Annotated in this window: 103 protein-coding genes, 1 tRNA gene, 2 pseudogenes and 1 riboswitch (2 of these 107 cut by a window edge); of the genes and pseudogenes, 67 read left to right on the plus strand and 39 right to left on the minus strand. The window is 59.6% G+C overall.

Annotation, left to right across the window (positions count from 1 at the left end; genetic code table 11):
• A protein-coding gene (locus HUW52_RS14695; RefSeq protein WP_175554049.1) for a Gfo/Idh/MocA family protein crosses the window boundary here: on the minus strand, positions 1 to 68 show its 5' portion. 1123 nt of this gene lie to the left of the window's left edge; the window shows 68 of its 1191 coding nt (coding positions 1-68); its start codon is at positions 66 to 68; its stop codon lies beyond the left edge, outside the window.
• A gap of 177 nt (positions 69 to 245) precedes the next feature.
• Here HUW52_RS14695 and HUW52_RS14700 point away from each other — a divergent pair, with 177 nt between their 5' ends.
• Positions 246 to 1256 carry a LacI family DNA-binding transcriptional regulator gene (locus HUW52_RS14700; RefSeq protein WP_175554050.1) on the plus strand — a complete coding sequence of 337 codons (1011 nt, stop codon included), beginning with the start codon at positions 246 to 248 and terminating at the stop codon, positions 1254 to 1256.
• A gap of 121 nt (positions 1257 to 1377) precedes the next feature.
• Here the strand turns inward: HUW52_RS14700 and HUW52_RS14705 are convergent, their stop codons facing one another.
• Both HUW52_RS14705 and HUW52_RS14710 read right to left on the minus strand, forming a co-directional pair.
• Positions 1378 to 2085, minus strand: a complete 708-nt coding sequence (locus HUW52_RS14705; RefSeq protein WP_175554051.1) for a cupin domain-containing protein — start codon at positions 2083 to 2085, stop codon at positions 1378 to 1380.
• 47 nt (positions 2086 to 2132) lie between these two features.
• Positions 2133 to 2990: a GNAT family N-acetyltransferase gene (locus HUW52_RS14710; RefSeq protein WP_175554052.1), complete on the minus strand. Its 858-nt coding sequence runs from the start codon at positions 2988 to 2990 to the stop codon at positions 2133 to 2135.
• Positions 2991 to 3232: 242 nt separating this feature from the next.
• Here HUW52_RS14710 and HUW52_RS14715 point away from each other — a divergent pair, with 242 nt between their 5' ends.
• From HUW52_RS14715 to HUW52_RS14775, 13 genes are all read left to right on the plus strand, one after another.
• Entirely contained in the window at positions 3233 to 4705 is a 1473-nt protein-coding gene (locus HUW52_RS14715) for an aldehyde dehydrogenase (RefSeq protein ID WP_077572459.1), read from the plus strand.
• A gap of 474 nt (positions 4706 to 5179) precedes the next feature.
• A complete protein-coding gene (locus HUW52_RS14720; RefSeq protein WP_016987768.1) occupies positions 5180 to 5848 on the plus strand; it encodes a haloacid dehalogenase type II in 669 nt (222 codons plus the stop codon).
• 44 nt (positions 5849 to 5892) lie between these two features.
• Positions 5893 to 7167 carry an FAD-binding oxidoreductase gene (locus tag HUW52_RS14725; protein ID WP_175554053.1) on the plus strand — a complete coding sequence of 425 codons (1275 nt, stop codon included), beginning with the start codon at positions 5893 to 5895 and terminating at the stop codon, positions 7165 to 7167.
• Positions 7168 to 7260: 93 nt separating this feature from the next.
• Positions 7261 to 8898: an ABC transporter substrate-binding protein gene (locus HUW52_RS14730; RefSeq protein WP_116029660.1), complete on the plus strand. Its 1638-nt coding sequence runs from the start codon at positions 7261 to 7263 to the stop codon at positions 8896 to 8898.
• Between the two features lie 45 nt (positions 8899 to 8943).
• Entirely contained in the window at positions 8944 to 9900 is a 957-nt protein-coding gene (locus HUW52_RS14735; protein ID WP_077572462.1) for an ABC transporter permease, read from the plus strand.
• Entirely contained in the window at positions 9897 to 10772 is an 876-nt protein-coding gene (locus tag HUW52_RS14740; protein WP_016987772.1) for an ABC transporter permease, read from the plus strand. The genes HUW52_RS14735 and HUW52_RS14740 overlap by 4 nt, the downstream gene beginning before the upstream one ends.
• A 1-nt stretch (position 10773) precedes the next feature.
• Positions 10774 to 12615, plus strand: a complete 1842-nt coding sequence (locus HUW52_RS14745; RefSeq protein ID WP_175554054.1) for an ABC transporter ATP-binding protein — start codon at positions 10774 to 10776, stop codon at positions 12613 to 12615.
• On the plus strand, positions 12612 to 12920 hold the full coding sequence (locus HUW52_RS14750; protein WP_016987774.1) for a (2Fe-2S)-binding protein: 309 nt from the start codon (positions 12612 to 12614) through the stop codon (positions 12918 to 12920). The genes HUW52_RS14745 and HUW52_RS14750 overlap by 4 nt, the downstream gene beginning before the upstream one ends.
• Positions 12902 to 14278 carry an NAD(P)/FAD-dependent oxidoreductase gene (locus HUW52_RS14755; protein WP_175554055.1) on the plus strand — a complete coding sequence of 459 codons (1377 nt, stop codon included), beginning with the start codon at positions 12902 to 12904 and terminating at the stop codon, positions 14276 to 14278. Before HUW52_RS14750 ends, HUW52_RS14755 begins: the two co-directional genes overlap by 19 nt.
• Positions 14275 to 15429 carry an FAD-binding oxidoreductase gene (locus tag HUW52_RS14760; protein WP_175554056.1) on the plus strand — a complete coding sequence of 385 codons (1155 nt, stop codon included), beginning with the start codon at positions 14275 to 14277 and terminating at the stop codon, positions 15427 to 15429. Before HUW52_RS14755 ends, HUW52_RS14760 begins: the two co-directional genes overlap by 4 nt.
• The gene (argE, locus tag HUW52_RS14765) at positions 15426 to 16583 is read left to right on the plus strand and encodes an acetylornithine deacetylase (protein WP_175554057.1); all 1158 of its coding nucleotides are present in this window, start codon (positions 15426 to 15428) and stop codon (positions 16581 to 16583) included. The genes HUW52_RS14760 and argE overlap by 4 nt, the downstream gene beginning before the upstream one ends.
• Before the next feature lie 161 nt (positions 16584 to 16744).
• Complete coding sequence (locus HUW52_RS14770) at positions 16745 to 18202, plus strand: NAD-dependent succinate-semialdehyde dehydrogenase (RefSeq protein ID WP_016987778.1); 1458 nt, start codon at positions 16745 to 16747, stop codon at positions 18200 to 18202.
• 26 nt (positions 18203 to 18228) lie between these two features.
• A complete protein-coding gene (locus HUW52_RS14775; RefSeq protein ID WP_175554058.1) occupies positions 18229 to 19308 on the plus strand; it encodes a tartrate dehydrogenase in 1080 nt (359 codons plus the stop codon).
• A 119-nt stretch (positions 19309 to 19427) separates the two neighbouring features.
• Here HUW52_RS14775 and HUW52_RS14780 read toward each other — a convergent pair whose 3' ends face one another.
• Positions 19428 to 20354: a glyoxylate/hydroxypyruvate reductase A gene (locus HUW52_RS14780; RefSeq protein ID WP_175554059.1), complete on the minus strand. Its 927-nt coding sequence runs from the start codon at positions 20352 to 20354 to the stop codon at positions 19428 to 19430.
• 271 nt (positions 20355 to 20625) lie between these two features.
• On the opposite strand from HUW52_RS14780, the gene gabT reads away from it, so the two are divergent.
• The 3 genes from gabT (at position 20626) to HUW52_RS14795 (ending at position 23203) form a co-directional block, all read left to right on the plus strand.
• Positions 20626 to 21918: a 4-aminobutyrate--2-oxoglutarate transaminase gene (gabT, locus tag HUW52_RS14785; protein WP_016987781.1), complete on the plus strand. Its 1293-nt coding sequence runs from the start codon at positions 20626 to 20628 to the stop codon at positions 21916 to 21918.
• Between the two features lie 95 nt (positions 21919 to 22013).
• Positions 22014 to 22670: a 2-haloalkanoic acid dehalogenase gene (locus HUW52_RS14790; protein WP_175554060.1), complete on the plus strand. Its 657-nt coding sequence runs from the start codon at positions 22014 to 22016 to the stop codon at positions 22668 to 22670.
• 44 nt (positions 22671 to 22714) lie between these two features.
• Entirely contained in the window at positions 22715 to 23203 is a 489-nt protein-coding gene (locus HUW52_RS14795) for an Lrp/AsnC family transcriptional regulator (RefSeq protein WP_016987783.1), read from the plus strand.
• A 33-nt stretch (positions 23204 to 23236) separates the two neighbouring features.
• On the opposite strand, the gene HUW52_RS14800 is transcribed toward HUW52_RS14795, so the two are convergent.
• From HUW52_RS14800 to HUW52_RS14815, 4 genes are all read right to left on the minus strand, one after another.
• Entirely contained in the window at positions 23237 to 24160 is a 924-nt protein-coding gene (locus tag HUW52_RS14800) for a LysR family transcriptional regulator (protein ID WP_175554061.1), read from the minus strand.
• Between the two features lie 93 nt (positions 24161 to 24253).
• On the minus strand, positions 24254 to 24964 hold the full coding sequence (locus tag HUW52_RS14805; RefSeq protein WP_016987785.1) for an SDR family NAD(P)-dependent oxidoreductase: 711 nt from the start codon (positions 24962 to 24964) through the stop codon (positions 24254 to 24256).
• A gap of 49 nt (positions 24965 to 25013) precedes the next feature.
• Positions 25014 to 25670 carry a DsbA family oxidoreductase gene (locus tag HUW52_RS14810; protein ID WP_175554062.1) on the minus strand — a complete coding sequence of 219 codons (657 nt, stop codon included), beginning with the start codon at positions 25668 to 25670 and terminating at the stop codon, positions 25014 to 25016.
• Entirely contained in the window at positions 25667 to 25882 is a 216-nt protein-coding gene (locus HUW52_RS14815) for a 4-oxalocrotonate tautomerase family protein (RefSeq protein ID WP_016987787.1), read from the minus strand. Before HUW52_RS14815 ends, HUW52_RS14810 begins: the two co-directional genes overlap by 4 nt.
• Positions 25883 to 26316: 434 nt before the next feature.
• Here HUW52_RS14815 and HUW52_RS14820 point away from each other — a divergent pair, with 434 nt between their 5' ends.
• The 8 genes from HUW52_RS14820 (at position 26317) to HUW52_RS14855 (ending at position 41138) form a co-directional block, all read left to right on the plus strand.
• Positions 26317 to 26832, plus strand: a complete 516-nt coding sequence (locus tag HUW52_RS14820; RefSeq protein ID WP_008084998.1) for an Hcp family type VI secretion system effector — start codon at positions 26317 to 26319, stop codon at positions 26830 to 26832.
• Positions 26833 to 26958: 126 nt separating this feature from the next.
• A complete protein-coding gene (locus tag HUW52_RS14825) occupies positions 26959 to 29865 on the plus strand; it encodes a type VI secretion system tip protein VgrG (protein ID WP_175554063.1) in 2907 nt (968 codons plus the stop codon).
• On the plus strand, positions 29862 to 34484 hold the full coding sequence (locus HUW52_RS14830; protein ID WP_175554064.1) for an RHS repeat-associated core domain-containing protein: 4623 nt from the start codon (positions 29862 to 29864) through the stop codon (positions 34482 to 34484). Before HUW52_RS14825 ends, HUW52_RS14830 begins: the two co-directional genes overlap by 4 nt.
• 11 nt (positions 34485 to 34495) lie before the next feature.
• Positions 34496 to 35002, plus strand: coding sequence for a DUF4265 domain-containing protein (locus tag HUW52_RS14835; protein ID WP_016987535.1), 507 nt, complete (start codon positions 34496 to 34498; stop codon positions 35000 to 35002).
• Between the two features lie 203 nt (positions 35003 to 35205).
• A complete protein-coding gene (locus HUW52_RS14840; RefSeq protein WP_016987534.1) occupies positions 35206 to 35547 on the plus strand; it encodes a hypothetical protein in 342 nt (113 codons plus the stop codon).
• A gap of 92 nt (positions 35548 to 35639) precedes the next feature.
• On the plus strand, positions 35640 to 35903 hold the full coding sequence (locus HUW52_RS14845; RefSeq protein WP_007918680.1) for a PAAR domain-containing protein: 264 nt from the start codon (positions 35640 to 35642) through the stop codon (positions 35901 to 35903).
• A 109-nt stretch (positions 35904 to 36012) separates the two neighbouring features.
• Positions 36013 to 40734, plus strand: a complete 4722-nt coding sequence (locus tag HUW52_RS14850; RefSeq protein WP_175554065.1) for an RHS repeat-associated core domain-containing protein — start codon at positions 36013 to 36015, stop codon at positions 40732 to 40734.
• Positions 40734 to 41138 carry a hypothetical protein gene (locus HUW52_RS14855; RefSeq protein ID WP_016987702.1) on the plus strand — a complete coding sequence of 135 codons (405 nt, stop codon included), beginning with the start codon at positions 40734 to 40736 and terminating at the stop codon, positions 41136 to 41138. The genes HUW52_RS14850 and HUW52_RS14855 overlap by 1 nt, the downstream gene beginning before the upstream one ends.
• A gap of 259 nt (positions 41139 to 41397) precedes the next feature.
• On the opposite strand, the gene HUW52_RS14860 is transcribed toward HUW52_RS14855, so the two are convergent.
• Both HUW52_RS14860 and HUW52_RS14865 read right to left on the minus strand, forming a co-directional pair.
• Positions 41398 to 42093 (minus strand): tRNA (adenine(22)-N(1))-methyltransferase TrmK, encoded by a 696-nt coding sequence (locus HUW52_RS14860; protein WP_306149208.1) that lies wholly within the window; start codon positions 42091 to 42093, stop codon positions 41398 to 41400.
• A gap of 123 nt (positions 42094 to 42216) precedes the next feature.
• Positions 42217 to 43266 carry an NAD(P)-dependent alcohol dehydrogenase gene (locus HUW52_RS14865; RefSeq protein WP_175554067.1) on the minus strand — a complete coding sequence of 350 codons (1050 nt, stop codon included), beginning with the start codon at positions 43264 to 43266 and terminating at the stop codon, positions 42217 to 42219.
• Between the two features lie 185 nt (positions 43267 to 43451).
• Between HUW52_RS14865 and HUW52_RS14870 the strand changes: the two genes are divergently transcribed.
• The 3 genes from HUW52_RS14870 (at position 43452) to HUW52_RS14880 (ending at position 44991) form a co-directional block, all read left to right on the plus strand.
• Positions 43452 to 44378, plus strand: a complete 927-nt coding sequence (locus tag HUW52_RS14870; RefSeq protein ID WP_016987705.1) for a Gfo/Idh/MocA family protein — start codon at positions 43452 to 43454, stop codon at positions 44376 to 44378.
• A gap of 170 nt (positions 44379 to 44548) precedes the next feature.
• Positions 44549 to 44749, plus strand: a complete 201-nt coding sequence (locus HUW52_RS14875) for a hypothetical protein (protein ID WP_102899126.1) — start codon at positions 44549 to 44551, stop codon at positions 44747 to 44749.
• Between the two features lie 29 nt (positions 44750 to 44778).
• Positions 44779 to 44991, plus strand: a complete 213-nt coding sequence (locus tag HUW52_RS14880) for a DUF2945 domain-containing protein (protein ID WP_175554068.1) — start codon at positions 44779 to 44781, stop codon at positions 44989 to 44991.
• 5 nt (positions 44992 to 44996) lie between these two features.
• Here HUW52_RS14880 and HUW52_RS14885 read toward each other — a convergent pair whose 3' ends face one another.
• Complete coding sequence (locus tag HUW52_RS14885; RefSeq protein ID WP_175554069.1) at positions 44997 to 45935, minus strand: AraC family transcriptional regulator; 939 nt, start codon at positions 45933 to 45935, stop codon at positions 44997 to 44999.
• 11 nt (positions 45936 to 45946) lie between these two features.
• Entirely contained in the window at positions 45947 to 46780 is an 834-nt protein-coding gene (locus HUW52_RS14890) for an oxidoreductase (RefSeq protein WP_175554070.1), read from the minus strand.
• Between the two features lie 295 nt (positions 46781 to 47075).
• Between HUW52_RS14890 and HUW52_RS14895 the strand changes: the two genes are divergently transcribed.
• Together HUW52_RS14895 and HUW52_RS14900 are read left to right on the plus strand one after the other, a co-directional pair.
• Positions 47076 to 47150: transfer RNA gene (locus HUW52_RS14895), tRNA-Lys, on the plus strand.
• A 25-nt stretch (positions 47151 to 47175) separates the two neighbouring features.
• Positions 47176 to 49449, plus strand: a complete 2274-nt coding sequence (locus HUW52_RS14900; protein WP_175554071.1) for a hypothetical protein — start codon at positions 47176 to 47178, stop codon at positions 49447 to 49449.
• A 72-nt stretch (positions 49450 to 49521) separates the two neighbouring features.
• On the opposite strand, the gene HUW52_RS14905 is transcribed toward HUW52_RS14900, so the two are convergent.
• The 5 genes from HUW52_RS14905 to HUW52_RS14925 form a co-directional block, all read right to left on the minus strand.
• Positions 49522 to 50787 carry an FAD-binding oxidoreductase gene (locus HUW52_RS14905; protein WP_175554072.1) on the minus strand — a complete coding sequence of 422 codons (1266 nt, stop codon included), beginning with the start codon at positions 50785 to 50787 and terminating at the stop codon, positions 49522 to 49524.
• Positions 50777 to 52369 carry an aldehyde dehydrogenase (NADP(+)) gene (locus HUW52_RS14910; RefSeq protein ID WP_175554073.1) on the minus strand — a complete coding sequence of 531 codons (1593 nt, stop codon included), beginning with the start codon at positions 52367 to 52369 and terminating at the stop codon, positions 50777 to 50779. The genes HUW52_RS14905 and HUW52_RS14910 overlap by 11 nt, the downstream gene beginning before the upstream one ends.
• Positions 52370 to 52441: 72 nt before the next feature.
• A complete protein-coding gene (locus HUW52_RS14915; protein ID WP_007916052.1) occupies positions 52442 to 53389 on the minus strand; it encodes a dihydrodipicolinate synthase family protein in 948 nt (315 codons plus the stop codon).
• A gap of 55 nt (positions 53390 to 53444) precedes the next feature.
• Positions 53445 to 54371, minus strand: coding sequence for a 4-hydroxyproline epimerase (locus HUW52_RS14920; RefSeq protein WP_175554074.1), 927 nt, complete (start codon positions 54369 to 54371; stop codon positions 53445 to 53447).
• A 22-nt stretch (positions 54372 to 54393) separates the two neighbouring features.
• The gene (locus HUW52_RS14925) at positions 54394 to 56019 is read right to left on the minus strand and encodes an APC family permease (RefSeq protein WP_175554075.1); all 1626 of its coding nucleotides are present in this window, start codon (positions 56017 to 56019) and stop codon (positions 54394 to 54396) included.
• A 231-nt stretch (positions 56020 to 56250) separates the two neighbouring features.
• On the opposite strand from HUW52_RS14925, the gene HUW52_RS14930 reads away from it, so the two are divergent.
• Positions 56251 to 57021 (plus strand): AraC family transcriptional regulator, encoded by a 771-nt coding sequence (locus HUW52_RS14930; RefSeq protein ID WP_175554076.1) that lies wholly within the window; start codon positions 56251 to 56253, stop codon positions 57019 to 57021.
• Between the two features lie 10 nt (positions 57022 to 57031).
• Here HUW52_RS14930 and HUW52_RS14935 read toward each other — a convergent pair whose 3' ends face one another.
• Positions 57032 to 57628 carry a LysE family translocator gene (locus tag HUW52_RS14935; RefSeq protein ID WP_016987713.1) on the minus strand — a complete coding sequence of 199 codons (597 nt, stop codon included), beginning with the start codon at positions 57626 to 57628 and terminating at the stop codon, positions 57032 to 57034.
• 55 nt (positions 57629 to 57683) lie between these two features.
• Entirely contained in the window at positions 57684 to 58520 is an 837-nt protein-coding gene (locus tag HUW52_RS14940; RefSeq protein WP_175554077.1) for an AraC family transcriptional regulator, read from the minus strand.
• 137 nt (positions 58521 to 58657) lie between these two features.
• Here HUW52_RS14940 and HUW52_RS14945 point away from each other — a divergent pair, with 137 nt between their 5' ends.
• The 20 genes and pseudogenes from HUW52_RS14945 (at position 58658) to HUW52_RS15040 (ending at position 80674) form a co-directional block, all read left to right on the plus strand.
• The gene (locus tag HUW52_RS14945) at positions 58658 to 58933 is read left to right on the plus strand and encodes a hypothetical protein (protein WP_175554078.1); all 276 of its coding nucleotides are present in this window, start codon (positions 58658 to 58660) and stop codon (positions 58931 to 58933) included.
• A gap of 67 nt (positions 58934 to 59000) precedes the next feature.
• Entirely contained in the window at positions 59001 to 59924 is a 924-nt protein-coding gene (locus HUW52_RS14950) for a helix-turn-helix domain-containing GNAT family N-acetyltransferase (RefSeq protein ID WP_175554079.1), read from the plus strand.
• 881 nt (positions 59925 to 60805) lie between these two features.
• On the plus strand, positions 60806 to 61762 hold the full coding sequence (locus tag HUW52_RS14955; protein ID WP_175554080.1) for an AraC family transcriptional regulator: 957 nt from the start codon (positions 60806 to 60808) through the stop codon (positions 61760 to 61762).
• 152 nt (positions 61763 to 61914) lie between these two features.
• Positions 61915 to 63270, plus strand: coding sequence for a benzoate 1,2-dioxygenase large subunit (gene benA, locus HUW52_RS14960; RefSeq protein ID WP_175554081.1), 1356 nt, complete (start codon positions 61915 to 61917; stop codon positions 63268 to 63270).
• Positions 63270 to 63758 carry a benzoate 1,2-dioxygenase small subunit gene (gene benB / locus HUW52_RS14965; protein WP_093433479.1) on the plus strand — a complete coding sequence of 163 codons (489 nt, stop codon included), beginning with the start codon at positions 63270 to 63272 and terminating at the stop codon, positions 63756 to 63758. Before benA ends, benB begins: the two co-directional genes overlap by 1 nt.
• A gap of 20 nt (positions 63759 to 63778) precedes the next feature.
• Positions 63779 to 64792: a benzoate 1,2-dioxygenase electron transfer component BenC gene (benC, locus tag HUW52_RS14970; protein WP_175554082.1), complete on the plus strand. Its 1014-nt coding sequence runs from the start codon at positions 63779 to 63781 to the stop codon at positions 64790 to 64792.
• A 21-nt stretch (positions 64793 to 64813) separates the two neighbouring features.
• Complete coding sequence (locus HUW52_RS14975; RefSeq protein ID WP_016987722.1) at positions 64814 to 65575, plus strand: 1,6-dihydroxycyclohexa-2,4-diene-1-carboxylate dehydrogenase; 762 nt, start codon at positions 64814 to 64816, stop codon at positions 65573 to 65575.
• 22 nt (positions 65576 to 65597) lie between these two features.
• Positions 65598 to 66719 carry a muconate cycloisomerase family protein gene (locus tag HUW52_RS14980; RefSeq protein WP_175554083.1) on the plus strand — a complete coding sequence of 374 codons (1122 nt, stop codon included), beginning with the start codon at positions 65598 to 65600 and terminating at the stop codon, positions 66717 to 66719.
• A gap of 15 nt (positions 66720 to 66734) precedes the next feature.
• Complete coding sequence (gene catC, locus HUW52_RS14985; RefSeq protein ID WP_016987724.1) at positions 66735 to 67025, plus strand: muconolactone Delta-isomerase; 291 nt, start codon at positions 66735 to 66737, stop codon at positions 67023 to 67025.
• 171 nt (positions 67026 to 67196) lie between these two features.
• Positions 67197 to 68114, plus strand: a complete 918-nt coding sequence (gene catA, locus HUW52_RS14990) for a catechol 1,2-dioxygenase (protein ID WP_175554084.1) — start codon at positions 67197 to 67199, stop codon at positions 68112 to 68114.
• Between the two features lie 495 nt (positions 68115 to 68609).
• A pseudogene (locus HUW52_RS14995) lies at positions 68610 to 69656 on the plus strand (isopenicillin N synthase family dioxygenase).
• Positions 69657 to 69683: 27 nt separating this feature from the next.
• A complete protein-coding gene (locus HUW52_RS15000; protein ID WP_175554085.1) occupies positions 69684 to 70493 on the plus strand; it encodes a MetQ/NlpA family ABC transporter substrate-binding protein in 810 nt (269 codons plus the stop codon).
• On the plus strand, positions 70490 to 71290 hold the full coding sequence (locus tag HUW52_RS15005) for a methionine ABC transporter ATP-binding protein (RefSeq protein ID WP_175554086.1): 801 nt from the start codon (positions 70490 to 70492) through the stop codon (positions 71288 to 71290). Before HUW52_RS15000 ends, HUW52_RS15005 begins: the two co-directional genes overlap by 4 nt.
• Positions 71287 to 71958, plus strand: a complete 672-nt coding sequence (locus HUW52_RS15010) for a methionine ABC transporter permease (protein ID WP_007950374.1) — start codon at positions 71287 to 71289, stop codon at positions 71956 to 71958. The genes HUW52_RS15005 and HUW52_RS15010 overlap by 4 nt, the downstream gene beginning before the upstream one ends.
• 8 nt (positions 71959 to 71966) lie before the next feature.
• Positions 71967 to 73523 (plus strand): sugar ABC transporter ATP-binding protein, encoded by a 1557-nt coding sequence (locus HUW52_RS15015; protein WP_175554087.1) that lies wholly within the window; start codon positions 71967 to 71969, stop codon positions 73521 to 73523.
• Complete coding sequence (locus HUW52_RS15020; RefSeq protein ID WP_150750967.1) at positions 73516 to 74541, plus strand: ABC transporter permease; 1026 nt, start codon at positions 73516 to 73518, stop codon at positions 74539 to 74541. The genes HUW52_RS15015 and HUW52_RS15020 overlap by 8 nt, the downstream gene beginning before the upstream one ends.
• Positions 74542 to 74564: 23 nt before the next feature.
• Entirely contained in the window at positions 74565 to 75620 is a 1056-nt protein-coding gene (locus HUW52_RS15025) for a substrate-binding domain-containing protein (protein WP_175554088.1), read from the plus strand.
• Between the two features lie 158 nt (positions 75621 to 75778).
• The gene (locus HUW52_RS15030) at positions 75779 to 76444 is read left to right on the plus strand and encodes a sulfite oxidase-like oxidoreductase (protein WP_175554089.1); all 666 of its coding nucleotides are present in this window, start codon (positions 75779 to 75781) and stop codon (positions 76442 to 76444) included.
• A 452-nt stretch (positions 76445 to 76896) separates the two neighbouring features.
• Positions 76897 to 79284, plus strand: coding sequence for a TonB-dependent siderophore receptor (locus tag HUW52_RS15035; RefSeq protein ID WP_175554090.1), 2388 nt, complete (start codon positions 76897 to 76899; stop codon positions 79282 to 79284).
• Entirely contained in the window at positions 79274 to 80674 is a 1401-nt protein-coding gene (locus HUW52_RS15040) for an APC family permease (protein ID WP_175554091.1), read from the plus strand. The genes HUW52_RS15035 and HUW52_RS15040 overlap by 11 nt, the downstream gene beginning before the upstream one ends.
• A 116-nt stretch (positions 80675 to 80790) precedes the next feature.
• On the opposite strand, the gene HUW52_RS15045 is transcribed toward HUW52_RS15040, so the two are convergent.
• The 5 genes from HUW52_RS15045 to HUW52_RS15065 all read right to left on the minus strand — a co-directional run bounded on the left by HUW52_RS15045 (position 80791) and on the right by HUW52_RS15065 (position 86834).
• A complete protein-coding gene (locus tag HUW52_RS15045; RefSeq protein ID WP_175554092.1) occupies positions 80791 to 81252 on the minus strand; it encodes a DUF3574 domain-containing protein in 462 nt (153 codons plus the stop codon).
• A 121-nt stretch (positions 81253 to 81373) separates the two neighbouring features.
• Complete coding sequence (locus tag HUW52_RS15050; RefSeq protein ID WP_175554093.1) at positions 81374 to 82903, minus strand: hypothetical protein; 1530 nt, start codon at positions 82901 to 82903, stop codon at positions 81374 to 81376.
• A gap of 144 nt (positions 82904 to 83047) precedes the next feature.
• The gene (locus HUW52_RS15055; protein WP_175554094.1) at positions 83048 to 85429 is read right to left on the minus strand and encodes a DUF3772 domain-containing protein; all 2382 of its coding nucleotides are present in this window, start codon (positions 85427 to 85429) and stop codon (positions 83048 to 83050) included.
• Between the two features lie 168 nt (positions 85430 to 85597).
• A complete protein-coding gene (locus HUW52_RS15060) occupies positions 85598 to 85828 on the minus strand; it encodes a hypothetical protein (protein WP_175554095.1) in 231 nt (76 codons plus the stop codon).
• 100 nt (positions 85829 to 85928) lie between these two features.
• Positions 85929 to 86834, minus strand: coding sequence for a LysR substrate-binding domain-containing protein (locus HUW52_RS15065; RefSeq protein WP_016986816.1), 906 nt, complete (start codon positions 86832 to 86834; stop codon positions 85929 to 85931).
• Between the two features lie 155 nt (positions 86835 to 86989).
• Between HUW52_RS15065 and HUW52_RS15070 the strand changes: the two genes are divergently transcribed.
• The 7 genes and pseudogenes from HUW52_RS15070 to HUW52_RS15100 all read left to right on the plus strand — a co-directional run bounded on the left by HUW52_RS15070 (position 86990) and on the right by HUW52_RS15100 (position 92418).
• Positions 86990 to 87415, plus strand: a complete 426-nt coding sequence (locus HUW52_RS15070) for a VOC family protein (RefSeq protein ID WP_026000724.1) — start codon at positions 86990 to 86992, stop codon at positions 87413 to 87415.
• A gap of 112 nt (positions 87416 to 87527) precedes the next feature.
• Positions 87528 to 88784 carry a cation:dicarboxylate symporter family transporter gene (locus HUW52_RS15075; protein WP_175554096.1) on the plus strand — a complete coding sequence of 419 codons (1257 nt, stop codon included), beginning with the start codon at positions 87528 to 87530 and terminating at the stop codon, positions 88782 to 88784.
• A 133-nt stretch (positions 88785 to 88917) separates the two neighbouring features.
• The gene (locus HUW52_RS15080) at positions 88918 to 90021 is read left to right on the plus strand and encodes an alkene reductase (protein WP_016986814.1); all 1104 of its coding nucleotides are present in this window, start codon (positions 88918 to 88920) and stop codon (positions 90019 to 90021) included.
• 46 nt (positions 90022 to 90067) lie between these two features.
• Positions 90068 to 90811: pseudogene (locus HUW52_RS15085) on the plus strand (SDR family oxidoreductase).
• 81 nt (positions 90812 to 90892) lie between these two features.
• On the plus strand, positions 90893 to 91279 hold the full coding sequence (locus tag HUW52_RS15090) for a nuclear transport factor 2 family protein (protein ID WP_016986812.1): 387 nt from the start codon (positions 90893 to 90895) through the stop codon (positions 91277 to 91279).
• Positions 91248 to 91556: an SRPBCC family protein gene (locus tag HUW52_RS15095; protein WP_371929218.1), complete on the plus strand. Its 309-nt coding sequence runs from the start codon at positions 91248 to 91250 to the stop codon at positions 91554 to 91556. The genes HUW52_RS15090 and HUW52_RS15095 overlap by 32 nt, the downstream gene beginning before the upstream one ends.
• A gap of 115 nt (positions 91557 to 91671) precedes the next feature.
• Positions 91672 to 92418, plus strand: a complete 747-nt coding sequence (locus HUW52_RS15100) for a class I SAM-dependent methyltransferase (RefSeq protein WP_175554098.1) — start codon at positions 91672 to 91674, stop codon at positions 92416 to 92418.
• Here the strand turns inward: HUW52_RS15100 and HUW52_RS15105 are convergent.
• The gene (locus tag HUW52_RS15105; protein ID WP_175554099.1) at positions 92378 to 93145 is read right to left on the minus strand and encodes a helix-turn-helix domain-containing protein; all 768 of its coding nucleotides are present in this window, start codon (positions 93143 to 93145) and stop codon (positions 92378 to 92380) included. The genes HUW52_RS15100 and HUW52_RS15105 overlap by 41 nt on opposite strands.
• Before the next feature lie 108 nt (positions 93146 to 93253).
• Between HUW52_RS15105 and HUW52_RS15110 the strand changes: the two genes are divergently transcribed.
• Complete coding sequence (locus HUW52_RS15110; RefSeq protein WP_175554100.1) at positions 93254 to 94153, plus strand: EamA family transporter; 900 nt, start codon at positions 93254 to 93256, stop codon at positions 94151 to 94153.
• On the opposite strand, the gene HUW52_RS15115 is transcribed toward HUW52_RS15110, so the two are convergent.
• The gene (locus HUW52_RS15115) at positions 94091 to 94663 is read right to left on the minus strand and encodes a GNAT family N-acetyltransferase (protein ID WP_256667820.1); all 573 of its coding nucleotides are present in this window, start codon (positions 94661 to 94663) and stop codon (positions 94091 to 94093) included. The two genes, HUW52_RS15110 and HUW52_RS15115, sit on opposite strands and share 63 nt — an antisense overlap.
• A 380-nt stretch (positions 94664 to 95043) precedes the next feature.
• Between HUW52_RS15115 and HUW52_RS15120 the strand changes: the two genes are divergently transcribed.
• Entirely contained in the window at positions 95044 to 95640 is a 597-nt protein-coding gene (locus tag HUW52_RS15120; protein ID WP_175554101.1) for a DJ-1/PfpI family protein, read from the plus strand.
• 8 nt (positions 95641 to 95648) lie between these two features.
• Here the strand turns inward: HUW52_RS15120 and HUW52_RS15125 are convergent, their stop codons facing one another.
• The 3 genes from HUW52_RS15125 to HUW52_RS15135 all read right to left on the minus strand — a co-directional run bounded on the left by HUW52_RS15125 (position 95649) and on the right by HUW52_RS15135 (position 97389).
• Positions 95649 to 95807, minus strand: coding sequence for a DUF2986 domain-containing protein (locus HUW52_RS15125; RefSeq protein WP_016984831.1), 159 nt, complete (start codon positions 95805 to 95807; stop codon positions 95649 to 95651).
• A 145-nt stretch (positions 95808 to 95952) separates the two neighbouring features.
• Positions 95953 to 96861 carry an alpha/beta fold hydrolase gene (locus HUW52_RS15130; protein WP_175554102.1) on the minus strand — a complete coding sequence of 303 codons (909 nt, stop codon included), beginning with the start codon at positions 96859 to 96861 and terminating at the stop codon, positions 95953 to 95955.
• A 66-nt stretch (positions 96862 to 96927) separates the two neighbouring features.
• On the minus strand, positions 96928 to 97389 hold the full coding sequence (locus tag HUW52_RS15135; RefSeq protein ID WP_175554103.1) for a VOC family protein: 462 nt from the start codon (positions 97387 to 97389) through the stop codon (positions 96928 to 96930).
• Positions 97390 to 97499: 110 nt separating this feature from the next.
• On the opposite strand from HUW52_RS15135, the gene HUW52_RS15140 reads away from it, so the two are divergent.
• Complete coding sequence (locus tag HUW52_RS15140) at positions 97500 to 97982, plus strand: anti-virulence regulator CigR family protein (protein WP_016984834.1); 483 nt, start codon at positions 97500 to 97502, stop codon at positions 97980 to 97982.
• A gap of 138 nt (positions 97983 to 98120) precedes the next feature.
• Here the strand turns inward: HUW52_RS15140 and HUW52_RS15145 are convergent, their stop codons facing one another.
• Both HUW52_RS15145 and HUW52_RS15150 read right to left on the minus strand, forming a co-directional pair.
• Positions 98121 to 99662 (minus strand): class I SAM-dependent methyltransferase, encoded by a 1542-nt coding sequence (locus tag HUW52_RS15145; protein WP_175554104.1) that lies wholly within the window; start codon positions 99660 to 99662, stop codon positions 98121 to 98123.
• Between the two features lie 140 nt (positions 99663 to 99802).
• Positions 99803 to 100312: a GNAT family N-acetyltransferase gene (locus tag HUW52_RS15150; RefSeq protein WP_016984836.1), complete on the minus strand. Its 510-nt coding sequence runs from the start codon at positions 100310 to 100312 to the stop codon at positions 99803 to 99805.
• 264 nt (positions 100313 to 100576) lie between these two features.
• On the opposite strand from HUW52_RS15150, the gene panB reads away from it, so the two are divergent.
• Positions 100577 to 101392, plus strand: coding sequence for a 3-methyl-2-oxobutanoate hydroxymethyltransferase (gene panB, locus HUW52_RS15155; RefSeq protein WP_175554105.1), 816 nt, complete (start codon positions 100577 to 100579; stop codon positions 101390 to 101392).
• Here the strand turns inward: panB and HUW52_RS15160 are convergent.
• The 8 genes from HUW52_RS15160 to HUW52_RS15195 form a co-directional block, all read right to left on the minus strand.
• Positions 101380 to 102789: a PLP-dependent aminotransferase family protein gene (locus HUW52_RS15160; RefSeq protein WP_175554106.1), complete on the minus strand. Its 1410-nt coding sequence runs from the start codon at positions 102787 to 102789 to the stop codon at positions 101380 to 101382. The genes panB and HUW52_RS15160 overlap by 13 nt on opposite strands.
• Positions 102790 to 102882: 93 nt before the next feature.
• Positions 102883 to 103935 (minus strand): FAD-binding oxidoreductase, encoded by a 1053-nt coding sequence (locus tag HUW52_RS15165; RefSeq protein WP_175554107.1) that lies wholly within the window; start codon positions 103933 to 103935, stop codon positions 102883 to 102885.
• 102 nt (positions 103936 to 104037) lie between these two features.
• On the minus strand, positions 104038 to 104514 hold the full coding sequence (locus HUW52_RS15170; RefSeq protein WP_175554108.1) for a hemerythrin domain-containing protein: 477 nt from the start codon (positions 104512 to 104514) through the stop codon (positions 104038 to 104040).
• Positions 104515 to 104753: 239 nt separating this feature from the next.
• Positions 104754 to 104957, minus strand: a complete 204-nt coding sequence (locus tag HUW52_RS15175) for a PLD nuclease N-terminal domain-containing protein (RefSeq protein ID WP_016984840.1) — start codon at positions 104955 to 104957, stop codon at positions 104754 to 104756.
• Between the two features lie 54 nt (positions 104958 to 105011).
• The gene (locus HUW52_RS15180) at positions 105012 to 105935 is read right to left on the minus strand and encodes an ABC transporter substrate-binding protein (RefSeq protein ID WP_175554109.1); all 924 of its coding nucleotides are present in this window, start codon (positions 105933 to 105935) and stop codon (positions 105012 to 105014) included.
• Complete coding sequence (locus tag HUW52_RS15185; protein WP_175554110.1) at positions 105932 to 106291, minus strand: ferredoxin; 360 nt, start codon at positions 106289 to 106291, stop codon at positions 105932 to 105934. The genes HUW52_RS15180 and HUW52_RS15185 overlap by 4 nt, the downstream gene beginning before the upstream one ends.
• Positions 106291 to 108228, minus strand: coding sequence for a TonB-dependent siderophore receptor (locus HUW52_RS15190; protein WP_175554111.1), 1938 nt, complete (start codon positions 108226 to 108228; stop codon positions 106291 to 106293). Before HUW52_RS15190 ends, HUW52_RS15185 begins: the two co-directional genes overlap by 1 nt.
• 91 nt (positions 108229 to 108319) lie before the next feature.
• Positions 108320 to 108526: riboswitch (cobalamin riboswitch) on the minus strand.
• 44 nt (positions 108527 to 108570) lie between these two features.
• Positions 108571 to 109464, minus strand: a complete 894-nt coding sequence (locus HUW52_RS15195) for a LysR family transcriptional regulator (protein ID WP_016984844.1) — start codon at positions 109462 to 109464, stop codon at positions 108571 to 108573.
• 110 nt (positions 109465 to 109574) lie between these two features.
• Between HUW52_RS15195 and HUW52_RS15200 the strand changes: the two genes are divergently transcribed.
• The 5 genes in view from HUW52_RS15200 to mdeB are tightly spaced (at most 54 nt apart) and all read left to right on the plus strand, a layout consistent with a single transcriptional unit that may run on beyond the window.
• Complete coding sequence (locus HUW52_RS15200; protein WP_175554112.1) at positions 109575 to 110582, plus strand: zinc-binding alcohol dehydrogenase family protein; 1008 nt, start codon at positions 109575 to 109577, stop codon at positions 110580 to 110582.
• 48 nt (positions 110583 to 110630) lie between these two features.
• Positions 110631 to 111803, plus strand: coding sequence for an L-dopachrome tautomerase-related protein (locus HUW52_RS15205; RefSeq protein ID WP_175554113.1), 1173 nt, complete (start codon positions 110631 to 110633; stop codon positions 111801 to 111803).
• A 54-nt stretch (positions 111804 to 111857) separates the two neighbouring features.
• A complete protein-coding gene (nfsB, locus tag HUW52_RS15210; RefSeq protein ID WP_095049900.1) occupies positions 111858 to 112511 on the plus strand; it encodes an oxygen-insensitive NAD(P)H nitroreductase in 654 nt (217 codons plus the stop codon).
• Positions 112512 to 112538: 27 nt separating this feature from the next.
• On the plus strand, positions 112539 to 112847 hold the full coding sequence (locus HUW52_RS15215) for a putative quinol monooxygenase (RefSeq protein ID WP_175554114.1): 309 nt from the start codon (positions 112539 to 112541) through the stop codon (positions 112845 to 112847).
• 36 nt (positions 112848 to 112883) lie between these two features.
• Positions 112884 to 115343, plus strand: the 5' portion of a protein-coding gene (gene mdeB / locus HUW52_RS15220) for an alpha-ketoglutarate dehydrogenase (RefSeq protein WP_175554115.1). The gene runs 204 nt beyond the window's last position; the window shows 2460 of its 2664 coding nt (coding positions 1-2460); the start codon lies at positions 112884 to 112886; its stop codon lies beyond the right edge, outside the window.

Consider the following 115343-nt stretch of genomic DNA (forward strand, 5'->3'; position numbering starts at 1 on the left):
TGGGCGATGAAGGCCCCTTCACCACCGCCGACGAAGCCCATTCTTATTTTTCGACCTGCAGCAATCATGGCAATTGTCTCAGTGGAGTCGTGCGGAATATCGATGATGTAACCGGTTACATCGTCGGCGAAATCTAGGCCTGAATTTACCGGGTGTCAAACCGTGTCTGACGAATGCGAACGTTTCGGCGCGTGACGCTGTGCGGTAAGCTCGACGGCCGATTTGATTGAAAGAGCGAGGCAGTCTTGTCCAATATCCGCGAAGTGGCACGGCTGGCGGGTGTCTCGGTGGCAACGGTGTCGAGAACATTGAAGTCCCCCGAGCGGGTGCTGCCCGATACCCGCGATCGGGTCATGGCCGCCGTCCAGCAAACCGGCTATCGACCGAATTTGATGGCGGTGCAGTTTCGCTCGCGTAGAACGGGAAACCTGGTGATTCTGGTCCCGACCATTGCCAATACCTTTTTCGCCAGAGTGATCAGCGGCGCACAAAAAGCCGCGCAGGCCGCCGGTTACCGGTTGCTGTTGTGCGACACCCAGGGCCAGGCATCGCTTGAGCGCCAGTTCGCTGACCTGGTGCACGCCCATCAAGCCGATGGCGTCATTCAGTTGCGCGCCTATGATCCCTTCGAAGAATCTGCCGCCGAGCCAGCACTGGCCCCGATCATCAATGCCTGCGAAGTCATCCGGCACGGACGGCATCCAACGATCAGTCTGGATAACGTTGCGGCGGCCAAAGCCATGACCGAGTACCTGATCGCGATGGGGCATCAGCGCATCGGACTGATCAAAGGACCCAAAGGCAGCCCGCTCACGCGCGATCGTCTGGCGGGGTATGAGGCAGCCCTGCGCGATGCAGGTCTTGCGCTGGACAACACGCTCATCTGTCACGGCGATTTCACCCTGGACGCGGGTTATTCGGGTGCCGGGAAACTGCTCGCGCTCGACAGCCGACCGAGCGCGCTGTTTTGTGAAAATGACGAAATGGCCATCGGCGCGCTCAAGCGAATCAAAGAGCAGGGGCTGCGCGTGCCGGAGGATATTTCTCTCGCCGGATTCGACGATATTCCAATGGCCGCGTACTGCGATCCACCGCTGACGACCATTTCCCAACCCGCCGAAATGTTCGGCGAGAAAGCCGTGGAAATGCTGATTGCGCTGATCGAGAAACAGCCGTTGCCGCAACGGCATGTGGTATTGCCGTTCGCATTGACCAAGCGCGACAGCACGGCGCGGGTTGATCAAGCGGGTAGGTGAACCTCTGAATTCCAAGCCGACGCAACCAAGCGATAGCATGAGCGAAAAAAGCCTGTAGCGAGGGCGCTTGCTCCCTCGTCACAGTCATGGTGGATCCTCATCACTCTGAAAAAACAGGCGACTATCGAACCGCGTAAACCTTGCGCACATAGCGTGTACTCTTCCACGCGCAGGACGCGCCGCGCGGTACGAACACGCTGTCGCCGGTATCGACTGTTACGCACGATCCGTCCGGCGCGAGTAATGCGACGCTGCCTTCGATCAGGTGCATCAACTCATTGAGTGTGTGTGCTCGTCCGTGGCGTTCGTAGGGCGTCGAATCCCACACACCGACACGCAGATCGGTTATCGGATCTTCGAAGGCATTGCGGGAACGGCATTGTGGTGTCGCGCCAATCAGAATCTGTTCTTGCGGTGCCGCCGACGGCGATAGCATCGCCAACGGATCGAGGCCGGTGAGGCCGGGTGTCGGGGTGTCAGTGGTCATTGCACAGAAAGCCCATTGCGTTCCGGCCTGAGCTTCTATTCGCAGCGAGGTGCCACGGCCGATCACTGCGCTGCCGCCGACAGCCAATGCCAATGTCTGTTCGCCGGCTTTCAGCCGCACGTGCCCGGCGTGCACGACAATAGTTTCGGTGTGCGGAAAATCCTCGATTTCCATCGACTCGCCAACCTCAACGATGCCTGCACTGATGCCGTCAGCACCGTGCCAAGCGACGCGCCGGCCGGCGGCAAAAGGATCTCTGGCGCTCAGCGCCATCTGTTCGAAAGACGTAGCGATGCGGCCACCGTCGGCGCGAGCCAACAGCAGAACAGTAGGTTGCGACATACGAAGAACACTCCATTAGAAAACGTTGAGGCATTGCAACAGCGCAATCAACCGATGGCTTGAGTAACCAGAGCAAACTGGCGCATCCCATTCGTGGCCGCCGGAGGCGTGCCTCGGGCCATTTGCGCGACGGTGTCGATCTGCTTGAGTCCGGCTGTTTCCAGCCATTCGGCGAGGCCACAATCGGCCGGAATGTCGATGCGCACAAAGGCGTCCGGCACTTGATTCAACAATGTGCCGATCAAGTACTCTGCTTGTTCGAGGTTTTCAGCAACCACCGGGCCTATGCAGCGGCCGCGTCCGAACGGGCGCATCAGCGCGAAGGCGCGCAGCTGGCCGTCGCGTTGAATGCCGACGGACTGTTCCACCACCGGCGCCAGGTCGTCCAGCACCGCGCGCCGATCCAGACCGCTGGCAACGTTCGCCAGGGTCAACAGTTGTTGCTGATCCGCAGCCGTCAGCGCGCGACATGCTTCGCCCTCGGCCAATGCGGTCAGCGCCGGTGCGTGCGCCTGGCCCTGATGTTGCTGGATCCTGCCAAACTCGACAAAACCCTGACTGGCATACAGTGGCGCACCGGCGAGGGTCGCATTCAACATGGGCGTTCGCGCCTGGCAGGCATCGAGGGCTTGCTCCATCAACTGGCGTCCGATGCCTTTGCCTTGATAGTCGTCGCTGACGATGACCAGCCCGATGGTGGCGAAATCACCTTGCGGGCAGGCGAATGCCGTACCGATCAAGCGTTCGCCATCAAGCACCACGAAACCGGCACTGACCCGTTGCAGCATCGCCCAGTCGTCCAGTCGATGTGGCCATTTCAACTGCACGGACAAGGCATGGGCGGCGGGGAGATCGGCGGCGGTCATCGGGCGATAAACATAAGCGGACGGGTGTGAGGCGGACATGGCGAGTCTCCGTTGAACAATGTGCGCGAGCGCCCGGTTTTGCGGCGCGATGGTGCCTGTATCCCATCTGTGTGAAGCGCTGACAAGGGGCGATCGCGCATTCGGCAGATTCGGCGAGACGATGCCCGCAAGACCACACTTACTACTTATTTGCACGGCAAGGTCGGCAGCAAATGCTTGGGCTTTTTTTCTACGATGGAGGCCTGAGTAATGACTCGCCGGCCCCTCTTCTGGAGTGCTCCATGAATAGCTTCGATCCCCGCCTTATCGCTGTTCGCAGCGCCCACTTCATTGACGGTCAATACCGCGATGCGCATTCAGGGCTGGAAGTGGTTCGCCCCTCCGACGGCCAGGTCTATGCCGAACTGCCGGTGGCGGATGCCGACCTGGTGGACGAAGCCGTCAATAATGCCTGGCAGGCCTTCAATCGCAGCGACTGGGCCAGCCGTCCACCGCGCGAGCGGGCGCGGGTGATGCGCCGCTGGGCGGATCTGATCGAGGCGGACGCGGAGATTCTTGCGCCTCTGGAAGCTGTCGGCTCAACCCGCCCGCACAAAGATGTGATCGCCTGGGATATTCCCTATGTGGCCGAAGGCATTCGTTTTTTTGCCGAGCTGGCGGACAAGCATGGCGGTCAGGTCGCCGCCACCCAGACCGATCGCCTGGGCATGCAGATTGCTGAACCCTACGGGGTGATCGCCGCCATCGCACCGTGGAATTTTCCGCTGAGCATGGCGTCCTGGAAGGTCGCGCCAGCCTTGGCTGCGGGCAATGCCGTGGTGCTCAAACCTTCAGAGCTGACGCCGTTCTCCAGTCTGCGCTTTGCTGAGCTGGCGTTGCTCGCGGGGCTGCCGGCGGGCATCTTCAACGTCGTGCAGGGGGATGGCCGTGTGACGGGCGACGCACTGTGCCGGCATCCGCGTGTGGGTAAAGTGACGTTCACCGGATCCACGGCAACCGGTTCGAGCATCATGTCGACGTGCGCACTGGTCGGGCCCAAACCGGTCACACTGGAGCTCGGTGGCAAAAGTCCACAATTGGTCTTCGCCGATATCCCCGACATTGCCAAAACCGCGCGCACGGTGGCCTTGGCAATTACCGGTAACGCTGGCCAGGTGTGCGTCTCCGGCTCACGGCTGTTGATTGAACGCTCGATCATGGAACCCTTCCTGGCGCACTTGCAGGCTTACTTCGAGACCCTGCGTCCCGGCCCTACCTGGTCGTCGCAAAGCACGCTGTCGCCGATCATTTCGCGGCTGCAGGCCAGTCGCATCGATGGCATCGTCCAGCGTTCGCGCCAGGCCGGGGCCGAGGTGTTGACCGGCGGCGGACTGTTTGAAGAGATGGGCGGTGCTTACTATCAACCGACGTTGCTGACCGGGGTCGACAATCAGAATCCGGCGGTCTGCGAAGAGATCTTCGGGCCAGTGCTGACGGTGCAGGCGTTCGATGACGAGGAGCAGGCACTCAGTCTGGCTGCGCACGCCACTTACGGTCTGGCTGCGGGCGTACACACCGCTGATATCAATCGCGCCTTGCGCCTGGTGCGCAAGCTGGAGGCGGGGACGGTTTGGGTCAACCGTTACGGGCGCAGTAACGACTACATCCTGCCCACCGGTGGCTATAAACGTTCCGGTATCGGCAAGGACCTGGGGCGCGAGGCGTTCGAGGCCAATCTGCGCTTCAAGAGTGTGCTGATCGATATTGTTCAGTAATGCCGATCAAACGGTGGGCGCGAGTTTGCTCGCGAAGCGGGCGTCTGAGGCGACATTGATGTTGCCCTGCACAGCGCTTTGCGAGCAGGTTCGCCCCGCAGAGATCGGGGCATGCCAGTGGCATCAGTAACGCTTGAATCAACCGCCAAACGGGCGCTTCCTTAGGGACGCGCCCGTTTTCGTTTTGCTCGGCGCAGTTTCTGCGGTGAACGCCGGAAAGCCAGCGCGCAAACAGCCGAAAGAGGTCCATAAGGGCGCACAAATACAGGGTTTGCCCAAGGCTGGAGCGAGCCGCAAAGTCTGCTGAGGCAGGTGGCCAAAACGGTGGTTTGTATCGAGCAGAGGTCGCTTTTAACGCCATCTGCTGAATTCACAGTGTTGTAATGACGGTGTGCTGCAGCGTTGCATCACCGCTTGCCAATCAAGCGAATGCTGGCCGCGCCATGACCTCAACGAACTTCAGGATCGCACCCAATGAGCTTTCTTCGTCCCAAATTCATTACGTTCGACTGCTACGGTACGCTGACCAATTTCCACATGGGCACCATGACGCGCGAACTCTTCGCCGATCGCGTGCCAGCGGAGCAGATGGACCAGTTCGTCAAGGATTTCTCGGCTTATCGCCTGGATCAGGTCATGGGCGACTGGATGCCTTACGACGAGATTCTCAAGACAGCACTGGCGCGTACCTGCAAGCGTTGGGGCGTCGAGTACCGCGACGAAGGTCAGCTGTACTACGACGCCGTGCCAACCTGGGGTCCACACGCGGATGTGCCGGCCGGTCTGTCGAAAATTGCCGACAAGATCCCGCTGGTGATTTTTTCCAACGCCAGCGACAGCCAGATCATGTCCAACGTCGACAAACTCGGCGCGCCGTTTCACAAGGTCTTCACCGCTGAACAGGCACAAGCCTACAAGCCGCGCCTGGCGGCGTTCGAGTTCATGCTCGACAACCTTGGCTGCGGCCCGGAAGACATCTTGCATGTGTCCTCCAGCTTCCGTTACGACTTGATGCCGGCACACGACATGAAGATCAAGAACAAGGCCTTCGTCGCCCGTGGTCACGAAGTCCCGGGCAATGCGTTTTACGGCTATCAGCAGATCACTGACATCGGCGGGCTGCCGGCGCTGGTCGGTCTCTGAGTTGCATCGGCATCGGCATTTTTTCTGGCATAGGCGAATCAGACATGGGCAGTGAATCCTACTGGCTCGACACCGCACCGGCCTTCACCGGTGGGCAACTCGGCGCATTACCCGCGCAGGTCGATGTGGCCGTCGTGGGGGCTGGTTTCACCGGGTTGGCGGCGGCCCGCGCCTTGGCGCTCAAGGGTGCCAGTGTGGTGGTGCTCGAAGCCGGGCGAGTGATCGGCGAAGCCTCGGGGCGTAACGGTGGGCAATGCAACACCGGAGTGGCCCAGGATTACGCCGGCCTCAGTGCCAGCCTCGGTGCGGACAAGGCGCGCGCCTATTACCAGGCGTATGAGCGAGCAGTGCAAAGTGTTGTTTCGCTGGTGGAGCAGGAGCAGATCGCCTGCGACCTGATCCGCAACGGCAAGCTGAAACTGGCTGCCAAACCCATGCACTACGAAGGCCTGGCACGCACTTGTGAGCTGATTCGTCGTGAGGTCGATGCCGATGTCGAGTTGTTGTCCGCCGAGCAGACCCGCGCTGAAGTGAATTCGGCACAGTTTCACGGCGCTCTGCTGCAACGCAACGGCGTGCAAATGCACGTCGGCGGCTTCGGCGTCGGCTTGGCCGAAGCGGCGGCGCGGCACGGTGCTCTGATCCATCAAGGCACTTCGGTGCTGGACTGGAAGGCCAGGGCCGGCGGCTATCAGGTCAACACCAGCAAGGGTTCGCTGCACGCCGGGCAGGTGCTGCTCGCCACTGGCGCCTGTCAACACGGTGGCTTGAGCTGGTATCGGCGGCGCATCGTTCCGGTCGGCAGTTTCGTCATCGCTACCGAGGTATTGCCAGACGCGTTGATCGAACAATTGCTGCCGTGTCGTCGCGCCTATGTCACCAGCCGCATGATCGGTAACTACTTTCGCCTGACCCCGGACAACCGTTTGCTGTTTGGCGGCCGCGCGCGGTTCGCCATGTCCGACAGCGTCAACGACGTCAAGAGCGGCAAGGTTCTGCAAGCCGCCATGGTGCAGATGTTCCCGCAATTGGCCGAGGTCAAGATCGACTACTGCTGGGGCGGACTGGTCGACATGACCTCCGATCGGCTACCTCGGGCCGGTCAGCATGGCGGGGTTTTTCACTCCATGGGTTACAGCGGCCACGGTGTACAGATGTCGGTACACATGGGCCAGGTCATGGCCGAGGTGATGGCGGGTAACGTCGAGGCCAATCCGTGGCGCGAACTTGAATGGCCAGCCATCCCTGGGCATTTCGGCAAGCCGTGGTTTTTGCCGTTCGTGGGCGCGTATTACCGCTTTCAGGATTATCTGCATTGAGTTGCTGTTGTGGCGTCACCGTCGTTTGCGTTTCAGGACGTTCCGGTCAACCGGAACACTCGAGCCTTCTCATCTTCGACAGGTAGCACTGATATGACTGACAACAAGAACGACTCACCCCTGATCTCCGGCGAAGAAAGCCTGCGGGTTTTCGAGGGCCTCAATCGTGGCATGTCACGCCGTCATGCCCTGCAAATGCTCGGTGTCGCGGGGGTCGCCGCGGCGGGTGCCGGCAGCCTGTTTGGCGCCGCTGGCAAGCTGTTCGCCGATGAAGCGGCAACACCGGGCAAAGGCAAACCGGGCGGGCGCATTCGTGTCGCCGGGATGTCCAGTTCCACTGCGGACACCCTCGACCCGGCCAAAGGCGCGTTGTCCACCGATTATGTGCGCCACTACATGTTCTACAACGGCCTGACCCGATTCGACTCGCATCTGGTGCCGCAACTGGAACTGGCCGAGCGCATCGACAACACCGACGCCACCGTGTGGACCATCACCCTGCGCAAAGACGTGACCTTCCACAACGGCAAGACCCTGAACGCCGCCGACGTGGTGTTTTCATTGTCGCGACACAAGGACCCGCTCACCGGTTCGAAAGTCATGCCGCTGATGGAGCAGTTCGTCGAGATCAAGGCTACCGGCACCAACGAAGTACAGATCCGTCTGAGCGCACCCAACGCAGAGCTGCCGTCGATTCTCGCGGTGTCGCACCTGCTGATCGTTCCCGAAGGCACCACCGACTTCAATCAGGGCATCGGCACCGGGCCGTTCAAGGTCAAGGAATTCAAACCGGGCGTGCGTTCGGTGGCTGCGCGCAACACCGGTTACTGGAAACCAGGCCTGCCGTACCTCGACGAAATCGAGTTCATCGCCATTGGTGACGAACCGTCGCGGGTCAACGCGCTGCTTTCCGGCGACGTACACATGATCAATGAGGTCAATCCGCGTTCTACCACCCGGATCAAGGCCAGTGCCAAGCATCGGGTCGTTGATGCGCCGTCGGGCAACTACACTGATTTGATCATTCGTCAGGATCAGATGCCCGGCAAAAGCGCCGAATTCACCCAGGCGATGAAGTATCTGCTCGACCGCGAGCAGGTCAAATCGGCGGTGTTCCGAGGCTTTGCCGTGGTCGGCAACGATCATCCGATTGCGCCGGGTTCGCGCTATTACAACGCCGACCTGCCACAAACCGTCTATGACCCGGAAAAAGCCCGGTTCCTGCTGAAGAAAGCCGGGATGGAAAACATCAGCATGCCGCTGGTCGCATCGCCGGCCGCCACCGGTTCAGTGGATATCGCGGTGCTGTTGCAGCAATCGGCGAAACAGGCCGGGCTGAAACTCGACGTCAACCGCCTGCCGAGCGACGGCTATTGGTCCAACCACTGGATGAAGCACCCGCTGAGCTTCGGCAACATCAACCCGCGGCCGAACGCCGACGTGATGTTCTCGCAGTTCTTCCAGTCGAAAGCGCCGTGGAACGAGTCCGGTTGGCAGAACGATCAGTTCGACCAACTGCTGATGCTCGCCCGCGCCGAAACCGACGACGCCAAACGCAGCAAGATGTACGCCGATATGCAAACGCTGGTGCACGACCACAGCGGCATCGGCGTGCCGGTGTTCATCAGCAACATCGATGGCGTTGACCAGCGCATCAAAGGCTACAGCAGCAATCCGCTGGGCGGCTTCATGGGTTACATGTTCGCCGAGCAGGTCTGGCTGGACGCTTGATAAGCCGTCGGTTTGAGCGGCAGTAACAGTGCAGGAGGACAGGCGATGAACAGCAACACCTTGTGGTTGATCGGCCGGCGCATGGGCGCCGCGATCGTGACGTTGTTGATTGTGTCCATGGTCGTGTTCGCGATCACGGCGGTATTGCCGGGCGACGCCGCGCAACAATCGCTTGGGCAGTTCGCCACGCCGGAGCAGGTCGCGGCGTTGCGCCTGAAACTGGGCCTCGATCAGCCCGGCGTGTTGCGCTACTTGCACTGGCTGATGAACTTGCTCAGTGGCGACATGGGCCTGTCGGTTTCCAACGCCATGCCGGTGGGTGAGCTGATGGCCGGGCGCGTCCCCAACACCTTGATGCTGGCCGGCGCTACTGCATTGGTTTCGGTACCGGTGGCGCTGATTCTGGGCATCGGTTCGGCGATGGGAAGGGGCGGGCGACTCGACAGCCTGCTGAGCTTTTTCACCCTGGCCATGGTCGCCGTTCCGGAGTTTCTGGTGGCGACCCTGGCGGTGCTGATCTTCGCGGTAAACCTGGGTTGGTTATCGGCGCTGTCCTATGCCAGCGACATCACTTCACCGTGGCAATTCATGCGCACTTACGCTTTGCCGGTGATGACCCTGTGTTGCGTGATCGTCGCGCAAATGGCCCGCATGACCCGCGCGGCGGTGATCGATCAACTCGACAGTCCTTACGTGGAAATGGCTCGGCTCAAAGGGGTCAGCCCGATCCGTATCGTACTGCGGCACGCCTTGCCCAACGCGATCGGGCCGATTGCCAACGCCATCGCCCTGAGCCTTTCCTACCTGCTGGGCGGGGTGGTCATCGTCGAGACCATCTTCAACTATCCCGGTATCGCCAGCCTGATGGTCGATGCCGTGACCAACCGTGACATGGCACTGGTTCAGGCCTGCACCATGTTGTTCTGTACCGCGTACCTGGGGCTGGTGCTGCTCGCCGACCTGTGCGCCATTCTGTCCAACCCGAGGCTGAGAAACCAATGAACAATCTCATTGTGAAATCGACGCCTTCAGCGCCCGACCTGTCGGTGGGCAAGGTGTCCCATGGCCCGGCCTGGCTGGGTCTGATCGGTGCTGCGATGTGCCTTCTGTGGTTGCTGGTGGCAATGTTCGGCCCGTGGTTGGCACCCCATCCGGTGGGCGAAGTGGTGTCGGACAATGTTTTTGACAGCATCAGTGCCCTGTACCCGTTCGGCACGGATTATCTGGGCCGTGACATGCTCAGCCGCGTGCTCGTCGGCGCCCGCTTCACGGTGGGCCTGGCGTTGATTGCTGCGATATTGGCGAGTGGCCTGGGCACCAGTTGCGCGCTGCTGTCGGTGGTGTCGCCAAAATGGCTGGACGAAGTGATCAGTCGCCTGATGGACGCGTTCATCTCGATCCCGAGCAAGATGCTCGCGCTGATCATGGTCTCGGCGTTTGGTTCGTCGGTGATGTTGCTGGTATGCACCGCCGTGCTGAGCTTCGCTCCCGGGGCCTTTCGCATTGCCCGCAGCATGGCAGTGAACATCGAGGCTTTGGAGTACGTACAAGTAGCGCGTACCCGTGGCGAGCGGCGCCTGTACATTGCCTGTGTGGAAATCCTGCCGAACATGCTCAACCCGGTGCTGACCGATCTGGGCCTGCGCTTCGGCTTTATTGTGTTGCTGCTCAGTGGCATGAGCTTTCTGGGCCTGGGCGTGCAGCCGCCCGACGCCGACCTTGGCTCGCTGGTGCGCGAAAATATCGGCGGACTCAATCAGGGCGCGCCGGCCATCGTCATTCCGGCACTGGCGATCGGCACCCTGACCATTGGCGTGAATCTGTTTATCGACAGGCTGTCGTCTCGCCGCAGTCGCCGTTCGGGAGGTCATTGAAATGAGCCAATTGATTCGAGTCGAAGACCTGCGGGTGGTCGCGTGTGGCGAGCGCGGTGAAAGCGAAATCGTCAAAGGCGTGAGTTTCGCCCTGGAAAAAGGCGAAGTATTGGCGCTGATCGGTGAGTCCGGGTCGGGCAAAACCACCATCGCCCTGGCCTTGCTCGGGTACGCCCGGCGTGGCTGCCGGTTGTCCGGCGGAGTGGTGCAGGTCGGTGAGCACGACATGCTGGCCCTCAGCGAAAAAGAGCTGCAAAAACTGCGCGGCAACCGTGTGTCGTACATCGCGCAAAGCGCGGCGGCGGCGTTCAATCCGGCAAAAAGACTGCTCGATCAAGTGGTGGAGGGCGCATTGATTCACGGTTTGGGCACCCGTGCGGTGCTCGAAGCCAAAGCCATCGCGTTGTTTCGCGACCTCGCATTACCGAACCCTGAGCGCATCGGCCAACGTTATCCGCATCAGGTGTCGGGCGGGCAATTGCAGCGGGTGATGGCGGCGATGGCCCTGATCAGCGATCCGTTGCTGGTGGTCCTCGATGAACCGACCACCGCGCTCGATGTGACCACCCAGATCGACGTGTTGCGTGCCTTCAAACGGGTGGTTCGCGAACGAGGTGCGACCGCTGTCTACGTGTCCCACGATCTGGCGGTGGTGGCGCAAATGGCTGACCAGATTGTGGTGCTCAATGGCGGCCAGATATTCGAACAGAGCGCTACCGCGCCGTTGTTGAAGGGGCCGTCCCATGAATACACCCGCAGCCTGTTGGCCGCCGCGCGCCCGGACACCTCGATCCGGCCACCCTGCGGCATTGCTGAAGAGCAACCGCTGCTGACCATCAAAGGCCTGACCGCAGGCTACGGCAACAAGGACACGCACGGCATGCCGGCGATCCGCGTATTGGAAGACATTGATCTGACCGTGCGTCGCGGGCAGGCCATCGGCGTGATCGGTGAGTCCGGTTCCGGCAAGTCGACGCTGGCGCGGGTGGTGGCGGGGTTGCTGTGTCCGGCGCTGGGCGGGTTGACCTTCGATGGTCAGCCACTCGGCGGCTGCCTGTCCGAGCGCACCGACGAGCAGTTCCGACGGATACAGATGGTCTTTCAAAACGCCGATACCGCGCTTAACCCGATGCACAGTGTCAGCACCATCCTCGGTCGGCCGTTGAAAATGTATTTCGGCCTCAAGGGCGCGGCGTTGCACGAACGAATCGGCGAACTGCTCGATCTGGTGCGTTTGCCCCGAACCCTGGCCGAACGTCGGCCGAATGAACTGTCCGGCGGGCAAAAACAACGGGTCAACCTGGCGCGTGCACTGGCGGCAAAACCGGACTTGATCCTGTGCGATGAAGTGACCTCGGCACTGGACACGGTGGTGGGTGCGGCGATTCTCGAACTGTTGCGCGATCTGCGTCAGGAACTGGGCGTTTCGTACCTGTTTATCAGTCACGACATCTCCACCGTGCGCGCGCTGTGCGATGACATTGTGGTGATGTACAGCGGCCACAAAGTTCAGGCCGGAACGCGTCAGGCGTTTGCCCAGCCGCCGTTTCACCCCTACACCGACTTGTTGATTCATTCTGTCCCGGAACTGCGCCAGGGCTGGCTGGAGAATTGCGGCACGACGTGTGGCGAACTGCCGCCGGTGGGGGCCCGATCCGACGAACCAGAACTGTGTACGTTCCTCGACCGCTGTCCGGTGCGGGTCGATGGCCTGTGCAATCGCAGCGCGCCGCCGCGTCACAGCATTGACGGCGGCAGTGAAATTCTCTGTCACCACGACAGCGTCGAACTGCTGAAAACCCAGCGCGATGTCATCAATCTGAGTCAGGGAGCCTATGCATGAGCGGGCGTTTTGTAAGGCTGGCCGAACAGGGGCGACCTAGTGTCAACCTGACGGTGGATGGTGCACAGGTGCAAGCGTTGCAGGGTGACACGTTGATGGTGGCTGTCCTGACTCACGGCAATGCCTTGCGTCAATCGGAGTTTGATTCAGGTCGACGCGCCGGGTTTTGCCTGATGGGCGCCTGCCAGGATTGCTGGGTCTGGACGCGCAGCGGCGAGCGTTTGCGCGCCTGTTCCAATGAAGTGCGTGAAGGCCTGGACATTGTCACCACGCAACCGGAGGCAAAATGGCCATTGCACGCATAGTCATTGTCGGCGCTGGGCCTGCGGGCATTCGTTGTGCCGAAACGCTGGTGGCGGCCGGTTTCAAACCGACGCTGATCGATGAAAATCGCCGCGACGGCGGACAAATCTATCGTCGCCAGCCCGAGGGTTTCACCCGCGACTACGCCACGCTGTACGGCAGCGAAGCGCATAAGGCGCAAGACCTGCATGAGAGCTTTGATCGCCTGCGCGAGCGGATCGACTATCGCCCGGACACCCTGGTGTGGAATCTCACGCCGGGACAATTGTGCTGCGTCAGTCAGGGCCGGCACTCGACGCTGGATTACGACGCGTTGCTGCTCTGCACGGGGGCCACTGACCGGCTGATGCCGATTGAAGGCTGGCAACTGGCGGGCACTTACAGCCTTGGCGGGGCGCAGATTGCGCTCAAGTCTCAAGCGGTGTCGATTGGTCGCAGCGTTGTGTTCATGGGCAGCGGGCCGTTGCTGTATCTGGTGGCCAGTCAGTATGTGAAAGCCGGGGCGACGGTGGCCGCGGTGCTGGACACCTCGCCGCTGCACAAGCGTATCGGCGCACTGCCGAAATTGCTCGCGCGCCCCGGCGTGCTGTTGACCGGGATGAAATTGTTGGCGCAGTTGTATCGGGCAAAGATACCGGTGCATCTCGGCGTCGAGCCGTTGCAGGTCCTGGGTGATGCAGCCAGCGGTGTCAGCGGCGTGCGGATACGCACCGGTAAAGGTGAAACGCTGAGTCTGGATTGCGACGCCGTGGCGTTGGGTTATCACTTGCGTCCGGAAACTCAGCTGGCGGATCTGGCGGGATGCCGGATGGCGTTTGACCAGGCGTCCGGCCAGTGGTGGCTGGCGGTCGACGAAGCAGGGCGCACGTCGGTCAGCGGTGTCTACGCTGCCGGCGACGGCGCGAAAATTCGCGGTGCCGATGCGGCTGAGCACGCCGGGCGACTGGTGGCCATGGCCTTGCTGGAAGATTTGAACCAACCGGTAAACGCCGGTCTGCGTGAGCAACAACGGCAGGCGCTGGTGGTGATGGATCAGTTTCGTCTTGGCCTGGCGCAAGCCTTTCCCTGGCCTGCGCAGCAAGCCGCGGCGTTGCCGGATGCTGCCATTGTCTGTCGGTGCGAAATGATCAGCGCCGGTGAACTGCGCCGCACTGTCAGCGAGAAGGGCGCCTGTGAGGTCAACCGTGCCAAAGCATTCAGCCGGGTCGGCATGGGCCGCTGTCAGGGCCGTTATTGTTCCCAGGCCGGGGCCGAGGTGATCGCGGCAGCGGCGGGTGTCAGCGTGCAGCAGGTCGGTCGACAACGCGGCCAGGCGCCGGTCAAACCGCTTTCGATGTTCACCGAGGAGGTGTCGCCATGACTGTTGAAAAAGCTGATGTGGTGATTGTCGGCGGTGGCTTGATGGGCTCGGCGGCAGCGTTTTTCCTGCGTCGTCGCGGGCACTCGGTGATCCTGCTTGAGCGTGACCAGATCGGCCAGTACGCCAGCGGTGTCAACTTCGGCAACGTCCGTCGTCAGGGCCGCTACCTGGGGCAACTGGAACTGGCCAACCGTTCATGGGCATTGTGGAAGCGCTTGCCGGAACTGATCGATGACGACCTGGAGTTCATCGCCAGCGGGCACATGCGCGTGTGTTATCGCGACGACGAAATTGCCGAACTGGAGGCGTATGCCGACGCGCCGGAAGCAGCGCAGCTGGATCTGCAAATCTACCGTGGCCAAGCGTTGCATGAGCGCTTTCCCTTCCTCGGCCCGGACGTCAAGGGCGGCTCTTACGCCCCGCACGATGGCCACGCCAATCCACGCCTGGCGGCACCGGCATTTGCCCGGGCAGCACGGCGTTTGGGGGCGCGGATCGAAGAACAGACTGAAGTGGCCGAAGTGCAAAAGGTTGCTGGCGATTTTCGCGTCAGCACCACCGATGGCCGCCAGTTCAGCGCGGCGCAGTTGTTGATTACTGCTGGTGCGTGGGGGCAGAAGCTGTCGCAACAGTTCGGCGAACCGGTGCCGCTGGACACCCACGGCCCGCAAATGGCCGTGACCGAGCCGGTGCCGTACGCGTTGCCGACGGTGATTGGCGTTTACACCAAAATCGCCGAAGAAGTGATCTATTTTCGGCAGATTCCGCGCGGCAACATCGTCATCGGTGGCGGCTACCGCAGCAAGCCGGACATGCTCAATCGCCGCGCCTATTTCGAGCCGCGCAGTCTGCTCAATCAGATGGCACAGATGCGGCGCCTGCTGCCAGGTGTCGGCAATCTGAACATCATCCGCGTCTGGAGTGGCATTGAAGGTTATCTGCCGGACTCCTTGCCTATCATGGGACCGAGCGGCACGGTTGACGGATTGTTCTATGCCTTCGGGTTCTGCGGCCACGGCTTCCAGCTCGGCCCTGGCGTGGGTGACGTCATGGCCGAACTGATCAGCACCGGCAGTACCAGCACTTCGATTGAACCGTTCTCCATCCGCCGGTTCGCCACTCTGACCGAGCAACGGAGCAAAGCCTCATGAAGCCGCGCGTACTGGAGATTCTCAAGCGTTTGTTGGCGTTCGACACAGTCTCTTCGGAGTCGAACATGGCCCTGATTGATTACGTCCGCGAATTGCTACTGAGCAAGGGCATCGATTCGCTGATCGTCAAAGACGAAACCGGCAAGAAAGCCAACCTGTTCGCCAGCACCGGTCCGCAAACCTTGCCGGGTATCCTGCTGTCCGGGCACACCGACGTCGTGCCGGCGGCAGGGCAGGCGTGGACGCTTGAGCCGTTTCAGGCGACGCTGCAGGACGGGCGAATTTACGGGCGCGGCAGTTGCGACATGAAAGGGTTCATTGCCTTGGCCATCGACGCGATGCTCGACGCTGCCGACCATTCGCTGAACCGGCCTTTGCAACTGGCATTGTCCCACGACGAAGAAACCGGCTGCGTCGGTGTGCGGCGCTTGCTTGATGTTTTGCATCTGGCCCCGGTGCGCCCGTTTCTGTGCCTGATTGGTGAGCCGACCAACATGCAGTTCGTACTCGGGCACAAGGGCAAGGGCTCCTATCGCACCTACTGTCGTGGCCTGGAAGCGCATTCATCACTGGCGCCTCGCTCGGTCAATGCGATTCACGTGGCTTGCGACTTTATCGCCGCACTGCGCGACAGTCAGCGCCAATTGCAGGAGCAGGGCGCACAGGATACGGATTACGACGTGCCTTACACCACGGTGCATGTCGGTCAGATTGGTGGCGGGCGCGCCCTGAACATCGTGCCCAATCTGTGCACTCTGGACTTCGAGGTGCGCAACTTGCCGGCCGATGATCTGGACCAGTTTCTCGCGCAGATGCAGGAGCGCGCCGAGCTGATCGTGCGCGAGGCGCGTTTACTGTCGAGCGTCGCCGCCATCGAGATCGAAACGCTGAACGTCTATCCCGGGCTCGACACGCATCCGAGCGTCGAAGCCGTGCGCTTTCTGAAAAACTTCGCCGCGCCGGATACCGGTGTGTCCAAGGTGTCTTTCGGCACGGAAGGCGGTTTGTTCAAGCAGCGTCTGGATGTGCCGGTGGTGGTGTGCGGGCCGGGTTCGATCGAGCAGGCGCACAAGCCCGATGAGTTTATCGAGGTCAGTCAGATGGAGGCCGGGGAACGCTTTCTTCAGGGTTTGCTGGGGTCGCTGAAACAATGACGGTGCCTGTAGGTGCGAGCCGGCTCGCGCCTACAGGGTTTTGTGTTGATCTGCTGTTGCGGCGAAAATTTCAGCATCCGACGCCGTCTTCAACGCGCTTTCAGCATCCTCCCCCGTAGTACCTCCCTAGACTGGAGCATGTCTCGAATCAGGACTCGACCATGCTCAAGAATCGTTTGAAAGACTCCAGCCTTTTGGCAGAACTCGCTTATGTAGACGGGCAGTGGATCGGCGCCGATGACGCCGCGACCATTGACGTTATTGATCCGGCCAGCGGTCAGTTGCTTGCCCGGGTGCCGGCCATGCAAGGCGCGGAGACCCGCCGCGCCATCGAGGCCGCCGACAAGGCCTGGCCAGCCTGGCGTGCGCGCCCGGCCGCCGAACGCGCCACTTTGCTTGAGCGTTGGTATCAGGCCATGGTCGACAACCTCGATGATCTGGCACTGATCATGACCTGCGAACAGGGCAAGCCGCTGAACGAGGCCAAAGGCGAAATCCGCTACGGTGCCGGGTTCGTCAAATGGTTCGCTGAAGAGGCCCGCCGGGTCTACGGCGAAACCATGCCGGCACCCGGCGGCGACCGTCGGTTGCTGACCTTGAAGCAACCGGTCGGCGTCTGCGCGGCGATCACCCCTTGGAACTTCCCCAATGCGATGATCACCCGAAAATGCGCGCCGGCGCTGGCGGCGGGTTGCCCGATCATTGTCAAACCGTCGGATCTCACACCGCTGTCGGCGCTGGCGCTGGCGGTATTGGCAGAACGTGTCGGTATTCCGGCCGGTGTGTTCAATGTGGTGACCGGAATGCCCGCTGGCATTGGTGAAGAGCTGACTGGCAACCCGACAGTTCGCAAGATCTCCTTTACCGGCTCGACCCCCGTAGGCCGTTTGCTGATGCGCCAGAGCGCCGAGCACATCAAGCGCTTGAGTCTGGAGTTGGGCGGTAACGCGCCCTTCATTGTCTTCGATGACGCCGATCTGGAGCAGGCCGTGGCCGGGGTCATGCTCAGCAAATTTCGCAATGCCGGCCAGACTTGCGTGTGTGCCAACCGCATCCTTGTGCAAAACGGCATCTATGAACGCTTCGCTCAGCGACTGGTGGAAGAGGTCGGCAAGCTCAAGGTCGGTAATGGCCTGGAGGCTGACGTCACGATTGGCCCGCTGATCAACCCGGCCGCGGTAAACAAAGTCGCGCGGCACATCGACGATGCGCTGACCCAGGGCGCGCGCTTGCTCTGTGGCGGCATGCCGGATGCCAGCAGTCAGTTCGTGCAACCCACCGTTCTGGGCGATGCCCATGCCGGCATGCTGCTGGCCAACGAAGAAACCTTCGGCCCGGTGGCACCGTTGATGCGGTTTGACAATGAGGCTCAAGCCCTCGCCCTGGCCAATGCCACGCCGTATGGCCTGGGTGCCTACTATTTCACCCAGGATCTGCGCCGCTCCTGGCGGTTCGGTGAAGCGCTGGAGTTCGGCATGGTCGGCCTCAATACCGGAATCATCTCCATGGATGTCGCGCCGTTCGGCGGTATCAAGCAATCGGGGCTGGGCCGCGAGGGCAGCAAGTACGGCCTGGATGAATACCTTGAAATCAAAGCCTTCCACATCGGCGGGCTGTAATTCACGTGCATGGGGAGGCAGGTTCAATGAGCAAGGCATTCAAGATCGCCGCGATTGCCGGCGACGGCATTGGCAAGGAAGTGTTGCCCGAAGGTTTGCGTGTGCTGGAGAAGGCTGCGAAAAAATGGCAGTTGGACTTGAACATTGAAGTTCTTGAATGGGCCAACTGCGATTATTACCTGGAGCATGGGCAAATGATGCCCGATGACTGGTTTGAGCAGCTCAAGGGCTTCGACGCGATTTATTTCGGCGCCGTCGGCTGGCCAGACAAGGTGCCCGATCACATTTCGTTGTGGGGATCACTGCTGAAGTTTCGCCGCGATTTCGACCAATACGTGAATATCCGTCCGGTGCGTCTGTTTCCCGGTGTCCCGTGCCCGCTGGCCGGGCGCGAACCGGGCGACATCGACTTCGTGGTGATCCGCGAGAACACGGAGGGCGAGTATTCCTCGGTAGGCGGAAAAATGTTCGAAGGCACCGAGCATGAGTTCGTGTTGCAAGAGTCAGTGTTCACCCGTCGCGGTGTCGACCGAATTCTGAAATTCGCCTTCGATCTGGCCCAGACCCGCCCGCGCCAGCGTCTGACGGCGGCGACCAAGTCCAATGGTATTTCCATCAGCATGCCCTACTGGGACGAGCGCACCGCGTTGATGGCGGCGAACTACCCGCAAGTTACCTGGGACAGGCAACACATCGATATCCTCTGCGCACGATTCGTCTTGCAACCGGATCGATTTGATGTGGTCGTGGCCTCGAATCTGTTTGGCGACATCCTGTCCGACCTGGGGCCAGCATGTGCCGGAACCATCGGCATTGCGCCTTCGGCCAACCTCGATCCCGAGCGGCGTTTTCCCTCGTTGTTCGAACCGGTGCATGGTTCGGCGCCGGATATCTACGGGCAGAACATTGCCAACCCGATTGCGATGATCTGGTCCGGTGCGTTGATGCTCGATTTTCTCGGCAACGGTGATGAGCGTTATCGGGCCGCGCATGACGGGATATTGCGGGCAATCGAGCAGGTGATTGCCGACGGCCCGATTACCCCGGATCTCGGCGGAAAAGGCGCGACGCAAGACGTCGGTAAAGCTATCGCCGACATCCTTTAAGTCCACATCAATTCAGCTTGGGGGAGCGAGCCTGCTCGCGAAAGCGGTGTCAGCCCAGAGACGATCAGCTGACGATGCGCATTCGTGAGCAGGCTCGCACACTTGGGTTATTGATGTTTTCAGTAACCCTGCCGGCGGTCGATCTGGCCCGCCATTGGCTCCCCGCGCTCAAACCGGCGAATGTTTTCCAGCAACACTGCAAATGCGGTTTGCGGTTGCGTCATCGCCGCAATGTGCGGCGTCAGCAGAATCTTTGGGTGCGCCCAGAACGGATGATCCGCCGGTGCTGGTTCTTCCTGTAATACATCAAGCACCGCGCCACTGAGCTGACCGCTGTCCAGTGCTTGCAACAGATCGCTTTCCACCAGATGCCCACCACGGCCCATATTGATCAGCGCCGCACCGTGCGGCAGTTGCCGGAACACCTCACGATCAAGAATCCCTTGGGTCTGTTCGGTCAGCGGTAACACGCACAGGAGAATGTCGCACTGGCTGAGAAACGCCGACAGTTGTGCGTCACCCGCGAAGCAATCCACACCGGCAATTTGATGGCGGCTGCGCGCCCAGCCTTTCAACGCGAACCCCAGCGGCTGCAACGTCGCCAGAATCTGTTGCGCCTGCGCACCGAGCCCCATTACCCCGACCCGCCGCTCGTGCGCCGGTTGCAGCATGTGCGCCTGCCAGCAACGCGCGATTTGTTGCTGACGGTAACGCAGCATGTCGCGGTGCAGGCTGAGCACGGCGAAACTGGCGTACTCGCACATGCCACGGGTGATGCCGGGATCAAGCAGGCGCACCACCGGCAGGCTGGGTGGAAGGCGGCTCAGGTCCAGTTGATCGACACCGGCCGACAGCGCGAACAACACTTTCAGGTTTGGCAACACCGCAGCCAGATCGTCCGGCGCTTGCCACGCAGCGAGGTAATCAATGTCGGCCGGATCGCCGATATCTGGCCAGGCGCGCCATTCGATGTCCGGGGCGTGTTCGGCGAACAACGCTTGCCACTGTTCGCCGCGTACAGGGTCAGCTTTATAAAGCAGGGCCATGAGCAATTCCTGAAAGGGGTAGGTGCTTTCATGATCGCGCAATGCCGGCGCAGGATCTGTCGAAAGCGTCGGTGCAAACGGTCTGCGTCACGCTCGATGAACGCAACGGCGGCAGATTCGTCGGGCTGAAGGAATCTGCCGTTTGGCAGGGTCAAAACAGTCGATCCGAATTTCTCAGGGGGGAAGTTCGGCGTAGTTCGTTTCGCGCAAGCCTTAATCTGAACACCATCGCAACCACCTCCAGGTTGCCGGACTCACGATGGGAAATGCCATGAATAGCAAAGTCGACGACACCCCTCATTTGCTCCGTCAGCGCGATCAATTCGTGCCGCGTGGCCTGGTTACCGCTCACCCATTGGTGATTGATCGCGGCCAGGGCGCCGAGTTGTGGGACGTGGACGGCAAGCGCTACCTGGATTTTGTCGGCGGCATCGGCGTGTTGAACATTGGTCACAACCATCCCAAAGTGGTGGCGGCGGTGCAGCAGCAATTGCACAAGATTTCGCACGCCTGTTTCCAGGTGGTTGCCTATCAACCTTATCTGGATCTGGCCCAGCGACTGTGTGAAATGATCGGCGGCCAGCAAGCCTATAAGGCCGCGTTCTTCACCTCCGGCGCCGAAGCGGTCGAGAACGCAGTGAAAATCGCCAGGGCTCACACCGGCCGTTCGGCGGTGATTGCCTTTCGTGGCGGTTTCCATGGTCGTACTTTGCTGGGTACCACGCTGACCGGCATGAGCCAGCCTTACAAACAGAACTTCGGCCCGTTTGCACCGGAGGTTTTTCACACGCCTTACCCGAATGCCTATCGCGGCCTGACCAGTGACATGGCGCTCAAGGCCCTTGAGGAACTGTTCGCAACGCAAGTGGCGCCTGAGCGTGTGGCTGCCATCATCATCGAACCCGTGCAAGGCGACGGCGGCTTTCTTGCTGCACCGGCCGAGTTCCTTCAGGCCCTACGCGCGCTGACCGAAAAGCACGGCATCGTGCTGATTCTCGATGAAATCCAGACGGGGTTCGGCCGCACGGGAAAATGGTTCGGTTTCCAGCACGCGGGCATCCAGCCTGATCTGGTAACCGTGGCGAAAAGTCTGGCCGGTGGTTTGCCGCTGTCGGGGGTGGTCGGTAAAGCGGCCATCATGGACGCGCCGTTGCCCGGAGGTCTGGGTGGCACGTACGGCGGCAACGCGTTGTCATGCGCAGCGGCGCTGGCGGTGATCGAGGCCTTTGAAGAGGAGCAGTTGCTGGCACGCGGCGAGGCGCTGGGCGAGCACTTGCGTCAGGGCTTGCTGCAGTTGCAGAGCCGTTACGCGCAAATCGGCGACGTGCGCGGTACCGGTTTCATGCTGGCGATCGAGTTGATCAAGCCTGACGACGCGCGTACACCCGATGCGGATCTGAATCAACGCTTGATCGATGAGGCGCGCAAGGGCGGCTTGCTGGTGATCAAGTGCGGTGTGCACCGCAATGTTCTGCGTTTTCTCGCGCCACTGGTGGCCACACCGACGCAGATCGACGAAGCCTTGCAGATTCTCGAAAGCGCCTTGGCACGCGTCTTGAACTGAGTGCCTGTGCGCTCGCGGCGGTGCGCCAGCGCATCGCTTGTGAGCATTTGTGGAGCATGGACGGATGGAATGCATCATTGGAGGCTTCGCACGCCATGGGACTGATTGATTATCGAGCGTTGCTCATTGATTGCGATGAAGCGCTGGTCGACCGCGACTCGGGGGTCTGGACGGCATTGCTACCGCTGCTGGTCAGTCGGGGTGGTCATCCGGACAAGGATCAGGTGCTGGCTGAATACCGCGAAGTGCTGCATGCGCTGTATCCGCGTTTCTCTGAGCTAGGCTTCAGTGGCATGTTGTGTTTCGCCCATCGTCAACTCGCCGAACGCTGGGGCTTGAATGCCAGTTGGGAGGAGGGCATGAGCTTTGCCCGGTCGGTGGCGGCATGGTCATTGTTCGAAGACGCGCCAGGTGCGATGTTGTACCTGCGCAAGTTCTACCGCCTGCTGGTTCAGGGCGACCGCGATGCCGAGGATCGTGGTCCGCTGTGCGAGCGTTTGGGGATCAATGCCGACGACTTCATTTCATTGGCCGACGCACCGTTGCAGGACGCCAATTGGCTGAGCGCCAACGCACTGGCACCGGGCGACATTCTCCATATCACGCGCGCCGGTGCGCGCCGAGGGTCGGAGAATGACGTGTGCCTGATCAGTCGTGATCGGGGCAGGCAACTCACGCCCTGCTCGGCGCAATACTGCATCAACAGCATGGCAGACCTGGTGACTCAGCATCAGCTGTCATTACGGCGCTGATTTTGCTAGAAGATTGTCCTACAAATGGCAGTCAGAGGTATGCAATGGAAGGGATAGTAAAACTGGACCGGATCGACATCAGCATTCTTGTCGAGTTGCAGAAGGATGGCCGCATGACCAACGTCAGCCTCGCCGATGCCGTTGGGCTGTCGGCCAGCCCGTGTCTGCAACGGGTCAAGCGACTGGAGTCGGCGGGTTATATTTCCAGCTACAAAGCGCACCTGAATCTGGCGAAGATCACCGACTCGGTCACGGTGTTTACCGAAATCACCTTGAGCGATCACAAACGCGAGGATTTCGCCAAATTCGAATCCAATATTCGTTTGGTCGACGAAGTGCTTGAATGTCATTTGATCAGCGGTGGCTACGATTATCTGGTGCGCTTCATGACCCGCAGCATCCAGCATTATCAGGAAGTGATCGAAAGCTTGCTGGACAAGAATATCGGCATTTCCAAGTACTTCAGTTACATCGTCATCAAGTCGCCCGTACTCAAGGATGGCGTGCCGCTGCGCAAGTTGCTGCGGCACTGAACTGCAGTTGCTGCCACCGCGTGGACTTCAGCGCTAAGCCCCAGCCCACTCATCACGATACTGCAACAGAAAGTCGACAAACGCCCTGACCCGTTGCGGCACATACCGACCGTGCGGGTACAACAATGTGTAGGGGCGCGAGCGGCCGGCGTAAGGTTGTAGAACCTCGACGAGGCTGCCGTCGGCCAGCTCTTTTTCAACGATGAACCTGTAGGTCTGGAAGACCCCCGCGCCGTGTTTGGCCAGGGTGACGCCGCCGAGTACATCGTCTGAGCAGGAGTAGCCCCCCTCGGAAATCACTTCCCGATCATCGCCGTTTTCCTGGAATAGCCAGGAGATCCGCCGTCCGCTGCTGGGCAGTTCGAACTGAATGCATTCGTGTTGCACCAGATCTTCCAGCGTTTCGGGTACGCCAGCCTTTTTCAGATAGTCGGGAGAGGCGACCACCACCAGTTTTGCATCCTCCAGCAGGCGCGCGACCATGGTCGAGTCCGGCTGCGCTCGGACGCGGATCGCCAGGTCGTAGCCTTCACCGACAAAGTCGATATTGCGGTTGCCCAAGTGGATGTCGACGGTGACGTCAGGGTAGAGCGCGCGGAATTTTGGTAGCAGCGGCAGGATGCGGTGATGCCCGTAAGTGGTCGGCAGGCTGATGCGCAACAGCCCTGACGGTGACGTCTGTGCGCCCATGACTTCCTGTTGCGCTTCGACCAGTTGCGTCAGCGCCTGGCTGCACTGGACGAAAAAGTTTCTGCCAGCTTCGGTCAAGCGAATACTGCGCGTGGTTCGGGCAAACAGGCGCGAACCCAAGCGCTGTTCCAGACGCAGAATCGACCGGCTCACGGCGGCCGGCGTTACACCCGCAAGCTGGGCAGCAGCGGTGAAACTGCCGGCTTCAGCGGCGAGGCAGAACAGTTCGATACTGCCCAGTTGCAAGTCATCAAAGTGGCGCTTCATGTGAGTACACCGAGGATCAACTGACATTTCATCCTCCGCCTTATCTCATGAAGCGGCACCGCCGGTACACACCGGCAGTGCTGCGCGGCGGTCTCAGTGGCCAGCGCTCTGACCACCGTCAACGTGGAGGATTTCGCCGGTGACGAAGTTCGCGCTGTCCAGGTAAAGGATCGCTTGCACGATGTCGTCGATTTCGCCCATATGCCCAACCGGATGCAGGCTACCGAGGGCGGCGTGGGTTTCTTCGCCGTGCATCGGTGTCTTGATGATGCCGGGCGACACCGCGTTGACCCGAATACCGCGCTTGGCGTACTCGATGGCCAGCGATTTGGTCGCCGCGTTGATGCCACCCTTGGTCAGCGACGCGAGCACCGACGGTACGCCGTCAATCGCGTGGTCAACCAGACTGGTGGTGACGCTGACGATGTGGCCGCTAGCGTTTTTCTCCATTTCGGCGATGGCCAATTGCGAGATGTGGAAGAAGCCGCTCATGTTGGTCGCCACTACTTGTGCGTAGTCTTCTTTGCTGTATTCGGTGAAGGGCTTGGCGACGAAAATCCCGGCGTTATTCACCAGCGTGTCGATACGACCGAAGCGTGCAACGGCTTCGCGGATCACCCGCTCGGCGGTCTGCGGGTCGGCAATGTCACCGGCGACGGCGAGAATGTCCGGGTCAGTGGAAGGCTTGATCGAGCGCGAGGTCGCGACAACCTGATAGCCGCGCTCACGGAATCCCTTGACCAGACCTGCGCCAATGCCTTGCGAGGCGCCAGTGATCACTACAACTTTTTTGGACGTGTTCATGATGTTTCCTCATGCAATCTGGATGGTTTGAATAAACGGATTTCGCAGGTCAGGCGTGAGCCGCAACCTGTGCTGCCTGACGTAACGCTTGCTGGTAATAAGCGACGGACTGGGAGCCGGGGATGACCTGTTTGTCATCGAGAACCATCGCCGGAACCGAGTCGATGCCGCGTTGCTGATAAAACCGCTCGAGTTCGCGCACCTGTTGGCTGAACTCTGCATTTGCCAGCACTTCATGCGCACGCTGGCTGTCGAGCCCTACGGCACCTGCCAGAGTTGCCAGCGTGGTGCGGTTATTCGGGTTTTCGCCGTCAGTGAAGTAGGCCTTGAGCAAAGCTTGCTTCAACTCACGCTGACGTCCTTGTGTGGCGGCCCAGAACAGCAGTCGGTGGGCGTCAAAGGTGTTGTGGAAATGGCTGCGTTTTTCCAGGTCGAAGTGAAAACCGATCTGCTCGCCGCGTTCGATGATCATCGCGTTGCGATCCGCCACTTGCTCAGCGCTGCGCCCGTATTTGCGCATCATGTGCTCGATGGCGTGCTCACCTTCGGCGGGCATGTCCGGGTTCAGTTCGAACGGTTTGTAAGTCAACTCGACGGTGACTTCGCCCGCCAGATTCTCGATCGCTTGCTCCAGCGCCGTGACGCCCAACGCGCACCAGGGGCAAACGACATCCGAGACGAAGTCGATTTTCACGGTGCGGCTCACGACTGCGAATCCGCTAACTGCTGGCGATACTCGGTGGTGGTGATGCCGGCATAACCCCAGTTATCGGTGTCGACTTCTTCGATGACGATGTGGGTGAGTTTCGGATCCTTGTGCAGAACCCGCTGCATCGTTTCGGTGATTTCCTTGATGACCTGGGCTTTCTGTTCCCGGGTCACGCCGTCACGGGTGATGCGTACGCTGATGAAAGGCATTTGGGGTATCTCCAGTCGCTGGCCCGTCGAAGTGATGGGCGGCTGTTGGAGAGAACTTTAAGAGGAAGGTGGGAGTTGATAAATGGGGTTTGAGGTACATCATTTGTGATGTGGTGTATCAAATGGGAGCTTGCGGCGAAGTGCGCAAGAAGTTGCGCAGTACCTGACCTTTTTTCATCCGGAAAAGTCTGCGCAGGCCTTATATCCCATGGCTTTCAGCCAAGTGCGCAACTTTTTGCGCAGTACTGCGCAAGAAGTTGCGCACTTTTATTTGTTTAGTCTCGTTTATTCAAAGGTCCGCATACGGGCTGTTTGTTTAAGTCGTTGATGAGTAATGGCTTTGTGATGGCTGGCATGAAGTTTGATAGCTCAGACCTACCCGGACAGGCAATGGTGCCTGTCGGTTGTGTGTTTCGAGCAAGGAGAGCATCCCCATGGCAACACCAGCGTACATGTCCGTCACTGGCGAAAAACAAGGCCTGATCACCGCCGGCGCATTCACCGCCGACTCCGTTGGCAACACCTTTCAGGAAGGCCACGAAGACCAGGTCATGGTTCAGGCTTTCACCCACGACGTGATCATCCCGCGTGACCCGCAATCCGGTCAGCCAACCGGTCAGCGCGTGCACAAGCCAGTGGTGATCACCAAGGTCTACGACAAGGCTTCGCCTCTGCTGCAAGCAGCGCTGACCTCCGGCGAGCGCATGAGCGAAATCGTTATCCAGTGGTACCGCACTTCGGCGCAAGGCACCCAAGAGCACTACTACACCACCAAACTGGAAGACGCGATCATCGTCGCCATCAACAACAAAATGCACAACTGCCAGGACCCAGGCAACGCGCACTTCACCCACCTGGAAGAAGTGCAGTTCACCTACCGCAAAATCACCTGGACCCACGAAGTTTCCGGTACTTCGGGTTCCGATGACTGGCGTGCTCCAGTCGTTTAATTACGGCTGATGGTTGTACCGCCCCGATCGGCATGACTGGTCGGGGCGGATTCACTTCTAAAGAATTTTTTGCCAATAGCCCCTTGAGGGCTGTTGCGCGTCGCAGCACTGCGCGAGGAACAAGGGATGTTCTCACCGGCCAACCAGCCTCATTTCAATCTGACCGTCGATGGCGGCGATAGCGATTTCCAGGTGCTGTCGTTCACCGGTCGTGAGGCCCTCAATACGCCGTTCGAATTCGAGCTGGAACTGGTCAGTGAAAAGGCCTCGATCAACCTCGAAAGCGTGCTGCACAAACTGGCGTTTCTTCAGCTGTCGCCGAGCGGCACGGGCATTCACGGGCTGGTCTACAGCATCGCCCAGGGCGAGGCGGGCAAGCGTCTGACCCGCTACAAAATCTCCCTGCGCCCGCAACTGGCCTACCTCACGCATCGGGTCAATCAGCGCATTTTCCAGCAGATGACCGTGCAGCAGATCATCAGTCAGGTGCTGGAAGAACACGGCATCCTCGCCAGCGACTACCACTTCCAGCTCAGCGCGATTTATCCCGAGCGCATTTACTGCGTGCAGTACGATGAGTCTGACCTGGATTTCATCCAGCGCCTGTGTGAAGAAGAGGGCATTCACTACCACTTCCAGCACACGTCCAGCGGGCACAAACTGACCTTCGGCGATGACCAGACGGTGTTCCCGAAACTGGCGCCAGTGGCCTATCAGCAAGACTCCGGGCTGGTCGCTGACAAACCGGTGGTCAAGCGTTTCGGCCTGCGTCTGGCCACCCGCACCAGCCGCACGACGCGGCGCGATTACGACTTCGTCAAACCGAAGATCGAGCTGGAAAGCGATGCCAAGAGTTCGGCTCAGCCAGACCTTGAAGACTACGATTACCCGGGCCGTTTCGTTGACCGCGAGCGTGGCAAGCATCTGGCCAATCGCGCGCTGGAACGCCATCGCAGCGACTACCGTCTGGCCGAGGGCAACAGCGATCAGCCGATCCTCGTCAGCGGACATTTCCTCGCCCTGACCGACCACGCCAACCCGACGTGGAATGACTTGTGGCTGCTCACCGAAATCTTCCACGAAGGCAAACAGCCGCAGGTACTGGAAGAGTCGGTGACCAGCGACACCACCGACCTCAAGGACGATTTCCACCAGGGCTACCGCAACCGCTTCAGCGCCATTCCGTGGGACGTGCCGTACCGTCCGCCGCTCGATCACCCGAAACCGAAAGTTCTCGGAACGCAAAGTGCGGTGGTTTGTGGCCCGGAAGGCGAAGAGATTTACTGCGACCAGTACGGCCGGGTGAAGGTGCAGTTCTTCTGGGACCGCGAAGGCAAGCACGACGACATGACCAGTTGCTGGATGCGTGTCGCGTCGAGCTGGGCAGCGGAAACCTTTGGCTCGATCAACATCCCACGGGTCGGCATGGAGGTGTTGATCACCTTCCTCGAGGGCGATCCCGATCAGCCGCTGATCACCGGTTGCCTGTACCACGGCGCGAATCTGCCGCCGTACAAACTGCCGGATTTCAAGACCTTGGCCACGGTCAAGAGCAAGGAATACAAGGGCAGCCGCGCCAACGAACTGCGCATCGACGACACCACCAGCGAGATCAGCATTGCGCTGCGCAGCGACCACGGCGCGAGTGCGATCAACCTCGGTTATCTGACTCATCCGCGCCCGAGCGGTGGCCAGCCGCGCGGCGAAGGTTTTGAACTAAGAACCGACCGCCACGGTGCGGTGCGTGCGGCGGCCGGTCTGCTGATCACCACCGAACCACGGCCGAACGAATCCAAACACCACAAGGACCTGCCGGAAACTGCCGAACGCCTCGCGACCGCCAGCGATCAGCAAGATGGATTCGCCGTTCAAGCCAAAGAGTTGCAAGCCCAAGAGGCGGGCGACCAAGACGACGTCGCCAAAGCGCTGCACGCCCAGCATCAAGGCGTGCTCGGCAGCGGACCGGCGAACCTCACCGCCAACGAATTCCCCGAGTTCACCGAGCCGCATCTGGTCCTCGCCAGCCCGGCCGGCATCGCCCTGACCACACCGCGCTCCAGCCACATCGCCACCGGCGAACACCTGGCTCTGAGCAGCACCGGCCACACCAGCCTGTCGATCGGCAAACGCCTGCTGGCCAGCGCCAGTCGTGGCATGCGCCTGTTCGTGCAAAGCATGGGCTGGCGGCTGGTCGCGGCGTCCGGCGACATCGATGTGCGTGCGCTGAAGGACAGCATCAACCTGCTGGCCAAACTCAACATCACCGCCAACGCCGACCGCATCACCATCACTGCGAAAACCGAACTGGTGATTCAGGGCGGCGGCAGCGCCACCACCTACAACGCCGGCGGCATCACCCACGCCACCAGCGGCCCGTACACCGCGCACGCGGCGAACTTCGCCTACACCGGCGCGAAATCTTTGGCCGGGGTATTCCCGGAACCGCCGAAACCCGGCAAGGGCAACCTGGAATTGTTCAACCAATACGCCGGGCGCCAAGGCATCAAAGAGGGCGATTACGAAGTCATCGATGCCCTGGGCAAAAGCATCAAGGGCAAGCTCGATGGCAAAGGTTTCGCCAGCGTCGCCGGCGCTGCACCGGGGCCGGCGCGCGTGTTGTTCGGCAAGGATCCGGCGGACACCTGGAGCGATGGCAGTTACATCGGCAAGCCGGAATGGCCGTTGAACCCGCCGGGGCCTGAAGAGGTGCCGAGTCAGGTGCAGGCGATGGTCGCGCAGGTGTTGCCGAGCAAGAGTTGGGACATGTTGGAGAAGGGCAAGAACATGGCGCAAACAGGGATGAGTGCGATGCAGACGGCGCAAGGTGCGATGCAAACGGCGCAGCAAGTGAAAGGTGTGGTGCAGGGCGGGGTGGCGGGGTTGCCGAAACTGGCGAGTGCGGTGTTGCCGAGTGCTTCGGGGATTTTGGGGGCGGCGGGTAAGGCGGGCAAGTTGCCGAGCCTGCCTGCACCGAGTCTGCCAAAACCTTCCTTGAAAACCCCGGGCCTGTTGGCGGGTGAGATGCTGTCATGACGACTGAAATCGTAAAACGTGAGCCTCAGGTTGCTATCGTTCCACTGAATGCTATCGACATCCAGGACGTTGCCAGCAGCGCAGCGACCTTCGATGCCTGGTTGCAATCAGCCACGGATGGTGTGGTCACCCTCGACCGGATCAAGAACGTCGCCGGCGCCTTGCCGGTTGTGGGCAACATCATGGCGTTGGTCGATGCGTTGGGTGACATTGTCACTTTGTCGAATGCGCAGAAACGTGACCTGCTGGCGTGGGCCAGTCTCGGCATCAATCTGATCGGTGTACTGCCGTTGCCACCTGCGATGGCGGCTGCACGCATGACCCTGCGTCCGACGCTGTTTCTGGTGCGTCAGGAGATGAAAGCCAGCAGCAGGATGTTGCTCAGCACCTCGGTGATCGAAGTGCTGGTCGGCCACTTGAACGAGTCCATCATCGGCACCCTCGATGACTTCGTTGAACAGGCCAAAGGCAAGCTGCCGGGGATTTTGGCGGACGCTGGCAAGCTAGGTGAGGATGTCATCAACGAGATCGCCAAAGGTCTCGATACGGTGGCCAATGGCAAGCTGGATGCCAAGGGGGATGCCAAGGGGGATGCGCAGGCTGCCGGTCAACAGATCAGTGCCGCCGGCGATCAGTTACTCAATGATCCACTTGCGGCGATTGGCAATATTTTCGGTGCCGCCTCCAGCGCCTACAAAGCGGCAGGCAAAGGATTGGCCAATAGCGCGGCGGATCATCTGCTGCCTGACGAGATCAAGCAAAGGGTTGCCAGCGAGACAGCGAAGCTGCGGGCGATGGGGCCGGAGTTACGTACACAATTGAGCAAATTGGACGATGAATCGGTCCAGAACTCGATTGGCTGGTTGCTGCTGATTTTATCCACTGCGGTTACTCTTTGGCGTAAGCGCAATGCTCATGGGCAGAGCGCTGGAGTCAAGCCGGACCAGACCAGTCAAGCCAAGCGGACTGCTGTGGATGGCGGACTGGGCGCCGTGGGTCTTCAGGCTCCGGCCGCTCAAGCGCCTAATCCGAAAAAGAACGGCCCCTGCCCGGGCACCTGTCGTAGCATCAATTTTGCGCTGGGTTCAGAAAGCCTCAGCCATACCGATTTCAGCCTGCCCGGCCCCTTCCCGATCGAATGGACGCGCACCTATAACTCACGCCTTGACGCCTACGATCAGAGCGAACTCGGCGCTCGCTGGATCAGCGAATTCACCACGCGCTTTGACTGCCTGGATGATGGCCTGACGTTCTACGGTGCCGACGGCCGCGACCACAGCTATCCGTTGCCAAAAGTCGGCCTGTTCCACTACGACGCCATCGAAGACATCACCCTGGTCCGCAACAGCGAAGACCAGTTGCTGCTGTGCCGTGGTTTCGAACGCAAAGAAACCTACGTCCGCCGTGGCCAGCGCTATGTGCTGAGCAATATCTCGCTGCGCAACGGCGCCGGGATCATGCTGCATTACGAGCATCGACACGGCGAACACTCGCTGCTCTCCGACCTGATCACCTATCAGGAAAACGATTTCACCAAAGTCCATTTGCACCTCGGCACGATGATCGACGATCACGGCCGGTTTATCGGCCTCTGGCAGATCGTTGACGGCGAACCGCTGCGCCAGCTCTGCGCCTATCAGTACGACACCTGTGGCGACCTGATTCAGGCGCAGGACGAGAACGGCGCCGTCTGGTCGTATCAGTTCGAGCATCACCTGATCACCCGCTACACCGACCGCACCGGGCGCGGCATGAACCTGCAGTGGGATGGCCAGAGCGCCAAGGCCAAAGCCGTGCGCGAATGGGCCGACGACGGTAGTTTCGACACGCGCCTGGAATGGGACGAAAACATCCGTCTGACCTACGTCACCGATGCCCTCGGCAACGAGACCTGGCACTACTACGACATCCTTGGCTACATCTATCGCATCCGCTACGCCGACGAGCGTTCGGAATGGTTCTTCCGCGACGAGGCGAAGAACATCGTGCGCCGCGTCAATGCCGACGGCAGCACCGATCGCTACAGCTACGATGAACGCAGCAACCTGCTCGAACACATCCGCGCCGATCACACGGTGGTGCATTACGCCTACGATGATCAGGATCTGCTGATCAAGATCAGCGACGCCGAGGGCGGTCAGTGGCAGCGCGCCTATGACGACCAAGGCAACTTGGTCGAAGCGCTCGATCCACTGGGCAACAAAACCGAATACGCCTACAACAAATCCGGCCAGCCCACCGCGATCAAGGACGCCAACGGCAACGAAAAAACCCTCGACTACAACGACGCCGGGCAACTGGTCGAGTACGTCGATTGCTCGGGCAAGACCAGCGCCTGGGAATACAACGAGCTCGGGCAGATGATCTGCTTCACCGACGCCGCCGGCAACGCCACCGAGTACGAGTACAAGGCCGGCCAGCTGGTGCGGATCAAGCACCCGGACAAGACCGAAGAGCGCTTTGAGCGCGACGCCGAAGGTCGTTTATTGGCGTACGCCGACGGTCTCGATCGTTGCACCACCTGGAGCTACAGCGCGGCCGGTTTGATCACCGAGCGTGTCGATGCCGCGGAACAAACACTGCGCTATCGTCGGGACCGTCTCGGACGGCTAACGGCCCTGGAAAACGAAAACGAACAACGCGCGCTCTTTCACTACGATCCGGTCGGACGTCTGCTGGAAGAACGCCGCTTTGACGGGCGCAGCACTCGTTATCAGTACGACCCACTGACCGGTCGCCTGGCCCAATCGATCAATGGCCAACGTGTCATCTCGTTGAGCTTCGACCCGATGGGCCGTTTGACCGAACGTCGCGCGACCTTGGGCGACCAGTCGCAAAGCGAAACCTTTGCCTACGATGGCAACGGCAACATGGTGCTGGCCGACAACGCCGACAGCCGCCTGCAATGGTTTTATGATCCGGCAGGAAATATTCTGCGTGAGCACCAACACTATCTGGGGTTGGACAGCCCGGTGGTCGCGGTCTGGCGGCACGAATACGACGTACTAAACCAGTGTATTGCCACGACCCGTCCAGACGGCCACCGTGTCAGTTGGTTGACTTACGGCAGTGGACACTTGCTAGGTCTACGACTGGACAATCATGAACTGGTTGGCTACGAGCGCGACGACATGCACCGCGAAATCGCCCGCCATCAAGGCAACCACCTGGTGCAAACCCAAAGCTGGGATCCGGTTGGTCGCTTGCAGGAGCAATTGCTGGGACGCAGCGACGACAAATCCATGCTGCTCAAACGCGAATACACCTACGACGCGGCCGGCCAACTGACTAACATCAACGACAGCCGCCGTGGCCCGCTCGCCTATCGCTACGATCCCGTTGGCCGACTGCTCAGCGCCGTGACGCGTCAAGGCGTGGAAACCTTTGCCTTCGACCCGGCCGGCAACCTGCTCGACGACAAGGCGACAGAAATTCGCCGACCACTGGATCAGACGCCACAGCGCAGCAAACTCGTCGATAACCTGCTGCGCGAATACACCGGCACCCACTACGACTACGACGAACGCGGCAACCAGATCCAGCGCTGGCACAACGGCCAACGCAGCGATCTACAGTGGGATTTGTTTGATCGACTGGTGCATTTCGAAGACCCGCGCCTGAGCGTGGATTTCGCCTACGATGCACTGGGACGCCGCCTGCACAAAAACTCGCGCGCGCACTACAAACAGCGTCCGGAAGCAGGCTCTCTCTGGAACAGAAACGAGCACGCGCGCAAACAGCGCGAACTCGGCTGCGGCTTCACCTTGTACGGCTGGGATGGCGACAACCTCGCGTGGGAAAGCAACCCGGCGCAAAGCGAAGGCGAGCCGGGTCGCACGGTTCATTATGTCTTCGAGCCAGACACCTTCGTCCCGATCGCTCAGGCTGTACGGCATGCGCCAATCGATCTGATCGGTTTGCCGGATTACAGCGGTGAATATAGCCTTGATGAAGATCCGGTGTGGAATCTCAAGGTAACGGCATTACCGTTTGATGCGTTGGCGTGGTATCAGTGTGATCACCTCGGCACGCCGCAGGAGCTGACCGACTCCCGAGGCAACATGGCCTGGACCGCGCAGTACAAGGCGTGGGGGCAGGTGACGGAGCAGCGCTCGGAGTGGGCGCGGCAGCATGGTGTGATGAACCCAATTCGGTTCCAGGGGCAGTATCACGATCATGAGACAGGGCTACATTACAATAGATATCGTTATTACGATCCTTCGGTCGGACGTTTTATAAATCAAGATCCGATCGGTCTCGCAGGGGGATTGAACGCCTACGAATATGCACCAAATCCGGTGCAATGGATCGACCCGTTAGGTCTAGCGCGTATTCCGAAGTCGGTGAAAACGAAGGTAGCTATCGAGAACAAGCAATTTCACGGAGTGGAATCATGTGAGAAGTGCTTGATCACAGTAGTTCCTGGTCAAAAGAGCCAGAGGGGTGTAACTCCGCCACCGAATGAACGACAATTCGATCATATTCAACCTGATTCATTGGGAGGCGCAAACGATGAGGGTAATACCCAGATTCTATGTCGCCGTTGTAATCGTGAAGCTTCTGATTCAATCAAGCCGGATTACAAAATAATCAACCGTCTAGGCGGCTCCCCACCTTGAGCGTATAAAGTATGAAAGATATTTTTCACAAGATTGTCTTTGAGTTAACGCCTGACGAGGATGATTATCCTCCTGTATCTGCTGAGTCGATTTGGGGTATCTATGCCGGTGATGGCACCTATACCTTAGACAATACTCCCTATTACGTTTATGGCGTGAGTAAGGGAGATTCCGTGCAGGTAAAGTCCAGTGGCGATGAGATGATAGCTGTGCGTGTCGCAAAACAGGGTGGCCATTCGACTGTCAGAGTTTTTGCCAGTGATACTGAAGAGAAAAGTAAAATAATCGCTGATCTTCATCAGTTCGGTGCCTCGTGCTCAGTTAGTCAGGAAATGTCGCTGTTTACAGTGGATATTCCCTCAGATTGTGATTTTTTCGCAATCGACAGATATTTGTCCAATATTGCTGATGGGGAAAATATTGCATATGAGGATGCTTGTCTGCAGCACTCAGATATTGAGTCATCTCGTCTAGGGGAGTGCCTGTCATTGGCTTCTTTACCACTACTAGCTCATTGATTGAGTAAGCCCTAAGGGGGGAGTGGAGACAGGCCGCGATCTGGAGTTTATTAATCGTAGTCTGTCCCTATTAATATCCTAACGATGTTACGCAGTCCTCATTGTTGGCTGTGCAGTCACATTGCCCTGTCTGCTCAAGAAAACAGGGTTGGCATGCATCGTCTTATTCAAAATGTATGGAAACCAAGCTAGGGATCTGATTAATGCAAAAGGCTGAAGCTGTTTATCCGGATCAGGCACAGACAAAAATCTGTAGCAAGTATGGAATGCCTGTGCAACCGCCCGAAGAGATGGTCGCGGTTGCTATTGATTCGCTTGGCCAGTCGCCGATATACGGCACAAGAGTGCAATTGCCCGAGGCCGGTAATATCAGTTGGTTCATCCACTGCGGTGAGTACTCGGCGGCGGATGATTTTTACAAGCCTGTCCATGTTCACCACCTAAGTGAAATGTTGCCTCATGTTGTGAATTATCTTTGTCTGCCCACTGGCGCAAAATTTATCATTGATACAGCCGGCTATGAAGACGTCTGGATGGCTGAGTAAGAAATATTGAAGCCGGTTCACCCCCGGTTTCGCATTTGATTGATCCCGTGGATCAATTGGAATATCAGCAGCTTGGTCAAAGGAGTGACAACATGAAAGACGCCATTCGCTTGGGCGACTCCACCACTCACGGTGGCAAGGTCCTCGAAGCTTTCTCCCAGACTGACCTCAACGGCAAGCCCATTGCCGGGGTCGGTCACAAAGTCAGTTGCCCGTTGTGCAAAGGGATATTTCCGATTGCCGAGGGCAGCAGTACTTACACCGTCGATGGCACGCCCATCGCGCTAGATGGCATGAAAACCGCCTGCGGCGCTGCGCTGATTGCCAGTGGCCCGAAAGGCGCGGTCGTCAGCTGAATGCTGCAATGCCGCTGATGGAGAGCCAGCGGCGTGGCGTTTGACCTGCACGGACAAACGCTTTCAATCACTTTCCTGAGAACGGACCTCTGACGGGTGAGAAACTGCAATGACCACTGAAACCGCTGTTGCGAAAAAACGTGAGCCGCAAGTAGCGGTCGTGCCGCTCAACACCATCGACATCAAAGACGTCGGGCGCGGGGCAGCGAAATTTGACGCCTGGCTGCAATCGATCAGCGGTGGCGTGGTCACCCTTGAACGCGTCAAGAACGTCGCTGGCGCGTTGCCGGTCGTGGGCAACATCATGGCCCTGGTGGATGCGCTCGGAGATATTGTCACGCTGGCCAAAAGCAAGCAGCGGCAAGTCCTCGACTGGGTCAGCCTGGGCATCAATCTGATCGGTGTGCTGCCGGCACCGCCGACCATGGCGTCGGCGCGCATGACCCTGCGTCCGACCTTGTCACTGGTCCGTCAGGAACTGCGCAACAGTGCAAAAATGTTGTTGGGTGACTCGCTGATAGAAGTCCTGATCGGACATTTGAATGCCACCATCGTCGGTACCATCGATGACTTCGTCGAACAGGCCAAACCCAAGCTGGCGAGCATTCTTGACGACGCAGGCGAGCTAGGTCAGAAAGCAGTAAACGAGATTGCCAAGGGCCTGGAAACCGTAGTCAACGGCAAGCTCGACGCAAAAGGCGACATGAAGGCCGCGAGTGCGAAGATGAGTGCGGCCAGTGGTCAATTACTGCACAACCCCAAGGCGGCCATTGGCAATATTTTCGGTGCCGCGTTCAGTGCCTACAAGGCTGCAGGAAAAGGTGTCGCCAACACCGCTGCGAAGAACCTGCTGCCCGACAGTGCCAAGGCATTGGTGTTGAGCAACACGTCAATGCTGCGCACCATGGGCACGGAACTGCGAACCCAGATGAAGAAACTGGGCGATCCCGGTGTCAAGCACTCCATCGGTTGGCTGCTGCAAATGCTCGCAGGTGCCGTGGTGACTTGGCGTAAGCGGCGTTCTCATGGTCAAGGCGCCAGTGTCAAACCCGGCACTACGTCCAAAGCTCAGCACAAGGCCGGTGAGGGCAGGCTGGAAGCCACCGCGCAACAAGCTCCAGCAACACACGCGCCCGCACCGAAGAAAAATTGCGCCTGTTCCACTACCGCTCACAGCATCAGTTTTGCGTTGGGTTCGGAGAGCTTCAGCCATACCGATTTCAGCCTGTCCGGGCCGTTCCCGATCGAGTGGACGCGTACCTATAATTCACGCCTTGGCGCCTACGATCAGAGCGAACTCGGTGCCCGCTGGATCAACGAGTTCAGCACACGGTTTGACTGCGTCGACGATGGCTTGACGTTCTACGACGTCGACGGCCGCAACCACAGCTATCCGTTGCCCGGAGTCGGACTGTTCCACTACGACGCCATCGAGAACATCACGCTGGTTCGTGCCAGTGAAGATCAACTATTGTTGTGCCGCGGTTTCGAACGCAAGGAAAGCTACGTGCGACGGGGCCAGCGCTATGTGCTGAGCAACATCTCGTTGCGTAGCGGCGCCGGAATCATGCTGCATTACGAGCATCGACTTGGCGAACAAGCGGTGCTCTCGGACCTGATCACCTATCAGGAAAACGACACCAGCAAGGTGCATCTGCACCTTGGCACGATGATCGATGATCACGGTCGGTTTATCGGCCTCTGGGAGATCGTTGATGGCGAGCCACTACGACAGCTTTGTGCTTACCAGTACGATGCCTATGGCGATCTGATTCAGGCGCAGGACGAGAACGGCGCAGTCTGGTCGTATCAGTTCGAGCATCACCTGATCACCCGTTACACCGACCGCACCGGGCGCGGCATGAACCTGCAATGGGACGGCCAGAGCGCCAAGGCCAAAGCCGTGCGCGAGTGGGCCGATGATGGCAGCTTTGATACCCGTCTTGAGTGGGACGAAAACATTCGCCTGACTTACGTCACCGATGCTCATGGCAATGAGACGTGGCACTACTACGACATCCTTGGCTACACCTACCGCATTCGCTACCCGGATGAGCGCTCGGAGTGGTTCTTTCGCGATGAAGCAAAAAACGTGGTTCGCCATGTGAATGCCGACGGCAGTACCGATCGCTTCAGCTTTGACGAGCGCAGCAACTTGCTCGAGCACATTCGCGCCGATCACACGGTGATGCACTACGCCTACGACGATCAGGACATGCTGATCAAGATCAGCGATGCCGAGGGCGGTCAATGGCTGCGTGCCTATGACGACCAGGGCAACCTCGTTGAAAGTGTCGATCCACTGGGCAACAAGACCGAGTACGCCTACAGCAAGTCCGGTCAGCCCACGTTGATCAAGGATGCCAACGGCAACGAGAAGACCTTGGCCTACAACGACGCCGGCCAGTTGCTGGAATACGTTGATTGCTCCGGCAAGACCAGTGCCTGGGAATATAACGAACTGGGGCAAATTGTCTGCTTTACCGACGCCGCCGGGAACAGCACCGAGTACCAATACAAGGCTGGACACTTGGTGCTGATCAAGCACCCGGACAAGACCGAAGAGCGCTTTGAGCGCGATGCCGAAGGTCGATTGTTAACCCATGTCGATGGCCTGGATCGCTGCACCACATGGAGCTACAACGCGGCAGGGTTGATTGACGAACGCATTGATGCCAACGAAAAAGCTCTGCACTACCACTGGGATCGCCTCGGTCGTTTATTGGCCCTGGAAAACGAGAACGAACAACGGGCGCATTTTCACTACGATCCGGCAGGTCGCCTGCTGGACGAAACCGGCTTTGATGGCTGCATCACGAGCTATCAATACGATGCTGACACCGGTCGACTCGCCCAATCGATCAATGGCCAACGCGTCATCTCGCTGAGCTTCGACCCGATGGGCCGCTTGACTGAACGTCGCGCCACTCTGGGCGACCAGTCGCAAAGCGAGACCTTCGCCTACGATGGCAACGGCAACCTGGTGCTGGCCGACAACGCCGACAGCCGCCTGCAATGGTTCCACGACCCGGCCGGCAATCTGCTGCGCGAGCACCAGCATTACCTCGGCCTGGAAAAACCCACCGTCGCGATCTGGCAGCACGAGTACGACGTGCTCAACCAACGAGTTGCCACCGTGCGCCCCGACGGCCACCGCGTCAGCTGGTTGACTTACGGCAGCGGCCACCTGCTGGGCATGCGCTTGGATGAGCATGAACTGATCGGCTACGAGCGTGATGACCTGCACCGCGAAGTCGCCCGTCATCAAGGCAACCACCTGCTGCAAACCCAGAGCTGGGATCCGGCCGGCCGTTTGCAGGAACAGTTGCTGGGACGCAGCGACGACAAATCCACGCTGCTCAAACGCGAATACACATATGACGCTGCCGGCCAACTGACCGACATCAACGACAGCCGCCGCGGCCCGCTCGCCTATCGCTACGATCCCGTCGGCCGACTGCTCAGCGCCGCAACGCGTCAAGGCGTGGAAACCTTCGCCTTCGACCCGGCCGGCAACCTGCTCGACGACAAGGCAACAGAAATTCGCCGCCCGCTCGACCTGACACCACCACGCAGCAAACTGGTCGACAACCTGCTGCGCGAATACGCCGGCACGCATTACGACTACGACGAACGCGGCAACCAGATCCAGCGCTGGCACAACGGCCAACGCAGTGATCTGCAGTGGGATTTGTTTGATCGACTGGTGCATTTCGAAGACCCGCGCCTGAGCGTGGATTTCGCCTACGACGCACTGGGACGCCGCCTGCACAAAAACTCCCGCGCGCACTACAAACAGCGTCCAGAAGCAGGCTCTCTCTGGAACAGAAACGAACACGCGCGCAAACAGCGCGAACTCGGCTGCGGCTTTACCTTGTACGGTTGGGATGGCGACACCCTCGCCTTTGAAAGCAGCCCTGCACAAAGCGATGGTGAACCGGGTCGCACGGTTCACTACATCTTCGAACCGGGCTCCTTCGTCCCCGTCGCGCAAGCGGTGCGCCACGCTCCGATCAACCTGATAAACCAACCGCAATACACTGGTGAATACAGTCTCGATGAAGACCCATTGTGGAATCGCGAGGCTACGGCATTACCCTTTGATGCGTTGGCCTGGTATCAATGCGATCACCTGGGCACTCCGCAGGAATTGACGGACGCGCAAGGCGACATCGCCTGGACCGCGCAGTACAAGGCGTGGGGACAGCTCACAGAACAGCGCTCGGAATGGGCGCGGCAGCATGGCGTGATGAACCCGATACGGTTTCAGGGGCAGTATCACGATCATGAGACGGGGCTGCATTACAACCGGCATCGGTATTACGATCCGCGAACCGGACGTTTCATCAGTAAGGATCCAGTCAGCTATGCAGGTGGGTGGAACCTGTTTGCCTATGCTCCAAACCCTGTCGGATGGGTTGACCCTGAAGGCCTGACAGGCAAGACGCCAGCCAGTAGGCTTGCAGACAAGGCGCAGAAACTGCCAGCATCAAAGCGTCCGAATACGGTGGCAGTGATAGTGACCAAAGACGGGCGAGTGGTCACAGGTCGAAACCAGGGTGGCGTTTCCAATCCTGAGGTCAATGAAGCACTTAAAGGTATCCCGCCCAATGAGTTTGATGCGCAATGTGCAGAGGTCAATGCAATCGCCAGGGCTAAAAATAAAGGCCTGGATCTGGACGGCGCTGAAATTTCAGTGGCCAATGTGAGGGGCAAAAGCAGCACCAGCGGTGTACATGGCACGGACAAACCGCCGTGCTCAGTGTGTAATCCCTTAGTGAAGAAGTTTAATTTGAATGTAGTCGGCGGCAGCGGCTGCGGAGGAAAGTAATGACGTCAGAGTTTTCACGTGAGCTCAAAACTCTCTCCCCGAGAAATTTACAACGCTATGCATCAAAGCTTTTAAGGGCTTATTGCGAAGCAAAGTCTATTCGACACGAGGCCATCGATGAATTGACGGCCCACCTGGATAGTTTTCCTGATGGCGGTGGCTTGGCTGACTGGGAGCAAAAGGGTGCGTTGTTGCCGCTCAATGGAAGAGGAGATGATATGCCGTCAGATCTTGAGCAATCGATTCCCTCTCAAGATATTGACGATTTTCGTCATGTGGTGGATAGCGCAGTCGAGGTCGGAATTGTCGATATATATGGCGCTTCAACCGATTTGCCGGTCAAGTTCATAGAAAAAATTTCGTCGATTCTTCGCAAGAACAATATTGATCTCCCGCAACTGTAATTAAAGGGAGGGCAGTATCACTTCGCAGGGACACTTGAACTCCCGTTAACGCGCGAATGTGGCACGGTACTCAACTGCATTTTTTAAAGGAAAGATCAGGGGATGCGCCAGGGTTTGGCGAATGCCGGCCTGTAATCAACGCTGATCGCGAGCGTTGATCACGGCTTGAGCAACGCCAATGTCGCCATCGCCATTCGCGGGATTCCAGGCCCGCTCGGGCCGTGTCTCCACCGGCATGCGCACCTCTGCGGCCGGCTTCTCAAGCCAGCAACTGCGCAATCCATTCAACCTGGCACGTGATCTCTCGTACCTTCGCCTCGGGCACAGCCTGCTGCGCCCGGGCGAACTGGCTCAGGGTTTTCTGCTTTTCGCGCAGCTTGTGTTGCCACTTGGCCAGAAACTCCGGACTGCGTGCCTGCATCTGTAGCGGGCCGAAGTACAGTTCTTGATCGGTGTAGGCCACGGAGGCTGCGCGCTCGGCAACGATGATTTCATAGTGGAAGCGGTTCTCCCGCAGCAGTTCTTCGCTGAGGATCCGGTAACCGTTTTCCATCAGCCATTGGCGCAAGGGTTGTTCGCCGCCATTGGGTTGCAGGATCAGGCGCTCTTTGCCGCTCAAACGGGCTTTGCCGCTGTCGAGGATGTCGCGGATGGTCTCACCGCCCATGCCGCAGATCGTGATGGCGGTAATCCCGTCGTCAGGTTCGATGGCCGCCAGACCATCAGCCAGGCGCACGCTGATGTGCTGCTGCAGATCATTCTCGCGCACGGTGCGTTCAGCCGCGTGGAACGGCGTCGACGCGACTTCACCCGCCACGGCCGCTGCGATCAGGCCACGGCGCATCAGCGCCACCGGCAGATAGCCGTGATCCGAGCCGATATCGGCCAGCCGCGCGCCGGCCGGCACGTGTGCAGCCACGCGCTCAAGGCGCATGGACAATGTCTGTTCGTTCAACCGCAACCCCTTGATGGCAGGCAAAGGGGTGCGACTCTGGCGAGCAACGCCGGCCCTGTCAAATCCCGGCGACGGAATTCAATGGCCCATTGACCGCGCTGAACGGCCAATGGGCGCCGAGGCTTAGCCCGCCAACGTCGCGTTGTCGATCACGAAGCGATATTTCACGTCGCCCTTGAGCATGCGCTCGTAGGACTCGTTGATCTGGTCGGCGCGGATCAGTTCGATGTCGGAAACGATGCCGTGCTCGGCGCAGAAATCGAGCATTTCCTGAGTTTCCGCAATGCCGCCGATCATCGAACCGGCAATCGTGCGGCGCTTCATGATCAGGTTGAACACGTTCGGCGAAGGATGCGAGGTGGCCGGCGCACCGACCAGCGTCAAGGCGCCATCACGCTTGAGCAGCACCAGGAAAGCATCGAGATCGTGCGGCGCCGCGACGGTGTTGAGGATCAGGTCGAAACTCTTGGCGTGCGCGGCCATTTCTTCGGCATCGCGCGACACCACAACCTCATCGGCGCCCAGCGCCTTGGCTGCTTCACGCTTGGATTCAGAGGTGGTGAACGCAACAACGTGCGCGCCCAGAGCATGGGCCAGTTTAATGCCCATGTGACCGAGGCCACCGATGCCGACCACGCCGACTTTCTTGCCGGGGCCGGCGTTCCACTGACGCAGTGGCGAGTAGGTGGTGATGCCGGCACACAACAGTGGCGCGACGGCGGCCAGTTGCGCTTCGGGATGACGGATGCGCAGCACGTAGCGTTCATGCACGACGATGTTTTGCGAATAGCCACCCAGTGTCCAGCCCGGTGCATCCGGAGTCGGGAAGTTGTAGGTGCCAATCATGCCGTCGCAGTAGTTTTCCAGACCGCTTTCGCAGTCGTCGCAATGTTTGCAGCTGTCGACGATGCAACCGACGCCGACCAGATCACCGACCTTGTAGTCCGACACATGTGCGCCGACGGCCGACACGCGACCGACGATCTCGTGCCCCGGTACACACGGGAATTGCGTGCCGGCCCATTCCGCGCGCACCTGGTGCAGGTCGGAATGGCAGATGCCACAGAAGGCGATATCGATCTGCACATCATGGGCGGCCGGCGCGCGGCGGTTGATCTGCATCGGCTCAAGGGGTTTGTCGCCAGCGTGGGCGCCGTAGGCTTGTACAAGCATGGAAACATCCTCAATCGGTTTGTCGTGGCGACATTCTTGCTGTTCTGCCGCACCGGGCAGTAGTGCATTCCTGTGCGATCCTTGCCTGATCCTGTGAGCGGTTGTGACATTGCGCGGACAGACGCTCGTGGTGTTTGCAGGTAATCTGCCGCTCTGACTAAAACAAAACAAAAGCGGAGTCATTGATGCAACCAATCCGTCTCGGTCTGGTGGGCTACGGCAAGATTGCCCAGGATCAACACGTCCCGGCAATCCTCGCCAATCCCGCCTTCCACTTGGTGTCCGTCGCCACCCAAGGCAAGCCCTGCGCGGGCGTTGAGAACTTCCAGTCCTTGGGTGAGCTGCTGAAAAACGGCCCGCCGGTGGATGCAATTGCCTTCTGCACGCCGCCGCAAGGGCGCTTCGCGCTGGTGCAGCAAGCGTTGGCCGCCGGCAAACATGTGCTGGTGGAAAAGCCGCCGTGTGCCACGTTGGGTGAGGCATTGGCCTTGGTCGATCAGGCCGCAGAGCAGGGCGTCAGCGCGTTGTTTGCCTGGCATTCACGCTATGCGCCCGGGATCGAAGCCGCTCGCGACTGGCTCGCCTCGCGCACTTTGCAAAGCGTGCAGATCGACTGGAAAGAAGATGTACGCAAATGGCACCCCGGCCAAACATGGATCTGGCAACCCGGTGGCCTCGGCGTATTCGATCCGGGCATCAATGCCTTGTCGATCGTGACTCATTTACTGGCGCTGCCGCTGTTTGTCGAATCGGCCGAACTGCGCGTACCGAGCAACTGCCAGTCACCGATTGCTGCGTCGATCAAAATGGCTGATGCGCATCAACTCGATGTGCGTGCGGAGTTCGACTTCGACCATGGCCATGATGAGCTGTGGAGTATCGAGGTTCGTTGCGCCGAGGGTGTTCTGCGCCTGGATAACGGTGGCGCGCTGTTGAGCATTGACGGTGTGCGCCAGGCTGTGTCGGAGGAGGGTGAGTACGCGGCGGTTTATCGGCACTTTCAGCAATTGATCGGCGACAAGGCCAGTGACCTGGATGTGCAGCCGTTGCGGCTGGTGGCGGACAGTTTTTTTGTCGGCAGTCGGGTGTTGGTTGAGGCGTTTTACGATTAGTGCGCGGCTGGCCCGGCACGGTTGTTTTTAGTCGCCAAGCCAAAGCCTGCCTCTGAACGGCAGGCTTTTTTCGTTGGAGCACCGTTCGTCCATTGCCCGGCACTTGCGCTGTGCCGTTGCCTCTCACGTTCAAGCGCGGATATCCCGTGTACAAGAACGGAGAAGCAAGCATGGACATCGATGAAAATGCACCGGGTAACCGGTCACAGCAAGACGTGACACGGACGACGGACAATGAGACGGGGCATGATCCGAAACGCAACCCGCCCGAGGTTCCATTGCCCGCCGATGAAGAGTCGCCGGTCGATGAAGACATGACGGATGTGGCGGCCAATAACTCGGTATCGAGTGAGCATCCTGAGTCGCAATGACCCGATTGAACAAGTGTGGGGGACAGGCCATGAGCACGTCATTCAAGGTCGGCGACGCAGTTCAGTGGAACAGCGAGGCTGGCGAGATTCGCGGCAAGGTGGTCAAGGTGCACACCCGGGATGTCGAGTTCATGGGCCGCCCTCGGCCTGCTTCAAAAGACGAGCCGCAGTACGAAGTCAAAAGTGACAAGACCGGGCATCTGGCAATGCACCACAGCGCGGCGCTTCATCCCGCGAAATGACCAGACTAGTGCGACGATACGAATTCGGAAGGCGTTGTCGGCGGCGGCAACGAGTACGTCGCCTTCATCCATTCAACCTCCGCCTGCGGCGTCCGGCCGAAAAACCGTTTGAACTCGCGACTGAATTGCGAGGCGCTTTCATAACCGACGTCGAACGCTGCCGCCGATGCGCTCATCGCCTGGCGCAGCATCAGCAGCCGCGCCTGATGCAGGCGTGTCGACTTCAGGTATTGCATCGGCGAGGTATCGGTGACGCTGCGAAAGTGCAGGTGAAAACTCGGCACGCTCATGCTCGCTTCGTGGGCCAACTGCTCGACGTCGAGGCGCTGCTGATAACAGCTGTGAATCTTGCGGATCGCCCGGCTCACCTTGCCGAAATGCCCGCGACGATGCAGCGCGGCACGCATTGATCCACCTTGCTCGCCCGTGAGAATGCGGTAATAGATCTCACGCACCAGCGCCGGCCCAAGAATTTGCGCTTCACCGGCGACGCTCATCGCCTCGAGAAAACGCAAGGTCGTGGTGCGCAGCGCGTCGTCCATCGGCGAGGCGTACATGCCTTTTGGCTCAGCATCGCTGACGCCATGCACCTCATCGACTTGCAACATCAACTCGCTGGCCAACTGAAAGTCCAGTTGCATGTAAATCGCGAGCATCGGCTCGGCTGCCGTGGCGTCGGTCTCCATGGTGAAGGGGATGGGCACGGACACCACCAGATAATGCTGCGCGTCATAGACGTAGGTGTCCTCACCCAGATAACCGCGCTTGCGACCCTGGCAGAGGATGACAATGCCGGGGTCGTACAACACCGGGGTGCGGGTCAGTGGGCGATTCGAGCGCAGGAAGCGCACGTCATCGAGCGCGCTGAGGCTGTAGCCCTCGACCGGCGCGAGGACTTTCATCAGTTGCACCATGCGCACGGTGCTTGCATCGACCTGCGTCATCACATCCTCACTCAATGATCGGTGGACCGGCTCAGCGCTTCCCATTGATCGATCTCGTTGGCCGCATATTTCAGTTTGTCACGGACCAGGCTCAAGGCGTCACTGCCCAGCAGCAAGTGGGCGGGTGGTGCCGGGCTGGCGATGATCTGCAACATCGCTCGGGCAGCCTTTTGCGGGTCGCCGAGTTGCTTGCCGCTTTTCTCCTCTCGCGCTTTACGGATAGGGTCGAAACTGGCGTCGTAGTCGGCAATGCTGCGCTCGGTGCGTTGCATCGAACGACCCGCCCAATCGGTACGGAACGAGCCCGGTGCCACGGCAGTGACGAAAATGTTAAAGGCCCGCAGCTCCTTGCTCAGGGTATCGGAGATCCCTTCGAGGGCAAATTTGCTGCCGCAGTAATAGGCGATGCCCGGCATGGTGATGGTGCCGCCCATGGAGGTGATATTGAGGATATGCCCCGCGCGGCGCTGGCGGAAGAACGGTAGACAGGCTTTGATCATCGCCACCGCACCGAACACATTGACGTCGAACTGACGGCGCATCTCCTGCAAGGGTGATTCTTCGAAGACGCCTTCGTGGCCATAACCGGCGTTATTGACCAGCACGTCGATCGGGCCGTGTGTGGCTTCGACTTGCGCAACGACACTGTCGATCCGCTCGAAATCAGTGACATCCAGCAGCACGCCGTAAGCGTTGTCCGGGGACAGTGCCTGGAACTTTTGCAAATCAGTTTCACTGCGCACCGTGCCGATGACACGGTGGCCTGCGGCAAACGCTTCTTTGGCCAGCGCATGGCCGAAACCGCTGCTGACGCCGGTGATGAACAGGGTTTTAGTGTGAGTCATGTCGAGCTCCCATTGGGTCAGGTCTGAGGCCATGGTAGCGATCAACAAATGGCGCACCTATGCCGGTTTATCTTTGAGCATTGCCTATTCCTATCAGGCTGAACTTCTACGACGGACGCCATTAAACAGAAAAAGACTGCCATGACGGGCGCGCCTCGATACGTGGTCAAGAGTGACAGGACCGGTCCCCGAAGATAGTAACGGCGTGTTCGTTTCAGCTCGTGTGCGCGAATTGTCTCGCAACAGACACCAGGCTTCACATTCCTTCGTTGCTGGTCGACAATGCGCGCTCTGTTCCGGGGTAGTTCAGCGGTGGAACACTCGGCTCTTAACCGGGTGGGCGCTGGTTCGAATCCAGCCCCCGGACCCATTACATTGCAGGATCACAAGGAAGCATGTCCAGGGACGACGGTGAGTTCGGCAAGCACGATGGCGTGAATGCAGGTTATGCGGTGTTCCAACTCTCACGAGCATTGACCGCTATACAGCGCGACGCTGACCCGCAGGCACGCAACCGAGTCGAGCGCTGGCAGCGGGTAGTCGAACACCTGATGCAGGGCAGCGCACAATATGGTTCACGTGTGCCTTTCGCCGATTTGCCGCAGTGGGTCACGCTGGACGTGGCGACGGGTGGATTTGCCACCGGACAACTCCCGGCCGGTGGCGCTTTGACTGCCTATGAGCGCCAGTTAGCCGCGTCGATCTCCGGCATTCGTGCCGGTCATGAACGGTTCGATCTCAACATCTGGCATCTATCGGATGTGGGCGTCGCAACGCTGCAAGAGCGTTTAGCGAGCGGCACCTATCAAATTGATGTTCCGGAGGAAGCCGCAATGCTGACAGTGTCATGGCTTTTGCGGCATCAGCGTACTGACGAGGCGCGAACGCTGATCGAGCAGATCGCGCCTTTCTTCGATCGCCTGCGTTTCTTCCCGACTGCCGTTGACGAGCCGCCGATTTCCACGGCTGAGGTGCATGTTTTTGATAACGCCAGTGTCAGGCAGCGGCTCAACCGGCAATTGGCTCAACCGCGTCTGGCCGTCCAAAAGCATGTGGTTGAAAATCGTCTGCCTCTCTACGACGCTGCCGTCTCACTGTTTCTTTTGACCTGTCAGGATGGCTGGCCTTGCAAACACTTTCCTGAAGGCTGGTTCGAACGCGCAACCGCACTCGGCGCGCAGATCGCTCGGACCTGTAGCGCTGAACACCGCAGCAACGGTCCCTTCAAGACCCGGGCGGCAGAACTGTTTGCGTTGCTCGGTCAGTGTTTGCGCGATCAAGCATCATTGACGGGCCGCCAGGTCGGCCGCATCCGGCGCATTGTTGATGACTTTGTGGCCAAACACGGGCATCCCGAGTCCGACGCACATTCCCTTAAACGAGCAGAGCAGCGTCAACATGTGGCGGCCCCCGGGCATCATTTGATCGCCCGGGCTGTCTCGGCACGTTTGGTTAGTCACCCGGGTTCGGACGGCGTCAGTGACTTTTCGCCGCTGCTTGAACCGATCACCGATGAGGAGGCGAAGCGTCACCAGCTGACCCTTGGTGTGATGATTCCGCCTGCGGTTCGCCGCCGCCTCGAGCGTTGCCGCAAGGGGACCATTGCCGAGTTGATTGATCATGGCTTGATCTCATCCGCCGATACCGTGGCGCAGGTTCTGCCTGCAATGACAGCGCAAATCTGTAGCAGCGTATACCGGGACGGGATGCTGCAGTCGTTGGCGGGTGCAACGTATCGCGCCTTCCGTCGTCGGCGCTCGTTGCTGCTGCTTAACCTGCAAAGTCAGGTCAAAATTGCCGAGCTGCCGTGGGTCGCGGCTTTAGAGGGAGAGCGTGAGGCGAGTGATATCTCCGCCACGGGCGCCAGGCAAGCGTTGCTCGAGGCCTCTGCAATGACTCTCTCGGCGTTTCCACAGGCCATTCTTCCGAACAAGCTGCTACAGGAATTTGTTTCACTGGCTGAAACGGCGAAGTTGGAGCTGCCTTTCGTCGACGAGGTGGCGGCTGACATTTTCATGGGCGCGTTCTCCACCAAGTTCACGAGAGCAGCCAGGCAATCGGCCAGATTTATGGCCGGGACGCTTTACGCTCGCTATTACGACATTGATACGGATGGCCTGGCAGGCCTTCCCGATCAGCGCAGAAACAACAGCCGTGATGCATTGGCGACGCTGTGCGCGCAGCGTGCAAACGCCACCTTTGGCACGTGGCGGCCAGCGGTCAACGGCACGATACTCGAACAGCAGCAAATTCTGACGACGCAAAACCTCGCGCTCCTGTTCGGCGAATTGAACTTGAAAATACTGTTGCATCATCGTTTGAGCGCGCTGGCGCTGGCGTGCTTCGAGTGGATTTGCAAGCGGCAACAAATGCACATCACGCATTACCATGCACGTCTGGTGATGTTGAAGAACACGGCGTATGCCTGGCGTCAGATGATGTTTTACTTGTCGATGCTGGATGGCGAGCTGTTGCGTTCTGCGCTCGATAGCCTTGAGTCGCATTTTGCAGCGCAATCCAGCGAGTTCCGCGAAAGGTTCCTGCCTGTCATGATTGGCTTGCGTGTTGCCGCTGCCGGGCATCAGCTGACCCTGAGTCGCCAGAAAGATGAGGGTGCGAGGGTTTTTCTGGGATGGACCACTGAGCGACACTGGTTAATGCCTCTGTAACGTCTGTCGTTCTGCCAGTGCACGGCTGCAAGCCTGCGCAGGAATGCAGGCTTGTGGGTCAGAGACTTCCTTTCAGAAACGATCGAGCCTGTACTGTTCGTTGAGTGGCAGCCTGCAGGCCTCTTTTGCAGTCGCAGGTAAAGCCATCCGCACCACCATCTCCGCCGTCACCGCCGCCTGCGTCAACCCCAAATGCTGATGCCCGAACGCAAGCAACACCTTGCCCTCACACACCTGATCAATCACCGGCAACGAATCCGCCAACGACGGTCGGAAACCCATCCACGGCGTCGCCGCTTCAGCACTCAGATCCTTGCGAAACAGACCCTGACTCAACCGATGCAACTGCCACGCGCGTTCCATGCTCGGCGGTTTTTCCAGACCGGCGAACTCGACGGTGCCGGCCAGACGCAACCCTTCGGCCATCGGCGTCATGATGAACTTGCGTTCCAGCGAGGTCACGGGGAAGGGCAGTCGGTCGTGTTCCTGAGGCAGCATCAGGTGGTAACCGCGCTCGGTGTCCAGCGGTACTTTTTTGCCGGTGAGGGCGGCGGTGAGTTTCGCCGAATGTGCGCCACAGGCGATCAGCACGCGGCTGGCAGTCAGACCGCCATTGCCGGTGGTCAGCGTCACCCCGTGCTCTTGCACATAGCCACCCTGAACCTGCTGCTGTACGAAGCTCACGCCGCTGGCCTTGGCCGCTTCGACCAATTCACACACCACGCGATACGGGTCGATGAAGTGCCCGGTGCGTGGGAAGAACAAGCCGCCCTGAATCTGTTCGCTGAGTTGCGGCGCGGTTTCGCGTATGGCGCCGGACTGCCAGTAATCGACCGGCACCTGCTGCTGATGCAGGCGAGCCTGTAATGCCTGGATTGCCTGACGCGATTCGTGGCGTTCGAACACTAACAGCGAGCCATCGACCTTGAGCAGGTCAGGCCGCTGGATGTCGGCGAGCAAGCGCTGCCACGCATCAAGACTGCTTTCATTGAGCGCGCGCAAGCCTGCCACGGTGTTCTGAAAAGGCGCCGGGCGCAGATTCAGCAACAACCGAGTGAACCATGGCAAGGCGCGCGGCAGGTATTGCCAGTCCAGCCGCAACGGCCCCATCGGGTCCATCAGCATGGCGGGCAGGCGCTTGAGGATGGACGCGTCGGCAATCGGAAACACCTGTTCGGTCGCCAGATGTCCGGCATTGCCGAACGAGGCGCCGTGGCCGGGTGGCTGCTGATCGATCACCACCACGCGCAAGCCCTGACGAGCCAGACGCAATGCACAGGCGACGCCGATGATGCCGGCGCCGACCACAGCGATGTCGTGGGAAGCGTTATTCGTCATGGCGCTGCGCTTCCCTTTGCCCATCGAGCAGACGGCGTAATTGCAGCGGATTGCCTTGTTTCAATGCGTCAGGCAGCAAGCTGTCGGGGAAGTCCTGATAACACACCGGGCGCAGGAAACGCAGGATCGCCGCCGTACCGACGGATGTCGTGCGCGCGTCCGAGGTGGCCGGGAACGGCCCGCCATGCACCATTGCGTCACACACTTCGACCCCGGTTGGCCAGCCGTTGACCAGCAAGCGGCCGGCCTTGCGCTCCAGCGTCGGCAGCAAAGCACGCGCCTGTTGCAGGTCTTGGTCATCCAGATGCAATGTCGCGGTCAACTGACCCTCCAGATGCTCGGTCACCTGGCGGATTTCAGCTTCACTTTCGCATTGCACGATCAGCGCAGCTGCACCGAAGGCTTCGGCTTGCAGGCGGTGATCGGTAAGAAAGTCGGCAGTCTCGGTCACGAATACACGGGCCTGACATTGGTTCGGGCCGTTGCCGCTCTGACCTACACCGCTGAGACGTGCAGCGGCATTCTCGGCCAGCGCATTCACGGCCGATTCGTAAGCGCTGAAGATGTTCGGTGTCAGCATCGTCTGCGCCGGACTGCGTTGAATGATCTCGGCGGTTGCGGCGATAAACTTGTCCAGCGCCGGTCCTTTCAAGGCGATCACTAAACCCGGATTGGTGCAGAACTGGCCCGCACCCAGTGTCAGCGAGGTCACAAACCCTTCAGCCAACGCTTGCGTGCGATTGTCCAGCGCCGCCGGAAACAGCAGCACCGGATTGATCGAACTCATTTCCGCGTACACCGGAATCGGTTCGGGTCTGGCCTGCGCCGCTTGAATCAGCGCTAGGCCACCGCTGCGCGAACCGGTAAAACCCACCGCTTTGATCCGTGGATCTGTGACCAGTGCGATGCCCACTTCGCGGCCGGAACCGTACAGCAACGAGAACACGCCTTCCGGCAAACCACAGTTTTTTACCGCCCGAGCAACCGCGCGACCGATCAGTTCGCTGGTGCCGGGATGCGCGCTGTGCGCCTTGACGATCACCGGGCAACCGGCGGCCAATGCTGACGCGGTGTCACCGCCCGCCACCGAAAATGCCAGCGGAAAATTGCTCGCACCAAACACCGCGACCGGCCCCAGCGCGATCTGACGCTGACGCAGATCCGCGCGTGGCAACGGCTGGCGTTGCGGTTGTGCGCTGTCGACGCGTACATCCAGCCATTCACCGGCGAGGACCGTGCGGGCGAACATTCTTAATTGTTGGCAAGTGCGCCCGCGTTCACCTAGCAGGCGCGCACGCGGCAGGCCGGTTTCGGCGTGGGCGCGGTCGATCAGTTCATCGCCTAGGCCTTCGATTTCCATGGCAATGCTTTCGAGACATTCAGCGCGAACATTCAGCGCCGTCTCGCGATAAACATCGAACGCTGCCCAGGCCAGCGCACAGGCCTGTTCGACATGCTCGGCCGATCCACCGGCATACGCGGGCTCCAGCGTTTCATTGGTAGCCGGATTGATCCCGCGAATGGCGGCGCGATGGCCAGCAACCGTGTGCTGTCCGATCAGCATGTGGCCCGTCAGAGTCATGGTGTCTTCCTGATAAAGAGGGAAATGCCTGCCGCGTAGCGCAACGCATCGCGGCAGGTGGGGCTTGCGGTCTCAGGCGAAGTTCTGTTCCGCCGACCAGTTCTCGTACCAGTGACGGAACAGCGAATACTGCTTCTCGGCATACCGCCGCTGCGAATCGCTCAACGCATCGGTTTCGTTGAAGTGCAGGGTGTATTCCTTGTCGCCGTTGAGCACCATCAGGTGCTTGTAGTACAGCACCAGATCGCAGCCTTCATCGAACGACGACAGCACCGCCAGCGCCGATTCCAGCTCTCGCGCCTGACGACGGGCCTTGGCATCACCCTTGGCCGCCTGCTTGCTCAGCGCCACCAGTTGCAGCACCTCGCGGGGCAGGGCGTTGCCGATACCGGTGATCGCACCGGTGGCGTTGCAGTTGACGAAACCGTGCACCACTTGCGTGTCGACACCGACCATCAGGGTCACGTCATCGTCTTTGCTGGTGATGTTTTCGGCGGCGTAACGCAAGTCGGCACCACCACCGAATTCCTTGAAGCCGATCAGGTTCGGGTACTCGCGACGCAGTTCGAAGAACAGGTCGGCGCGGGTGGCGAAGCCGTAGTAAGGGCTGTTGTAGATCACTGCCGGCAGGTTTGGCGCGGCTTGCAGAATCGCGGCGAAATGGGCCTTTTGCGCAGTGACCGAAGCGCCACGGGACAGCACGCGGGGGATTACCATCAGACCCTGCGCGCCGACTTTTGCCGCGTGGGCCGCGTGGGAAACCGCTTCACGAGAGTTGACTGCGCCGGTTCCGACAATGGTTGGAATCCCCGCGGCGACCAGACGCGCCACGCCTTCCTGACGTTCGGCTTCGGTCAGCAGCGGCCAGTCACCCATCGAGCCGCAATAGACTACGGCGCTCATGCCGATATCGATCAGCTCGCGACCTTTGGCCACCAGCGCATCGAAGTCCGGTTTGCGTTGGGCGGTGCACGGGGTCATCAGGGCCGGCATGCAACCGGTGAAGATGTTGTCGCTCATTGTTTTAACTCCTTGGCACATCATTCAATTTGAGGTGAAAAGTCAGCGCGGTGGCTCAGATGCCCCACGCGAACGGGTCTGCTTCGTCGATCAGCAAGGTGCTGTCGGCGGTCATGTAAGCGCGGCCGGTGATGAACGGGCGAATTCGCTCGCCGTCCCATTCGAAGCGGCCTTCAAACTGGCTGCCGGTGATGCTCGCTTGCACCCAGGTCGCGCCGGGTTTCAGCTTGTCGTCGGCCGCGAGGCAGGCGAGTTTGGCGCTGGTACCGGTGCCACACGGTGAGCGGTCGTAGGCTTTGCCGGGGCACATGACGAAGTTGCGGCTGTCGGCCTGATCGTCATCGGCGAACAGTTCGATGTGATCGATCACCGCGCCGTCCTCGCCATAAATGCCTTGGTCTTCGAGGGCCTTGAGCATCGCCCAGGTGTACGCCGTGAGGTGTTCGACGTTGTCCATGGTCAGCGTCTGGCCGTGCTCGGAAACGAGGAAAAACCAGTTGCCGCCGTAGGCGATGTCGCCAAATACTCGCCCGAATCCCGGCACATCCACTGGCACCTGTTTGCAATGTCGATAGGCGGGTACGTTGCCCAAGGTGACGGTTCCGTCGTCATGCAGCGTGGCGCTGACCGGGCCGACTGGCGTGTCGATCTTGTGTACGCCCGGTTCGATTCGCCCCAGGTAATGCAACGAGTTGATCAGGCCGATGGTGCCGTGGCCGCACATGCCCAGATAACCGGCGTTGTTGAAGAAGATCACCCCGCAGGTGGCGTCCGCCGATACCGGTTCGCAATACAACGCGCCGACCAGCACATCGTTGCCGCGCGGCTCCAGCAGGCAGGCGCGGCGCCATTGATCATGCTGAGTGCGCAGGGCGTCTCGTTTTTCGGCGATGCTGTTGCCGGGCAGATCGGGGAAGCCGTTCATCACCAGGCGCGTCGGTTCACCGCCGGTGTGGGAATCAATGACGTGTAGTTGTTTCATGAATAGATCCCGTTGGATGATTTCAGTAGGCGCCGGCAGGGCGCGCAGACACGCTCGAGGCCGGGGCGGCGACTTCGCTTTCTTCGTCGTCCTCTTCCAGACGCAGCAGGTGCGCCGGTACGCCGGTCGCCGCTCCCCAGTAGTAAATGCCAGTGGCACAGGCTGCGACGACGAGGGTGTCGTACGGATGGGCGAGGATGCCGAGACCGCCGAAGGTGCCGAGTTTCGACAACACGATGGTCACCGCATAGAAGGCGATCAGCCACGCCGAGGAACGCACTTGGCTGGCCAGATTGAGGTGAGCGGTCGGCACGAAGCGGCCGCACAGCAGATACACAACGAACATCAGGATTTGCAGGCCGAGCAGCCACGACACGGTGTTCCAGCCCGACCAGTAGACGATGAGCGCGGCGATGATGAACGACACCGGCCCGAGCAGACCCATGCACTTGACCCGGAACGGGCGCGGCATATTCGGCGCGTTGCGGCGCAGCGCGGCCACGGTCACAGGGGCTACGGCGTAGCTCAACACCAGCGCAGCGGAAACCACGTTGATCAGCGCCTCCCACGACGGGAACGGCAGGGTCCAGAACACCGACAGGGCGAAGGTCAGCCACAGCGCCGGACGCGGAATCCCGGACTTCTCATCGATATGCGTGAAGACCTTGAAGAAGGTGCCGGTCTGCGCCCAGCCATAGATCACGCGCGGGGTGGCGTTCATGTAGATGTTGCCGCAACCGCTCGGCGAGATCACCGCATCGGCGACCACCAGATAGGCCAGCCAGCCCACGCCCAATGCCAGGGCGATGTCGCGGTACGGCAGGGAAAATTCCTTGCTGATGCCGGCCCAGCCATTGGCGAGCATTTCCGTCGGGATGCTGCCAAGAAAGGCCATTTGCAGCAGCACATAAATCAACGTCGACAGCAGCACCGAGAGGATCAACGCGATGGGAATGGTGCGCTGCGGATTCTTCACTTCACTGGCCACCGAGATGATCGGTGTCAGCCCCAGATACGCGAAAATCACGCCACCCGCCGACACCGCCATTTCGATACCGGACAAGCCGAACGGGGCGAATCCTTGCACGTGGAAGTTGGCCGGCTTGAAGAAAGTGAACAGCACACCAATCACCAACAGCGGCACGATGAACTTGAACACGCTGACCAGATTGTTGGCCTTGGCGAAGGTCTTTACGCTGCGGTAATTGAGCAGGAAAAACACGCAAAGAAGGCCGAACTGCACCATCCAGCCGAGAATCGTCGGGTCGCCGCTGCCAGCCTTGGTCAGCTCTGGAAACCACGCTGCTGCGTATTGGCGTGAGGCAACCACTTCGATCGCCACCAGACTGGAAAACGCGATCAGGGTGATGAAGCCCATCAGGTAGCCGAGCAGCGGCCCGTGGGAGTAAACCGGATAGCGCACAACGCCGCCGGCACGCGGTAATGCCGCGCCCAGCTCGCAATAGACGATGCCCAGCAACAACACGGCAAAACCACCCAGCAGCCAGGAGAAAATCCCCGCCGGCCCGGCAATCGCGGACACATGACTGGCCGCGAACAACCAGCCGGAACCGAAGATCGCCCCGAGCCCGATAAATGTGAGGTCGATCAGTGAAAGCTGTTTTTTGAACTTGCCTTGGCCTGACATGGCATCGCCTTCTTGTGAGTTATTGGATAGGCAGTTGTGTCACTGGGACGGCCAGACTTTGAACTCATCGATGGTGTGGCGATTGATGTTTTGCGGTGGCTTCGATGACGAAATCAGCACAATCGCACTGGCGAAACGTGGCCCTCGACAGGTCTTTAACGATGCTGCAATCTGCACGCGAAGGCCGCATGGCAGGCGCTTTGTCCATCCACGTTACGAGGGGATTGTTTGATGCAGCAGGCGTTTTCGATCCTGGCTCAAGGCATTGATGGGCATCGCCCGCAGACACTTGAGGAACTCTTGGCCGGCGCCGCGCTGTTGTTGCCGATGCTCGATGTGATCCCCAACGCGGCGATTTTCATCAAGGATGTGCAGGCCCGTTACGTGCTCGCGAATCGCACGCTGGTGCAACGCTGCGGCTTGAAGGATCTGCGTCCGTTGCTTGGGAAAACCAGTGCGCAGGTGTTCCCGGCGCAACTCGGGCCGGGCTACACCGAGCAGGATCGCAAGGTGCTGGAAGAAGGCTTTGTGCTGGAGGACCAACTGGAGCTGCATCTGTACGGCAGTCGCGAACCGGGTTGGTGCCTGACGCACAAGCAGCCGCTGTACAACCGTGACGGGGTGATCATTGGTCTGGCGGGGATTTCGGTGGACCTGCAATCGGCCAGTGAAGCCCATCCGGCATTCGAGCGACTGGCGGCTGTCGATGAGCATATTCGCGCGCATTTCAATCGTCGGGTCACCCTCAGTGAACTGACCCGAATCGCCGGCATTTCAGTCGCGCAACTGGAGCGTTACTGCAAACGGGTGTTCCACCTGACGCCACGGCAGATGATCCAGAAAGTACGCCTCGAACACGCGCACCGCTTGCTGCACACCGACCTGCCGATTACCGATGTGGCGCTGCAATGCGGCTACACCGATCACAGCGCCTTCACCCGCCAGTTCAAGGCGTCGACCGGTTTTACGCCGCGCGAGTATCGGCAGGCCACTTCCCCCTGATGAAGTGGAGTTACGCCAAGACTGTCAGCCATGCCGAGAGCAGCAACAACAACGCCAGTGCCGTGTTCATCCGCTTGAACGCCCTGGGCGACCCCATCAATCGCGCGCTGCCCACACCCAGCAACGCCCACAACGTCATACATGGCAACGACACCAACAGAAACGCCAGCGACAACACCAGCAGCCGCAGGGTCTTGTCACCACCGCCGACAAACACGCTGACCACGGCCATGGCCATCATCCACACCTTGGGATTGACCAGTTGCAGCATGGCGGCGCCCAGTACGCTGAAACCTTCTTCCTGCGTATCCGTCGGGTCCAGCGACGGCGGCGCACTGCGAAAGATCTGCCACGCCAGCCCGCTCAACCAGAGTACACCGCCCCAGGCCATGGCTTGTTGCACGCGCGGATAGCGCAGCAAGGTTTCGCCGGCACCGAGGCCGACCACCAGCACAATCAGTGCCGCCGCCGCGCAAGCGCCAAAAATGATCGGCAACGTGGCGAGCAGGCCTTGGCGCGAACTGTGGCTCAACACCAGAATATTGGTCGGCCCCGGCGTGATCGAGGCAACGAAAGCAAACAGCAGAAAGGGCAGTAATGACGCCATGATCCGGATTTCCTGAAAATGAAAACAGGCATCCATGATCACCAGTCCGCTTTCGTCAGTCTGGAAGGTTTGAGCAGCGCTTGCGGTAGTCGGCGGGGGTGAGTTGGTAGGCTCGGCGGAACCAGCGACCGAGATGACTCTGGTCGGCAAAACCAAGCACGCTGGCGACCTGCGCCGGCGTTTCACCCCGGGCCAGCAACTGCCGCGCCCTGGCCAGGCGCAACTGGATCAAGTACGCGTGCGGCGCCAGACCAAAAGCAGACTTGAAGGCGCGGCTGAGCCGAAAACGGTCTACCCCGCAGACCTGCGCGAGATCATCGAGACCGATATCTTCATAGGCATGCGCGTGCAGATAATCCCGCGCCCGTTGCGCCACCAACGGCAGGCGCGGATCGAAAGCCTGGCGCTTACGCCAGTCGAGATGGCGCGTGAGCGAGCTCAGCAACCCGTCGACGGCGGTCTGCCGGACGATCCGCAGATCGCCATCATGCAGTGCATGGAAGGCTTGACTGATCGCTGTGGCCAGACGCGGGTCCTGACTCAGCGTGTCGGCAAAACCTGGCTGGCTGTCGGCCGGTGCGTCTTCGAACAGCGCATGCAGTTCACGCTCCAGCCAGTGTGGATCGAGGTAGAGCATCGAATAGGTAAAACCTTCCTCGGTCGGCGCTTGCCCATCGTGGATTTCCCCCGGCTCCAGCAGGAACACGTTGCCCGGCGTACTGCGATGGCGTACGCGGCGGCAATTGAATTGCTGCACACCTTGTTCGGTAACGCCGACGAGGAAACTGTCATGCCAGTGCGGATCGTAGGCATGGCCCTCAAAGTGAGCGCGAATCGATTCAATCCCGGTGTCGACATCCTGGGACAGCTCGATCCAGTTGCGTTTATCCACGAAGGCTCCAGTGTTCGCCATTGAAAGGTGCGGCCCCATAAAATACCGCGCAATGCTCGTCGACGTTTAGAAGATTTGTGCAGGTGAGGGGACTAGACTCAGCAGGTTACGACCCCTTTGCCGGCAGGTGGAATGCGATGATTAACCGATGCTCGCTCTGGAGCATGCTCACCCTGATCGGCCTTGGCCTGACGCTTGGCGCAGGCTGCTCCAGCCGAAAACACTATCCACCGTCGGGTGTTGGCGATGCTTGCTACGCCAAAGCCTTGCCGTCTGTCGGCGAGGGCGGTCTGGCGTGGGGCTCCAGTTTGAACATGGCCCGGCAGAAATCGATGAACAACTGCATCCGTTATGCCGGGCGCTCCGGGGGGACACCGGATACCTGTCAGGTGGTGTTGGCGAAGTGCCGATAGCTTTCTATTGACATGGTTGCTTGAGGCAAATATATAGTTGCCTTAGGCAACCATCTGAGCATTCGCCATGTCCAGCAACCATCTTCTTGAGCAAGCCGACATCGTGCGCGGCTTCAATCGTTTTTACACCCATCAGATCGGCGTATTGCAGGAGCATTTGCTGCAAAGCGACTACTCGCTGACCGAGCTGCGCATCTTGTATGAATTGGCCTCGCGCGGTGACCTGACCAGCGCCGATCTGCGCCAGATGCTCGGCCTCGACGCTGGCTATATGAGTCGCATCATCAGTGGTTTCGAGAAGCGTGGCCTGATTCAGAAAGTCCCGTCGCCCACGGATGCCCGCGCTGCGCAATTGCACTTAACCGATCTGGGCCGGGAAATCCTGACTCCGCTGGAAAAGGCCTCTCGCGAGCAAATCGTCGCCATGCTCGAGCGTCTGCCCGAGCCGCAGCAGAAGCAACTGATCGGCGCCATGACGCTGATCCAGAACCTGTTGGAAGGCAGCAAGGACTCGACTTACCTGTTCCGCGATCCGCAGCCCGGCGACATGGGCACGGTGATGCAACAGCAAGCCGCGCTGTATAGCCGCGAATACGGCTGGAATTCAGAGTTCGAAACACTGGTGGCCGAGGTGGTCGCCAAGTACCTGCGTGATTACGACCCGACGAGCGAGCGCTGCTGGATTGCGGAAAAGGACGGCAAGGTCATCGGCTCCGTGTTCATCGTCCGCCAGGATGAAACAACCGCCAAACTGCGCATGCTCTACGTCGACGCCAGCGCGCGGGGCTTGGGCATTGGCAGTCGTCTGGTCGGGGAGTGCCTGCGTTTCGCCCGCCAGGTTGGCTACCAGAAAATGACCTTGTGGACGACCAGTAACCTGACGGCTGCACGCAAAATTTATCAGCAGGCCGGGTTTGAGTTGGTGGAGGAGGAGGCGGTTCACAGCTTTGGCAAGGATCTGCTGAGTCAGACGTGGGCACGGGTGTTGTGATCTGATTTTCATCGGCGGATGCAGTGAAAGGGCAGACGAAAAAAAACCGCCTTTGCGGGGCGGTTCTTTTGTAAACCTTGGTTTGCGACCGAGGTTTGTTGCTTCACTAGCTGCTTTAACGTTCTCTCATGGTAAGAGTCTTTGTGCCCCCTTGCAAGGTTAAAGTTCGTATGAAACTGGTTGTTTGCGCTATTTCATTTCCAGAAAAAGCTGGCAGAAGTAATGGTTAACAAATCAGAAAATTACTTTTCCTGAAAGCCTCTGAATGAAGGTTATGATGCGGGCGCTCACTTGTTCGAGCAGCGGTGAGGCCAGGCTGGTGACTAAACGGTTTCATGCCCTTTGACACGGTTTTGCACCCGTGCCGGAATGATGTTTCGGGGGGATTTCAACCGGCCGCCTCACTAGCTGCTTTAACGTGCAGGCTGAAGGCAAGCATGATCCGGTAAGTTTGCTGGAGGTTTGGCCCCCAGCCCTGGAGGCCAAAACGTATGAAGCTTTTGCTGCGTACGCTGAGCCTTGTATGGAGATTGTTTAAAGCCTTTCGCTTTTACGAGTTCCTGCGAGACCACTTTGACGACCTGAAGTAACGGCCGTTGAGGTGGGAGAAGCCCGTTTCAGTTTCGACTGAAACGGGCTTTTTTTGTTTTATAAAACTGTCATAAGTAGGATTTTTCTGTGTCGGGTTTTTTTTGGCGTGTAGGGCATTTTTTCGGCAAGTGTAGGCGTTGGACAAACCACTCTGTAATCTGCAAAAAGTGTTCGATTATCGAGTACACAAACCTTCGTCCAATTGCCCACCCCAACACTCCGGCGTACTGTGAGTGGTGATGCCTGAAACCCCGTGAAACCAAAATAACGACAACAATGAGCAATGCCCCATGGACAGCCATCTGCTGAGCGATCGCAGCAACGTGTTCCGTCACGCTGACCCTTATGCCGTCTCCGACTACGTCAATCAGCACGTCGGTCAGCACTTCATCGGCCTGTCCAGAACCACTCACCCGCAAGCCAGCCTCAACCATCGCAAACTCGCTGATCTCGATCTGGCCCGCATCAGCTATGGCGGCAGCGTACGCGTGACATCGGTGGCCCTGGAGACCGTTTACCATCTGCAAGTGCTGCTGCAAGGCAATTGCCTGTGGCGCGGGCACAAGCGCGAACAGCATCTGGTGCCCGGCGAGTTGCTGTTGATCAACCCGGATGATCCGGTTGATCTGACGTACTCGGAAGACTGCGAGAAATTCATCCTCAAGGTGCCGGTCAGCGTGCTCGAATCAGTGTGCGACGAGCAGCGTTGGATTCGGCCGTCGAGTGGTATCCGTTTTCTGCGCAATCACTATCGGCTGGATGAGCTGGAAGGCTTCACCAACCTGCTCGCGATGATCTGTCAGGAAGCCGAGGCCAGCGATCCGTTGCTGCGGGTGCAGGAGCATTACGCGCAGATCATCGGTAGCAAACTGATCTCGCTGATGAACACCAATGTCAGCCGTCAGTGCCTGAGCGCACCGAATGTCAGCTTCGAGCGCATTCTCGATTACATCGAACGCAACCTTAAACTGGATTTGCCCGCCGAACGTCTGGCGGCGCAGGCGAGCATGAGCCCGCGCTCGCTGTACGCGTTGTTCGAACGCCAACTCGGCGTCACACCGATGCAATACATCCGCCAGCGCAAACTTGCGCGCATCCATGCCTGCCTCAGCGATCCGAGCTGCCCGGTACGTAATCTCACCGAACTGGCCCTGGACTACGGCTTCCTGCACCTCGGCCGTTTCTCCGAAAGCTATCGCCAACAGTTCGGCGAACTGCCATCGCAGACCTTCAAACGCCGCCACTGACACTCCGCACTAAACCCTCTGCGAAACACGCCGAATCATCTGCCGCGCCGTCCTGCACAAAACGGATAGCGATCTGCAGGATTCGGCTATTGCCCCGTGCATCGCCTCCCTAACCTGACCTGGCCTGAACAATAACAATGGAGGCCCCGGCCATGTCCCTGGGAATCGACTACCTCAATGCCATGCTTGAAGAAGACAAGGAGAAGGGCGCCTACCGCTGCAAGCGGGAGATGTTCACTGATCCGCGGCTGTTCGAACTGGAAATGGCGCATATCTTCGAAGGCAACTGGATTTACCTCGCCCACGAAAGCCAACTGCCCAACAACAACGATTTTCTGACCACCACGATGGGGCGCCAGCCGATTTTTATCGCGCGCAACAAGGACGGTGTGCTCAACGCTTTTCTCAACGCCTGCAGCCATCGCGGCGCCATGCTTTGCCGGCACAAGTCCGGCAATCGCTCCAGCTACACCTGCCCGTTTCACGGTTGGACGTTCAACAACAGCGGCAAACTGCTCAAGGTCAAAGACCCGAGCGAAGCCGGTTACCCGCAAGGCTTCAACTGCGAAGGCTCCCATGACCTGACCAAAGTTGCGCGTTTCGAGTCCTATCGCGGCTTCCTGTTCGGCAGCCTGAATGCCGATGTGAAATCCCTCGCTGAACATCTGGGCGAGTCAGCGAAGATCATCGACATGATCGTCGATCAGTCGCCAGAAGGCCTGGAAGTGCTGCGCGGTTCCAGTTCCTACATCTACGAAGGCAACTGGAAACTCACCGCTGAAAACGGCGCCGACGGCTACCACGTCAGCTCGGTGCACTGGAACTACGCCGCCACCCAGAATCAGCGCCAACAGCGCGAAGCGGGCGAAGCGATCAAGACCATGAGCGCCGGCAGTTGGGCGAAGAAGGGCGGCGGTTTCTATTCGTTCGATCATGGCCACTTGTTGCTCTGGACTCGCTGGGCGAACCCCGAAGACCGTCCCGCTTACGAGCGCCGCGACGAACTCGCCCGGGATTTCGGTCAGGCCCGTGCCGACTGGATGATCGAAAACTCGCGCAATCTGTGCCTGTACCCCAACGTTTACTTGATGGATCAGTTCAGTTCACAGATCCGCATCGCCCGGCCGATCTCGGTCGACAAGACCGAAATCACCATTTACTGCATCGCCCCCAAAGGCGAGAGCGCTGAGGCGCGGGCAAAACGCATTCGCCAGTACGAGGATTTTTTCAACGTCAGCGGCATGGCCACGCCGGATGATCTGGAAGAGTTCCGCTCGTGCCAGACCGGTTATGGCGCTGGTCGCGGCTGGAATGACATGTCCCGTGGCGCCACCCACTGGGTCGAAGGCGCCGACGCCGCCGCCGAAGAAATCGATCTCAAACCGCTGCTCTCGGGCATGCGTACCGAAGACGAAGGCCTGTTTGTGCTGCAACACAAGTACTGGCAGGAAACCATGCTCAAAGCCGCTGCCACCGAGCCACAAGTGATCCCCGTGGAGGCCGTGTGATGAGCAACCTCTACGACAGCGTGCGCGACTTTCTCTACCGCGAGGCGCGTTATCTCGATGACGGTCAGTGGGATCAATGGCTGGAGCTGTACGCCGCTGACGCCACCTTCTGGATGCCGGCCTGGGACGACAACGACACGCTCACCGAAGACCCGCAAAGCGAAATCTCGCTGATCTGGTACGGCAACCGTGGCGGTCTCGAAGACCGCATCTTCCGGATCAAGACCGAGCGCTCCAGCGCGACCATTCCCGACACCCGCACCTCACACAACCTGAGCAACATCGAGATCGTCGAGCACAGCGAAGGGCAATGCCAAGTGCGTTTCAACTGGCACACCTTGAGCTTTCGCTATCAGGTCACCGACAGCTACTTCGGCAGCAGTTTCTACACCCTCGATCTGCGTGGCGAACAGCCGCTGATCAAGGCCAAGAAAGTCGTGCTGAAAAACGATTACGTCCGTCAGGTCATCGACATCTACCACATCTAGTCGACACGGCGAGGTGCACCATGAATTTCCAGATTGCGCTTAATTTTGAAGACGGCGTCACCCGTTTCATCGAGGCTGGCGGCCATGAAACTGTGGCCGACGCGGCGTATCGGCAAGGCATCAACATCCCGCTGGACTGCCGTGACGGCGCCTGCGGCACCTGCAAGTGTTTCGCCGAAGCCGGGCGTTACGACATGGGCGACAACTTCATCGAAGACGCCTTGAGCGACGACGAGCTTGCGCAAGGCTATGTGCTGACCTGCCAGATGCGCGCTGAAAGCGATTGTGTGGTACGAGTGCCGGCCGGCTCGCAGCTATGCAAGACCGAACAAGCGAACTTCCAGGCATCGATCAGCGCTGTCCGGCAGTTGTCCGAGAGCACCATCGCGCTGTCGATCAAGGGCGAGGCGCTGAGCAAACTGGCGTTTCTGCCGGGGCAATACGTCAACCTGCAAGTGCCCGGCAGCGAGCAGACCCGCGCTTATTCCTTCAGCTCATTGCAGAAGGACGGTGAAGTCAGTTTCCTGATTCGCAACGTGCCCGGTGGCCTGATGAGCAGCTTTCTCATCGGCCTGGCCAAGGCCGGCGACAGCATGAGCCTGGCCGGGCCGCTGGGCAGCTTTTACCTGCGCGAAATCAAGCGCCCGCTCTTGTTGCTGGCAGGCGGCACAGGCCTGGCACCGTTCACCGCGATGCTGGAGAGAATCGCCGAGCAGGGCAGTGATCATCCCGTGCATTTGATCTACGGCGTGACCAACGATTTCGACCTGGTCGAAATCGATCGTCTCGAAGCCTTCGCCGCCCGCATTCCCAACTTCAGTTTCGGCGCCTGCGTGGCCAATCCGCAGAGCGCGCACCCGCTCAAGGGCTACGTCACCCAGCACATCGAGCCGCGCCATCTCAATGAGGGCGACGTCGACGTGTACCTCTGCGGCCCGCCGCCGATGGTCGAAGCGGTCAGCCAATACATCCGCGAGCAGGGCATCACCCCGGCGAACTTCTACTACGAAAAATTCGCCGCAGCGGCTGCCTGAAACCCTTCTTTCGAGGTTGTCATGAACAACAGATTCTCCAACAAGGTCGCGCTGGTCACCGGCGCGGCGCAGGGTATCGGCCGCCGCGTCTGCGAACGCCTGTTGAACGAAGGCGCACAAGTCGTCGCCGTCGATCGCTCTGAACTGGTTCACGAACTGCAAGGCGAGGGCGTTCTCGCGTTGACCGCCGACCTTGAGCAATACGCCGATTGCGCGCGGGTCATGGCTGAAGCCATCAACACCTTCGGCCGTCTCGACATCCTGATCAACAACGTCGGCGGCACGATCTGGGCCAAGCCGTTCGAGCACTACGAAGTCGAACAGATTGAAGCGGAAGTGCGCCGCTCGCTGTTTCCGACCCTGTGGTGCTGCCACGCGGCGCTGCCGTACATGCTCAAGCAAGGGCGCGGCGCCATCGTCAACGTTTCATCGATTGCTACCCGCAGCGTCAATCGGGTGCCGTACGGCGCGGCCAAGGGTGGCATCAACGCACTCACAGCATGTCTGGCCTTCGAAAACGCAGAGCGCGGCATTCGCGTCAACGCCACGGCGCCGGGTGGCACCGAAGCACCGCCCCGGCGCATCCCGCGCAACACCAGCGAACAGTCGGCGCAGGAGCAGGCCTGGTATCAGGAAATCGTCGCGCAAACCCTCGACAGCAGCCTGATGAAACGCTACGGCAGCCTCGACGAACAGGTTGGCGCGATCCTCTTTCTGGCTTCCGATGACGCCTCGTACATCACCGGTGTGACTTTGCCGGTCGGTGGCGGCGACCTCGGTTGATTACTTTTCAAGGGACATTGAAATGCAGCGAATTCTGATTGAAAACCTGACGACCATCATCGTCGACCTGTCGACCATTCGCCCGCACAAACTGGCGATGCACACGATGCAGAAGCAGACTCTGGTGATTCTGCGACTGCGCTGCAGCGATGGCATTGAAGGCATCGGCGAAGCCACCACCATCGGCGGTCTCGCTTATGGATACGAAAGCCCGGAAAGCATCAAATCCAATATCGACGCACATCTGGCCCCGGCGCTGGTGGGTTTGGACGCCAACAACATCAACGCGGCGATGCAGCGGCTCGACAAGATCGCCAAGGGCAATACTTTCGCCAAGTCCGGCATCGAAAGTGCACTGCTCGATGCGCAAGGCAAGCGCCTCGGTCTGCCGGTCAGCGAACTGCTCGGCGGCCGCGTGCGTGACAGCCTTGAAGTGGCCTGGACCCTGGCCAGTGGCGACACCGCCCGCGACATCGCCGAAGCCGAGCAGATGCTCGAAGCACGTCGCCATCGCATCTTCAAATTGAAGATCGGCGCCAACCCGCTAGAGCAGGACATCAAGCACGTGGTGGCGATTAAAAAAGCCTTGGGCGAACGCGCCAGTGTGCGGGTTGACGTTAACCAGTATTGGGATGAATCCCAGGCGATTCGCGGCTGTCAGGTACTGGGTGATAACGGTATCGACCTGATTGAACAGCCGATTTCGCGGGTCAACCGCTCCGGGCAGATTCGCCTGAACCAGCGCAGCCCGGCACCGATCATGGCCGATGAATCGATCGAAAGCGTCGAGGATGCTTTCAGTCTCGCCGCTGACGGCGCTGCCAGTGTATTCGCCCTGAAAATCGCCAAGAACGGTGGCCCGCGTGCCGTGTTGCGCACCGCACAAATCGCCGAGGCAGCGGGCATCGCGCTGTACGGCGGCACCATGCTTGAAGGCTCCGTCGGCACGCTGGCCTCGGCGCACGCCTTCCTCACACTCAAGCAACTGACCTGGGACACCGAACTGTTCGGCCCGTTGTTGCTGACCGAAGACATCGTCACCGAAACGCCGCAGTACCGCGATTTTCACCTGCACATCCCGCGAACTCCAGGCCTGGGCCTGACGCTGGACGAAGAGCGTCTGGCGCGTTTTCGTCGCCACTGAATCAGGAGAACCAGCATGCTGTTCCACGTAAAAATGACCGTGAAATTGCCCGTCGACATGGACCCGTCATTGGCCACCCGGCTCAAGTCTGACGAGAAGGAACTGGCCCAACGGCTGCAACGCGAAGGCATATGGCGGCACCTGTGGCGCATCGCCGGGCACTACGCCAATTACAGCGTGTTCGATGTGCCGAGCGTCGAGACGCTGCACGACACGCTGATGCGCTTGCCGCTGTTTCCCTACATGGACATCGAGGTCGACGGCCTGTGCCGGCATCCGTCGTCGATCCATTCCGACGATCGCTAATTCTGAGCTCGCCGCATTTCCCTTGTGGGAGCGAGCTTGCTCGCGAAAGCGGTGAGCCAGTCGCCATAGATGCTGAATGACACAACGCATTCGCGAGCAAGCTCGCTCCCACAGGGGAAGTGCGCTGAGTAAGAGAACTGCGCCGAAAAACAACAAGATGAGGTAACCACCATGACCGTGAAAATTGCCCACACCGCCGAGCTGCAAGCCTTCTTCAGAGAAGCCGCCGGTTTTACCAACGACGACGGCAACTCCCGGCTGAAAAACATCGTCCTGCGCATCTTGCAGGACAGCGCGAAAATCATCGAAGACCTCGAAATCAGCGAGGACGAGTTCTGGAAAGCGGTCGACTACCTCAACCGTTTGGGCGCGCGTTCCGAAGCCGGACTGCTGGTCGCCGGCCTTGGCATCGAGCACTTCCTCGACCTGTTGCAGGACGCCAAGGATGCACAGATCGGCTTGACCGGCGGCACGCCACGCACCATCGAAGGCCCGCTGTACGTTGCCGGCGCGCCCCTGTGCGAAGGTGAATGCCGAATGGATGACGGCAGCGAAGAGGGCGTCGCCACCGTCATGCACCTTGAAGGCCAGGTATTCGATCTTCACGGCCAACCATTGGCCGGCGCTACCGTTGACCTGTGGCACGCCAACACCAAGGGCACCTATTCGTTTTTCGACTCGAGCCAGTCCGAGTACAACCTGCGTCGACGCATCATTACCGACGCCGACGGCCGCTACCGCGCTCGCAGCATCGTGCCGTCCGGCTATGGCTGCGACCCGCAGGGGCCGACCCAGGAATGCCTGAACCAGCTCGGGCGCCATGGCCAGCGTCCGGCGCATGTGCACTTTTTCATCAGCGCGCCGGGGCATCGGCACCTGACGACGCAGATCAATCTGTCGGGTGATCAATATTTGTGGGATGACTTTGCCTATGCGACCCGTGAAGGCTTGGTCGGGGAGGTGGTGTTCCGTGAGGACGCAGCGTTGGGGCGTTATGCCGAACTGAAGTTCGACTTCCAGTTGCAACCGGCGCCGGACGCCAGTGCCGAACAACGCAGTCAGCGGCCGCGTGCGTTGCAGGACGCTTGATACCGAGTCGTCTGGTTCCCTCACCCTAACCCTCTCCCAGAGGGAGAGGGGACTGACCGGGGGGATCTTGAGTGCTACGCCGACCCGAACGTTTTGTACCGAATCCAACCCGGTTGTTCAGGTCGATGTATACCGCAAGACAACTCGGTCAGCTCCCTCCGGGAGAGTGTTGGGAGGGTACTGACCGAGGCGATATTTAGTGCTACGCCGACCTGAACAGTTTGTGCCGAATCCATAATCGACTCGGTCGTTCAGGTCGATGTATCGCGATATACACCTCGGTCGACTCCCTCTCCCTCCGGGAGAGGGCTGGGGTGAGGGGAAATCAGGCCTAAGGTAATGCGAAAAAGATATTGGCTCAGCGTTTTTAAGATCGTTTAGTTTTGTCTCAACGACGAATCAAAACGCATCAAACCGATAGACCCCCGATTGCCATGACGGCACACGCTGAATCGATCACAGGTTCTTCAGGTTTGATTCACACGGGAGTGAATCATGCCGCATCCCCTCGATATCACCGCATTACCGACGCTAGACCTGTCGCAGTTCGAAGGCACAGCGCAACAGCGCTACGAATTTCTCGAAAACCTGCGCCACGCCGCCCGCGACGTCGGCTTCTTTTACCTGACCGGCCACGGTATCGACAGCGACTTGCTCAAGCAGGTGCAGACCCACGCCCGCCAGTTTTTCGCCTTGCCCGACAGCGAGAAAACCGCCGTCGGCATGATCAATTCACCGCACTTTCGCGGTTACAACCGTGCCGCTTCGGAGATCACCCGTGGCCAGCCCGATCTGCGTGAGCAGTTCGATCTGGGCGCCGAGCGTGAGGCGTTGCCATTGACGGCGGACAGCCCGTTCTGGGCGCGGCTGCAAGGTCCCAACCAATGGCCGGCGACACTGCCGGAACTGAAACCGTTGCTGCTGGAATGGCAGGAGGCGATGACGCGGATGTCGTTGCGCCTGCTGCGTGCGTTCGCTCAGGCGTTGTCGCTGCGCGCCGATGCGTTCGATCAACTCTACGGCGACAAGCCCAACGAACATATCAAGTTGATGCGTTATCCCGGCCAGTCCAGCGAGTCGAGCCATCAAGGCGTCGGCGCACACAAGGACTCAGGTTTCCTCAGCTTCCTCCTGCAAGACCAACAAGCCGGTCTGCAGGTCGAGATCGAAGAGGGCCGCTGGATCGACGCGTTGCCGCGTTAAAACACCCTGGTGGTGAACATCGGCGAACTGCTCGAACTGGCCAGCAACGGTTATCTGCGGGCCACGGTGCATCGCGTAGTTTCACCTCCGGCGGGTAGCGAACGCCTGTCCATCGCCTTCTTCCTCGGTGCGCAACTCGACGCCGTGGTGCCGTTGTATCCGCTGCCCACCGCACTGTTGCGCGAGGCGCGCGGGCCGGCGAGTGATCCGCTCAATCCGCTGTTTCGCGATGTCGGCTGGAACTACCTCAAGGGTCGTTTGCGCTCGCATCCCGATGTCGCGCAGCGCTTCTACGCCGATGCGTTGCTGCCACCACCGCCCGTTCGTAAATCCGCCTGACTCATCACTCGCTCAAGGACTCCGCACATGATCAAGAAAGCAGGTTTGACCCTGGCCGTGCTCGGCGCGCTAGTGACGTCGTTTGGTGCGCAGGCGTTGGAGCCATTGCGTGTCGCCGCTGACCCGGTACCCCACGCGCAGATTCTGGCGTACATCCAGAAAATCGATCCGCAGCTGAATCTCAAAGTCATCGAGATCCCCAACGGCGTGAACTCCAACGAACTGTTGGTGCATGGTGACGTCGACGCCAATTACTTCCAGCACCTGCCGTACCTGAAATCCCAGGAAAAGGCTCTCGGCGAAAAACTCGCGGTGGCGGCCACGGTGCATATCGAACCCTTGGGTATTTACTCGCATCGGCATAAAAGCTTCGCTGATGTACCGGTAAAAGGCACCGTCGCCGTGCCCAATAACGTGACCAACCTGAGCCGCGCGCTGTACCTGTTGCAGGACAACGGCCTGATCAAACTCAAACCCGGCTTCAACGATCCGGCGGCTGATCAGGCAACGCCCAAGGACATCGCCGAGAACCCGAAACAGCTGAAGATCCTGGAAATCGAATCACCGCAGATTCCGCGCTCGCTGGACGACGTCGATCTGGCCGTGATCAACGGCAACTATGCGCTCGACGCAGGTTTGGTGCCGGCCAAGGATGCCTTGGGTCTGGAGAAAGCCGAGCACAATCCTTACGCCAATATTCTGGTGACCACGCCCAAGCTGGAACACGATCCGCGTATCGCGCAACTGGCCAAGGACCTGACGTCGCCCGAGGTCGCCAAATACATCACCGATAACTTCGCCGGTTCAGTGATTCCGGTGGCGGGCAGCAAGCCATGATCGCCGTCGAGCAGTTGAGCAAGACTTACCCGTCGGCCGCGCAGCCGGCACTCGATCAGGTCTCGCTGAGCATTCCCGACGGCGCGGTCTTCGGGATTCTCGGGCGCAGCGGGGCGGGCAAGTCGACGCTGCTGCGCTGCCTCAATCTGCTCGAACGACCGGACAGCGGCCGAATCCTGATCGACGGTGTCGATCTGCTGACGCTGCCCAGCAGTGACTTGCGCAAACAACGCCAGCGCATCGGCATGATCTTCCAGGGCTTCAACCTGCTGCATTCGCGCACGGTATTCGACAACATTGCGGTGCCGCTGGAGATCGCTAATGTCGGCAAACCGTGGCGCCATGTGCGGGTGCGCGAACTGTTGGAGCTGGTCGGCTTGAGTGACAAGGCGCAGGCCTTTCCCTCGCAATTGTCCGGCGGCCAGAAACAGCGCGTCGGCATCGCCCGCGCCCTCGCCGCAGAGCCGGCGTACCTGCTTTCGGACGAGGCCACCAGTGCGCTCGACCCGGAAACCACCGAATCGATCCTCGAACTGCTGCGCGACATCAATCGGCAACTGGGCGTGACCATCGTACTGATCACCCATGAACTGGAGGTGGTCAAGTCGATCTGCGATCACGCTGCGTTCATGGCCAACGGACGTCTGGTCGAAGCCGGGCCGGTGCCAAGGCTGCTGGCCGATGCGCAATCGCAACTCGGCGCTTCGCTGCGACCGACCTGCGGCCTGCCGCTGGGCCACGCTGAGCCGGGCCTGAGTTTTCTAAAGCAATATGGCGTACGGGCGGCGCACTCATGAACCGCACGGTCAATTGGGATGAAATCCTGCAACTGGTGTTCAACGCCACCGGTGAAACCCTGTACATGGTCCTGCTCGCAGGGCTGTTCACGCTGCTGATCGGCTTGCCGCTGGGCGTGTTGCTGTTCATCAGTCGACGCGATGGACTGTTGCCGATGCCACGCTTGAATGCCGTGCTGGGTGGCGTGGTCAACCTTGGCCGTTCACTGCCCTTCGTGGTGATGCTGATCGCCCTGATTCCACTGACGCGGCTGGTGGTCGGCACAACGCTGGGCAGCACCGCCGCCGTGGTGCCAATCACCATCGGCGCATTTCCCTTCTTCGCGCGCATCGTCGAAAACGCACTGGACGAAGTCGACAAGGGTCGCATCGAAGCGATCCTCGCCATGGGCGGCGACATCGGTCATGTGATCTTCAAAGTGCTGTTGCCCGAAGCGCTGCCGGCGTTGCTGGCCGGGATCACCTTGACGCTGGTGATGCTGATCGGTTTTTCCTCGATGGCAGGGGTGATCGGCGGTGGCGGGCTCGGTGATCTGGCGATCCGTTACGGCTATCAGCGATTCAACAATGAAGTGATGGTGGCCACGGTGGTGGTGTTGGTGATCCTCGTTCAGGGCGTACAAAGCCTGGGCGATCGGTTGGTTCGTTCGCTGGCGCATCGCCGCTAAGGAATTGTATGAGTGTGCCGGTCGCTGTCGTCCGCGAGCCGCTGATTCGTGTACGTGAGTTGAGCAAAATATTTGGCGCGAGTCGGGCACTGGACCGGGTCAGCCTGGAGATTTATCCCGCCGAAGTGGTGGCGCTGCTCGGTGCCAATGGCGCGGGCAAGTCGACCCTGGTGAAGATCTTGGCGGGCAGCCAGACTGCCGACGCTGGCGAGATCTGGCTGGAGGGCGGGCCACGCCATTTCAGTTCGCCGCTGTCGGCGCGTCGCTTCGGTATTGTCGCGGTACACCAGCAGATCAACGAGGGCATCGCACCGGGTTTGAGCGTCGCGGAAAACCTCCTGCTCGATGAACTGTGCAAGCCAGACGCAGACTTCTGGCTCAATCGCCAACGCCTGCTGGAGCGCGCCGCAAGCATTGCCGCCGGGCTGGGTTTGACCTTGCCGCTGGAGCAGCCGATCGAGCATTTAGGTCAGGCCGAACGGCAGTTGGTGGTGCTCGCCCGGGCCTTGGCGTTGCAACCGCGCCTGCTGATTCTCGATGAGCCGACGGCCGCGCTCTCCGATGCCGAGGCGCAGCGTTTGTTTGGTTTGATCGACACCTTGCGCAGTCGCGGCGTGGCGATTCTGTACATCTCCCATCGACTCTCCGACCTGCAACGCGTGGCGGATCGCGCCATCGTTCTGCGCGATGGTCAGTGCGCGGGCGAGTTCACGGCGCGGCAATTACCCGAAGCGGTGAGCGCCATGCTTGGGCAGGCGCTGGCCGAGCATATTTATCAGCCTTGCGTGTCCGGGCGCGAGGTGTTGAAACTCAACGCCATGCAAATTCTGCCGCGATCCGCTGCGTTCGATCTGAGCCTGCACGAGAACGAAGTGGTAGTTCTCACCGGGCTGTTGGGCGCCGGCAAAAGTGAAATCGCCGAGGTGCTGTTCGGCTTGCGTAAAGCGGCCTCGGGCAGCGTGCAACTGGATGGCACTGACTGGCGGGCGGACTCTCCGCGCCAAGCCATTCAAAGCGGAATTTTCTTCGCGGCCGAAGATCGCGCCAGTCAGTCGCTGGTACCTGATTTCTCTTTGCGTCGCACCCTGACGTTGCCGTTTCTTGAACGCTTTACCCGTGGCGGTTTCATCCGCAACCGCGCCGAAGCGGTAGCGGTCGAGGCACAAGTGGCGGCGCTCGATATCAAGACTGCCGGCATCGATGTGCCGATGACTGCGTTGTCGGGCGGCAATCAACAGAAAGTCGTGCTTGGCCGCTGGCTGCTCGGCGAAGGGCGGGTATTGATCCTTGATGAACCGTTTCAAGGCGTCGACGTGCGCGCCCGCCGCGATATCGGCCAACTGCTGCGTGACAGCGGCAAGGACCGTGCAACGCTGGTGATTTGCGCCGACGTCGATGAAGCCCTGGAAATTGCCGACCGCATTCTGCTGGTGCGCGATCACGCGGTGGTCGCCGAGTACCCGCGTGCCGGCCTCAATCGTGCTGATCTGGTCGCCGCACTGGCTGGCAGCGACGTGACCGAACATTCCCCTCAAGCCACGCCAAGGAGCAGAGCGAGTGCCTGATTCAAGTTCACTGTTATCGACCGAACCGGCACGCGCCGAACGTCTGCTGCACGTATTGATCCGCTACGGCCTGCTGTGGCTGCTGGCGCTGATCGTGGTGTTTTTCAGTGTGGCCGAGCCGGCATTCCTGCGCGTCGGCAACCTGTTCAGCATCCTGCAATCGGTGTCGATTGTCGCGCTGCTGGCGCTGGGTGTGACGCTGACCATGGCCGTCGGCGGCCTCGATCTGTCGATTGGCGCGGTGGCGGCGATGAGCCTGATGATCGCCAGTTACGTGATGGTCGTGCTCGGCTGGGGCGCGGTACCGGCGGTGTTGATCAGTCTGGCCGGTGGGGCGCTGGTCGGTCTGCTCAACGGCTGGCTGATCGTCAAACTGCGGGTGCCGGACATTCTCGCGACACTGGGCAGCATGTTTCTGGTGATTGGCGTGCAGCTAATCCCCACTGGCGGGCGCTCGATTGCGGTGGGCATGACCTTGCCCAGCGGTGAGGAAACCGAAGGTACGTTCAGTGCCGCGTTTCTGGCGCTGGGGCGTGGGCGGTTGTGGGAGGTGGTACCGATTCCGGTGTTGATCACGGCGGTGGTAGCGGTGGCGGTGTGGTTGTTTCTCGAACGCACGCGCATTGGTCGTTTGTTCTATGCCATTGGCGGCAACGAGCAAGCGGCGCGCTTGGCCGGTGCGCCGGTGCAGCGCTTCAAGTTGTTGGCTTACGTGCTCTCGGCGCTGCTTGCATCGCTGGGTGGATTGTTGCTCGCAGCGCGCTTGGGCCGTGGTGACGTCAGTTCCGGTAATGGTCTGGTGCTGGATGCCCTCGGCGCGGCGCTGATCGGGTTTGCCGTACTCGGCGCGAAGAAGCCCAACGCCTTTGGCACCCTGGTCGGCGCGCTGCTGGTGGCGGCGTTGCTCAACGGTCTGACCATGCTCAACGCGCCATATTACGCGCAGGATTTCGTCAAGGGACTGGTGCTGGTACTGGCCCTGATGTTCACGTTCGGCCTCGCGCATCGGGCGCGTTGAGCCGCTTTATTCAAGGAAGTTGCATGCACGGTTCAATCACTCAGTTCGCCCGTCATTGCCTCGCCGGTGCGTTATTTTCGGCGATGGCACTGAGCGCTCAGGCCAAAGCCTTGCCCGGCGCGCCGGCGCCGTTCGATAAAGGTCAGGTGCAGATCGCATTGGTCGGTTATTTGTTCTCTGGGGACTTCCCCGAGGCGTACTTGCGTGGCGTGGAAAAACAGACCGAAGCGCTGGGGGCCAACCTGCGGGTATTCGATGCCCGACAGCAGGCGGCGAGTCAGGGCGAGATGATCGATCAGGCGATCGATCTCGGCGTCGACGGCATCATCGTTCAGCTCGGTCTGGCCGAAACGCTGAAAGCGCCGATTGAACGGGCCATCGCCAAGGGCATCAAGGTCGTCGCTTTCGATGTCGATCTGAACACCCCGCAAGTGACCCAGGTCGAGCAGGATCACCATGCGCTGGCACGTCTGGCGCTGGATCAGGCCATCAAGGACAACGGCACGCAGTTCGATGCCGGCTACGTGTACATCAGCGGTTTTACGCCGATGGAGCGCCGCGACGAGATCTGGAGTCAGGTCAAGAAAGCCAATCCGGGGATCGTCGAGAAGGCACGCTTTGGCACGCTGAATCCGCCGATTGCCAACTCGGTGGCGGATCAGGCCAGCGCCGTACTTCGCGCTAATCCAGGCATCAGCGTGATCTTTGCACCGTTCGATGAGTTCGCCAAAGGTGCGAAAATTGCCGTCGATGAGGCAGGGCTGACCAGCAAGGTGAAGATCTACAGCGCCGATATTTCCACCGCCGATATTCAAATCATGAAGGAGCCGGACAGCGCCTGGGCGGCGACGGCGGCGGTCAATCCGCAAGTGGCGGGGGCTATCAGCGTGCGCAGTCTGGCGATGTTGATTGCCGGGGAGAGTCCGGGGCATCAGGTACTGGTGCCGCCGACGCTGATTACCCGTCAGCAGTTGCTGGATCTGGACGTGAAAAACGTTCGAGATCTGGCGCAGAAGCTTCCGAGCTTCGGTGATACCGCGAATGTCGCACGGGCGCCGTGGATTCCGGTGGCTAACTAGAACATTTGCCACGACATCGCCCATGTGGGAGCGAGCTTGCTCGCGAAGAGGCCCGTTCAGTCGATATCTCTGTTGACTGACCCACCGCTTTCGCGAGCAAGCTCGCTCCCACAGGGGTAACGCGTAGTTGCGCAAACTGAGGGAGTTCTCGAGCTTACATGCACAACAAAGCTGACCGCCTACGCAAAAGCCGTTCCCCGAAAACCGATCCGGCGCTCGGTAAACGACTGCCCCCAGGCCAGGTGCTGACGGAGCGTTTTCCAATCCTCCACGAAGGCGAAGTACCGGAATATGCCCTCGCCAACTGGTCGCTGCGCCTGTTCGGCACACTCGCACGGCCAATCGAATTACGTTACGCCGATCTGCAGGCGCTGCCGCAACGACAACTGCGCTGTGACATCCATTGCGTGACGCGCTGGTCGAAGTTCGACACCGAGTGGAGCGGGGTGCATCTGCAGGATTTGTTGCAGGCGTTCGATATCCAACCGACGTCGGCGTTCGTCATGGCCCACGCCGACCACGATTACCAAACCAACTTGCGACTTGATGATCTGTTGCACCCCGACAGTCTGTTGGCCACCCATTACGCCGGCCAGCCGTTGACCGCGCAACATGGCTGGCCGCTACGGCTGGTGGTGGCGGGGCGGTATTTCTGGAAGAGCGCGAAGTGGCTGCGCGGGATTGAATTCGTCGAGCAGGAACAAGCGGGGTTCTGGGAGCAGAACGGCTTTCATCTGCACGCCGATCCGTTTGCCGAACAGCGATTCAGTGGTGATGAACTGGATATTGCCGAGGATGCCTGGCTGGAAAAAGAGTTCGACTAAGTCTCCAGAACGCAGCCTGTTCAAACATTGGAATACGATCAACCTGTGGGAGCGAGCTTGCTCGCGAAGGGGCCTTTTCAGTGACCTATTCGTTGACTGATCTACCGCATTCGCGAGCAAGCTCGCTCCCACAGGGGGATGTGTTTGCATAGCTATTTAGTTGTTGATTAGTTGGTTCTGGTGTTGGCTCAGCAACACTTCTGTTGAACTAAGAACAACTTTTTAGAGCGATCTAACCTAAGCGTTATTGGTTCTTTTACGGCCAGCAGCCGCTCATCTAGCATCGGATTTCAAGGGGAAACGTCTTACGCTGGGGAAACTGCAACTCACCATAAAAAAGCCTTCACTGCCTTCCAGAAATCCAAAACTACAGCAGACATTGCCGCGCATTGCTTGCCGAACTTTATTGTCGGCAGCGGCCGGGTATTAACTGCGATTCAAGGAGCTGTTATATGCATTACCGTTCCCGTTCATTACTGGCGGCTGCCGTTGTGTCCGCTATTTGGCAACTTCCGGCCAACGCCGAAGCAACTTCCGTCAGCGCCGACAGCGACTCCCGCCTCGGTACCGTGTTGGTCACCGGCACCCGTGGCACTTCACGCACTGTGCTCGATTCGCCGGTCCCGGTCGATGTGCTCACCGCCGAAGACCTCAAATCCGCCGGCGCCGCCGATGGCGAACTGGGCGCGGCGTTGCAGACGTTGCTGCCATCCTTCAGCCTGCCACGCCAATCCAACTCCGGCGGCGCCGACCATGTGCGCGCGGCGCAACTGCGCGGCATGAGCCCGGATCAGGTGCTGGTGCTGGTCAATGGCAAGCGTCGCCATACGTCAGCGGTGGTCAACGACTCGTCGAAGATCGGGCGCGGTACCGCACCGGTCGACTTCAACTCGATCCCGCTGAGTGCGATCAAACGCATCGAAGTGCTGCGCGATGGCGCCGGTGCGCAGTACGGCTCCGATGCGATTGCCGGGGTGATCAACATCATTCTCGACGACGCGCCCGAGGGCGGCGAAGTGTCGACCAGTTATGGCGCTTATCACACTCATCAGGACGCCATCGGCAAGACCACCACCGACGGCCAGAACAGCGTGACCACCGCGAAGATCGGCACGCGTTTGGGCGAAGAGGGCGGGTTTATCCGTGGCGGCACCGAATACAAGGATCGCAACCCGACCAACCGCGCCGGTTTCGACGGTTTTGCCGACAGCCCTGGCCAGCGCAACTATGTGATGGGCGACGGCGTCGCGCGCGACGTCAATCTCTGGTTCAACAGCGAACTGCCGCTGGCCGGCGGCAAAGCTTACAGTTTCGGCACCTACAACCAGCGCCACACCACCGGCGCCGAGTTCTATCGCTATCCGTACGAACAGCCGCAGTTCTACCCCAACGGCTACTTGCCGCAATCGCTCGGCGACAACAAGGACATCTCCGCCACCGCCGGTTTCAAAGGCCTGCTCGGAGACGAGTGGGATTTCGACAGCAGCATCACCCACGGTCGCAACCGTTTCGAGGGCTCGACCCGGCGCACGCTGAACGTCAGCCTCGGCGAAGACTCACCCACGAAGTTCGACACCGGCGATTACGAGCTGCGCCAGACCACCACCAACCTCGACTTCAGCCGCGAACTGCGTCTTGGCGAGCGCTCCTTTGTATTGGCGGTTGGCGGCGAATACCGCTACGAAAACTACCTGACCTATGCCGGTGACGAGGCCTCCTACATCGGCTTGGGCGCCGACGGCGCCAACGGCCTGCGGCCAAGCGAAGAATCGGATCTGGATCGCAATGTGTTCGGCACTTACGCCGAGTTGTCCGGCGATCTCACCGACCGTTTCTTTGTCGACGCCGCTACCCGCTGGGAGCATTACGACGATGCCGGCAGCAAACTCACCGGCAAACTCAGCGGTCGCTACAAGCTCACTGAGCAATGGGCCTTGCGCGGTGCGGTATCGAACAACTTCCGCGCACCGTCGCTGGCCCAAAGCGGCTTCCAGAACACCACCAGCAACTTCGGCGACGGCGGCACCCTGACCGACATCCGTGTGCTCTCGGTCAACGATCCGATCGCCCGTGCGCTGGGTGCCGAGAAGCTTGATCCGGAAACCTCGAAGAACTTCAGCCTCGGCCTGACCTTTCAATTGAATGAACGCTTCGATGCCTCGCTGGACGTGTTCCGCATCGACGTCAAGGATCGCATCACCCTGTCGCAACGCATCGGCAGCGATGCCCTGGAAAACTACATCAACGACAACTTCGGCGTCGCCGGTGTGCACGACGTCAACTTCTTCACCAACGCTGCCGACACCAGCACCGACGGCGCGGAATTGGTGCTCAACTACCACCAGCCGTTCTACGAAGGGCAACTGGGCCTGACCACCGCGTATACCTACAACCACACCAAAGTCACCAGCACCAAAGGCACGCCGTCGCAACTGACGGCGTTGGGCATCGGCAACGACGCGCTCGTTGGTGTCGAAGAAACCAACACCCTGACCGACGCTGCGCCGAAGGATCGTTTCATCTTTTCCGCCAACTGGGCCAGCGAACACTGGGGCTTGCTCGGACGCTTGACGCGCCAGGGCGAGACCACCCGGGTGTTCGATTTCGGCGACTCGCAGCCCGAGCAAACCTACGGCGCGGTGTGGCAACTCGACGCCGAAGTGGCCTACAAATTCACCCCGAAATTCAACATTGCCGTGGGCGGCAACAACCTCACCGACAACTACCCGGAACGTTCCGGTTCGGCGATCAACTACGGCGGCAACCTGCCGTACGACGTACTGTCGCCAATCGGCACCAACGGCGCCTATTACTACGCCCGCGCCACCTATGGTTTCTAACGCGGGACCGGGGCGGCATCTGCCGGTGTTTCAGGCGTTGCTGATCACGCTGGGCATGGTGATCACCACCGACATCCTGAAAACCGCGCCGACCGTGGCCCTCAATGTCGGGCCGGAGCATTTCTACCTGGTGTGGGTGCTGGGCGGCGTCGCCTCAATGATCGGAGCGCTGTGTTTTGCCGAGATGGCCACGGCGTTTCCGCATCCGGGCGGCGACTATCACTTTCTGCGTACCGCGTATGGCGAGCGCATGGGATTCCTGTTCGCCTGGTCGCGGTTTTCGGTGATGCACACCGGCTGGATAGCGTTGTCGGCGTTCATGTTTGCCGATTATGTCGATGCGGTGGTGCCGCTGGGTCAGTACGGTTCGGGGCTGTTTGCCGGGGCGGTGATAGCCGCGTTGGTGCTGCTTAATCTGACGGGCAAACACATTGGTTTTATCACCCAGACCTTGTTGGTGGGGCTGTTGGCGCTGGGCTTTTTGAGCATTGCCAGTGCCGGCGTTTGTTTGGCCTGGCAAGGTATCGAAGCGCTTGCGCCGGGTCTCTCGCCCGTCGCGGAAAACACCGGTATGACCGGGTTTTCGGCGGCGATGATTTTCGTCTTTCTGGCGTTCGGCGGCTGGAGCGATGCGGCGACATTATCGGCGGAAGTGCGTGATGGCCGGCGGGGGATTTTCATCGCCATGCTCGGTGCGCTGAGCGTGTTGATGGCGATCTATCTGGCGCTGAACTGGGCGTTCGTTGTGGGCCTCGGATTTTCGGGACTGGCCGCCAGCAATGCCCCGGCAGTGGAGTTATTGAGCCGCGCATTCGGTGCACCGGGTGTCCTGCTGATTTTGCTGATGGTTGGCATCGCCGCGATCGCGACCATCAATTCGACCCTGTTGGTCGGCGCCCGCACCACTTACGCGGCTGCGCGTGATGTGCCGCAACTGCGCAGTTTCGGCGACTGGGACGAACGACATGGCGTGCCGCGCAAAGCGTTGCTGGCAGAAGGTGCTGTGGCGTTGTTGCTGGTGCTGTTCGGCAGTTTTACCCAAAGCGGCTTCAACACCATGGTCGAGTACCTGACCCCGGTTTATTGGCTGTTTCTGAGTTTGAGCAGCGTGGCGCTGATCATTCTGCGACGGCGTTTTCCTGAGGTGCCGAGGCCGGTGAAGGTGCCGTTGTATCCGCTGTTACCGCTGCTGTTTTTCGGCTTGTGCCTGTACATGCTGTATTCCAGCGTGACGGTGGTGGGGTTTGGGGCGTTTTTCGGGATGGGGGTGTTGCTGGTTGGTGCCGTGCTATTGGCCGGGTTGAGCCGTTTAAAAGCGAACCCTCACCCCAGCCCTCTCCCGGAGGGAGAGGGGGCCGACCGAGGTGTCTTGCGTGATACATCGACCTGAAAGAACGAGTCGATTATGGATTCAGAGAAGCAAATACAGGTCGGCGTACGTCTCCAATATCCCCGGATCGGTTCCCTCTCCCTCAGGGAGAGGGCTAGGGTGAGGGGCTTCTGATTCTAGAAGGACACCTCCGCCGGCTGCGACAACCGCAGCACCGACAAGTCCCCGGTAATACGCTTGTAAGCCAGTCGAATCGCTTCGATGCTGGCCCCATTTTTCGCACTGTTCTCATGCAGGATCACAATCACCTTGGTGCTCAAGCGCTCAGGCTCTTTCGCGCCCTTGTCCCGCCATTGCCCATACGCGTCGAACACACTGAAACCATCAGGAAACCGCGACGTCACCTCCTGATCAAGAAACTCACGCCAGCGCGCCGTGCTGACCGCACCGTCCTTGCCATCGATCGAACCCACGGAGAAGTACAACTCGGTGCGAATCCACTGCGCCTGCGCGGGCCGCGAGGCATCGCCTTGCAGGGTCGAACCGGCGGGATCATGGGTGTGAACGGACGCAGGAGGAGGGCTGGCACAACCGGCGACGGCGAGGAATAAAGCCGCCAGGAAAAGACGTTGAGGCATGGAACATCCTTATTGATCGTTAGGAGAACCCATCGAGTATAAGGTTGCGATTTGCTGGCCAATAAAGACCTAAAAAGCAGGCTTTTAGGCGCTTCGGGAATAACCCTCGGCGCCTGAAAATTCACTCGGCCTGTTCTATCTTGAACTGGCCGTAGCCGTCGACCTGGCCAAGGTCGACCGGGATAAACATCCCATAAGTCTGCAGGTACGCGTAGAGGGCTGTAATCTTGCCTAGATGGTAGTCGTCGCCGGTGCAATTGAGCACTTTTGCCATTCCCTTCAACGATGCAAAAAGCTCGCTTGCGGTTTGTTCCGACTCGACCTGGCAGTCAAATCTCCTGTCGAACCGCTTGGGGGATTGCTGGTATCTGGCACTTTCCCGCTGCGTTGTGAAACTCAAGTGTGCGCCGACCGGCATATTGGCCCAGTCGCCCTCGAAGCGTAGATCGGTAATGGTGTCGGTTTTCAGTTGAATGCCGTCCCGGTCATTGACGTAATCCACTTTCGCCAGCTCGGTCAGCCCACGAAAACTGAGCCTGACGGATTGGCGTTTTGCGTCGCTGTAGCGTTCGGTCAGTTGTGTACCCGGCTCGTAGGGCAGATAAGTGGTATCACGACTCTGTCGTCCCACTGCCCGCCATCTCGCTTGGTTTTCATCAATATACGAGGCGTAGGGGGTCAGCAGGATCTTCTGCTTGTTGGCCTCGTTGAAATCTTTGAACGACAAGCGCAGGTGCTGGAGGCTTAGCTGCGGAGCAGGCAACTTCAACGCTTCGATGGATTTCAGAACCGAAGCCGGTAGAGCTGGAGCAGGTAAGACAAAAGGCGTTTGCTCACGTCCCAGGTAAGGCGGGTATTGCTCCAGTGTCTGTGGCGAACCACACGCCAGTTTCAGCAATTGGCGCTCTTCGGTGCCGAGGGCTGGCGAAGCAACGGGCTGCTGCGTAGTCAAGACCTGACCACCCATCACGCGACTTTGCTGATCAAGGTAGAAAGTACTCAAGGAGGTCAACTGTTGCTGCGTACAGTCGGCGCTCCAGCGCTGCCGGGTGTGGGAGTAAAGATTTTTTGCGCGTGGCATCAGTGCTTCAGCGGCCGGAACCCGGGCCGACCAGAAAAACAGCTGACCCTCCCTGCGATTGAGGCTGGCACGATCTATCAGTTGCCAATCCTGATGATCTGGCGCCGCAATGATTCGCCACTGAGGGATCGGCGTTTGCGCGCACACCTGCTTGAGCTGAGCACTTTTCAAATAGCGTTCTTTTTCTTCTGGAGGCAGTTGTCGAGCCTCTGGCGTTTTACCTCGAGGGTCAGCCGCGTAAGGGACCATTCCTACGGTGCTGAGATACGCCATTTGCGCATCGGGTAACTGACAATCAGCATCAAACCGCGCCATGGAGTGCATTTTTTCGCCCTCCACCGAAAGGACGATGTAGGTCACGTGATTGCCTTCACGTACGATGGAATTGACCTGCGGTGGAGCCAGCAAAGCGTTGTTGAAGACGCTCAGGCCTGGCAGCTCGGCCTTTGCTTCTGTCTGTTTTGCGGGTTGTGCTTGTGGCTGTTTGACTGGCGAGCTCTGGCATCCCGAAAGCCCGAGGGCAAGACCAAGCAATGGCAAACAACTGAAACGGCGAATCAAGGCATCCATGCGGGCACACACTAATGGCAAAAGTGATGGCACTTTAACATGTTCGCCGTTCTGGCAGCATTCGCGACAGTCTGTTGCAGGCAGATATCAGTCCTTTATAGCTGTAGTTTATTTCTCCACCGAAGCGACCTGCCGTATCTCGCGCTAAGCACTCGGCGATTTCGCCAATGCGATTTCGGCCGCTCCCAACCGCTTGAGTATCTCGAACAGCAAATCACTTTTGGTCACCCCGACAATCCTCGGACTGCCCACGTAACCGGTGACCGTCAAGGTAATCCCGTCCGGCGATAACTTGCTGAAGCGTACGAACGGGGCGGGTTTATCGAGGATGGTTTCGTTCTCCCTGTACGTGTTGAGCAACAGATCCTTGACCTCTTCGGGATCGATATCCAGCGGGAACACCAGTTCCAGCGACGCCACGCCTTGCGCGCTGCCGCCCAGCGTGACGTTGCGCAGGTTCTGCGAGATCAGTTGCGAGTTGGGCACGATGACGATCGAGCGGTCGCTGAGCTGGATTTCCGTGGCGCGCACATTGATGCGGCGGATATCGCCTTCGACACCGCTGATGCTGATCAAGTCGCCGACCTTCACCGGCCGTTCAGTCAACAGAATCAGGCCCGAAACGAAGTTCTTCACGATCTCCTGCAAACCAAAACCGATGCCTACCGACAGCGCACTGACGATCCACGCGAGATTGGTCCACTGCACGCCCAGCGACGACAGCGTCAGCAGAATCACGAACGCATAACCGATGTTGGAAAACAGCGTGCTCAGCGAAGCGCACATGCCCGGGTCCATGTCGGTCTTGGGCAGGAATTCGTTATCGAGCCAGCGACGCAGGGCGCGGATCAGCCAGATGCCGATCATCAGCGCCAGCACGGCATTGAGCAGATGGCCGGGGACGATGTTCAGCTTGCGCAACCCGGCGCCGCCAAGGATCGCCATGATGTTGCTCGCCAGTTGCCCGAGCGTGGTGCCGATGCCACCGACAAACAGGGCGATGACCGCCAGCAGCAACAGCGCGGCACGGCTGAAACCGGACAGCAGAATCGAGATCTGATCGAGTCGTCGATCACCGATACCCAATAACTGTTTGAGCGCCTTGCCGCTCGCGTGCCGTGGCGAAAACACGTGCTCGCAGACGTCCCTGATCAACTGGATCAGCAGGTAGAAACCCGACAAGACAATGTACGCCCACACCAGCTCATAACTGATGAACCTCGCCAGCGACACGTAGCCAGCCAGCAGTGCGATCGCCGAGACAAACATCGAGATGCTGGCAATGGTGTAAATCACCCCGGCAAACGTACTGTTCGCCGCCGCATCATTGGCCGCGACCAGCGCCTTGTGCACCTTGCCGACGCGCAGCAGCAGGACCGTCACGATCGCCAACACGACGATCGAAATGACCCCGCGTCCGGCGATCACGATCTGGCTGCTCATGCCGGTGGCGTTGCTGACCTGCACCAGCGTTACCAGCACCAGTAACGTGCAGGACAGGATGCGCGGGTAGGGCTTGAGCGCCAGCGCGACATGATCGGCAATCGCCGGTAGGCGCCACGATGGGTGCTCGGTCGACAGCAACGCGCGGCTCAACCCGGTGAGCAGAACGCAGGCATACACGACCTTCTCGAACTCTTCGGAGAAAGTTTCCAGCACCGGCGGCAAAGGCTGGTGGCGGGTGCAGGCGTAGAACAGCAACTGCAAGGCAATGCCGGTGGTGGCGATGGTTGCCAGCGCCGAGGCGAACGCCAGTGCACTGCGGCGCAGACGTCCCTCGGGCATGCGGTAAATGCACACCCAGGTCAGACCGCGTTCCGCCAGCCTGCGGCCAAATGTCCAGATGATCAGCGCCAACGCCATCAGCACACTGGTGTAGAAACGTTCCCCTGGTGCCCACACGGTGGCCCAGGTGTCGCGCACTTGCGCGACGAAAAAGCGCAGACGCTGACGATCATCCTCGGACGGACTCACCACTGGCGACCAGAAGCTCGGGCTCAGCACGCTGTCAGTGCCCAGCGTCAGCTCACTTTCCAGCAGTGTGCGACGGATGCCGGCGATCTGCGTGATCAGATCAGCCGCACTCTGCTTCAGCGCCGCCAAGCTCTTCAACGTGCCATCGACCTTGCTCTTCTGCTCGGCCAGCGACGCCCGTTGCGCGACGATGTCTGCCTGCTCAGCCGCCAGATCGGCATCCGGCGCAGCCCCCAGCACCCCCAACTGCACCGCCAGTTGCGCCTGTTGCGGCAGCAACGCCGCCGACAACCGGTCGACATCCAGAATAAACGCCTGCACCCGATCCTGCGGGCCTTCGAGCTGGTTGTAGTTGTTTGCTGCGGAAATCTGTTGCTTGAGGCCGTCGAGGCGTTGTTGCAGCGCCTGCAGATCGCTTTGCGAAATCACCGGCAGCGGCGCGGCGGCGGCGGTGGTGGCCGGCGCCGGTAAATCGGCTGCCCACAGCGTCGGACTACCGCCAACCAGCAGCATGAATACGACAAAAAACAACGACTTCAATGTGTTGCGCATGGGAGGGGCGGCTCGAATGGATCACACAGTCTATGAGGTTAGGTGATCGAGCCAATCGGGGAGGAAAACTTTCCGGCGGAGCAGGGCAGGTGCGCAGCGCTTCCAGACGAAAAAAGCCCGACGGATGAGGTCGGGCCTTTCTTCGGGGACTGCGCTGGAGCGCTGCATTCAGACAGCGCGACGTTCGAGCAAACGGTCTGAACCGCCTTCGGCCACTGCATCGCTGAACAGCGGATCGGTTTCGGTGGCAGCTACTGCATCGCTGAACAGTGGGTCTGTCTGGGTCGCGGCGGCGACTGCATCGCTGAACAGCGGATCTGTCTGGGTGGCAGGTTCAGCGGCGAATGCATTCAGGGCGAACAGCGAGAAAGCGATGCTGAGAAGGGCTTGGCGTTTCATGAGTATGTGCTCCGAGGTGTAGTGGGTTTGTCTGGAGCCGATCTTACGCCGCGCTGGTTATAAGAGAACTTCATTGAATTAATGGTTGTTATTGATGCAGTTAATGATCCTGTTTTTTGAATCCATTGGGGATTGAACCGGGATTCACCTGAGCACTGATCAACTCGGCCAACATCCGCACAGGTTCGGTGAAAGTCTTGCGAGACCGGTGCACCAGCCCAATATCACGGTGAAAGGTGTGCTGCCCGAGGTCGAGCACCCGGACACCGGCAGGCCATGCAAAGTCAGGCGCCGTTTGCGGCACCAGCGCCACCCCGACACCGTTCTCGACCAGTTTGATAATCGCCTCCAGCTCATCCAGCTCGCAGACCTCACGCAGGGTGAAATGCATCTGCCGCAGAAAGCGGTCGACCTGCCTGCCGCCAAAGGAAGATCGGTCATATCGAATGAACGGCTGGCTGGCAAGCAACTGGGTCCAGTCATCTCCCGGCATATCACGCGGCACGATCAACCGGTAAGGCTCCAGTGCCAGCGTCGTCCAGCGCAGGTCACTCTGCAGAGAAAAGGGTGGGCGGATGATCACGGCCATGTCGATCTCGCCAGCATCCACCAGGTTGACCAGTTCCATCGATAAACCCGGCACTACCCGGGATCGGCACTGCGGGCAATGTTGGTGAAACTTTGCCAGCGCATCAGGCAAATAAGAGCGCTGCACCGAAGCAATCGCGCCAATGTTGACCAGCACGCTGGGCGGCAGTCCCACGGTCGTCGAACCGAGGCTGTCGTAGAGCCTGAGCAGTTCCTGCGCTTGCAGAAGGATCTGATGGCCCATTCTGTTGAGGTGCGCCGAGCGCCCCTTTCTGTCGAACAGCTCGAAGCCGAGTTCGGCTTCCAGGCGCTGGATCTGTGCGCTGACGGCGGCCTGCGTGAGGCCGATTTTGTTGCCGGCAGCAGCGAAAGTACCTTCGCGCGCGACGGCGATGAGTGTCTTCAGTTCTTTGATCATTCACAAATATTAATTGTGATTCTAAGAAATATATATTGATTTTTATGTTGGGTATTCCGCCCTAGGATGTTTTCCATCCCCGGCAGCGGCTGAACCCAAGGCGCCGATGACGGCAGGAATGTTCGCCAACCCATAAAAACATGATCGGAGTTCTGATGAGCCTCTCGCCTTTCCACCTCGCTATCCCCGTTTACGATCTGGCAGCAGCGCGCACCTTTTACGGTGAAGTCTTTGGACTTGAAGAAGGGCGCTCCAGTACTCAGTGGGTCGACTTCGACTTTTATGGCCACCAACTGGTCATTCACGAACACCCGAAAACCGCGTCCCAGGAAAGTGTTCACAGCAACCCGGTCGACGGTCACGACGTTCCGGTTCCGCACTTCGGCATCATTTTGGGCTGGCAACAGTGGGAAGCATTGGCTGAACGGCTGAAGTCCTTTGGCACCGAGTTTGTGATCGAACCGTACATTCGCTTTCAGGGGCAGGTTGGCGAGCAAGCCACCATGTTTCTCTTTGATCCTTGCGGCAACGCTCTGGAATTCAAGGCTTTCAAGGATATGAGCCAGCTCTTCGCCAAGTGACAAACGTCATGGCACAACCCGGTTGTGCCATTCGGTCTCAAGAGAGCTGGAAGCTCATGACTCTAGCAACTGCCCTTAGTGCAGACCTTTCATTCCAACAAAAAGGCTAGACATGAAACGTATTCCCCTGGTGTGGCAAATCGTTGCCGGGCTGTTGCTTGGCGTGCTCGTCGGTTGGTATTTCAATACCCATCCGCAGTATCAAACATGGGTCAGCGCGGAGATCCTGAAGCCTCTGGGCGACATCTTTATCAAAATGATGAAGATGGTGGTGGTGCCGATTGTGTTCTGCTGCATGATCCTGGGCATTGCCGGCGGTGGCGATAACAAGTCATTTGGCCGCATGGGCATCAAGTCGCTGGGGTATTTCTTTGCGATTACCGCGCTGGCGATTGTGGTCGGCCTGTGTTTCGCAAATATCTTCGAGCCGGGTACCGGCACCGATATTTCCGGCCTGTCCCACAGCACGGCATCGATCAACATGGAGCCATCAAAAGGCGCGCTGGTGATCTTGCAGAACATCGTGCCGGACAATGTTCTGGTGGCGATGTCGGAAGCGAAATTGCTCTCGGTGCTGTTCTTCGCCGTGCTGTTCGGCCTCGCCCTGAATGCGCTGCCGAGAGAAAAAAGTGCACCTGCCATTGCGCTGGTTCAGAGCATTTCCGATGCGATGTTCAGAGTTGTCTCAATCGTCATGGCCTACGCGCCGATTGGTGTCTTCGGCATGATCGGCGCGACTGTCGCAACGTTTGGTTTCGCCTCGCTGTTGCCGTTGCTCAAGTTGATCGGCGTGGTTTACCTGGCGCTGGTGGTCTTCGCCTTGGTGATACTCGGTGGCATTTGCTACTTGATTGGCGAGAACATTTTCAAGTTGATCCGCTACTTTCGCAGTGAACTGATTCTGGCGTTCTCGAGTGCCGCATCGGCCGCCGTCATGCCGCAGTTGATGACTCGGTTGGAGAGCTACGGTGTGCCGCGTCGGATCGTCAGTTTTGTGGTGCCGGTGGGTTATGCATTCAATCTGGACGGCGCTTCGATCTTCCTCGGGGTTGCGACGATTTTCGTCGCGCAGCTCTATGGCATCGACCTGTCGCTGTCTCAGCAGATCTTGCTGGTGGTGACGATGGTGCTCACCTCGAAAGGCGCGGCGGGGGTGCCCGGTTTTGCCATCATCATTCTTTCCGCGACGTTGGCTTCAGCCGGTCTGCCCTTGGAAGGCGTGGCATTGATCACGGGTATTTTCAGGATCATCGACAGCGGTACGACCACGCTGAACGTATTGGGCAATGCCATCGCACCGCTGGTGATTGCCAAGTGGGAAAGAGCAACGCTTGAACCTGCACGCGTTCGTCCAGGGGCCGAGGTGTGAGTCTTTAACCGCGAGTCGGTACGACGCATATCTGCTGTTTATACCGCACTGATAACGAGTGCTCGCCCGCTAACAAAGGGGCGTTTTTTTCGGTCTTTTTACTAGACGACCGGTCTATTGATTTGGAGTGTTTATGATTGATAACGTTGTTGATACCGACCTTTTTTCACCCATGGACATGGGTGCGCTGCAGTTGGCCAATCGCATTGTCATGGCGCCGGTGACCCGCAGCCGCATGGCCGAAGACGGCGTGCCGAATGCAATGCACGCGACTTACTACGCTCAGCGTGCCAGTGCAGGCCTGATCATCGCCGAAGCGACAAACATTTCCGCTCAGGGGCGCGGCTATGCGATGACCCCGGGAATCTGGTCGCAAGAGCAAGTCGCCGGGTGGAAAAAGGTCACCGATGCCGTACATGCGGCCGGCGGAAAAATCGTCAGCCAGTTGTGGCACGTCGGGCGTTTCTCCAGTGTCGAGTTGCAGCCCAATGGCCAAGCACCGGTCGCGCCTTCGGCGATCAAGGCTGAGGGCAGCACGTACACCGAGAAAGGTTTTGTCGAAGTGTCGATGCCGCGTGCGCTTGAGACCTCGGAAATTCCGGGAATCATCGAGCAGTACAAACTGGCTGCCGAGAACGCCAAGCGCGCCGGTTTCGACGGTGTGGAAGTGCATTCTGCCAACAGTTATCTGCTCGACCAGTTTCTGCGCGATTCGACCAATCAGCGCACCGATCAGTACGGCGGCTCCATCGAGAACCGTGCGCGGCTGACGCTGGAAGTGACTGAAGCGGTGGTTTCGATCTGGGGCAGCGACCGCGTTGGTATCCGACTCTCGCCCGTAACGCCCGATGCCGGCAATACGCCGCCCGACAGCAACGTCATGGCGACTTATGGCTACCTGATCCAGCAACTCAATCGATTCAATCTGGCCTATCTGCATTTCGTCGAAGGCGCCACGGCCACTTCGCGCACCGTGCCTGCGGGCGTGGATCTGGACGCGTTGAGTGCGCAGTTCGAAGGCGCGTTCATTGGCAACAACAATTACGACCTGGAGATGGCGCTTGAGCGTCGGGCGCAGGGCCGTATCGACGCGGTGGCGTTTGGTCGCTTGTTCATTGCCAACCCCGATCTGGTGGAGCGTCTGCGGCGCGGTCTCGAACTGACCATTGCCCCGCGCGAGAGTTACTACGGCGGGGGCGCGAAAGGCTACATCGATTGGCCCACCGCCAACGCCTGAATGACTGCCCGGACGCAATCGCATTCACTGTGAAGAGGAACGGAACATGAACTATCTGCACAACAAAGTCGCCATCGTCACCGGCGCATCTTCCGGTATCGGGGCGGCAACCACACGGGCGCTGGCGGCACACGGCGTTCGCGTCGTTGCCGCCGCGCTGGATGAACACGGTCTGAATACGTTCGTCGCCGAGTTGCGTGAAGCCGGTCACGACGTGGCCGCTTTTACCACTGATGTGACCCGGCCGGATCAAACCCGGGCGCTCGCCAGATTTGCGCAGGACACCTATGGCGCTGTCGACATTCTGGTGAACAACGCCGGGCTGATGCTGTTCTCCAATTGGGTCGATCTGGCCGTGGCGGATTGGGACAAGATGATCGACGTGAACATCAAGGGCTAGCTCAATGCCACAGCTGCCGTGCTGCCAATGATGCTGGAGCACAAGTCCGGGCAGATCCTCAACATGGACTCGGTGGCCGGCCATCAGGTCGGGCCAGCGGCGGGTGTTTACAGCGCCACCAAATTTTTTGTGCAAGCCATGACCGAGTCCATGCGCAAGGAGCTGGGCGTGCAGCACGGCATCCGCGTCAACACGGTCAGCCCCGGCGTTATCAATACCGGCTGGGCAGACAAGGTCAGTGATCCACAAGGACGCAAGGCCGCCCAGGAACTGAACCGCATCGCCATCGCACCTGACGATATCGCGCGTGCCGTGATCTACGCGCTCAACCAGCCGGACAACGTCACCGTCAACGATCTGATCATTTCGCCGACGCGCCAGGACTGGTAACCGTCGGCTGTTCCTGCTGCCGGGTGCCAATCCTGGCTCTCGGCAGCCTTTGTCACTCACCCCCAACGATAGGAAACAACCATGTCCAAGAACATCAAAGCCGTGCCGACGGCTGAATACAACGCTGTGATCGCCACCGCCAGTCAATACGTAGAAGGTCTTCGCATTGGCAGCGCGCAAGGCGTGGCTCAAGTCTTCCATAAAGAGGCAGTGATGTACGGGTTCACCAACGGCGAACTGCTCGGCGGCCCGATCAAGAACCTGTTCGATTTTGTCGAGAAGAACGGCGCAGCCCCCGAAATCAGCACGCGACTCGACGTGCTGGCGATTACCCCAACCACCGCCGTGGTGCGTGTGGATATGGAAACGGATGCAATTGGCGCCGACTACAACGACTACCTGACTTTGATCAAAATTGACGGCGTCTGGAAAGTCATTGCCAAGGTGTATCACCAGTTCGAGGGCTGAATACCAATCGGTCCCGGTTGTCAGAGAGCGTCTGTTGTCGGTTGATGACTCAGCGTTAATGCTGTCCTACCGCTTTGAAGAGGCACCTTTGCCGCTGGATAATTACGTGGCCAGCGTGAAGCTGGTGGCTTTGACCGGACAAGACAAAACGCTCCTCAGTTGGTCGGCGAGTTTCGATGTTCGAGAGCCGAATGACGCTGAGCACTATCAGGCACTGATCCGCAGCCTGATCGTCGACGGTCACAATGGGCTGCAGGCGTTGCTCGCCCAGCATTAACAACACACGGTTCACACGCCCTCATTCCCGCAAGGAATGCAGGGCATAAAATTAATGAATTTTTCTTATCTGGCGTCTCGGCGTAGTTTCCTCTGAAACAACAAGGAGCCTCGTCGTGAACCCAACGTCAGCAGAAAAATTCGACACTTCCCGCGCCAGCGAATACGCCCGACAAAGTCGCATCGCCCTGGCCGGCTATGACGCCTGTCACGATCTGGCGGCCTGCATGTTGGCGGCCAGTCTCGGTTCGCGGCCGGCCAACATACTGGTGGTCGGCGCGGGCGGTACGGCGCAGGAAATCATTGCGATGGCGGCGCTGGAGCCGCAGTGGCGTTTCATTGCAGTTGATCCTTCCGCGCCGATGCTTGAGGCCGCCGTGCAGCATTTGGAGGCCAACGACTTACTGCATCGGACGCAGGTTCATCTCGGGCACGTCGAGGACTTGCCAACCGATGCGCCATTCGACGCGGCGACATTGATCGGCGTGCTCCATCATCTGAACGGTGATGAACCCAAGCGCCAGATTCTGCAAGCGATTCAAGCGCGCCTCAAACCAGGCGCGCCGCTGATTGTCGCCGGCAATCATTACGCCTATGCCAGCCAACCGTTATTGCTGGAGGCGTGGGGGCAGCGTTGGCGGCAGCAGGGTGCAAGTGCGGAAGAGGTGAAGGCCAGGCTGGGCAAGATTTTGCAAGGCGCCGACCCGCCGCATTCCGAAGCGGCGGTTCAGGCGTTGTTGCATGAGGCCGGGTTTGGCGAGGCGACGCGGTTTTTCAGCAGTCTGTTCTGGGGCGCGTGGCTGACGTGCAAAACCAACGCCACTAAAAGTAGCGACTCGGCACTTCCCCCAACACTTGCTTGAATACCGTCGCAAACGCACTGGAACTGCTGTAGCCCAAGTCCATGGCGACCTGTGTGACCGAATGACCTTTGCCCAGCATGACAATTGCCGCCAGCAGGCAGGCTTGCTGCCGCCACTCGATATAGCTGATCCCGGTGTGCAACCGAAAATGTCGGGTAAAGGTGCGTCGACTCATGCCCGCACGTTGCGCCATGTCGTCGATACCGACCTGCAAAGAAGGCTGCTGCAGAAACGCGCGGCATACTGTCGCCAATCGAGGTTCCGCCGGCAACGGCGCATTGAGCGAAAGCGCGGGCATGCTGGCGATTTCGTGCAGCAGCAAGCCCATCAAATAGCCGTCATGGCCTTGAGTTGAATAGCGCGCGGGCACATCGATGGCTTTCATCAGCAGTTGACGCAATAGCGGCGACACATCGAGCACCTCGCATTGCCCCGGTAGTCCGAGGCGCTGCGCCGCTTGTTTGCGGATATAGGTGTTGTGCAGCGTGACAGGCCCGCGCATTTGCATGGAGTGGGGCAATTGCGCTGGCACCCAGATGCCGCGTTGCGGCGGCACGACCCAGTTGCCGTCATCGGTAAAAACGGTAATGACGCCGCTGGCGGCATAGGCGAATTGGCCGCGCTGATGATCGTGCAGCGGGAACAGCGTGCCGTCCGCGTAATCAATGGCGGTCACGACGGCATCGCGCGGGGTGTTCTGGTAAGGATGGCGGCTGATTTCTCTCATGGCCCGATTCTAGTGAAAGTTGGCCTGTGACTGAAAGCAGGCCAGGACAATTGCCGGCATATTTCTCCGCGCCCGAGTACTTCCGCTCGGCGCCGGGAAAGATTGACCATGCAAAAGAAGCATCTTGTACTCGCCGTTCTGGTGACAGCTGTCTGGGGATTGAACTTCCCCGTGACCAAACTCGGACTGGCCGCTATCGACCCGCTGTTGCTGACCGCACTGCGATTCACGCTGGCGGCATTGCCATGGGTGTTTTTCGTCGAGCGCCCACGCGTAGCGTTCCACTGGCTGGCTGCTTACGGACTGATTTTCGGCGTGGCGATGTGGGCGTTGATCAATCTGGGCATCGCGTGGGGTGTGCCACCTGGAACCGCATCGTTGCTGATCCAGTTCAGTGCATTTTTCACTTTGGGCTGGGGCGTGGTTTTTTTCGGCGAACGTCTGGGGCGGCTGCAATGGCTTGGCACGCTGTTGGCCGCCGCCGGCCTGATGGGCATCGTACTGAGTCGCCCCGGCGACGCATCGACGGCGGGTTTGGCACTGGTCATTGGCAGCGCCCTGGCGTGGAGCATTGGCAACGTCGTGATCAAGGTCTCGAAGGTGCGTGAGATTTTTGCGTTTGTGGTGTGGGCGAGCCTGTTTCCTCCCATCCCGCTCATGCTGCTGACATGGCTGTTGCATGGCACCGCACCGTTCACCGCATTGCCGTCGCAGCTCAATGCGATAACCGTGTTTTCAATCGCGTTTCAGGTCTACGCTGCGACGCACTTCAGTTATTGGGGATGGAACTTGCTGTTGCGCGAATACCCGATGTCGCGAGTGGCACCGTTGTCGCTGTTGATCCCGGTGTTCGGGATCTTCAGCTCGATGGCGATCTTCGGCCAGTATCCAAGCCTCTTTGACTGGCTTCCGATCTCGCTGGTATTAGTGGCGATCCCCTTGGGATCAGGGCACGTGCACGCCATGCTGCTGCGCCTGCGGGTTCGCCAGCCACTGTGCCCGGGATAACCCGTAGCACTTGCACAGGGCAGGTGCCCCGGAAAGGTTCAATTCGGCGTCATACAAGTGCCCGGCGCCGATTTTCAACAGCGCTTTTTGCGAACGAAGGTTGGCGGGGCCGATGTGGAAATAGACGGTGTCGTAGACCTTGAATGCATGCTCCAGCATCAATGCTTTCAATTCACGATTGGCATCACCACCCCATTTTTCCCGTACCAGAAAGGTGTAGCCGATGGCGATACTCTCGGGTTGATCGGGCGGCGTGTAGTAGCTGGACATTCCCACGATCTGACCTGACTCGAGACCGATGACGGCGAGTGCTTTTGCGCTGGCCAGTCGTGCGGCGAAGTAAGCTTCAAACACTTGCCGTTCATAGCGATCGCTGGCGGGGTGGCCGGCCCAGATGAGCGGATCACTGGCGGCCAGGAACAACGCTTCAAAGTCACTGGCAGCCAATGCCCGGAGCTTCAGGGTGTTTCCATATAGAGCGGGCTGGCAGTCGAAGTCGCCTAAAGGCATGGTTTGCGTTCCTGGTCGAACTGAGGAGTGTGGCCAGTTTAGGGCGAGGAACGGTTAAGCAAAGATCCAATTCGAGGGGGATTCATGGGGCCACTCGGTCTGAGAACTCAGCCTGATGAGTCGGGGTTTTTATCCGGCAAATCATTTGCCTTATATCATTCTAAGCAACGCAGCTTTGATAATGGCTTCTGAACGTGTTGACGAATTCATCTTCCGGGTGAGCTGTTGACGTCAACGCTGGTGACGAAGCGAGTAATTCCGCTTCGGCCGTTGCTGTTGTGAGCTTGCGGACCCGCGCCAATGTATCCATGACAATTTATTGATTGTCTTGATTCGCCGATTTTACGATGAGCCTCCGGTTATCTGGTTTGAGGCTCATCATGCACATCGCCATCCTGACGTTTGAAGGTTTCAACGAACTCGATTCGCTGATTGCGTTCGGCATTCTCAACCGGGTTCAACAGCCGGGTTGGCGCGTGTCTATCGCCAGCCCCAAGGCAAAGGTGCAGTCGATGAACGGCTTGACGATTGAGGCGCAAGTATCTCTGGAAGAAGCTTGCGACGCCGATGCTGTGCTGGTGGGTAGTGGAAGATTGACCCGGGATGTCGTCGCCAATGCCGAACTGATGTCGCGTCTGCGCCTTGATCCTGCGCGCCAGCTCCTCGGCTCGCAGTGCTCTGGCACGCTTATCCTGGCCAGGCTGGGACTGCTGAACGACGTTCCCGCCTGCACCGATCTGATCACCAAACCGTGGGTCGAGGAGGCCGGCGTAGCGGTGCTGCATCAACCGTTTACAGTCAGCGGCAATGTCGCCACCGCAGGCGGCTGTCTGGCCTCGCAGTATCTGGCGGCCTGGTTCATCGCCCGTCTTGTCAGTGTGGAGGCCGCGCGCAATGCACTGCATTACGTGGCGCCGGTGGCGGAGAAAGACCTCTACACCGAGCGGGCGCTGGCCAATATTTTACCGTTCTTGTAAGGCTGCGATCAGCTCTCGCTGGTACCGACGGATTGCGCAGCGGCTTCAGCTTCCAGTTTCGCGCGGTCAGCCTTGCTGATGTATTTGGGCTTTTTCGGCGCGAGTTTGGCGCTGGCCTTTTTGGCCTTTTCCTTGAACAACTGCTTGAGTTTCTTTTGGCGATTCATGTTTTCTACCCGGTCTGCACGTTTGAATATCGGTTAGCGAAGGGCGTAAACGTACACATCAATGGACGAGCCACGAGATATGCACTTTGCCCTCAAAAAGGGGCGAATCCTGACGTAAGCCTCGGGCCAAGGCAATGCCCATTCCTCACATGGCGATAAAGTCGCGCACAGCCTTGATGGTCGGCGCCGGGGCTTCTTCCATCAACCAATGGCCCGCCGCCGGGATCACCACCTCGGTCACGTTATCTGCGGCATTGCGCATGACGATCGCTTCGTTGTTGCCGAAGGACTTTTCACCGCCCACGGCCAGCACCGGCATGCTCAAGTGTTTCTGCAGGACGGGAGCGTTGTCGAGAGCATCCTGACGAATGCTGCGAAACTGGGCGAACGCGGCGTGCATCGCGCCGGGGCGGGCGTAGAGTCTGGCGTAGTGCTGGCGAGTGCCTTCATCGACTTTGGCGGGGGTGCCGGCGAATTCGTTCCAGAAGCGGTCGAGGTAGATGCGTTCGCGCCCGGCAACCAGGCGCTCCATGTCCGCACCGCCGAAGTCGAAGTGCCAGAGCATCGGCGAACGAACGATGTCGTTCCACGGGGTGATGCCAGGCACGGGTGCATCCATCACCACCAGGCGCTCGGTCAGCTCGGGATAGCGCGCGGCGTAGGCGAACGCGACCATGGTGCCGATGTCGTGACCGATGACCACCGAATGCTTGATCTTCAATGCGCTCAACACTTGGCGAATGTCGCCGGCCTGAGTCTTCTTGTCGTAGCCGCCCTGTGGAATCGAAGACAAACCCATGCCGCGCAGATCCGGTACCACCACGGTGTGATCGCGGGCCAGATCCGCCGCCAGCGGCGCCCACATGTCGCCGGTATCACCGAAACCATGCAGCAGCACTACGGCGGGGCCTTTGCCACCAACTCGCACGTGCATCGTCGCGCCTTCGACTTTGATGTCTTGAGTATGGAAGGTCGGCGGGAAGGGGACGACGTCGGCATAAGCCTGGAAACTCAAGGCAATAAGGGCGAGGGTGGTCAGTAGCGGACGAGTCATAACGAAGTCTCCAGGTGTACGGGGGATGGAGACAGCGTAGACGTATCGATCAGGGCTGGTGGAGTTTCATCTGGAAGCAAACGCCGCCTCGATAAACGCCCCCAGCGCCCGCTCTTCAAGAATCTCGATCGAGAAATGTCCGAAGCGTTTCGGCAGCCAGATGATGCGCGTCCCGGACGGCGATTGCAGGTTCTCGCGAGTCAGCGGCTGGCCGTTTTCGTCCTCCGGCTGAACCCCGCTGGCGACCAGTTCGTCGTAGGCCAGTTCGATATCAGGGGTCGTGTAGCAATGACGGTAAATCATGCCTTCGCCCACCGTATCCAACAGTTCCTTGAGATTCCCCGCCAGCGGCTGGACCAGCATGAAGCGTTCCTGACCGATCAACGCAACCGCATAGCGCACGTGCAGGCCACCGCGACTCCAGATCTGCGTTGTGGAGATCCGCGCCTTCAGTATCTGCGCGTAATAGGCGCAGGCTTCTTCAAGGTCTTTGACCAGTACGTCGATGTGGCTGAACTTCAACTCCATGAAATAGCTCCTGTCGGGCGGTGTCGATGGGCTGGGCGGAATCGACGATCGGCCAGCCGGAATAAACTAAGCTGATGTGTAACGTCAAGAGAACACAGGAACATCCCACCATGAAGGCGCGCCGCAAGTCACGCACGTTGATTGCAACGATTTCTTCCCTGGCCCTGGTATTCAGTTCAGCGATGGCATTGGCTGATTCCGGTAATGGAAAGGGCCAGGGCAATGGCAATGGCAAGGGTAATTCGCAGAATGTGCAGGGCCACGGTAATCAGAAAGGTAACGGCAACAAGGGCAACAACTCGGGTGGTGACTGGAGTCATGGCCCAAGCATCGATCGCGGCAATGTGCTCGGGATTGTTGGCGGCTACCGCGACTACTGGAACCCGGGGCCTGCGCTGCCACCAGGCATTCAAAAGAATCTTGCACGCGGCAAGCCACTGCCGCCCGGTATCGCGAAAAAGCTCGATGGACGCCTGGTCGGTCATCTGCCGCATTACGATGGCTACGAATGGCAGCAGGTGGGCACGGATCTGATCCTGGTCGCGCTGGCAACCGGGCTGATTTATGAGGTGCTCAACGGTGCATTTGATTAAGCCGTATCGCTGAGAATGGCTCGAAGCGAAGTTCGCGCCCGCGCCGCCGTGGGCTTTTTGATAACAGGCACTGGTGCGTGCTGATGGCGCGAGTGGCAGCGGATTCCCTGTCTGCACCACTGCGCGCCACCACCGCGATCAGACGATTCTCAACGCGCTCAGCACGATCAGTGATTGTTCGGCGAAGGCCTGGGCCTGTTCGGTCAGTGCGGCGATGTTGGCCTCGGCGGTGGTCAGCGGTTTGCCGTCCTTGACCAACACTTCGTTTTGATCGGCGATGACGCTCCACGCCAGTTGCGCCCATTCTGCCGGGTGCTGTTTGCCTTGGCGGATCGCAATCAGGAACAGTTGCTGGAAGCGAGTGACCGTGACGCCACCACCGGTAACCGGACTGCTCAACACCTGAATGTTGGCGTTGAACAGCGCGCGCTTGCACAGTTGCAGGTTGAACGCGGCGCAGCGTTCGTACACCAGCGCCTCGGCGGCTTCGCTCTGGCAAGGGGCTACCGCGCCCATGCTGACCAGGATGGCGATGGCTTGTTCCAGATCGTCGTAGACCATTGGCGACACCGCATCGAGCAACTGCTGCATCGTTCTCGCTTCATACGTCTGGCCCGCGAGTGCATCGAGGACCGGGCCGTAAATTTCTGCTTGCAGTGACGCTTCGCCAGCGGGGCCGGTGACGCTGGACGCTACGGTTTCTGCCGGCTGCATCAGGACAAATCGCGTATTGAGCATGCGCGACCGGCGCTCGGCAGCGCTGAGTCGGTTGGCACCACGCACGTACAGATCACGACGGAAAGACTGATTGACGAAGTAGTCGCGTGCCTGCTCGCGCATCACCGGGTGCTCGATATCGTCGAGAAAGGCCAGGGCTTCGCCACTCAGATTGAGTACATCGACCCAATCCAGCGGCACCGCTGTCGTGACGTAATCGAGCTTGGCCGGGGCCAGCGCGTCGACCATGTCGGCGAAATACATGCAGTTCCAGTCGCGATTGAAATATTCGTGGGCGACGTATTGGCGGTCCTGACCTTTGATGGTCTGCAGCCGGGCGCCCAGACTTGGCGCAGCAATGGCGTACTTGGGGTTGGCCGCCAGCAGCGCTTCGGAAAACTGCAGCGCGGCATCGATGCGCTGATCCGCCCGCGTCGAGTGACTGGCAAAGCGGTCATGCAGGCTGAACAACTGGCGCAACGGCGCTGCTGGCGACCAGCCCGGGAATGCGTTGTAACTGACGTACAGATGACCACCCGGTTTGAGATGGCGGCGGGCGAATTCGACAATCAGTTTCTGGTTGTCGCGGCTGACCCAGGTCCAGATGCCATGCAGGCTGATGCTGTCGAATTGCGGCAGATCATGGCGCGCCAGCAGTTGCTCGAAGCTGTCGTCATACAGCCGCGCACCGTTGTTGCCCAGCGCTGCCAGTTCAATGGCGTGGGCTGCCTGACCCGGGTGGAAGTCCGTACCGACGAAGCCTGCCGGGTTGGCCGTGGCGTGAATATTGATTGACACACCCTGACCAAAACCGAGTTCGCAGTGGTAACCGTCGGGATTGTCCAGCCCGGCAAAGCCGCGCAACAACAGGCAGTAACGCTGGAAAACCGGATTGATTTCCCGGCTATAGCTGTAGGTGTAGCCTTCGTCGGTGAAATAACCTTCGTTCCAGGCATTGCTCATTGTTGCAGCCTCTTGAATCGTCATTGAAAGTAGCTTTATACGGGACGGACTTGCATCGTTGAAACCTCTCGCCGTCCACACAGGATGTTGTCGGCAGGATGGGACCATTCGATAGGGTTCATGCGGATATTTCGCAGGGGTTATTGATGATCGGACCTGGGCGCTCCTGACAAACGCACGCCCATCTCAAGGGCACGGGTCTCGAAGCCGAACTCGGCATATATGCGCACCGCGCGCTCGTTGAAAGGCCAGACCGTCAGGCGCAAGTCCTGTGCATTCTGTTCTATGGCCCAGTCTTTAACCCGTTGGATCAGCGCGCGGCCAATGCCTTTCCCCCAAAACGGCTCGGCCACACAGACCGAGCCGATGCGAACCACGTTCTGTGGCTGCATCAGCGGGCCGGAACTGGCGGACAGATTTGCCGTGATGAAGGCGGCGGGTTGATCACCAACACTGGCGATGAAGACAATCTGCCCGGGCTTCTCGAAAACACCGGACCAGTGCGGCAAGTCGCGGGCAAAATCTTCGGTCGCGGCCGCGTAGATATCGGGGCGGGCGGCGTGGTGTACCGAGTTGAGCAATTGACCCAGTTCGCACATCGCCAGAGCATCGGCGACAGTGGCTGTGCGGTAGCTGATGACTTCTTCCATGAGAAAAATTGTTCCTTGGGTGAGTTCATAAGCTTCGCATCCTGCGGTAAACAGCGAAATAAATCATCCCGGTTCCTGCGGGCATTTCAACGAAGCCGGATGCGCCTGGGTCGCTTTTTCAGGCAAATCTGTGCATTGAATGTTTTTACGTCTGGCGAATAATCGAGCGCTCGAAACCTTTGGGATTGAGCACTGTATGGAAGATTTTCGCGTTGATTTCGACGACATTTATCGTTTACGGACGGCTGCCTCAAGGAGTCGCCCATGAGCCTGCATACCCGCACCAAACGCCTGACCGTGCCGCAACTGGTTGCCATGAAAGGCCAACAGAAAATCGTCTCGCTGACGGCGTATTCCAGCAGTATCGCCAAATTGATCGACCCCATCGTCGACTTCATTCTGGTCGGTGATTCGACGGCCATGGTCGGTTATGGCCGCGCCTCGACGCTGAGCATGCAGCTCGAAGAAATCATCGGCCATACGCGGGCCGTGGTCGATAGCTCGCGTTTGGCCTGTGTGGTGGCCGACATGCCATTTGGCAGTTATCAGGAATCCCACGAGCAAGCCTTTCGCAATTGCGCTCAGGTATTGGCGCGGACCGGTTGCGACGCGGTCAAACTGGAAGCCAACAAGGCCTTGGCGCCGACGGTCGAGTTTCTCGTGGCGCGCGGGATTCCGGTCATGGCCCATGTCGGCTTGATGCCGCAGTTCGTCAATGTCATGGGCGGTTTCAAGGCTCAGGGCCTGACCGCTGAAACCGGTGCAGTGATTGCCGAAGATGCCCGGGCCAATCTCGACGCGGGCGCCTTCAGCCTGTTGCTCGAAGGTGTGGCGGAGGGCGTGGCGCGGCAGATAACGATGGACTCGAAAATGCCCACCATCGGCATCGGCGCTTCACCGGCCTGCGACGGGCAGGTGCTGGTCACCGAAGATGTACTCGGCCTGGGCGGTGAGCATCTGCCGCGTTTCGTCAAACGCTACGCCGATGTCGGTGCGGTGATCAGCGAGGCTTGTGCGCAGTTTGCCGAGGATGTGCGCCATGGCCGGTTTCCTGAGGCGCGGCATTGCTATGGACTGTAGACGCGGTTTTCTTCGGTGATCGCCTGCGCCAATCGTTGCACCGCGTGGGCGATGTCCTTGTCCCAGTCGAGGCTGTAGCTGAGGCGCAGGTACTGTTTCCAGGCGCGTTGCTGGCTGAAGATTTCGCCGGGGGCGATGACGATTCGTTCGGCCAACAAGCGCTCGAACACAGGCTGCATGTCGATCGGGCGCACCGCTTTGAGCCAGAAGCTCGCGCCACCGTGCGGGACGACGACCTGCCACTGGCCGCTACCGTGCTCTTCCAGCAAGGTTTGCAGCTGTTGCATGCGCTTGAGCAACATCGCTCGCAGCGTTGTCAGGTGCAGGTCAATGCGCCTGGAGTTGTAGAGTCTGGCAATCGCTTTCTGCCGCATCGGCGAGAGGCGAAATCCGCGCTGCATAAACAGTCGATGAAGTTGCGCGGCCTGCTGGCGACATAACACGTAGCCGTACGGCGCTTCGCCGCCAATGATCTTGTCGAATGTCGAGAACACCAGCAGCTTGTCCGGGCCGGCGAAGTCGCGATAACGCGAGACTGACTCGGAGAAACTCAATTCGCCCCACGTATCGTTTTCAAACAACCAGATATCCCGCTCGGCCAGCCAGCGACAGATCTGCTGTTTATCCTGCGCTGGCATCAACTGGCCCTGAGGAATATTCACCGTGGAGGAGACCACCGCCAGGCGCACCGGTTCGCGTGTGAGCAGTTCGTTCAGCGCGGGCAGGTTGAAGCGGCCGTCATCGCCGAGGGGCATTTCGATGACGCGAATATTGGCCGCCTGCAACTGGCGCAGAATCGCCCACGAGCAGGGCGACTCCACCAGTGCCACGCTGCCGCCCAGATTCAAGGCACTGAGTGATAATTCCAGCACGCTGCGCAGGTCTGCGCCGATATAGACGTGCTCGGCCTGCCAGTGGTTGTGAGCGGAGCGGGTGTAGTGTTCCGCCAGGGCCGCGCGCAATTCCGGCTCGCCGAGGGGCTGATAGAGCGGCGCGTGCGAGCGCGGGTATTGGCGGGTCAGTTCGCGCTCCATCGTCAACAACGGACCTTGCAGCGACAGCAGCATCGCCGGCGCATCGCTGCTCAGGGCCAGCATGCCGGGCTGACGGGCGCTGGCGAAGACGTGGTCCAAAAGATCGCCGGCGTTGGCGGTCACTGGCGCCGCCGCTATTGACCGGGTGAAATAACCAAACCTGGCTTTGGCGTGGATCCGGCCTTCGTCCTCGAGCAGTGCGTAGGCGTATTTGGTTGTCGACACCGAAACGCCGAGGCGCAGGGCCAGTTGTCGCAGGGACGGCAGTTTCTGTTCAGTTGTGCCTCTGGCCGCCTCGATCAGGCCAAGGAGGTAGTGGTAAACCGCCTGATAGGCGAATGAAGCGTCCTTGCGTACCGTCAATGCTGTTCTCCTGTTTTGCCTCGATTTGCCAGTGCATGGAATGACGCTGCGTTGCGTGCAGATCCTTTGCTGCAAAACGTCGGCAAGTCTAAATCAAGTCTGAAAGAATCGCCCAGGGCGGCATGGCTCAAGAGCTGCGGATGACTGGCGATCCAGCAGCTCTTCACTGGCGAGGCGCCCGACGATTGCTGCGAGCGTCACACCGGGATGCATCGCGCAAACGTAAACTCCGCTGATACCGGGCAAGTAACCGACCACGGGGATGCCATCAGCGGGCATGGGCCGGAATCCGACGGCAACGGTTTGCGGCGCAATGGACACCACCCCGTGAAGTGCTTTGCGTATGGCTTCGGCGGTTTGCCGGGCGATGTCTGGCGGCGAGTTGCCCGGCGCTTCTCCCAGATAATCTTCAGCGGCCAGCAACGTACCGCCGGCACTTTGCCGAATTTCCATTTCGGGGCTGGAAATGATGCCTTTGACGAGGTCCGGTTGGGTCTTGTAGCGGATGAAAATGGCGGGGGAGGCGTCGATGGGCAGGGTCACGTTGAGCATCTGCGCTAACTGGTGGGTGCCGGTCCCCGCGGCAAGCACAACAAGGTCGGCATCAAATGTGCCCGCTGTGGTTTCAACGCCGGTGACATCTGCGTTGCAGGTTTTGAAACCGGTCACTCGGGTTTGCGTGAGCAATTGCGCCCCGAGCGCCTGGGCGCCGGCCATCAAGGCGTGGGTGGCCTGCACGGCGTCGAGTGCGCCTTCTTCCGCGCGATACAACGCGCAGGGTGGGGGATTTTTCAGGTTGGGCTCGCAGGCAAGCACCTCGGCAGCCGATAGCAGCGTCGCCGCAGCAGGATGCCCTGCAGATTCGCTGTACGACAGCGCTCCGGTCCAGTGAATCTGCAAGTCCGGGAGCTCGGTTTCGAGTCGGTGGTAGGCTTCGATGGCCGCACCACGTAATTGCGCAATCGGATCAGCGCCGGTGTGTGTGGTATTGATCCAGGCGAAAGAGCTTGCCGTCACGCCGCTGGCGATCTCTCCGGCCTCAATTAAGGTGACCTGCGCACCTTTGCCGGACAGGTGATACGCAAGAGAGGCGCCGACGATGCCCGCACCCACCACCACAATTCGCCGATGTGTTGTCTGGTTCATTTCAACATTCCCTGTTGTCGACGGTTGATCCTGCAGCAGGGTGACAATGCGAGCAACCAGAAAAAAGCCCGGCCAAAGCCGGGCTCGTCAACTTGCAACGGATCAGGCAGCCATATTTCCCGCCGCCATCTCCTTCTTGCAGCTGGCCTTCATGGCTTCCATCTGCACGCCCAGCTCTTCGAGTTTTTCCTTGCCCAGGAGCTTTTTCGCCTGAGGGAACATTTCCGTTTCTTCCTCTTCGATATGGTGCTCCAGCAGTTCCTTGACCACTTTCACCCGGCCGGAAAACTCCGGGGTGCCCGGGTCGGTCAGTTTCAGATCGGGCAGCACCAGTGAATCGACGGTGCGGTGTTCTTCTTTGGCTTCGAAGTACATGACGTCCTGTTCCTTGCTGCCGGCGGCCTTGAACGCGGGGTAGAGGATTTCCTCTTCGAGACGGGTATGGATGGAGATTTCCATTTCCAGTTTGCCCAACAACTCGACACGTTTTTTCAGTGCGCGCTCGGTTGAGTCGCTCAGTTGGCTGAGGATGTCTTTGACTTTTGCATGATCGGCTTTGAGAAGGTCGATGGCGTTCATGGCGTTGCCTCTGCTGTCACGGAGTGAACACAGGCCGTTGTTTCACGGTGCTGTGAATGCCCTGAATCAGTGGCATTTGGCGTGCCAATCCATGGCTGGTAATCGACCGCTACAGATCAAGGGCTTACGACGTCACAGGCAAAAAGCCTTCGTGCAGCCTGCATGAAAAAGGCATTGCAAGCATTGCAGATCACCGCTTTCTCAACTGGCCAGCACCGCGCGACGGCTAAGTAATCCGCTTACGACGCTGAATGCTGACGGACATGCTTGGGCCCCGCCAACGCCCAGGCAATCAACCCGAACAACGGCACAAACACGATCAGCACGATCCACACGCCTTTATTGCTCGATTTCCCCTCGCTCTTGCGCACCCGGTTGATGGCCCAGAGTTCGATTAGCAGAAGAACTGCCGCCAGTACGATCCACACGGTTTCGATTTGCATTGGCTACCTCCTGATGGTCTGTGCGTTAGGTGGCGTGGGGTGCGGCAGGTTCATTTATTTTTTGTTCAACGCATTGATCTGGCGGGCCAGGTCCAGCGCCACTCGACCGCTGTTGAGGGTTGGCAGCAGATGGGTGAAGGGAATGTCGATCAGGCGATTTTCGCGCACGGCGCGCAGTTGCGAGAGCACCGGGTCGCGGGTCAACAGATAGCGTTTGCGACTGGCCGGCGACCATTCGGCGTCGGCCAGCAGGATCACGTCGGGGTCGCTGGCCAGCAGGGTTTCGCTGTTGACGGTCACCCGATAAAGATCAATGTCGGCGAACACATTGCGTGCCCCGGCAGCCGCCAGCAGCGGAGTGACAAAGCCGCGTCGACCTTCACTGTCGAGGCCTTTGACCTCGCTGTCGAGATAGAACACCGACAGTGGTTTACCCGCACCGGCCAAGGCTTTGGCGCTGGCAATGTCCTTTTCCATGGAGTCGATCAATGCTTGGGCTTTTTGCTGCTGGTGCAGCAGCTTGCCCAGCGTCAGCAAGTCATTGCGTACATGCGCGAAATAATCCAGCGAGTGCCCGTTGCAGGCGGATTCCAGCAGATACGATCCCACGCCATTGCGCACCAGCCCCGAGCGCGAGGTCACCCCGTCGCCGAACGCCGTGGCAAAACCACCGATCACCAGATCCGGTTTCAGTGCGTACAACACCTCGCTGGACGGGTACTGCCGTGCGATCACCGGCACGCCGAAATACTCCGAGGGCCGCTGCCCGGCTGCGGTGTCATCCAGATAGGCCACGCCGACCAACGATGGCCCCGCACCCAAGGCCAGCACGATATCGGCCGCATGCTGGTTGAGCGCCACAATCCGCGCGGGCGATGTTGGCGCAAGGTGCCAGTTTTCGCCGCAATTGCTGAAGCTGTCAGCCAGCAGCGCTGACGAGCAGAGCAGGGCGCCGAGCCCACACCAGAGCTTCCTCATGTGCGCGCCTTGATCAGCAAATCCTCGACCACTTCACCGCCAACCAGATGCCCGTCGACCAATCGCTGCACATCTGCCTTACTGTGCACGCCATACCAGCAGCGCTCCGGATACACCGTCAGGATCGGCCCCAGATTGCACGGAAACTGGCAGTGCGTGCGGGTCAGCAACACGCCGCCCGGGGTTTCGATGCGATCGTGCTCCAGCAGGTGCCGGCGCAAGGTTTTCCATAGCTGTTGCGCGCCGCGCTGAGTACAGCGCGGGCCGGTGCAGATGAACACATGGCGCGCATGCTCAGGCACGTGCGACCAGTCCGGGTGCGTGTCGACACCGTCGACGGTTTTGATCTCACTCATCAGAAGCGGTACGTGTAGCGCACTTCGGAGGTGAACGGACGGCCGAGGTTGTCGACATTGCTCGAACGGCTGGTGACGTAATCGCGGTCGAACAGGTTTTCCACCAGCAGGCTCACGCGGTGTTGGTGGGCGTTGTCGAGGTAGCGATAAGCGTCGGCGTCGACCACCGAATAGTTGCCGTATTCAACCTGTTTCGAACTGGTGATGTCGCGGATGTAGCGGATCGCGCCGCCGGCACCCCACAGGCGATTTTCCGATTCATAACCCATGCGTGAACGGGCGAAGAAGCTCGGGATGTCATTGATGGTCGCCCCCGTGCGCGATTCGGTGAGGTTGCGGGTCATGTCCGCTTGCAGGCTCCACTGATCGTTGAGCGCCAGTTTCGCGTCAGCCTCGAAACCGCGCATGCGCACCAGGCCTTCACCGTTGACCCACTGAATGCCGTCGAGGGTGATCAGGTCGTCGATCTTGCGTTTGAACAGGGTCACGCTGGCGCTGAATTCGCGATCCAGCAGAAAGCCTTTGTAGTCGACACCCAGTTCCGCGTTGCGGCTTTTTTCCGGTTTGAGATTACGGTTGCCGATCTCATCGCCCGGTTCGTTGACGAACAGCTGCTCGGCGTTCGGCAGTTTGTAGGCGCTGCCGTATTGGCCACGCACGGACCAGTTGTCGGTGAGGTCATACAGCGAAGTGAGCATGCCGACCGTGGCACCGTCGCCGCCGCTCATGGCTTCGTGGCGAACGCCAATGCTCGGGTGCCAGTTCGGCAGCGCGTCGATCTGCGGGCGCAATTGCGTGTAGACGGCGTGGGCTTCGGCCTTGTCGTTGTCGATGATCAACACATCGTCCTGACCCTTGAACCATTGGTTGTCGCTGCCGAACACCAACACATGTCCGCCGGGTAGTTTCGCTTTGCCTTCGGCCTGCACGCCCCAGTCGGTAAAGCCCCAATAGTCGTTGTGGTTGATGACTCTGGTGCCGCCGCCGGCGACGTTGTTGACGCGCGTGTAGCGGGTGTCCCAGTCGTTGATATGACCTTTGACGAAATAGCTCAGGCGCTCGTTGATGTTCTGCTCGAAGGTCGCCGTGGCGATCTGCTGCACGCGATCGTTGGTGGTCGTGTGATTGTCGACCGGGCGGGCGAAATCGAGGTTGGCGTCGGCATATTGGTAGAACAGTTCCAGCCGCGAATCATCGCCGAACGACTGAATGGCCTTGCCGCCGAAGGTGGTGACTTCGTAGGCACGGTTCTTCTCGCTGACGTTTTTCATGTCGCGGTTGCGATACGGCTGGTAACCGTCGGAGACATTGTGGCTGACGTACGCCAGCAGGCCGAGATCGCCGAAACCGTTGGTGAAGATATTCTCGACCCGCGCGTCTTCGCTGGTGCCGCCGAAACTGTCGACGCCCAGATTCACTTCACCGGAGGCTTTGCGCGACTGCGGGCTGCGGGTGACGATGTTGATCACACCGGAAACGGCTTGGGTGCCGAACAACAGGCTCTGGCCACCTTTGAGCACTTCGATGCGTTCGATGGCGTTGGCCGGCAGGGTGTCCAGATAGAGGCCGCCGTACAGGCGATTGTTCAGGCGTACGCCGTCGAGCAGGATCAGCGTGTCGTCATTGCGCCCGCCGAGCAGCGAATAGGTGCCGTAATCGAACGGACCGTTTTTCGGCGCGACGTAAAGGCCGGGAATGAACATCTGCATGACGCGGCTGACATCGGCGCTGGGGCCGGCGCGCTCGATCTGCTCGCGGCTGACGATTTCGACTTTGCTGCCGAACTTCGCCATGTCGGCGACGGTGGTGGATTCCACGGACGGTGCAGAAACGATTTGCTGATTGAGTTCCAGCGGCGCGTCGTCGGCCAGCAGCAACGGGCTGAACAGGCAGCCAAGCAATAGAGATGGAGCAGAAGTGTTGAAAGGTCGAATCATTGTCTTCTCGAAAAGGATCTTCGCAGAAGAGCATGCAGGAGAAGGCATCGCGCACAGCCAATACCGGCCCATGCCCGCCCACCGCAGGATTTTGCCAAACGAAATTTCAGGCCGGTCTCCGGGCTCGCGCGTATCGAGGCTTTCACCTTCCCATGGCCGAGTGGCCACAGTGGTGTATCGAAAGCATCACGCGCATACCGTTGCGGGGGCAGCACCGGACTTGTTCGAAAAGAACGTACCGGTTTCCCGTTTCACCCCATGCACGGCGGCAGGGGGCACCTGAAACAGGGCGGCATCTGAACATCCGACGGGCGGTTCGTCAATGTGGCAACACCGGGGGGGCTATTGGATGCGTTCCAGAGCGGCAAACTGGCCACTCAACCACGTATAAAGCTGAGACACCGCCGGGGTGATCTGCTTGCGATGCGGACACACCAGACTCAACGGTGAGGCATTGCCGGGGAAATCCTTCAGCAGCACGATCAGTCGCCCTGCGATCACGTCTGCACTGACGTCCAGCCAGGATTTGTTGGCGATGCCTTCGCCGCTCAACGCCCAGCGGCGCACGACGTCGGCGTCGTCGCTGAACATCGGTCCCGAGACCTGGATCGTTTCACTGCCAAGGCTCCACTTGTCGTAGACCCGGCCACCTTGCTGGTAGAGCAGGCAAGGGTGGTTGTGCAGATCGTCCGGTGTTTGCGGGTATCCGTGGCGCTCCACGTATTCCGGTGCCGCGACCAGCACCCGCCGGTTCCACGGTGCCAGCGGCAGCGCCACGTAGTTGGCATCTTCATTCGAGCCGTATCGAATCGCCACGTCTACCGGGTCGCGAAACAAGTCTGCGATCTGGTCCGACAGAGAAAATCGCAAGGTCAGTTCCGGGTGCTGGCGGCGAAACAGCGTAAGCCACGGCAGCAAAATGTTGCGCCCCAGATCTGACGGCGCCGTCACTTGCAGCACGCCGCGCAACGTGGCGTTTTCACCGCGCAGGTTTTCCTTGCCTTGCTTTAGCGCCTCCAGCACCGAGTGGGCGGTGGGCAAGTATTGCTCGCCCTCGGCGGTTAATCGCAGGCTGCGGGTGGTGCGCGCAAACAGGCGCACGTCGAGTTCACGCTCCAGACGCTTGATCGCCGCGGCAACCTGACCGGGCAATAAATCGGCCTCAAGGGCGGCAGCGGTGAAGCTGCCCAGCGCGGCGCTGCGGGTGAACAAACCAAGATCATCAATGCGGATCATTTTCACTCCTGCAGTGAAAGTGTTGGCCCATTCTGCTGGTTTTTCTTTGTGCCTGGGAAGTCGAAGATGGCAGCAAGTGAGCACATCAGCTCTTCAGACAGCGAGTTTCCATGAAAGCCATCACCTTCACCCAACACGCTTTACCCATTGAAGATCCGCAATCGTTGCAGGACATCGACCTGCCGGTGCCGACTCCCGGCCCACGGGATTTGCTCGTGGAAGTTCGTGCGGTGTCGGTCAACCCGGTCGATACCAAAGTGCGCGCGGGCACTTTCACCAAGGAACCGAAAATCCTCGGCTGGGATGCCGCCGGTATCGTCCGCGAGGTCGGCGCTGAAGTGACACTGTTTCAGCCTGGCGACGAAGTGTTCTACGCAGGCTCCCTTGCCCGTACCGGCAGTTATAGCGAATTTCACCTGGTGGACGAGCGAATCGTCGGGCACAAACCGCGTTCGTTAAGTGCAGCGGATGCGGCAGCATTGCCGTTGACCTCGATCACCGCCTGGGAACTGTTGTTCGACCGTCTCGGTGTCACCGAAGGTTCAGGGCAGGGCAAGTGCCTGTTGATCACGGGTGCAGCGGGCGGCGTCGGTTCGATGCTGGTGCAACTGGCCCGGCAGTTGACGCGGCTGACCGTCATCGGCACCGCCTCGCGGCAGGAAACGGCTGACTGGGTCCGGCAGTTGGGCGCGCATCACGTCATCGATCACAGTCAGCCGCTGCTCGCACAGTTGCAGGCACTGGGCATCGACGAGGTCAGCCATGTCGCCAGCCTGACCCATACCGAGCAGCATTTTGCGCAGTTGATCGAAGTGCTTCGACCACAAGGGCGTCTGGGCGTGATCGACGATCCTGAATGCCTCGACGTGATGCCGCTCAAGCGCAAGTCGCTGTCGCTGCACTGGGAGCTGATGTTCACCCGTTCGCTGTACGAAACCGCGGACATGATCGAGCAGCATCACCTGCTCAATCGCGTCAGCGATCTGATTGACCAAGGCATTTTGAAAACGACGGTCGGTGAACATTTTGGCGCGATCAACGCGGCCAACATGCGCCGTGCCCATGCCTTGGTCGAGAGCGGCAAGGCCCGAGGCAAACTGGTGCTCGAAGGTTTCTGATTTCACTCATTCAGACGGGCCTGCACGCGGGCCAGTCAGGAGCAGCTCATGCGTATGAAAAAGCTTTCTGCTGCATTGGTCATGGTCATGGCGGCGCCGTTCGCCCATGCAATCAGCGCCGTCCCGTTGCCGGCCAATGCCCCCGCCGACCGATCCTTCGGCACGCTCGAACAGGTCCATGCGTTCTATGACGCGATGCCCACCGGCGTGACCGTCACCGAAACCGGGCGAATCTTCGTCAACTTCCCGCGTTGGGGCGACAACGTGCCGTTCACCGTGGGCGAGATCCGCGACGGCAAAGTCGTGGCTTACCCGAACGCGGCGATCAACCAGGAAAACCTCAACGATCCCAGTGATGGTCTGATCAGCGTACAGAGCGTGGTGGCCGACGGGCGGGGCCGTGTCTGGTTGCTCGATACCGCCGCGCCGGGCTTCGCCGACCCAAAACCCAAAGGCGCGAAGCTGATCGCGGTGGACCTGGTCACCAACCAGATCGTCAAGCGTCTGGTGTTCCCGGACAACGTCATGTTGCCGAGCACCTACGTCAACGACATGCGTTTCGACTTTCGCACAGGCCCCGAGGGGACGGTCTATCTCACTGACTCGTCCCTGCGCGGACCGGGCGCGATCATCGTCATGGACATCGCCAGCGGCAGTGCCATGCGCCGTTTGAGCGGTGTGCCGGCAACCTCGGTCGACCCGACGTTTGTCCCGGTGGTTGAAGGCCTGCCACTCACCGTTGAAAGTCCGGACGGCAAGCGCAAACCGCTGGGCGTGGCTTCGGACGGCATCGCGCTGTCGGCGGACGGCAAGACGCTGTATTTCACACCGCTGTCGAGTCGCCACCTGTATTCGGTGGCCACCGCGTTGCTGCGTGATGCCAACTTCAGTGAACAGCAACTGACGGCTGCCGTGCAGGATCTGGGGGAGAAGGGCGCGTCCGATGGTCTGGAGGCTGACGCCGCCGGCGCCATCTATGCCGGCGATTACGAGCACAACGCGATCCGCAAACGCCTGCCGGACGGCCAATGGCAAACGCTGGTCCACGACCCGCGTCTGCTCTGGCCAGACACATTGTCCATTGGCCCCGATGGCTATCTGTATTTCATCGCCAACCAGTTGCATCGCCAGGCGGCATTCCGTTCCGGGCAGGATCAGCGGCAAAAACCTTACAGCCTGATGCGCCTGAAGATCGACGCAGCGCCGGCGCCAACGCGCTGATTTTCACGCTGCATTGAGTTCTGCGTTTTCACTTTTCAGATCAGGAGTTCAATCATGGATCTCGTTTCTCTGGCCAAGCGCCGATTCACCACAAAAGTTTTCGATGCCGACCGCAAGATTCCCAGGCACACACTGGAGTTGCTGCTGGAACAACTGCGCAACAGCCCGTCGTCGGTCAACTCCCAGCCTTGGCATTTCGTGGTTGCCGAGAGTGATCAGAGCCGGGCGCGAATCGCCCACAGTACCCAGGGACCGTTCAGCTTCAATCAGCCAAAAATACTCAACGCGTCGCACGTCATCGTCTTTTGCACTCGCACGCATCTGCCGGAGGAATACCTGCAAGCGTTGCTGGCTCAGGAAGCCATGGACGGGCGTTTTCACAATGCCGAGGCGCGAGCAGGGCAGGAGCGTGGACGGCGCGGTTTTGTCGATCTGCATCGCTTCGATCAGAAAGACCTGCAGCACTGGATGGAAAAGCAGACCTACCTCGCGCTGGGCACATTGCTGCTGGGTGCCGCCTCGCTGGGTATCGACGCGACGCCGATGGAAGGTTTCGACAGCAAAGTCCTCGACAGTGAACTGGGCCTGCGCGAACAGGGCTTCACCAGTCTGGTCGTGGTGAGCCTGGGCTATCACAGCAGCGAAGACTTCAACGCAGGCCTGCCCAAGTCCCGCTTGCCGTCCCAGTCGCTGTTTACCTTTCTCTGAATGCAACCGGTCCCTGGAGTATTGAAGATGAGCAAGTCTGCCGAACCATTGATCTCGATTGCCGTGCTCAAGGCCAGGGCAGGCCAGGAGCAGGCCTTGAAACAAGGCTTGCTGGCGCTGGTTGAACCGACACGCGCAGAGCCGGGCAATCTCGACTATGTGTTGTTTGAACTGCGCGACCAGCGCGGCACGTTCTACATGCGCGAGGCCTTCAAGGATCAGGCGGCACTGGATGCGCATTTCGCCATGCCTTACTTCAAGCGCTTTGCCGCTGCGGCAGATGACCTGCTGGAGGAACCACTGCAACTGATATTTCTTGAGCACGTCTCGAACTGATCCAGTCGTCCATTCAACCTGTCAGGGTGTGCAGCCATGAAAGATACCGCGCAACGGCCAACCCACGGAACGCCGGTTCACGAAGACATCGATGCCATTGAAACCAATGAGTGGCTGGAAGCCCTGGCAGGTGTCGCCAAAGTCGGCGGCAGACCGCGCGTGCGATTTTTGCTGCTGCGACTGGCCGAGCAGGCCAGCCGTCTCGGCGTGCAAACGACGGCGAGTGCGTATTCGCTGTACCAGAACACCATCGCGCTCGAACAGCAGCCGGTTTATCCCGGGGATCTGGTGATGGAGGAGCGCATCACCTCGATCATTCGCTGGAACGCCCTGGCCATGGTGGCGAAGGCGAACAAGGCCTATGGCGAATTGGGTGGGCACATCGCCAGTTATGCCTCGGCGGCGGAAATTTTCGAGGTCGGCTTCAATCACTTTTTCCGTGCGGACAGCGAAGCCGGGCGGGGTGATCTGGTTTATTTCCAGGCGCACTCCGCCCCCGGGGTGTACGCGCGGGCTTTTCTTGAAGGACGTTTGCAGGCGTCGCAACTGGAGCGTTACCGGCAAGAAGTGAAGGGCGGCGGATTGTGTTCCTATCCGCATCCTTGGCTGATGCCCGACTTCTGGCAGTTTCCCACGGGCTCAATGGGTATTGGCCCGATCAATGCGATTTACCAGGCACGGTTCCTGCGGTATTTGCAGCATCGTGGGATTGCCTCGACGGAGGGGCGGCATGTCTGGGGCGTTTTTGGTGATGGCGAGATGGACGAGCCTGAGTCCATCGCGGCGCTTTCGCTGGCAGCGCGGGAGAATCTTGACAACGTCACCTTCGTGATTAACTGCAATCTGCAGCGTCTCGACGGACCCGTACGCGGCAACGGGCAAATCGTTCAGGAACTGGAGTCACTGTTCAGCGGCGCCGGCTGGAATGTGATTAAGGTGTTGTGGGGTTCGGACTGGGACCCATTGTTTGCCCGCGATGACGGCCATGCACTGTTACGCCACTTCGCCGGGATGGTGGATGGCGAGTACCAGAATCTGGGGGCCAATGACGGTGCGTATAACCGCAGCCATTTCTTCGACCAGGACCCGCAGTTGCAGGCGCTGGTTGCAGACATGAGCCCGGAGCAGATCAATGCGTTGCGCCGGGGCGGTCACGACTTTCGTAAGTTGCATGCCGCGTTCGAGGCCGCGCGCAAGCACAAGGGCAGGCCGACCGTGGTGCTCGCCAAAACCAAGAAAGGTTTCGGCATGGGCCAGATCGGCGAGTCGCGCAACACCTCGCACCAGCAGAAAAAACTCGATATCGAGGTGCTCAAGGCCTTCCGTGATCGTTTCGCCTTGCCGCTGGACGATGAGGCCGTGGCACAAATGCGCTTCTACAAACCGGCCGACGACAGCCCCGAGCTGCGATATCTGCATCAGCAGCGACGGGCACTCGGCGGTTACTTGCCCAAGCGCAACGGTGTGGCTGCACCAATAGCCGTGCCACCGCTCGACAGCTATGGCCGTTTTGCGCTGAAGGCCGATGAGCGTGAAAACTCGACGACGATGGCGGTGGTGCGACTGTTCACCCATCTGATCAGGGACAAACAATTGGGCCCGCGCATTGTGCCGATTGTCGCCGATGAAGCGCGCACATTCGGCATGGCGAATCTGTTCCGGCAGATCGGGATTTATTCATCTGTCGGCCAGTTGTACGAGCCAGAAGATGCCGGCGCGCTGCTCTATTACAAGGAATCGACCGACGGACAACTGCTTGAAGAAGGCATCACCGAAGCCGGCGCGATTTCTTCCTGGATCGCTGCGGCCACCTCCTACAGCGTCAATGGCGAGCCGATGCTGCCGTTCTACATCTACTACTCGATGTTCGGTTTTCAGCGCATTGGCGATCTGATCTGGGCAGCGGCCGACCAGCGCGCCAGAGGCTTTTTGATCGGCGCTACATCGGGGCGCACAACGCTGGCCGGTGAAGGACTGCAGCATCAGGACGGCTCCAGTCAGCTGATGGCAGCCACTGTGCCCAACTGCCGCGCCTACGACCCGGCATTTGCCAGCGAGGCGGCGGTGATCATCGACCATGGCGCCCGGCGCATGCTTGAGCAGCAAGAGGATGAGTTCTATTACCTGACGGTAACCAACGAGAACTACGTTCAGTCCTCACTTGAACCAGACGAACACGCGGACGTGATTCGCGGCATGCGCCTCTATGCCCGCTATGGCGAGGAGGTACCGGCGGTTCGTTTACTGGGTTCGGGAGCGATTCTGCGCGAGGTGATTGCTGCTGCGCACATGCTGGATCAAGAGTGGCAAGTCAGCAGCGAAGTGTGGAGCGTGACCAGCTTCTCCGAACTCGCCCGGGATGCCCGCGAGGTGCAGCGTCAGCAAGTGTTCGGCGGCGATGTCGAGTGCCAGAGTCACCTGCTGCATTGTCTGCCCGGTCACGCGCCAGTCGTGGCGGCCAGTGATTACGTGCGCGCCTATGCACACTTGGTGGTG

The organism is Pseudomonas sp. 43A (genome assembly GCF_013363935.1).
GTDB classification, from domain to species: Bacteria; Pseudomonadota; Gammaproteobacteria; order Pseudomonadales; family Pseudomonadaceae; genus Aquipseudomonas; species Aquipseudomonas crudilactis.

Excerpts from the sequence above, each read along its gene's own strand:
- HUW52_RS14720 (WP_016987768.1), top strand. The coding sequence starts at position 5,180 with ATGAGCTTTCTTCGTCCCAAATTCATTACGTTCGACTGCTACGGTACG.
- HUW52_RS15170 (WP_175554108.1), bottom strand. The coding sequence starts at position 104,514 with ATGAACGCCATCGACCTTCTCAAAGCCGATCATGCAAAAGTCAAAGAC.
- HUW52_RS14820 (WP_008084998.1), top strand. The coding sequence starts at position 26,317 with ATGGCAACACCAGCGTACATGTCCGTCACTGGCGAAAAACAAGGCCTG.
- HUW52_RS14780 (WP_175554059.1), bottom strand. The coding sequence starts at position 20,354 with ATGGCCCTGCTTTATAAAGCTGACCCTGTACGCGGCGAACAGTGGCAA.
- HUW52_RS15075 (WP_175554096.1), top strand. The coding sequence starts at position 87,528 with ATGAAACGTATTCCCCTGGTGTGGCAAATCGTTGCCGGGCTGTTGCTT.
- panB (WP_175554105.1), top strand. The coding sequence starts at position 100,577 with ATGAGCCTGCATACCCGCACCAAACGCCTGACCGTGCCGCAACTGGTT.
- HUW52_RS15115 (WP_256667820.1), bottom strand. The coding sequence starts at position 94,663 with ATGCCTTTAGGCGACTTCGACTGCCAGCCCGCTCTATATGGAAACACC.
- HUW52_RS14795 (WP_016987783.1), top strand. The coding sequence starts at position 22,715 with ATGGAAGGGATAGTAAAACTGGACCGGATCGACATCAGCATTCTTGTC.
- HUW52_RS15080 (WP_016986814.1), top strand. The coding sequence starts at position 88,918 with ATGATTGATAACGTTGTTGATACCGACCTTTTTTCACCCATGGACATG.
- HUW52_RS15025 (WP_175554088.1), top strand. The coding sequence starts at position 74,565 with ATGCACGGTTCAATCACTCAGTTCGCCCGTCATTGCCTCGCCGGTGCG.
- HUW52_RS15065 (WP_016986816.1), bottom strand. The coding sequence starts at position 86,834 with ATGATCAAAGAACTGAAGACACTCATCGCCGTCGCGCGCGAAGGTACT.
- HUW52_RS14910 (WP_175554073.1), bottom strand. The coding sequence starts at position 52,369 with ATGACTCTGACGGGCCACATGCTGATCGGACAGCACACGGTTGCTGGC.
- HUW52_RS14790 (WP_175554060.1), top strand. The coding sequence starts at position 22,014 with ATGGGACTGATTGATTATCGAGCGTTGCTCATTGATTGCGATGAAGCG.
- HUW52_RS14815 (WP_016987787.1), bottom strand. The coding sequence starts at position 25,882 with ATGCCTTTCATCAGCGTACGCATCACCCGTGACGGCGTGACCCGGGAA.
- HUW52_RS14875 (WP_102899126.1), top strand. The coding sequence starts at position 44,549 with ATGGACATCGATGAAAATGCACCGGGTAACCGGTCACAGCAAGACGTG.
- HUW52_RS14890 (WP_175554070.1), bottom strand. The coding sequence starts at position 46,780 with ATGACTCACACTAAAACCCTGTTCATCACCGGCGTCAGCAGCGGTTTC.
- HUW52_RS14770 (WP_016987778.1), top strand. The coding sequence starts at position 16,745 with ATGCTCAAGAATCGTTTGAAAGACTCCAGCCTTTTGGCAGAACTCGCT.
- HUW52_RS14775 (WP_175554058.1), top strand. The coding sequence starts at position 18,229 with ATGAGCAAGGCATTCAAGATCGCCGCGATTGCCGGCGACGGCATTGGC.
- HUW52_RS15045 (WP_175554092.1), bottom strand. The coding sequence starts at position 81,252 with ATGCCTCAACGTCTTTTCCTGGCGGCTTTATTCCTCGCCGTCGCCGGT.
- HUW52_RS14930 (WP_175554076.1), top strand. The coding sequence starts at position 56,251 with ATGCAGCAGGCGTTTTCGATCCTGGCTCAAGGCATTGATGGGCATCGC.
- HUW52_RS14730 (WP_116029660.1), top strand. The coding sequence starts at position 7,261 with ATGACTGACAACAAGAACGACTCACCCCTGATCTCCGGCGAAGAAAGC.
- HUW52_RS14980 (WP_175554083.1), top strand. The coding sequence starts at position 65,598 with ATGCAGCGAATTCTGATTGAAAACCTGACGACCATCATCGTCGACCTG.
- HUW52_RS15120 (WP_175554101.1), top strand. The coding sequence starts at position 95,044 with ATGCACATCGCCATCCTGACGTTTGAAGGTTTCAACGAACTCGATTCG.
- HUW52_RS14760 (WP_175554056.1), top strand. The coding sequence starts at position 14,275 with ATGACTGTTGAAAAAGCTGATGTGGTGATTGTCGGCGGTGGCTTGATG.
- HUW52_RS15205 (WP_175554113.1), top strand. The coding sequence starts at position 110,631 with ATGCGTATGAAAAAGCTTTCTGCTGCATTGGTCATGGTCATGGCGGCG.
- HUW52_RS14920 (WP_175554074.1), bottom strand. The coding sequence starts at position 54,371 with ATGAAACAACTACACGTCATTGATTCCCACACCGGCGGTGAACCGACG.
- argE (WP_175554057.1), top strand. The coding sequence starts at position 15,426 with ATGAAGCCGCGCGTACTGGAGATTCTCAAGCGTTTGTTGGCGTTCGAC.
- benC (WP_175554082.1), top strand. The coding sequence starts at position 63,779 with ATGAATTTCCAGATTGCGCTTAATTTTGAAGACGGCGTCACCCGTTTC.
- HUW52_RS15060 (WP_175554095.1), bottom strand. The coding sequence starts at position 85,828 with ATGAAACGCCAAGCCCTTCTCAGCATCGCTTTCTCGCTGTTCGCCCTG.
- HUW52_RS15050 (WP_175554093.1), bottom strand. The coding sequence starts at position 82,903 with ATGGATGCCTTGATTCGCCGTTTCAGTTGTTTGCCATTGCTTGGTCTT.
- catA (WP_175554084.1), top strand. The coding sequence starts at position 67,197 with ATGACCGTGAAAATTGCCCACACCGCCGAGCTGCAAGCCTTCTTCAGA.
- HUW52_RS14735 (WP_077572462.1), top strand. The coding sequence starts at position 8,944 with ATGAACAGCAACACCTTGTGGTTGATCGGCCGGCGCATGGGCGCCGCG.
- HUW52_RS15215 (WP_175554114.1), top strand. The coding sequence starts at position 112,539 with ATGAGCAAGTCTGCCGAACCATTGATCTCGATTGCCGTGCTCAAGGCC.
- HUW52_RS15140 (WP_016984834.1), top strand. The coding sequence starts at position 97,500 with ATGAAGGCGCGCCGCAAGTCACGCACGTTGATTGCAACGATTTCTTCC.
- HUW52_RS15070 (WP_026000724.1), top strand. The coding sequence starts at position 86,990 with ATGAGCCTCTCGCCTTTCCACCTCGCTATCCCCGTTTACGATCTGGCA.
- HUW52_RS14800 (WP_175554061.1), bottom strand. The coding sequence starts at position 24,160 with ATGAAGCGCCACTTTGATGACTTGCAACTGGGCAGTATCGAACTGTTC.
- HUW52_RS14740 (WP_016987772.1), top strand. The coding sequence starts at position 9,897 with ATGAACAATCTCATTGTGAAATCGACGCCTTCAGCGCCCGACCTGTCG.
- HUW52_RS15195 (WP_016984844.1), bottom strand. The coding sequence starts at position 109,464 with ATGATCCGCATTGATGATCTTGGTTTGTTCACCCGCAGCGCCGCGCTG.
- HUW52_RS14725 (WP_175554053.1), top strand. The coding sequence starts at position 5,893 with ATGGGCAGTGAATCCTACTGGCTCGACACCGCACCGGCCTTCACCGGT.
- HUW52_RS14825 (WP_175554063.1), top strand. The coding sequence starts at position 26,959 with ATGTTCTCACCGGCCAACCAGCCTCATTTCAATCTGACCGTCGATGGC.
- HUW52_RS14855 (WP_016987702.1), top strand. The coding sequence starts at position 40,734 with ATGACGTCAGAGTTTTCACGTGAGCTCAAAACTCTCTCCCCGAGAAAT.
- gabT (WP_016987781.1), top strand. The coding sequence starts at position 20,626 with ATGAATAGCAAAGTCGACGACACCCCTCATTTGCTCCGTCAGCGCGAT.
- HUW52_RS15135 (WP_175554103.1), bottom strand. The coding sequence starts at position 97,389 with ATGGAGTTGAAGTTCAGCCACATCGACGTACTGGTCAAAGACCTTGAA.
- HUW52_RS14925 (WP_175554075.1), bottom strand. The coding sequence starts at position 56,019 with ATGTCAGGCCAAGGCAAGTTCAAAAAACAGCTTTCACTGATCGACCTC.
- HUW52_RS15010 (WP_007950374.1), top strand. The coding sequence starts at position 71,287 with ATGAACCGCACGGTCAATTGGGATGAAATCCTGCAACTGGTGTTCAAC.
- HUW52_RS15165 (WP_175554107.1), bottom strand. The coding sequence starts at position 103,935 with ATGAACCAGACAACACATCGGCGAATTGTGGTGGTGGGTGCGGGCATC.
- HUW52_RS14710 (WP_175554052.1), bottom strand. The coding sequence starts at position 2,990 with ATGTCCGCCTCACACCCGTCCGCTTATGTTTATCGCCCGATGACCGCC.
- HUW52_RS14880 (WP_175554068.1), top strand. The coding sequence starts at position 44,779 with ATGAGCACGTCATTCAAGGTCGGCGACGCAGTTCAGTGGAACAGCGAG.
- HUW52_RS15015 (WP_175554087.1), top strand. The coding sequence starts at position 71,967 with ATGAGTGTGCCGGTCGCTGTCGTCCGCGAGCCGCTGATTCGTGTACGT.
- catC (WP_016987724.1), top strand. The coding sequence starts at position 66,735 with ATGCTGTTCCACGTAAAAATGACCGTGAAATTGCCCGTCGACATGGAC.
- benA (WP_175554081.1), top strand. The coding sequence starts at position 61,915 with ATGTCCCTGGGAATCGACTACCTCAATGCCATGCTTGAAGAAGACAAG.
- HUW52_RS15055 (WP_175554094.1), bottom strand. The coding sequence starts at position 85,429 with ATGCGCAACACATTGAAGTCGTTGTTTTTTGTCGTATTCATGCTGCTG.
- HUW52_RS15030 (WP_175554089.1), top strand. The coding sequence starts at position 75,779 with ATGCACAACAAAGCTGACCGCCTACGCAAAAGCCGTTCCCCGAAAACC.
- HUW52_RS14950 (WP_175554079.1), top strand. The coding sequence starts at position 59,001 with ATGTCCAGCAACCATCTTCTTGAGCAAGCCGACATCGTGCGCGGCTTC.
- HUW52_RS15150 (WP_016984836.1), bottom strand. The coding sequence starts at position 100,312 with ATGGAAGAAGTCATCAGCTACCGCACAGCCACTGTCGCCGATGCTCTG.
- HUW52_RS15005 (WP_175554086.1), top strand. The coding sequence starts at position 70,490 with ATGATCGCCGTCGAGCAGTTGAGCAAGACTTACCCGTCGGCCGCGCAG.
- HUW52_RS15185 (WP_175554110.1), bottom strand. The coding sequence starts at position 106,291 with ATGAGTGAGATCAAAACCGTCGACGGTGTCGACACGCACCCGGACTGG.
- HUW52_RS14715 (WP_077572459.1), top strand. The coding sequence starts at position 3,233 with ATGAATAGCTTCGATCCCCGCCTTATCGCTGTTCGCAGCGCCCACTTC.
- HUW52_RS14915 (WP_007916052.1), bottom strand. The coding sequence starts at position 53,389 with ATGAGCGACAACATCTTCACCGGTTGCATGCCGGCCCTGATGACCCCG.
- HUW52_RS15105 (WP_175554099.1), bottom strand. The coding sequence starts at position 93,145 with ATGAGAGAAATCAGCCGCCATCCTTACCAGAACACCCCGCGCGATGCC.
- HUW52_RS14705 (WP_175554051.1), bottom strand. The coding sequence starts at position 2,085 with ATGTCGCAACCTACTGTTCTGCTGTTGGCTCGCGCCGACGGTGGCCGC.
- HUW52_RS14835 (WP_016987535.1), top strand. The coding sequence starts at position 34,496 with ATGAAAGATATTTTTCACAAGATTGTCTTTGAGTTAACGCCTGACGAG.
- HUW52_RS15180 (WP_175554109.1), bottom strand. The coding sequence starts at position 105,935 with ATGAGGAAGCTCTGGTGTGGGCTCGGCGCCCTGCTCTGCTCGTCAGCG.
- HUW52_RS15175 (WP_016984840.1), bottom strand. The coding sequence starts at position 104,957 with ATGCAAATCGAAACCGTGTGGATCGTACTGGCGGCAGTTCTTCTGCTA.
- HUW52_RS14845 (WP_007918680.1), top strand. The coding sequence starts at position 35,640 with ATGAAAGACGCCATTCGCTTGGGCGACTCCACCACTCACGGTGGCAAG.
- HUW52_RS14755 (WP_175554055.1), top strand. The coding sequence starts at position 12,902 with ATGGCCATTGCACGCATAGTCATTGTCGGCGCTGGGCCTGCGGGCATT.
- HUW52_RS14900 (WP_175554071.1), top strand. The coding sequence starts at position 47,176 with ATGTCCAGGGACGACGGTGAGTTCGGCAAGCACGATGGCGTGAATGCA.
- HUW52_RS15190 (WP_175554111.1), bottom strand. The coding sequence starts at position 108,228 with ATGATTCGACCTTTCAACACTTCTGCTCCATCTCTATTGCTTGGCTGC.
- HUW52_RS14830 (WP_175554064.1), top strand. The coding sequence starts at position 29,862 with ATGACGACTGAAATCGTAAAACGTGAGCCTCAGGTTGCTATCGTTCCA.
- HUW52_RS15200 (WP_175554112.1), top strand. The coding sequence starts at position 109,575 with ATGAAAGCCATCACCTTCACCCAACACGCTTTACCCATTGAAGATCCG.
- benB (WP_093433479.1), top strand. The coding sequence starts at position 63,270 with ATGAGCAACCTCTACGACAGCGTGCGCGACTTTCTCTACCGCGAGGCG.
- HUW52_RS14870 (WP_016987705.1), top strand. The coding sequence starts at position 43,452 with ATGCAACCAATCCGTCTCGGTCTGGTGGGCTACGGCAAGATTGCCCAG.
- HUW52_RS14905 (WP_175554072.1), bottom strand. The coding sequence starts at position 50,787 with ATGACGAATAACGCTTCCCACGACATCGCTGTGGTCGGCGCCGGCATC.
- HUW52_RS14885 (WP_175554069.1), bottom strand. The coding sequence starts at position 45,935 with ATGACGCAGGTCGATGCAAGCACCGTGCGCATGGTGCAACTGATGAAA.
- HUW52_RS15130 (WP_175554102.1), bottom strand. The coding sequence starts at position 96,861 with ATGACTCGTCCGCTACTGACCACCCTCGCCCTTATTGCCTTGAGTTTC.
- HUW52_RS15040 (WP_175554091.1), top strand. The coding sequence starts at position 79,274 with ATGGTTTCTAACGCGGGACCGGGGCGGCATCTGCCGGTGTTTCAGGCG.
- HUW52_RS14865 (WP_175554067.1), bottom strand. The coding sequence starts at position 43,266 with ATGCTTGTACAAGCCTACGGCGCCCACGCTGGCGACAAACCCCTTGAG.
- HUW52_RS14805 (WP_016987785.1), bottom strand. The coding sequence starts at position 24,964 with ATGAACACGTCCAAAAAAGTTGTAGTGATCACTGGCGCCTCGCAAGGC.
- HUW52_RS14745 (WP_175554054.1), top strand. The coding sequence starts at position 10,774 with ATGAGCCAATTGATTCGAGTCGAAGACCTGCGGGTGGTCGCGTGTGGC.
- HUW52_RS15035 (WP_175554090.1), top strand. The coding sequence starts at position 76,897 with ATGCATTACCGTTCCCGTTCATTACTGGCGGCTGCCGTTGTGTCCGCT.
- nfsB (WP_095049900.1), top strand. The coding sequence starts at position 111,858 with ATGGATCTCGTTTCTCTGGCCAAGCGCCGATTCACCACAAAAGTTTTC.
- HUW52_RS14955 (WP_175554080.1), top strand. The coding sequence starts at position 60,806 with ATGGACAGCCATCTGCTGAGCGATCGCAGCAACGTGTTCCGTCACGCT.
- HUW52_RS14935 (WP_016987713.1), bottom strand. The coding sequence starts at position 57,628 with ATGGCGTCATTACTGCCCTTTCTGCTGTTTGCTTTCGTTGCCTCGATC.
- HUW52_RS14750 (WP_016987774.1), top strand. The coding sequence starts at position 12,612 with ATGAGCGGGCGTTTTGTAAGGCTGGCCGAACAGGGGCGACCTAGTGTC.
- HUW52_RS15090 (WP_016986812.1), top strand. The coding sequence starts at position 90,893 with ATGTCCAAGAACATCAAAGCCGTGCCGACGGCTGAATACAACGCTGTG.
- HUW52_RS14850 (WP_175554065.1), top strand. The coding sequence starts at position 36,013 with ATGACCACTGAAACCGCTGTTGCGAAAAAACGTGAGCCGCAAGTAGCG.
- HUW52_RS15110 (WP_175554100.1), top strand. The coding sequence starts at position 93,254 with ATGCAAAAGAAGCATCTTGTACTCGCCGTTCTGGTGACAGCTGTCTGG.
- HUW52_RS15145 (WP_175554104.1), bottom strand. The coding sequence starts at position 99,662 with ATGAGCAATGCCTGGAACGAAGGTTATTTCACCGACGAAGGCTACACC.
- HUW52_RS15000 (WP_175554085.1), top strand. The coding sequence starts at position 69,684 with ATGATCAAGAAAGCAGGTTTGACCCTGGCCGTGCTCGGCGCGCTAGTG.
- HUW52_RS14840 (WP_016987534.1), top strand. The coding sequence starts at position 35,206 with ATGCAAAAGGCTGAAGCTGTTTATCCGGATCAGGCACAGACAAAAATC.
- HUW52_RS14945 (WP_175554078.1), top strand. The coding sequence starts at position 58,658 with ATGATTAACCGATGCTCGCTCTGGAGCATGCTCACCCTGATCGGCCTT.
- HUW52_RS15125 (WP_016984831.1), bottom strand. The coding sequence starts at position 95,807 with ATGAATCGCCAAAAGAAACTCAAGCAGTTGTTCAAGGAAAAGGCCAAA.
- HUW52_RS14975 (WP_016987722.1), top strand. The coding sequence starts at position 64,814 with ATGAACAACAGATTCTCCAACAAGGTCGCGCTGGTCACCGGCGCGGCG.